The following is a 115343-nucleotide window of genomic DNA, read 5'->3' as shown; positions in this document are numbered from 1 at the left end:
CCTCCAGCACGTCGGAGGATTTGGCGGAGGCGACGCGCAGCACCTTTTCGGGCGCGGGCGTATCCGCATCATCGTCCGCGTCGGCCGGGGTGATGTCCTTGAGCGTGCAGGGTGCCGCCATCCAATTGAGCGGCTTGTACGACCCGAGTTCGGAGAAGATCAGCAGACTGTTATCGGCCTTGACCAGCAGCACGCGCTTGGCGAGTGGCAGCGAGGCGTTGAGACGGCCCGAATATTCGGCGGAGCAATCGGCAACCAGAATTCGCATAAGAGCCCACCCTAGCGCATGGCCTGACTTCGTGCGGCATACGTCGCTGCCTGGAACACCGAACCCGGAAAAGCGGAGCAATACAAAACGGGGCGGCACCCGCATGGAGTGCCGCCCCGTCAGGAGACGATATCGTCAGTCGGTCATTCGGTCTCTTCGACTTCCGCACGCTTGAGCGTGCCGGCGTCTTCGACCGCGACGGTGAGCTTGTTCGAGTCGAAGGAGATGAATCCGTCAGCGACCTCGATCACGTGACGGGTTCCGTCCTTCTCAACCACGGCAAGCTTACCCTGCTTAATCAGCGTGAGCACGGGCTCGTGATTAGGCAGAATACCCATCTGACCGCCGGAAGCGGGAATGGTGACCTGCAACGCCTCGCCGCTCCACACAGGGTGCGCGGCGCAGACGATGTTCACCTGCATCGTGGCTTTGTCACTCATCAGTCACCATATTCCTTCTGCATGTCGTGCCACTTGCGCTCGAGATCGTCGATGCCGCCGATGCCGGAGAAGGCCTGCTCGGGCACGTTATCGTACACGCCGTCGCAGATACGGGTGAAGGCTTCGATGGTCTCGTCGGCCGGCACGTAGGAACCCGGACGACCGGTGAACTTCTCGGCCACGTAGAAGTTCTGGCCGAGGAACTGCTCGATACGACGAGCGCGGTTCACGGTGGTCTTGTCCTCTTCGCTCAGCTCGTCGATACCGATCAGGGCGATGATGTCCTGCAGCTCCTTGTTACGCTGCAGAATCGCCTTGACGCGGTTGGCGCACTCGTAGTGAGCCTGGCCCACGTAACGCGGATCGAGGATTCGCGAGGTGGAGCTCAGCGGGTCCACTGCCGGGTAGATGCCCTTCGAGGCGATCTCACGGGAAAGCTCGGTGGTCGCGTCGAGGTGGGCGAAGGTGGTGGCCGGAGCCGGGTCGGTGTAATCATCGGCCGGCACGTAGATGGCCTGCAGCGAGGTGATGGAGTGGCCTCGCGTGGAGGTGATGCGCTCCTGCAGGGCGCCCATCTCATCGGCCAGGTTCGGCTGGTAGCCCACGGCGGAAGGCATACGACCGAGCAGGGTCGACACCTCGGAACCCGCCTGGGTGAAGCGGAAGATGTTGTCGATGAACAGCAGCACGTCCTGGTTCTGCACGTCACGGAAGTACTCGGCCATGGTCAGTGCGGTCAGCGGAACACGCAGACGGGTACCCGGCTGCTCATCCATCTGGCCGAAGACCAGTGCGGTCTTCTCAAGCACGCCGGCCTCGTCCATTTCGCCGATCAGATCGTTACCTTCACGGGTACGCTCGCCGACGCCGGCGAACACGGACACACCGCCGTGGTTCTGGGCCACGCGCTGAATCATTTCCTGAATCAGCACGGTCTTGCCGACGCCTGCACCACCGAACAGACCGATCTTGCCGCCCTGCACGTACGGGGTAAGCAGATCGATGACCTTCACACCGGTCTCGAACATCTGGGTCTTGGACTCCAGCTGATCGAATGCCGGCGGGTTGCGGTGGATGGGCCAGCGCTCGGTCACGGTGATGGTCTCATCCGGCTTCTTGTTCAGAATGTTGCCGGACACGTCGAACACGTGGCCCTTGGTCACGTCGCCGACCGGCACGGAGATCGGCTTGCCGGTGTCGTGCACTGCGGCACCACGAACAAGACCATCGGTCGGCTTCAGGGCGACTGCACGAATGGTGGAGTCACCAAGGTGCTGTTCGACTTCCAGCGGGATGATGTGGCTGCCGCCTTCGCCCTCTTCCTTGGTGCCCATGTCGGACAGCTCAACGGTCAGTGCGTTGTAGATGTCGGGCAGATGGCCAACCGGGAATTCAACGTCGATAACCGAACCCTGGATACGCGTAACGCGTCCGGCGATCGGCTCAGTAGCTTCTGCAGTCTGGTTCTCAGCCATATGCGTTCCTACTCTTCCTTCTTATTCAGCGCGTCGGCGCTGCCGATGATTTCGGTAAGTTCCTGGGTAATCGAAGCCTGGCGGGAAGCGTTGAGCTTGCGCGTCAGATCGTCGATCAGGCTGCGGGCGTTTTCGGTCGCCGTGTGCATGGCATTCTGTCGGCTTGCCGTTTCGGATGCGGCTGCGGTGAGCAGGCATTCGTGGATGCGCGACTGAATGTACTTCGGCAGAATGGCGTCCAGCACCTCGTCCACACTCGGCTCGAATGCGTACAGCGGGCTGGCTTCGGCATCCTGGTCGGTGTTGACGCTCGGCTGATCGGCAACGACTTCGACAGGCAGCATGCGCAGCACGCGCACCTTCTGCACCACCATGTTGATGAACTCGGTGAAGACGATGTAGAGTTCGGAGACCCCGCCCTCTTCCTCGGGCTTCATGTAGGCATCAACCAGTGCCTTCGAGATCGCTTCGGCGACTTCAACGCCGGGCTTGTCGGTATTGCCTTCCCAAGTACCTGCGATATCGCGATTGCGATACTTGTAGTACGACACTCCGCGACGACCATACACGTACAGTTCGGTCTGCTTGCCCTGCTCGTCGAGGCGGGCCAGCAGTGATTCCGTTTCGCGGATGATCGAGGAGGTGTAGGGACCTGCCATACCACGATCCGAGGTGAGGGCGAGAACGGCCACTCGGTTGCCGTTCTCGCTTTTCTTCACGATCGGATGATCGATATGGGTGTGCTGTACCAGAGCTTGCACGGCGTCGGAAATCGCATCGCTATACGGCTTCGCGTTCAAGGCGACGTCGCGCGCCTTGGCGATGTGCGAAGACGCGATCATCTCCTGCGCGTTGAAGATCTTCTCCAACGAGCTGGTGGAGGCGATCCTAGATTTCAATGCGAGTTGCGAGCCCATGGATCACTTCTCTCCCGCGACGATCTTTTCCTGCTCGATCGGGGCTGCGTGCTCCGTATCGGGCTTCTTCTCGACCAGCGGCTTGCCTTCGCTGGTGACGAAGGTTGCACGGAACTCCTCCACGGCCTTGTCGAGGGCAGCCTCGGTGTCGGCGGTGAAATCACCCGTCTCGCGGATGGTCTTGAGGATATCGGTGTTGTGGTCCAGGTAGTCCAGCATGCCCTTCTCGAACGGCAGCACGTCCTTCAGCGGCAGGTCGTCCAGCTTGCCGTGGGTACCGGCCCACACGGAAGCCACTTCCTGCTCCATGGAGTACGGCGAGAACTGCGGCTGCTTGAGCAGCTCGGTCAGGTGCGCGCCACGGTTCAGCTGGGCCTTGGATGCCGCATCCAGATCGGAGGCGAACATGGCGAAGGATTCCAGCGAACGGTACTGGGCCAGGGAGATCTTCAGCGTGCCGGAGACCTTCTTCAGTGCCTTGGTCTGTGCCGCGCCACCGACTCGGGAGACGGAGATACCGACGTCCACGGCCGGACGCTGGTTGGCGTTGAACAGATCGGACTGCAGGAAGATCTGACCGTCGGTGATGGAGATCACGTTGGTCGGAATGTATGCGGACACGTCGTTTGCCTTGGTCTCGACGATCGGCAGGCCGGTCATCGAGCCACCGCCGAGGTCATCGGAAACCTTGGCGCAGCGCTCCAGCAGACGGGAGTGCAGGTAGAAGACGTCGCCCGGGTACGCCTCACGCCCCGGCGGGCGGCGCAGCAGCAGAGAGATCGAACGGTAGGCCTCGGCCTGCTTCGACAGGTCGTCGAAGACGATCAGGACGTGCTTGCCGTGGTACATCCAGTGCTGTCCGATGGCGGAACCGGTGTACGGTGCGATGTACTTGAAGCCAGCGGAATCGGATGCCGGGGAGGCCACGATGGTGGTGTACTCCATGGCGCCGGACTCTTCGAGGGACTGCTTCACCGATGCGATGGTGGAGCCCTTCTGGCCGATGGCCACGTAGATGCAGCGAACCTGCTTCTTCGGGTCGCCGGTCTCCCAATTGGCCTTCTGGTTGATGATCGTATCGATTGCGATAGCGGTCTTACCGGTCTGGCGGTCGCCGATGATGAGCTGGCGCTGGCCACGGCCGATCGGCGTCATTGCGTCGATGGCCTTCAGGCCGGTGGACATAGGCTCGTCAACCGGGTGACGATGCATGACGTCCGGAGCCTGGGCTTCCAGAATACGGCGGCCTTCGGTCTTGATCTCACCCATGCCATCGATAGGACGACCCAGCGGATCAACGACGCGACCAAGGTAGCCATCGCCTACGGGCACGGAGAGCACTTCGCCGGTACGACGCACTTCCTGGCCTTCCTCGATACCTGCGAAATCACCGAGGATAACCACACCGATCTCGCGAGCATCAAGGTTGAACGCCAGGCCCTGCGTGCCGTCCTCGAAGGTCAGCAGCTCGTTGGCCATGCAACCAGGCAGACCTGTCACGTGCGCAATGCCATCGCCGGCCGTCGCGACATAGCCCACTTCCTGAGTGGGGGTGTCGGTCGGCTTGTACGCTTGGACGAAATCGTCAAGCGCCTTGCGCACCGAGGCAGGATCAATGGTAAGTTCTGCCATGATCTCTCCTTTATTGTTGTGTAAAAATCTGTTTGTTCAGCGGTTCGGGCCGTTCAGGATACGACCTTTACGCTGCGCTGCAAGTTCTCCAGCTGCGCGACCACGGTGTTGTCCGTGACCTCGTCGCCCACCTGCACGCGCATGCCGCCGAGCACGGACGGGTCGACCACGCAGTTGATGTGGGCCGCGCGACCGAGCTTCTTGGAATACACCGCGATGAGCTTGTCGATCTGCTCCTGCTTCAGCGGCGTGGCCGTGGTCACGGTGACCATCGTCTCGCCCATATGGCGCGAGAGCTTGTTGATCAGCCACTGAATGGTTTCCAGATAGCGACGACCGCGCAGATTCTCCGTGGCGTGCTCCGCCAGACGCATCGTGACCTTATTCAGTCCCTTGCCGTCGAACAGTTCGTGGAAGAACTTGACGCGGACCTCGCTGGGCGCGGTTTCGTCGTAGAGCTTGGCACGCACCACGGGCGCGTTCAGCAGCGCGGAGTGCAGCTCAGCCAGTTCGATGGACACCTGCAGCGTGCTGTCGGTGGCATCCGCGTAATACATCATGGCGTCCACGCCGAAATCCTCGACCGCGTTCGCGATATCGGTGGCGCGACTCCAGCGGCGCTTGACGACCTCGGTCATGATCTCCATCGTCATGGGATGCACCTGATCGCCCAGCAGGGTCTTCAGGACCGCAACCTTGTCTTCAAGAGGTCGTGACACATCGGTCAGCGCACGCTCGATGCGGATGTTGCCGTCGAGCAGCGAGGTGATGACGAACAGCTCATTGCCGATGCGCCATGCATCCTCACGGGTATCACGCAGCTTGGATGCCAGCAAATCACGCGATTCACGATCCGCAATACGAGATGCTTCTCCTCGCATGATGTCACCTGCCTTTCTCTCTGCCTGATATCACTGCTTGTCCGAATCCATGCTGTCGATCATCTGATCGATCATGGAGGACTGCACCTTCTCGTCCTGAAGCTCGCTGCCCAGGATCTTGCCTGCCAGGGCCGTTGCCAGAGCGCCGACCTCGCCCTTGAGCGAGACCAGAGCCTGCTGCTGCTGCGATGCGATGGCACGCTGTGCACTGGCGGTGATCTGGCTGGCGTCCGCTTCCGCACGGGAACGTGCATCGGCGACGATGTGCGATGCCTCGGCACGTGCGTCATCACGGATCTTGGAAGCCTCGACGCGTGCGTTGCTCAGCTGAGCCTCATACTTGGCCTTGGCTTCGTCGGCATCCTTCTGGGCCTGCTCGGCCTTGGCGATGCCACCTTCGATCTTTGCGGCACGTTCGTCGAACACGGCCTGGAACTTAGGCAGGAAGAACTTGTAGAAGAACAGGGCGACGATGACAAGAATGACGGCCGACCAGACGATGTCGTACATCTTCGGGACGAACAGCATGATGCCGCTTTCAGCCAATGTCTCCATATCCGCCTCCTTTCACTTCGTTCGTTGTATTACCGGTTCTTCGGATCAGGCGAAGATGAAGCCAGCAACGATACCCAGCAGGGCAAGGAACTCGATAAGGCCGAAGCCGATCCACATCAGGGTCTGGATCTTGCCGCTGAGCTCAGGCTGGCGAGCGGTGGACTCAATGGCCTTGCCGAACACGATGCCGACGCCGATGCCGGGGCCGATGGCGGCGAGGCCGTAGCCGATGGCGCTCAGATTACCGGAAACCTCAGCGAGCGTGATGATATCCATGGGTTGATTCCTTTCTAACTGAATTCGTGAGTGACGAATTACAAATCTGTATTGCGGTACGTCAGTCCTCGGGGTAGCTGAGGTTGATGTACACGGTGGACAGCGTGGCGAAGATGAACGCTTGCAGATACGCCACGAAACCTTCGAACAGGGTCATGATGAAGCCGAATACGAAGGTGGCGGCGCCGAATGCGGCCATCCAGTTGTGGGCTTCGATCAGGAAGAACTGCGTTGCGGAGAAGCACAGCGCCACGATGATGTGGCCTGCGAGCATGTTGGCGAAGAGTCGAACCGTCAGGGAGACCGGGCGGATGACGACGACGTCGAGGAGCTGGATCGGGATTGCGATGATCAGCACCGGTGCAGGGACGCCCTGGGGGATGCATTCCTTCTTCAGGTAGGCGAAGAAGCCCTGCTCACGGCAGGCGGTACGCCAGTACTGCACGAAGGTCCACAGGGCGAACGCCAGCGGCATCATGATCGTCGCGGTGGCGGCGATGTTCATGCCGGGGATGATGCCACAGATGTTGAACAGCAAAATCGTGAAGAACAATGTCGTGATCATCGGGACGTAACGCTTGCCTCGCGTCTCGCCCATCACCTCGTACACGATCTTGTCGCGCACGTATTCGATGGCCCACTCGATGAATCCCTGCCAACGTCCGGGGATGAGCTTTGCTTTTGCGGCGCTCACACCGAGGACGATCAGCATGATGACCGTCATAACCACACGCACCAGAATGATGCGGTTCATGGCGAACGGAGTGCCTTGGAAGAGAATCTCCGGGGGAAGGAATTCATCAACGGTGGGGATCTCCGGCCCGTTCGCGGCAAGTGTGAGCCCGGACAAAAGTGTCTCGTGCATTCTCGCGCCTCCTACTTCTTCATGTCTGCTGCCAGTTTATCCCTAAACGACCGGTAAATGTGACCGCACGGTAACATCTCCGGCCATCTCGGTTTGGCTCGCTGGCTCATGTCGGCTGGGCGCAAATCGAGGGGCTGAACTGCCTGCGACGGCATTCAATCTCGAATGGCTAGGTGAAGATTATTCGCCGTCTTCTAGACGAACGCAACGGCCACGACGATAAACCGTGATTTTGCACGGATTCGCTCGGCGTTTCGAGATGCGTGGAAACGCGCCCTGTTGACAAAACGAGGTTTTGCGTTAGCCCTAACAATGTTGACATGACAACGTTTTCTGTCTCGATACGCCCTCCTTGGACGCGTCCATCAAGGAGAATTATCTGTCTTAATATATGGACTTAAAGATGGTCATAATGCGGGATTTTTGGAGGTCAATATACGGATATGCGGCGGTCATGACCCGCAATGACCGCCGCATATCCGTCAAACGATGAACGTCTCAGCCCCTCCTTCGAAGCCTCAACGCCCCTTGGCGTCATCCGCATCCTTCGAGCAGATCACGCCATACCCATCGCTGAGGAACGGCTTGAAGCCATCGGCGCGCGGGCCGGCAGGCTCATGGCGAATGGACCTGTCCGTGCCCAGCTTCTTATGCGCCCTGAGCTCCGGCACCTCCGTCAGGTCGTACGGCGTGGTCTGGTACACCCAGTTCAGCCAGTTGCGCCACAGCAGGTTCGCATGCGCGCGCCATGCGAACAGCGGTTCCAGCGTCGGATCGTCGTGCGGGAAATAGTTCTTCGGGAACGGCACGTTGGTCATGCCCTTGGCCATATCGCGCTCGTATTCCTCGGCGAGCGTCATCTTGCCGTACTCCCAATGCCCCAGGGCGAACACCTCGGAGAAATCGCGCGTGGCGATCAGGCCGGGGCCGGATTCCGGGCCCCACGTCAGGATCTGCAGATCCGGGTTGGCGCGGACATCCTCCTCGCTCACGCCGGCCAGGCGGGAATGCGGCTGCAGGGCGATCTCGTCGAAGCCGTTGGTCAGGAAGCAGTACTCGTCCTGCAGGTACTGGGGGAACACGCCGAAGATCTTCTCGGGCAAATCCACCTTGTGTACGCCGTACCGCTGGTAGAGCGCGCCCATCGCGCCCCAGCACAGGTACATGGTGGAGAACACGTGCGTGGAGGCCCAGTCGAGGATCTGCTGGAACTCCTCCCAGTAATCGACCTGCTCGAACGGCATATGCTCCACCGGCGCGCCGGTCACCACGAAGCCGTCGTAATAGTTGTCCTTCAGCGCGTCAAGCGTCTCGTAGAACTTGACCAGGTGATCGGCGGACACGTGCGTCGCCTCGTGCGTGGAGGTCTTCATGAAGTCGATCTCCACCTGCAGCGGGCTCTTCGAGATAAGCCTGAGCAGCTGCGTCTCGGTTTCGATCTTCTTGGGCATGAGATTCAGGATCACCAGTTTCAGCGGACGAACGCGCTGGCGCTCCGCTTCAGGTTTTTCCAGGGCGAAGATGCGCTCTGAATCGAGAATTGCTCTGGCCGGAAGGCCACTGGGGATCTTGATAGGCATGGTTCTTATTATGCAGCGAAACGCGCCAATTCCTCTCGGCACCATTCACGACACGCCGATGGTTGACATATTCTGCATATCGCTTATGGTTGATTGAGCTGTCTGAAAGACAAGCCGTCGCGGGGTGGAGCAGCTCGGTAGCTCGCTGGGCTCATAACCCAGAGGTCCATGGTTCAAATCCATGCCCCGCTACCAATCCGAAAGCTAGGAATCACATGATTCCTAGCTTTTTTCGTATCAGATCACGGTCAGTGTCACAGCGACTCCCGCCTGTGCGCCAACACTAGGATCAGGCTGCCGGCCGCAAGCGCGATGAACGCCATGGCAATGGCGAAGGCCACGTCGCTGCCGGTCGAGGCCAAAGGCGTTTCTGGTTCGTCGTTTTCCTCGACCGGTTTCTCCTCGTCCTCTTCCTCCTCATCCTCTTCCTCGTCTTCGGGCTCCACACCTACATATGCCTGCTCCCACTGGTCGTCGTAGGCGCTGGCCGCAGGCATCACGCGATCGTCACCCGCAAAGCTCCAGACGAACACGTACCAGCCGTGATCCTCGGCGACGATGTTGATCGGCTCGCCGTGCGCGTCCAGGGAACCGGCGCCCACACGGATCGTGCCGTTCTTCGCCGGCACATCCCACGTGCCGATCAGCTTGTGATGCTCGTCCTCCTGCGGCATGTCGGTACCGGAAGGCTTGAACTCCGCATCGCTGCCCGGATCGTCCTTGTCGCCGGCCCACCACACGCTCACCTGCGCAAACTCCTCGTCGGCACCGATGCCGAATTCCTCGGACCCCTTGAACTCCCCGTGATCATCCGGGAAGCCCGCAACGGTGATGGTGTCGCTCAACTGCGCGCCAAGCGCCGGACTGTGCTCGGTAATCGTCGATTCCACCTCCACTTTGGCGCGATTCGAGTTGGTCTCCTCGGCCTCAAGGAACCCGCTCACCGAGTCCCGAACCAGGTACTTCCCCGACTTCCCCTGCTGCTTGGAGGCGTCGAACGCCCACACCCACGTGCCGATGCCGCCGCGTGCCGGCGTCCGGTATTCCTCCGTGCCGCCCGGCTCGGTCGTGGCCGTCACGGTCTTCGTCTGTTCCGGTCCGGTGAAGGTGGCCGTACCGTACGCCGCCGGCTTATAGCCCCGCTTTGCGATGCGTTCAAGGAACGCCTCGATGCTTTCCCCGGCGTTCGGCTGCATCGGATCGGTCAGATCGCTTGCGGAGAGCCCGTCGAAGTAGTAGCCCGTCGCCAGCATTTCCACATTCTTGGGCCAATGGCTGTCCGCACCCGTCACCTTCGACGTGACCTTATCGCTCACCGTCTCGCCCGCGTCCACGATCTTCTTGGACGTGACCGTGGCCACGGCCGGCGTGAAGTCCTTACGGACCTTGAACGCGACGCCATCGCCCGCGACCTGTTCCTGGCTGCCATAGCACGCGTAGTCCTGGTTGCTGATCAGCTGCAACGCACGCGGCGACTCGTATTGCGTGCTCACCTTGACCTCGCCGCTGCCGGTGGCATGCCATGCGTGGCGAATCGTGGTGTTTCCGGAGGTACCGTTCACCGTCTGGCCGCCGGTGTCGAATCGGGCCGGACCTTCCAGCCGCACGGAATAAGGGACGCCGGCGAGCGCCTTGCCGTCGCTTTTCACCACGACATCCACCCAACCGGAGCGCAGTCCTTCCACCGTCTGGCTGGTGACCTGCAATCCCAGCGGCATGTTCGCGCCCGCTTCGCCCCACAGACGGTTGGCGATGGCGTCCAGGCCCGGGTATTGCGCGGAGATGACGGCCCAATGGCGTGCCCATGCCTGCGGGTCCAGTTCCATGTGCCTGTGCACCAGCACGCCTATGGCGGCGTGGATGTTCGCGTCGCGATTGTTCTGGTAGCGGTTCGCCAGCCACGCGATGCGGCGCACATTGGTATTGTCTTCGATCTTCCGTTCGCCCGAATACTCGTTGCTGGCGTCCGCGCCGGCCTTCATGCAGTATGCGAGCCTGCCGTCGGGCAGTTTCTTGATTGCGCCGATCAGCAGGTTCCTGCCGTCGATGCGGTACCACAGGTTCGTGCCCGGCGGCGGGTAGTCCAGCGCCGCGGCGAACGCGGCCGGCGATGCGCCCAACAATACCGCCAACGCGATGAGAAGCGCCGCCAAGCCGGTCAGGCATCGCCGCAATCGTGTAGCCATAGTTCTTCCTCCTATATATATGGTGTTTCCATCCGGCCACCGTGCCGGGCAGATACCATCGAGCCTGCCAGAACCGGCGCTTCCACCCGCACTTGTTCCGCCCCTGTGGTCGGAACTCCCTCTGCCGGGCGTGTTGTGGATAACTCGACCCGCAGGTTATCCACATTTCGCCGCTCACTCTGCCCCTATCGGCAAGTTATGCACATAGCGCGGCAGCCGTCCACAGATTCGTCCACATATCACGCCGCCGCGCACTTACAATGGGAACGAAACCTATTGATAAGGAGCAAGGAGAGGGCTGCCATGTCGACGAAGACCACTGAAAGCGCCACGGGAAAGAAAACCGCGTCACCCGCGAAGCGAACGACGGGTACGGCAAAACGTACGACCGCCGCAACGAAGAGAAGGCGTACCGCCAAAACAGCCACGCCCGCAGTCCAGGGCGAGGTGCCGGCACAGGTCATCCCCGTCACCGAAGCCGGCCAGTTCGGCCGCATCAACGTCCTGGACATCACCCCGAACGAGGAACGCGGCATCTACCCCGGCCGCGTAGAACTCGGTGAGGCGTTCGAGGTCACCGCGCAGGTGTTCATCGAAGGACGCACCAAGGTCGGTGCCACTGCCGTGGTGCGCAATCCGCGCGGCAAGGAGATGCTGCGCAGAACGATGACCTGCGTGAACCCGGGCCTGGACCGCTGGACCATGACGCTGGTATGCGGCGAGCGCAGCGACGCCAAGCCGTGGGAGCCTGAATTCGCCAAGGTAAAGCGCCAGCTGGGCGAGTGGACCGTGACCGTGGAGGGTTGGGAAGACACCTATCTGTCCTGGCTGCATGACGCCACCATCAAGGTGCAGGTGGACGACGACGTGGAGAACGCGCTGATCTCCGGCTCCCAGCTGCTCGCACGCTGGGCGGCCACGAGCGACGCCAAGCTCAACGCCCGTCAGCGCAAGACGCTGGAGGCCGCCGCCGCTGCCATGGCCGACACGACGCGTTCCCCGCAGGAGCGTCTCGCCGCCGCCACCAGCGATGAGATCACCGAGCTTCACGTATCCAACCCGCTGCGCGACGGCCTGTCCCCCAGCGCCCCGCAGCGCTTCAAGGTGGAACGCCCGAAGTCCAGCTTCGCCGCATGGTACCAGTTCTTCCCGCGCTCCGAAGGCGCGACCTACGACGATCAGAACGGCCGAATCAAGCAGGGCACGCTGGTCACGGCGCTGTCCGGACTGGAACGCGCCAAGGCCGAAGGATTCGACATCGTATACCTGCCTCCGATCTTCCCGATCGGCGTGACCAACCGCAAGGGCCGCAACAATTCCCTGGTCGCCGGCCCCAACGACCCCGGTTCCCCGTTCGGCATCGGCTCCGAGCTTGGCGGTCATGACACCGTCGACCCGCTGCTGGGCACCATGGACGACTTCAAGGCGTTCTGCGCGCGTGCACACGAGCTCGGGCTTGAAGTCGCACTCGACTTCGCGCTGCAGTGCTCCCCCGACCACCCATGGGTCAAGCAGCATCCGAACTGGTTCCGCACCAAGCCGGACGGCACCATCGCCTTCGCCGAGAACCCGCCGAAGAAATACCAGGACATCTACCCCATCGACTTCAACGCCGACATGCCCGGCATCGAAAAGGAAGTCGAACGCATCATGGACCTGTGGGTCAAGGCCGGCGTGACCATCTTCCGCGTCGACAACCCGCACACCAAGCCGGTACGCTTCTGGCAGGACGTGATCGCGGCCGTCACCAAGAAGCACCCCGAAGTGCTGTTCCTGGCCGAAGCGTTCACCCGCCCGGGCATGATGCGTGCACTGAGCTACGCGGGCTTCACCCAGTCGCACTGCTACTTCCCGTGGCGCAACACCAAGGACGAGCTGGAAGAGTATCTGCTGGAGACCAACGGCGATGACGGCTACTACCAGCACAACACCTTCTGGCCCACCACGCCGGATATCCTCACCGCCTACGTGCGCGACAACGGCATCGCCGGCCATGCGGTGCGCGCGGTGCTGGCGGCCATGGGATCCCCGAGCTGGGGCATCTACAACGGCTTCGAACTCATCGAGAACAAGCAGCGCCCCGGTTTCGAGGAGCAGATCGACAACGAGAAGTACGAGGTCAAGGTGCGCAACTGGGCCGATGCCGACAAGTACGGCATCGCCGAGCTGCTGACCAGCCTGAACAAGATCCGCCGCGAGCATGTGGACGCCTTCAGCTACCACAATGTGAGCATCCTGCCGTCGTCCGATTCGAACATCCTCGCGTTCGCCCGCCACACCCCCGCCGAGCTGACGGCGACGGGCAAGCCGGAGACGCTGATCGTGGTGGTGAACCTTGACGGCCACAACGCGCACCAGTCCGAAGTGCATCTGGAAATGCCCGATTTCGGCATCGACCCGAAGCAGGGCGCCCATGTGCGCGACGAGCTCACCGGGCGCGAGTTCACGTGGGGTTGGGACAACTTCGTCTCACTGGCTCCATGGGCCGATGTGGCGCACGTGCTGACGGTGGTCGAGGACTGATTTTCGGTCTAATCGAAAATCAGAACCGCAAAAAATCGCGATGAATAAAGACGCGGCTGGAACGCATCACACATTCCATCCGCGTCTTTTCCTATATCGCGCCGCATCCACACGCCTGAAACATCCAGCCGGTGGAACAAAACACCATATAACCGACAGGACCGCATCATTTACCAGATTCCGCCCCGCCGAGAAGAATTTTCCGGTCGCACATATTCACCAAGGCGGCATCATGCGTCGAAACGACCACACAGGCACCTCTCGCGGCAGCCTGACGCAGAAGCCCAATCACGATTCCCCGATTAATCTCATCCAACGACGCCGTAGGCTCGTCCACAAAAATGTAGGCGGATCGTTTCCATAGCGCCCGCACCAAGGCAACACGCTGCTTCTCACCACCAGACAGCACTGCCGCCAAATCATTCAGCCTGCCCGACATGCCGGTTTCAGACAACAGCCGCGAAAGCTTTTTAGGCAGTCTATTCCGTTTGGGATTGTAATGCTTATGCTTGAAAGTCAGATTGTAGAATACGGTTTCCTCGTCAATCATTCCGTAATCCTGATAGACGAATGACACAGCGTTTCTCCAGAACGCTCGACGCTGACGATCCGTCCACCGCAAGGTGCTTTCGCCATTGACGACGACATCACCCTCCGAAGGTTTCATCAGCAACGACATGATGCCAAGCAATGTCGTCTTACCACTGCCGGATGGGCCGGTAAGCGCAACCATCATGCCGCCGTCAACCCGGGCGTTGATATGACGGAAAATGGTATTCCCCTGAATCACGCATGCAACATCATCAAGTTCGACGGTCATGGCAAACTCCTTCATTCATGTAATTCCGTTTCATCGCCCGGCCGGCATCTAGCAAGCCGCCCGTTGCACAACATCAGCAAAGCATTGCCGTGCTGCCAACAGCAACGACACGAACTCGACAACCGCACACGCCAAGCACAGCAGCAGCATCAGTAATGAAGCACTTCCCACCATCAGCCGACGCTGCCCGACGTACCACCAAGCAGCCAGCAATGCGGCAAGCAGCAACCCCAATTGCGATATGAAGTAAGGCAGCACGATGCGCGCGTAGGAAGCTCCCGATGTATGCCGGATGAACAACATCCTCCGCTTCTCATACATCCAGAGAACCGCATCCTGCATCATGCAGAAAAACGTCTCGCACAAAATGACGACCACGAAGCAAAGATTCAGATTGCGCTGCTGAATATCAAGACGATACTGGTACATCGCATCATCGGCCACACGGCTCACGGAAGTGATGTATGGAGCCATTACCGATTCCTTGGCGATTCTACTCACGGAATCAGCGTTGACGAACTGTATATTCGTTGAAGACATAGCCGGATACAGGAAGCTATTCAGATCGAACATCGAGCTGGCGTTATCGGTGAGAATTATCAGCGGATTACGCAATGATGCGAACACTCCGGATTGAGCGTTGTATTCCAAGGATGGAAACGCTTTGTCGCCTTTCCATTCGTATAGGCAATCCTCCATTGTTATTGGGGATTGCTTGTTCATCCATATTCCATCGTAATCTTTCAACGATTTCGCGAGGACATTCGGAATATGGGCCGATGTTGTTTTCTTCAAGCTGTTCTCGGAGATATGCATCAGTTTCAGAAACGACGTATTCACGATGACAACATCGTCATAAGGTGCTATCTGTTGCAACGTTTCGCGTTTCGTAGGAGCGTTTCCGTTACTGCCATAGACCAGCGCTGGAGATACCGAATACGATAGGTACATTTCCCCCGCTGCGTCCTCGGCATCCAGGAACCGTTGGAAAGCCCCGCTTGCTTCCGCACTTGAATCCGCCGGATCAGCAAGGGTCTCCACGGAAACCACTGCCCCCAAATTCTGCCATTGTCTGGCGGAATTCAGCTGTTGCGAAGCAACCATGAACGCGTACGAGGATGTGACACCGGCAACCAAGGCGAGCACCACGCAGACGAATTTCCATGCAATCTGGCCGCATAGCAGTCGTTTGGAGAGCGTATGGCGCGCGGCCAACTGTCGAATCGACGGCATCGTCAGCAACGAGAACACCGCAATCACCACGCCGAACAGCAGCGCAAGCCCCACAGTTACCGATAGATACGCTTTGCAATACACGGCAATGGAATTCACCGCATGAGTCAGCAGAACGACCGCAGACGCGCCTATTCCACTCAGGCAATACCATGGCAGACAGATCTTCGAGAAATCAACGATGTCTTGATAAAGAATACGCCCATTGCCAACGCCATTCAGGATAAGCACCGAATGGAGCTTCTCCCGATTGCCCGCCCATGACCAACCCGTCGCACATATCGCCACGCAAAGCACGGCAACGCCGAAAGCGCCCGACTGATTATTGGACAGCAACCCGAATACATCGGCATTCGAAACTCGACGTCCGCCGTTGACGATGGAGCCATCATAGGTTTTCACCAGTTTCTCGAACGAGTTTATCGCAGCCGTATCCGAGAACGAATACGCTCCGGAAATACTCGCATCCGCCAAATCGGACAGAGGCGACAATGTGACGGAACGGAATCCTCCATACTGATAGTTCGCCAGATCTCGCTCGGCTTGCGATTCGTCTCCAAAAACAAACAGTTCCGAAACCGCGGAATCCGATGAGGAATCCGCCGCAGAAGTCATCTTCGTTTTAGAAAGCGCACCGAATTCGCCTTTGCGGTACGGCAACGCATCCAGTGCCGCGGCAATATCCGTCTTCTGCGCCTTGGACTTCGAAAAATCCACGGAAACAAACGTCGTGGTTCCGATGGGATACACCGTATCCAACGATTCCAATGTAGCGACGATGATATACGAAACAAACAACGGCATGATCAAACCCAATACCGCAAGAATCCTCTTTGCCATTTTGCCTCTATCTTCTGTGCTCCGATGCAGAATCGCACGGTTCCATTCCGTTGGATGTTCCGAAATATCCGTTACCTCGAACATTTCGGAACATCCAGCGGAATGCATCCATTGAACTGAGTCAGCCAAATCTCCATGCGCCGGTACAGGAATCAGCAAACACGGTAATAGTATTTAATTCCGAACCCGTGGCCCCAGATTTGAGCATAAGACCAATGCCCCGAAGCGGTATCAATGGAACGGCTCTTGGCGGTGCTTGTCACAACAGATGATCCATGGCATCTACTTGCATGCCAATAATTAGACCACATCTTCGCGGGATTGGATCCATACTGCCATGTACCGCCTTCAGCAGGATATGCTTCAGCCAACGGAGACACCAGAGTTCCCCCGGAGATCTCATATTCATTCCATGCTCCAGTGCATACTACGTTTTCCGGATTATTTGTATTATCCGACGCAAACGCCATGGCAGTTCCACTTGTCAACATGGTTGCTGACAGTACGATAGCGCCAACAGCACTGCATATCTTCTTCAGCATGATTTCCTCCATTCGCCCTCCCCCTCATCAGAGAAGGTACTGTTCAACATATGCTCCGATGAACGTCAAATGAAATGGTTGTCAAGAAAAACTTGACCCCGTAGAAGATCGAAGAACGCACGCCCCGCAGACGCATCTTGCTTATAGAAAAACAGCACAATTCGCCGCGGAAGCATGGCAGGGTATATTCACTAATGTGAGTGCACCTATTACAGTCGCTGTTTTGGATAATGATCCTTGGAGTGCGAGGTCCCTTGCTCAATGGATTGAGAACAGTGCACCATCAATCCATGTCATCTGGCAGACGTCATCCGCCGCGGAAGCGCTTCACCGTTGTTTATACGGAATGCATAAGCCCGATGTTCTCATTCTCGACATGGCATTGAACGACGCATCAGGGCCATCCGTATGCACGCAGATACGAAAATATACATCCTCCATTGGCATAATCGGCGTCACAGCATACGATTCCAAGCAATATATCGACGATCTGGCGCAGGCCGGCGCGCAGGCTCTTGTCGCAAAGGAGTGTCTTGCCGCTGATTTGAAAAAACTGCTGCCTGTTGTAGCCAAAGGCGAAAGTTCCGATCCGACTGTGTTCATGACCGCCGCACAGGCGCACGACAAGCTGGCGCAGCAAGCCCAGAACCAACCCTCACTTCAGCAACTCAGCACACGTGAGCTGCAAGTACTTCGCCGCTATGCGCATGATGCCAGCACTACCGAAATCGCTTCGGAACTCGGAGTCACCACCAATACCGTATTCACGTATATGCATAGAATCTCACAAAAACTCGGCGTGAAAAATCGTTTGGAGGCCATCAAAGAGTGCAAAAAATACGATCTATTATGACGCGCCTGCCACAATCACTACCACGCCTCGACGTTATTGCGCATCATTCAGGTAATCGCGGTCATCACAATGAAAATACGCGATCCGCATTTGACAAGACACTTACCTGTATCGCACTTGCTTGCGGCCTTCTCTACATCGCGAATATTGCACTTCCCAGCTTTGGATTCCAGTGGAATTCTCCTTATATCGGTTTTTCCATCTGCTGCGATATCGGCACGCTGGTATTTTTCCGTCTGTATCCGCAAGCCTCTTCAGCGGCCATGCTTCTTCTGTGGACGGCAGAACGCTACGTACCGTGGAATTTGCCGTACACCTATGTTTTCGCAGTATTAGCCGCAGCCGCCACTCTCGGATATCTGCGGTTCCGTCTGGCTTTGGGCACATGCTTGGCTTCCGCCCTGATACTGTTCTTCATCAGGGTTTCCTCGTTGGAAGACACCGTGTTTATGAGTCTAGTGTTCCTTGCGACTTCTTGCGGCGGATTCGTGCTTCGACTATACCAAGACCGGAACCATGCCGTTTCGCAGCTCGGAATGCATCGGCGTCAGGAAATGATCGCCGGCAAACTGCATGATGTCGTCTGCAATGACCTTGCATACGCATTGCGTCAAATCGATGCTTTGGAAACGGTACAGGAACACCCAGCGGACGCGGGAAACCATACCGATTCGTTGGCCGAAATACGGCAGAGCATCACCGAGGCATTGCAATACACACGCACAGCCATCACGACTTTGCAATCGGCGGATACCGAATCCCACGAAACACATATCGCCGGCAGTATGGACCTGGCCAGCAGCAATGCCGACAAGACAACAATCGATATCGCGACGTTGCTCGAGCAAGGGCAAAAGAAACTCGATCATATCGGCATCAGCGGCATCATTGCCGCGCCGGATATGGGGACCGCGGCAATGCCCAGAACCACAGCTACGCTTGTAGAAGGCTTGATTCGGGAGATATTCGGCAACCTGCTCAAATACGCCGACCCTGCAAAAGGGTATGTCCTTACCGCAAGGAGCGACGGCATCACCTTGCATATCGGCGTCTGCGATTCGCCCCGCCCGGATTATTGGCAGAACATCCCGTCAAACATTTCACCGATATCATCGGACGCCCCGTCGAATGCCCCGGAGATGCCGGACGAATCGTCAACCGATATGAACCCATCGCTTCATGGCGGCACAGGCATACGTTCATATCAAACACGGCTCGCGGCTCTAGGCGGCGAATTATCCATTTCCGCTTCCGACGACCAGTGGACACTGGAAGCCGCCGTGCCTTTGTTTGACACCGACCACACCGATGGCCGCCATTCAACAGGACGAATGCGAATTCGGATGGAATGAGTACCACCATCCAACCAACGACACACTATATGCCGCCCAACGATGGCGGAATACCCACAGGACGGTCTTACATATACCTATACCGTGATACCGCAATGACTACGATCGCTCGCGTAATCACTCAGGATCAGTTTCAACGTTTTCATTATTGTGGTATTACGGAGTTTCCTATTGTATGATTATGGAGTTTTCTACCATAAGATTATGGTTTTTCTTATTGTAAGATTATGGTAATTGCAACATGTCCATCACACCCCGCTCGCACCATGATCGCAAGCCCGACTCAATACATATTGGAGAAAAAACGAATGGTCCCACGTCTTCTCGGCGAGAGAATCGCACAAATGGCACGATGGTTTCCCGTGGTGTCGGTCACAGGACCTCGGCAAAGCGGAAAATCAACCATCGTCAAATCAGTATTTCCGGACTATCAGTACGTCAACCTTGAAAATCCACAGACCCGTAAAGAGGCCTTAGACGATCCCGTCGGTTTCATCAACAATCGCAATGAGCACCTCATCATCGACGAAGTCCAATATGCCCCTGACCTGTTTTCCATGATCCAAGTCGCTTCCGACGAACGATCCAGCACTGGCCAATACGTGCTTTCCGGCTCCCAGAACTTCAGACTGCTCAAGAACATCACGCAATCGCTCGCCGGACGTGTCGGACTCGTGGAACTGCTCCCTTTCTCATTCCAGGAAGCGCGTATCGCACAGACGAATCTTTCCGCCGATGATTTCATGATATCCGGCGGATATCCAAGATTGTTCGAAACCCATATGCCCACAGACGTGTTTTTCTCGAATTACGTCAGCACATACGTGGAACGCGACGTCGCGGATTATCTCGACGTACGCAATCTCACATCTTTCCAAAAATTCCTGCGTCTGTGCGCGCTCAACTCCGGTAATCTGATGAACTACGCCAAACTTGCAAAAGACGCCGATATCAATGCGCAAACCGCAAAAACATGGTTGTCAATGTTGAATTCGAGCTATATCACGTTCCAGCTCGCGCCTTATTTCTCCAATGAAGGCAAAAGACTCATCAAAACACCAAAAATGTACTTTCATGATACAGGCCTGCTCTGCTATCTCCTAGGAATAACGAATCGGCAGCAACTGCTTTTCAGCCCGCATCTCGGCGCAATCTTCGAAAATCTCATCGTCGCCGAAACCCTGAAGAACCATATCGACAACGGCGAGGAGCCCAAGCTCTTCTTTTACCGGGACGACAGCAAAATCGAAGTCGACTTGCTGGACTTCACCAATGCGAGCGCTCCCATGTTGATTGAGATCAAATCGGGACAAACCTATAAAGACAATTTCGCACGCCATCTCAGCACTGTAGGCGAGTTTTTGGGCATCCCCGAACAGCAACGGCATGTCGTGCTCCGCATCGAACAAGGATTCCAGGCCAAAGGCGCGGTGGCGCATTCGGCAGCGGAGTGGCTGCTGCGGCAAACGTGAATCGCTTACGATGCGGCATACAGCGTCGGCAAGACGCAAAAGCGGGTATCGTAGGTAACGAATTACTGCTGGTCTTATCGATCAAGGAGAAAACAATGGCAGAAACCTTCAACGTCGTGGTGGAGATCCCGCGTGGCTCCAAGAACAAGTACGAAGTGGACCACGAGACCGGTCGCGTGTTCCTGGACCGCACCCTGTTCACCGCTATGGGCTACCCGGATGACTACGGCTACATCGACGGCACCCTGGGCGAGGACGGCGATCCGCTCGACGCCCTGGTCATGATCCCGAACTCCGTGTTCCCGGGCTGCGTGGTCGAGTGCCGCGCCGTTGGCCTGTACCACATGGTCGACGAGGCCGGTGGAGACGACAAGGTGCTGTGCGTGCCGGCCGACGTCCGCTTCGACGATATCAAGGACGTCGACGACGTGTCCGAGTACCACAAGGCCGAAATCAAGCACTTCTTCGAGCAGTACAAGGCTCTGGAGCCGGGCAAGGAAGTCCTGCCGGGTGACTATTGGACCGGTGCCGCCAAGGCCGAAGAGGAAATCGTCGCGGCCCGCAAGCGCCTCGCCGAAAGCGAGAAGTGAGTTCTTCTCTGTTCTATTGCAAAGCCCACTGTTTCGGCAGTGGGCTTTCCTTTTCCCCGATCAGCGCCCGGATTCCCCCGCTCTGCGCCCGAATTCCCTCTCCTTATTCCCCAATCCACGCCCTAATTCCTGTATCTGCACCCAGCCCCCCCCATCCCCTCAGCATCCAAAATCCCTGCCTGCGTCCGAATTCCCCAATCCACACCCACACCCATCTCTGCCCTAGTCCCCCTATCTCCGCCCAAATCCCCCATCTCCGCCTGAATTTCCCCACTCCACATCCGAATTCCCCTACTCCACGTCCGAATTCCCCCACCGACTGGATAAATACGGACTCTCACAAGCCATCCCCACGCCCAAATGCTCCACTGGCTGGAGGAATTTCCCGCTCACACACCACCCAGCGGCCCAAATCACCCACTGGCTGGACGAATCCACCACTCATTCACCTCTCAGCGGGCAAAAACACCCACCGACTGGACGAATCCACCGCCCATAATCTCCTCAGCGGCCATAATCACCCACCGGCTGGAAGAAAAAGGACGCTCAACACCTTCCCACGCGCCAAAAACACCCAGCCAATGGGGAAAACGGACGCCTAGGCCATCCCCAAACGCCTAAAACCTCCACTGACTGGGAAAAATGCCCGCTCACAAGCCACTCAGCAGACAAAATCCCCCAGCCAATGGGAAATATAGACACCAAGGGGCCGCCCAGCGACCAAAAACATCCAGCCAATGGGAGAAAGGGACGATCAAGGGGCACCCAGACGCCCAAAACATCCAGCCAGTGGGAAAAGGGGACACTCAGAAGTCACTCAGCGATCGAAAACATCCAGCCAGTGGGAGATTCGGGCCGTGGTGGGAGATTCGGGTCGCAGTGGGAGATTCGGGGAGGCCTGACGAGGGAGGGAAATGCAGCCGTGCGATTTCCCCATGCCATGTTATAGTGGTCTCTTGTAATTTTTCGGCATGCGAACAGTATTCGCTTGGGAATTCAAAGCCCGCCTGTGGGCGCGGCAGTTCTGTGTCGGTGCCCCTAGGCGTAGGCGGGTCGCCCCCGTCGAGGCCCATCCCGTGGGGAGTCCGGCGGGATGAACCTTTCACTTACCTATGTTGTTGCAGACATTTCTCATTGCTATTTCCGTGTCCATGGACGCGTTCGCCGTTTCCATCGGCAAAGGCCTGACCGTCAAGCGCCTGCGTAAGCGCGACGCGTTGAAGACCGCGCTGTGGTTCGGCGGCTTCCAGGCATTGTTCCCGATAATCGGCTATTTTGCGACGTCCACGTTCAGCAAGTACGTGACGGCCGTGGATCATTGGATCATCTTCGGTTTGCTGGCGCTGATCGGCGGCAATATGATCCGCGAGGCGTTCGAGGAGGACGAGGAGAACGCCAAGGAGACGCCGGAGTTCGATTGGCGGCACATGCTGCCGATCGCGTTCGCGTGCAGCATCGACGCGTTCGCCGTTGGCGTGAGTTTCGCGTTCATGAATCTTAATATCTGGCTGTCGGTCGCCATTATCGGCGTGACGACCGGTCTGTTCGCGGTGGCCGGATTGTGCATCGGCCGGCTGTTCGGTTCGCATTGGCAGAAGCCGGCGCAGATCGTCGGCGGTTTCGTGCTGATTCTTATCGGCGTGAAGGTGCTGCTTGAGCATCTGAGTCTTCTCGGCATGTAAAGCATGTAAACGCATTGGCGAACGGCACGAGACGCCACATACACGTTGAGGCCTGCGGATTCTCTCCGCAGGCCTCAACGTTTTTTCAGTACGTATCAGTATGTATCGGTATGTCTCGCAGCTCAGCCGACGATCTGGACCAGCAGCGCGGCCGCGAACACCATCAACCCGAACAGCATGACCGGCAGCATGGCCACGCCGACCCACGGTGCGCGCGCATCGTCCGCGGGGTCAAGTTCCTTCAGCCAGAACACGGATGCATAGGCAAGCAGCAGCGCCACCACGACCATCACGGCGATCAACGCAACATAACCCGGCATGCCCAGCGAACCGCCGGCATGATGCCCGGCCGCCACCACGTACGGCAGGAACACCCAACCGGCCAGCGAGATCGACGCGGCTCCGCCGGTCACGCAATGCGACAGCGCGCGGATGAGGTGAGACCTGTTCTCGCGGGCCATCTGACGACCGAACGCCACGACGGTAAGCACCACCAGCAGTCCTGCGACGGCGGCCGCCCAGCGCATCATCGGGTAGGTGCTGCGGGTCAGCTCATTGCCCATGATCGCGTCGCTGGCGGGAACGATCTTCGAGCCGAGCGCGGTGGCCACGCATGCCAGCGACAGCACGCCTGCGACGGCTCCGATAATACGGTCCGCGATTCCGGCGCGGAACGGCCAGCACACGTGGAACACGGCCAGCACCGCCACTGCCACTACGGCAATGCCCGCCGCACCCGTCGTGCCCGATGGCCCCTGCATGGCGGAAAACGCCAGCGCCACCACGACGAACACCGCATATGCCAAAGCCTGCACGCCCAACATTCGCGCGCACTTGGCGCCACGTTTTTCCATGCTTTCGCTCATGTCAACTCCTGATTCTTATTCAGTTCCCCACTCATCCTACTCAATCCCCCACACGCCTTACACGCTCTAAACAAATGGGGTGCATTCTGGAGGGTAGTGCGTATCCGGCGTGTCCACGATATGCGCGTAAAATATCCACAAATCGATAAGCAACCAGAAACAGGGGGTTTGACGTGACTGACCTGACGCTTATGACGTCCGCCAGCAACCCCGCTTCCGTGCTGCCTTCACTTGCGCTGCTCTCCCATCGCATCCGTGTTCTTCCGATGGATGCCGCCAGTCTGGTGAAGATGCCTGAAAGCACGATTCTTTTTCTTGACGCACGCGACGACCTGGCCACTGCCAAGACGCTTTGCAATCTGATTCACGCTTCCGGACTATCCACACCGATCGTGCTGGTGCTCACCGAAGGCGGGTTCACCGTGGTCAACTCGCAATGGGGCATCGCGGATGTGGTGGTTTCAACCGCTTCACCGGCCGAGGTCGAAGGCCGATTGCGGCTCGTGTCCGAACGCGGCAATGCGCCGGCGAACGCACTGCCCGCCATGGAGGGGAACACCGCCGCTGCCGACGGCCAGATCCGTTCCGGCGATCTTGTGGTGGATACGAACGGCTATACCGCATCGCTGCACGGCCATCCGATCGACCTGGCATATAAGGAATTCGAACTGTTGAAGTACCTGGTGCAGCATCCCGGCCGCGTGTTCACCCGCGCGCAGTTGCTGCAGGAGGTGTGGGGCTACGACTATTACGGCGGCACCAGAACCGTCGATGTGCATATTCGTCGTCTGCGCGCCAAGCTGGGTGGCGAATACGAGCATCTGATCGGCACGGTGCGTAACGTGGGGTACCGTTTCGACCCGCCGGATGAGGATTCCGAGGAGTCGGCGGCGAAGTCCGCGGCGCTTCCGGCCGATAAGTAGTCGGATCGTGGCAGCCATGCCATCCGCAATCACGCCATCATCCGCGGCTGCAGCCACACCCGCAGCCGGCAGGGGGCGGGAATCCCGCAAGGCTCGTCTGGAACGCATGCATGCCGAGTATGCGATTCTGCGCGACCTCTACCCCAAGCCCGAATGCGCGCTGCATTTCGAGACACCGCTGCAGCTGCTTATCGCAACCGTGCTGAGCGCTCAGACCACCGACAGGCGTGTCAATACCGTCACCCCCGAACTGTTCGCAACCTACCCGGACTGCCGTGATCTGGCCGCCGCGAACCCGGAGGATGTGGAGCGCATCATACGCCCGCTTGGCTTCTACCATGCGAAGGCGAAGCATCTGCTGGGATTGGCACAGGAGCTGGATACCCGTTTCGGCGGCGAGGTGCCGCGCACTATGGACGAGCTGACCAGCCTGCCGGGAGTGGGTAGGAAAACGGCGAATGTGGTGCTGGGCAATGCGTTCCATATTCCGGGCTTTCCGGTGGACACCCATGTGATGCGCGTGACCGGGCGACTGCGCTGGCGCAGCGACTGGCGGCGCGCGAATCCCAATCCGGTGGCCATCGAACGGGAGATCACCGCCTGCTTCCCTCCGGAGCAGTGGACCGATCTGAGCCATCGTCTAATCCTGCATGGCCGCGCCATCTGCCACGCGCGCAAGCCCGATTGCGGCGAATGCCCGCTCGCCGGCACCTGCCCGTCCGCACACTAGCCGTCTACCGCCATCTCGCTGTAGCCGTCCCACCGACGCCCCTCCATCGCACGGCGTCCCTGTACCGCCCTCGCCCGCGAACGTTACCCACACCGATACACTGGGACACATGTCGAAGAAGTCGCAGCATCGGGAATCCACCGCAAACCAGCTGAGCCGTTGGCTCATATTCCTTGGCGTCTCCGCGGTATTGGCCGTGGCCCTGCTGGTGGCGGTTCCGCGCATCACGCACCGCAGCCTGTTCGGCGACGCTGCGGGAACGTCTGGCGGCACCGTCACCGTGGGCATCACCGATACGCCCGACACCCTCGACATACGCACCGCGAACAGCACTTCACTCGACCGCGTGCTCATCGGAAACGTCTACCAGACGTTGCTGGACCGCAATAACGAGAACAAAATCACCGCCGGTCTCGCGTCCACATGGAAGACCTCGTCCGACGGTCTCACACTCACGTTCACCTTGCGGGACGGGCTGCGATTCGCCAACGGCCATACCCTCGACGCGTCCAGCGTGGTGTGGTCGCTGCAACAGGCGGTCTCCAACAAGTGGCCCGGCGCGGACACCAAACTCGCCTCGCTCGCCTCGGTCTCCAATCCGAATACCAGCACCGTGGTCATCACGTTGAAACAGCCGGATGCCACATTGCCGCGCACGCTCGCCGGGCGGCTCGGCATCGTATACGACCGTGCGGCAGGCATCGACTACAAGACCCAGGCGGCAGGCTCCGGCCCCTACCGCGTCAAGGATTTCACGCCGAACAAGCGCATCACCCTTGCCGCAACCGGCGAATCCACCGCCAAAACAAGCACCATCGTCATCAGCAACTACAACGACGACACCGCGCTAATGAAGGCCGCGAAGGCCGGTGATGTCGACCTTGCGATCCCGACGGACCCCTCGTCCGCGAAATCCGCCGATAACGACCAGAACCTGCGCGTCGCATCGGGCACCAGCGAGCGCAAGGTCACGCTGCTGTACAACAACGACGCCGATTCGATCCTCTCCGATGTGCAGGCGCGTACGGCCCTGCGCATGATGCTCGACAAGACCGCGCTGACGCAGAATCGTTCCGATGTGGCCCAGGTGCTCGGCGGACCCATCGGGCCGCTCGAACCCGGCTACGAGGATCTCACCGGATTGATTGCCCACAATGCGGACAGGGGACGCCAGCTTATGAGCTACTTCTCGTCAAGCTATATCGGCACGCTGAAGTTGGTGACCAACGAAACCTATGAATCGCTCGCGCAGCAGATCGCAAGCCAGCTGCAGGAGCAGGGCATTTCGGTCGAAGTGTCCGCACTGAGCGACGCGGGAGTACAGGACTGCATCAGCAAGCGCAATTTCCAGCTGCTGCTCACCACCATCGACGGCGTTGACGGCACAGCCGACTTCGCCGATCCGAACGGCATCTCACGCTACACGAACGCCGACGCGCAGACGCAGTACACGCAGGCGATGCGGTCGACCACGCAGGAAGCGTACGAAAACGGCATGAAGGCATACGCTCGAACCGTCAGCTCCACGGCCGCCAGCGACTGGCTGTACGCCCGCAAGACGGCAGTCGTGGCGTCCACGCAGCTCGCCGGGTACTCGGCGCAGATGGCCGACGAACGCCTGCCGCTCGCCAACATCGCCAAGCAGTAGCCGCCCTACCCGCACTATGGCGGAAAATGGCGCTTTCTTGTCATGCAAAAGCTTTAAACTGGCGCGTATGACTGAAGCCAAATCCATCGATGCAAATCTGACCCCGCTGCCCGACAAAGTCGGCGTGGACGGTCTGGAAGACAAGTGGCGTGCCGTCTGGGACGAGAACGGCACCTACAAGTTCAACAACACCCGCGACCGCAAGGCCGTCTACTCCATCGACACCCCGCCGCCCACCGTTTCCGGCCACCTGCACGTGGGCCACGTGTTCTCCTACACGCACACCGACGTGATCGCGCGTTTCAAGCGCATGCAGGGCTACGACGTGTTCTACCCGATGGGTTGGGACGACAACGGCCTGCCGACCGAACGCCGCGTGCAGAACTACTACGGCGTGCGCGTGGACACGTCGCTGAAGTACGATCCCGATTTCAAGCCGCCGTTTGAAGGCACCGACGGCAAGAAGATCAACGCCAAGGACCAGGTGCCGATCTCCCGTAAGAACTTCATCGAGCTGTGCGAAAAGCTCACCGCCCAGGACGAGAAGCAGTTCGAGGCCCTGTGGCGTTCCCTGGGCCTGTCCATCGACTGGTCCCAGACCTACCACACCATCGGCAAGCACCCGCAGCGCGTGGCGCAGAAGGCGTTCCTGCGCAATCTGGCCCGCGGCGAGGCCTACCAGAAGGACGCCCCCGGCCTGTGGGACGTGACCTTCCAGACCGCTGTGGCTCAGGCCGAACTGGAATCCCGCGAATACCCGGGCTTCTACCACAAGGTCGCCTTCCGCTTCGAGGACGGCACCCCGATCTACATCGAGACCACCCGTCCGGAACTGCTGGCCGCCTGCGGCGCGCTGATCGCGCACCCGGACGACGAGCGCTACAAGAAGTACTTCGGCCAGTACGTGTACTCCCCGCTGTTCCACGTCAAGGTCCCGATCCTGGCCCACAAGGCCGCCGAAATGGACAAGGGCGCCGGCATCGCCATGTGCTGTACGTTCGGCGACGTGACCGACGTCGAATGGTGGCGCGACCTGAACCTGCCGCTGCGTTCCATCATCCAGCGCAACGGCCGCATCATCATGGAAGTGCCGGATTGGATCGAAAGCGAGGAAGGCCGCAAGATCTTCGAGGAGACCGAAGGCAAGACCACGTTCTCCGCACGTAAGATCATCGTCGATCACCTGCGCGAATCCGGCGATCTAGACGGCGAGCCGACGCCGACCAAGCGTATGACGAACTTCTACGAGAAGGGCGACAAGCCGCTCGAAATCGTCACCTCCCGCCAGTGGTACCTGAAGAACGGCGGCACCGACGAGAAGCTCAACGCCGAACTCATCGAACGCGGCAAGGAGCTCAACTTCCACCCCGACTTCATGCGCGTGCGCTACGAGAACTGGGTGCACGGCCTGAACGGCGACTGGCTGATCTCCCGCCAGCGCTTCTTCGGCGTCCCGTTCCCGCTGTGGTACCCGGTAAAGGAAGACGGCACCCCGGATTACGACCACCCGATCACCCCGAGCGAAGACATCCTGCCGATCGATCCGACCGACGATGTGCCGGAAGGCTACACCGAGGACCAGCGTGACGTGCCGGGCGGCTTCACCGCCGAGCCGGACATCATGGACACCTGGGCGACCTCCTCCCTCACCCCGCAGATCGTGACCCGTTGGGAAGAGCCGGGCGAAGAGAACCAGGCGATCTTCAACGCCACGTTCCCGATGGACCTGCGCCCGCAGGGCCAGGACATCATCCGCACCTGGCTGTTCTCCACCGTGGACCGTGCGCACTTGGAGAATAAGTGCCTGCCGTGGGCCCACGCGACCCTGTCCGGCTGGATCCTCGATCCGGACCACAAGAAGATGTCGAAGTCCAAGGGCAACGTGGTCGTGCCGGACAAGCCGATCAAGCAGTTCGGTGCCGACGCGGTGCGCTACTGGGCCGCTTCCGCGCGCCTGGGCCTGGACGCCACGTACGACGAAGGCCAGATGAAGATCGGCCGCCGTCTTGCCATCAAGCTGCTCAACGCCACCAAGTTCGCCCTGGCCATCGGCCGTGAGGACGAGAACCATCACGTGGCCGAATCCGCCACCGCGACCTGGAACCCGGCCGATGTGACCGAGCCGCTGGATCGCGCCGCCATGGCGAAGATGGCTCTGGTGGTGCGCGAAGCCACCGCCGCCCTGAACGCCTACGAGCATTCCAAGGCTCTGGAGGCCATCGAGAACTACTTCTGGCAGTTCTGCGACGACTACATCGAACTGGTGAAGAACCGCGCCTACGGCACCGCCGACGCGACCGGCAATGTGCCGAGCGAGACCGCGGTCAAGTCCGCACGCACCGCGCTGGGCCTTGGCCTGGACGCGTTCGCCCGCCTGCTGGCCCCGTTCCTGCCGTACGCCACCGAAGAGGTGTGGAGCTGGATGCACGCCGGCGAAGGCTCCGTGCATCGTGCCGCATGGCCTACCCCGGACGTGTATGAGGCTGCCGCATTCAAGGTCTCCCCGGAGCTGCTGACCCATGCCGGTGAGGCACTGGCCGCGCTGCGTGGCATCAAGTCCAAGGCGAAGGTCTCCATGAAGACCCCGATCCTCTCCGTGACGCTGGGCGTGGCCGACGATGTGCGCGAATCCATCCAGAGCGCGCTGGGCGATATCGCCGAAGCCGGCCGCGTGGTCGGCAAGATCAGCTTCGCCGGTGCCGTCGCCGCGGTCAAGGCCGTCAAGGCCACCGCCGACGCCGCCAAGGAAGCCATGGACAAGGCCAAGGCCGAAACCGAGGCCGCCGCCGAAGTGATCGTCGAGGAATCCGAACTCGGCGAGCCGCCGGCTAAGAAGCCTAAGAAGAACTGAGCAACGGGAGGGTGGGCTAATCCCACCCTCACTCGGCTACCGCCTCGCTCGGGCCGAGCCTACCGGCAGCCCACAGGGCTGCCGTCTTAACGGCTCAGCCGGCTAAGAAGCCTAAGAAGAAGTGAGCAAACCGCTCTGACAGGAAGAAGGCCTCTGACCACTCCATCATGTGGTCAGAGGCCTTCGCAGTTTAGACGATATAAACGGCGTTGGGCTGTCGTGGGGCGTGTTCGACACACTCAAGGCACCGCTACGCGGTCTTCGCGGCACAGCCGCTCACCTCGCCTACGAAGAGCCCACAGGGCTCTTCGCTTCACGGCTCAGCAGCCAAGCTTACGGTCTCACACGCCCCACGACAGCCCACCCTTCCAGACTGTCAATATTGAAAAGAACGGATTCACCGTTATTGGTCTGAGAACGCGACAGTTATCTCAGTCCATACGGATACAAAAAGTCTGCATCGCCCTATTGGATAGCGATGCAGACCGATATGTATTCACCTATATCCCGCGGCAAAATCTCACGCGAATACGTCGAGCACGCCAGGATCTCCCCCGGCGTCGGCAATGCGCTGATGGCGCTTCTTGGCCTCGGTGACCACGAATTCCCGGTACATTTCCGCAATCTGCGGATCCAGTCCCGCATCGACAGCGATGCGGTGCAGACGCTCGATCTGATAATCCTCGCGCTTGGTGTCTTCCGGTGCGAATCCGGCTTCGGCCTTCAGTACGCCGACCTGCGAGGTGGCCTTGAAGCGTTCCGCAAGCAGCGAAACGATCGCGGAATCGATGTTGTCGATGGATTGGCGCAACGCCTTGATTTTCGCGACGGCCCGGGCGGTTTCCGGGTGCTGTTCGGCCTGGGCCGAATCGATGGTGGTCTTCTGCCAGTCGCTATGTTCGGAATCACTCATACGGCCAGACTACCCCACCGAATGCCCCGGCCGCATCGAACTCCTCCACTCCCGAACATCCGCAAGCGGCAAACAAGAAGGCGGGCCCGGCAATAGCCGGAACCCGCCGAAACGATCAGGTGGCGCAGGCAGCAAGAACGCTACGTCTCTGCGCCACAATCACCGTTATCAGTTGCCGTTGGTGGCGTTGTTCGCGTTGGCCTGCTGCACGATGGCGGCGAGGAAGTCGCGGTTGGACGCGGTCTTCTTCAGACGCGGCACCAGGGTCTGGTAGGCCTGCTCGGCCTCCATGCCACCAAACAGGCGGCGCAGACGGTAGATGATCGGCAGTTCCTGCGGATCGGTGATGAGCTCTTCGCGGCGGGTGCCGGAGGCGTTCACGTCGATGGCCGGGAACATGCGCTTTTCCGCCAGTTCGCGGCTCAGGCGCAGTTCCATGTTGCCGGTGCCCTTGAACTCCTCGAAGATCACCTCGTCCATCTTGGAACCGGTTTCCACCAGTGCAGAGGAGATGATGGTCAGGGAGCCGCCGTTTTCGATATTGCGGGCCGCGCCGAAGAACTTCTTCGGCGGGTACAGTGCCTGCGCGTCCACACCGCCGGACAGGATACGGCCGGAGGCCGGTGCCGCGATGTTGTAGGCGCGGGCCAGACGGGTCATGGAATCGAGCAGCACGACCACGTCCTGGCCAAGCTCCACCAGGCGCTTGGCGCGTTCGATGGCCAGTTCGGCCACGATGGTGTGGTCGGAGGCCGGGCGGTCGAAGGTGGAGGAGATGACTTCGCCCTGCACCGTGCGCTCCATGTCGGTGACTTCCTCGGGGCGTTCGTCCACCAGCACGACCATCAGATGCACTTCGGGATTGTTGGTGGTGATGGCGTTGGCGATGTTCTGCAGGGTGATCGTCTTGCCTGCCTTCGGAGGGGACACGATCAGGCCACGCTGGCCCTTGCCGATCGGGGAGATGATGTCCATGATGCGGCCGGTGAGCTTGTTGGGCGTGGTTTCCTGCTTCAAGCGCTCCTGCGGGTAGAGCGGGGTGAGCTTGTTGAACTGCGGGCGGCCCATGGATTCCTCGACGCTCATGCCGTTGATGGAATCGATGGACTGCAGCGGCACGAACTTCTGGCGCTGGTTGCGGCGTTCGCCCTCGCGCGGCGCACGGATGGCACCATGCACGGCGTCGCCCTTGCGCAGCCCGTACTTCTTGACCTGGCCCATGGAAACGTACACGTCGTTCGGGCCGGGCAGGTAGCCGGAGGTGCGCACGAATGCGTAGGATTCCAGCACGTCCACGATGCCGGCGACCGGCACCAGATCGGCCTGCTGATCCGCGCGGTCGTTGCGGTCGGCACGATCGTTGCGACCGTTGTCGCGAACGTCGTTCTCGTTGTTTTCCGCATTGCGGTCGGCGCGGTCGTTGCGATCGTTGCGGTTGCGGCGTTCGTCGCGATCTTCGAAATCACGGTTGCGCCCACGCAGACGGCGTCCGCGGCGATCGCGGTTGTCGCGTCCATCACGGCCGTCACGGTCGCCGCGCTCCTCGCGGCCACGGTACGAGTCGTTCTCGTTGCGGGAATCCTTATTGGACGGCAGGGATGCGAGGATGTCGTCAAGATCGCGCGCGGTTTCCTCGCTGGGTGCGTCGTGATCCTTGCGATGGCGACGGCGGCGCACATTGCCGGCGATCAGTTCGTCATCCTCATCGAGGATGCGACGACGCGGCTTGCGCTCCTTGCGCTCGGAATCCTTCGCGGAGTCGAGATCCAGCGTGGCCAGCAGATCCACGGCCTCCTGGGCCTTGTCCTTCTTGGCGGAGCGATCGCGCTTGGCGCTTTTCGCCTCATCCGACTTGGCGGGCATAGCCTCGGCAAGCGTTACGGCTTCGGCTTTCGCCGGCTTGTCAGCCTTGTCTTCCTTGTCGGCCTTCACGGTCTTTTCGGCCTTGTCAGCCTTGGTTTCCGCCTTTTCGGCGGCCTTGGGCGTGCTGGTCTTCGGAGCTTTGACGGTGACGCCGGCCGGTGCCTCACCACCGGAACGGGCGGCCTGAAGCGTGGCAAGCAGCTCCGGCTTGCGCATTGTAGAGGTGCCGCGCAGTCCCATCTGCTTGGCAAGCTCCTTGAGCTCCGGCAATTTCATGCTCTCAAGATCTTGGCTATTGGCCACGTTACATACCTTTCCACAGCATTCGCCAAACCGTATTCCCTTGACGATTCTGAAGAGTGATTGCGGCTTCACGCCGCGATGAGAATCCACGGCAAACCATGCACGTGAACTTGCTTCACTGTACAACGCCGTCCCGGACAACGCAACACGCCGGCATATCGCGCTTTCCATGCGGGTTTTGCGCCGTTGTGATCGCAGTGCGCGCAGAGGGTGATTCCCGGCCGCGGCGCATGGAAATACGCCAAGGGCGCACGCCGGATTGCTCCAGTATGCGCCCTTGTATGCACAAACCAACGGGTTGCCTTTGCTTTGCCGTCAGGCAACCGTCATACCGCCTATATCACGGCTACGCCGACTACTTCTCCTCGTGGTAGGACTTGTCGGTGTTCACGGACCAGACGTTTTCCTTGGTTTCCTTGCCGGACTTGATGTTGCCGACTGCCTCGATGGCGGTTGCCATGGAATGGTCCATGTTGTTGTAGCGATGCTGGCCGTTACGGCCCACGCAGTACAGGTTGCCGAAGCCGTCGAGATAGTCGATGACCTCGTCGATGCGATCGTACGTGTCGAAGTAGGCGGGGTATGCCTTCTTGACGCGTTCGCGGTGGGAGTCGAGCACGTCCTCGGGGTTCTCGATGACGCCCATGCGCATCAGCTCGGAAATCGCGAACTTCACCGCGTCCTCCTCGCTCATGTTCCAGAAGGTGTCGCCTTCCTCGCAGAAGTATTCCAGACCGATCCACACGGTGTCGTCGACGTTCTTGACCAGGTACGGGCTCCAGTTGTTGAACACCTGGATACGGCCGACCTTGTAGCCCGGATCCTGCACGTAGATCCAGCAATCCGGCACGATCGGCGGGTTGCCGAGGGTGGGGATGTCGGTGGTGTTCTCAAGCTTCAGGTGGTTGACCAGCAGGCCGACGGTCACGAAGTCGCGGTACGGCAGGCCTTCGGCCACTTCGGTGACGGCCGCCGGGGCCTCCTTGGAACCGGTGGCCACGGCTTCGGCATCGGTGCCTGCGGCGTCGATGGCCTCGACCAGGTCCTTGACCGGCATGGAGGAGATGAACTGGTCGGCGTTCCACTCGGTGCGGGTGCCGTCGGCGGCCTCGGTCACCACGGAGGCGATATGGCCGTCCTTCTGGCGCACCTCGATTACCTTGGCGTCGGTGACGACCTTCACGCCCGCGTTCTCGCAGTTGGATTCCACGGTTTCCCACAGCTGGCCGGGGCCGTACTTCGGGTACCAGAACTCCTCGATGAGGGAGGTCTCCACCTCGGAATTGTCGCGCTTCTTCGGCAGCAGCTTCTGGAAGGCGTTCTTCAGCACGCCCAGGATGCTCAGGCCCTTGACGCGCTGTGCGCCCCAGTCGGCCGAGATCTCGGAGGGGTGGCGGCCCCACAGCTTCTCGGTGTAGCCCTCGAAGAACATGGAGTACAGCTTGCGGCCGAAACGGTTGATGTAGAAGTTCTCCAGATTGTCTTCCGGCAGCTTGTGCACCATGGACTTCAGGTAGCTGAAGCCGGCGACCATGGTCAGCTTGAAGCCCATGGCCTTCAGGGTGCCCGCGCTCAGGGAGATCGGGTAATCCAGGAAGTGCTTGTTCCAGTAGATGCGGGAGACGCGGTGGCGCTTGAGCATCACCTTGTCTTCGACCTCGGGATCCGGGCCGCCCGGCTCCATGTCGTGCTCGCGGTGGAGCTTCTTGTCGTCATAGGAAGGCGCACCCTGCAGCGGAAGCGTGTTCTTCCACCAATCCATGATGCGGTCGTCCTTCGAGAAGAACCGGTGACCGCCGATGTCCATGCGGTTGCCATTGTGCTTCACGGTGCGGGAGATACCGCCGAATTCGTGGGTCTCCTCCAGAACAGTGACGTCGTACTTGTCGGCGCCGCCGTCCTTGATGAGTTCCCAAGCCGCGGTCAGGCCAGCAGGGCCACCGCCGATAATCACTACGGACTGCTTGTCGGTCACGTCCATTCTCCTTACGTCAAATCACGCATATTCTACTAGAGCCTAGGGAACGAGACCCGGTTCCCCACCGGTTCCACATCGTTCCTCCAAACACGCAGGCCCAATCGGGCTTGCTCTTCCCTACAGTGCAACTATAGATTCCCCGCCCGTCAAAGGGGCGAAGCGCCGATCAGCCCATGCCGTCCGGGATGTCGATGTCGGTCTTCTGCACCTCTTCGACGTTCACGTCCTTGAACGTCACGATGCGCACGTTCTTGACGAAGCGGCTGGGACGGTACACGTCCCACACCCAGGCATCCGTCAGCTGCACGTCGAAGTAGACGTCCTGGCCGGCGGATCGGACGTTGAAGTCGACCTTGTTCGCCAGATAGAACCGCCGTTCGGTCTCCACCACGTAGGTGAACAGTTTGATGACGTCGCGGTATTCCTTGTACAACGCCAGTTCGGCGTCGGTTTCGTAATTATCGAGGTCTTCGGCGCTCATTCCTTTGCCTTCATATTCCTACGGCCCTGCGGCCATGATGTGACGGGTCGGCGTGGACCCGATGCCCGCTGTGCCAACCCGAGCCCCGGCCTTGCTGCCGGATGGTTACTTGTCGTTGTTCCTTTTGCGGCCACGGCCAAGCGTACGCCACCATGCGCCCTTCGAGGTCTTGGACTTGCCCTGCGCGTACGGCCAGTTCGATTCGCTGTCGGCACCAGCGTCCGCAGAGGAATCGCCTTTGCTCTGCTGTTTCTCATCATGCCGCGGCTCTCCGGCCTGCTGCGAAGGCTCGCTCACGGGCGCGGCGGACGGATCGGCCGCCGGTGCGGTCTCAGGCCGTTCAGCACCATCGGCATTACGCTCAACGCTGCCCTGCTGGATGGCGATGGAATGCTCACGCGCGGCCATGGCCTCCTTCACGCCGGGATTGTCTTCGATCACATGCATGCCGAAGGCGTCAAGGGAACGGATCGGATCGTATTCGTCCGCCAGCGTGTCCATCACGATCAGGTCCTGGTAGCGGTTCTGCGAGGCGTTCCACAAGGCGTCGCGCGAGGTGCCGGAAAGCACGAAGCCCAACGACTGGTACACGGAAACGGCGCGCGTGTTCTGTTCGGGAACCGCGACCCAGATGCGGTGCAGGCCGAGGCCCGCGGGTTCGGGCGCAAAACCGTAGGTCATGACGCGGGGCATGACATCACGCGAATAGCCGCGGCCACGGTAGTCCTGGCCAAGAATCACCTGGATGCGCGCGGAACGTGCCCAGCCGTCGATGTCGATCAGGAAGATCATGCCGATGACGTTGTCGCTTTCCGGGGAATCGATCTCGCCGTCGCCGTCATGATCGGTTTCGGTGATGATCGACCATGCGATGGTACGGCGGGCCTCGGGGTCGCCCACGCCGGATTCGGTCGGGGCCTCGCCCTTGCTCCAGGCCACGGAACGACGCACCCACGCGTGCACGGCCGCACGTTCGGCCACGCGATCCTTGCCGGTGATTCCGGAGGCACCCGGGTAGGCGTCGATCACATCCATCTTGTCGAGGTCTTCAACGGTCGCCGGGCGCAGATGCACCATTTCACCGCGTACGGGCGGGATGGTGATACGGGCCGGCAGCTCTCGGGATTCCGACTGTGCAGCGTTTTCAGGCATGTGTATTTCATCCTTGCGTCATTGACATCGTGTGGTTTGACCACATCCATTCCGACGGTATTCTACCCGACTGGAGGATTGCTGGGAACACGGTGGTTGTATCGGTGCAGAACAACCATGAACACCCGGCTTGATACCGCATGACGCGGCCGAATATCGGGGGTATGAACGGGGGTATCGGCGCGTGCATTAGGCGCATACGGCGGCATCGCCATCACATAAACCGTCGCACGAACCGTCACACACCGGCAGCCCCCGTATAAACGCGCGGGGCGCACGCCGAACACGACGTACGCCCCGCACTTCAGCGAACCGCATGGCCCGCCGGTCTATATAAAACCTATATAAGCCTTATATAGCCCTTATATGAGCATCACTTGATCTTGCTCATCACGACCTTGGTGACGGCCTTGGCGTCGGCCTGGCCGCGCGTGGCCCTCATCACCGCGCCGATGATGACGCCCATCGGCTTCATGTTGCCGCTCTTGAGCTTCTCGACGACATCCGGGTTGGCTGCGAACGCCTCGTCCACGGCCTTGTCGATCAGACCATCGTCGGAGACGATCTTCAGACCGCGCTTCTCGACGACCTCGCTCGGCGTGCCTTCACCGGCGAGCACGCCGGCAACGGTCTGCTTGGCGAGCTTGTCGTTCAGCTTGCCGTCTGCGATGAGCTTCTCGACTTCGGCGACGTCGGCCGGGGTGATCGGCAGCTCTTCCAGGGTCATGCCCTTGGCATTGGCCTCGCGGGAGAGCTCGCCCAGCCACCACTTGCGTGCACCGGCGGCGGAAGCGCCTTCGGCCACGGTGGCCTCGATCAGGTCGAGCGCATCGGCGTTGAGGATGTCGCGCATCTGCAGATCGGTCAGACCCCACTCGGCCTTCAGACGGTTGCGACGCTCGCGCGGCATCTCCGGCATCTGGGCCTTGATCTCCTCGATGTGCTCCTTGGTGATGTGCAGCATCACCAGATCCGGGTCCGGGAAGTAGCGGTAATCGTCGGCGTCGGACTTCACGCGGCCGCCGGCAGTGGTCTGCGAGGCCTCATCCCAGTGGCGGGTCTCCTGCAGGATCTCGCCGCCTTCGGAGAGGATCTGCGCCTGACGACGGATCTCGTACTGCACGGTCTTCTCGATGCCGCGGAACGTGTTCACGTTCTTGGTCTCGGAACGGGTGCCGAACGGATCGCTCGGGTTGCGGCGCAGCGACACGTTCACGTCGGCACGCATGTTGCCCTGCTCCATGCGGGCATGGGAGATGTTCAGCGCACGCACGATGTCGCGGATAGCACGCATGTAGGCACCGGCGATCTCCGGGGCACGCTCGCCCACACCCTCGATCGGCTTGGTCACGATCTCGATCAGCGGCACGCCGGCGCGGTTGTAGTCGACCAGGGAGTGGTCGGCGCCTTCGATACGGCCGTCCGCGCCACCGACGTGGGTGTTCTTGCCGGCATCGTCCTCGATATGCGCACGCTCGATCGGCACGCGGAAGATGCTGCCGTCGTCGAGCTCAACGTCGAGGTAGCCATTGCCGTTGGTCGGCTTGTCGTACTGCGAGATCTGGTAGTCGCGCGGCATATCCGGGTAGAAGTAGTTCTTACGGGCGAACTGGCTCCACTCGGCGATCTCGCAATGCAGAGCGAGACCCAGCTTGATCGCGTAGTCGACGGCGGTCTTGTTGACCACCGGCAGGGAGCCCGGCAGACCCAGGGAGACCGGGGTCAGCTGGCTGTTCGGCTCGCCGCCGAAGGAGACCTCGGCAGGGCAGAACAGCTTCGTCTTGGTGGAAAGCTCCACGTGGGTTTCCAGACCGAGCACCGGGTCAAACTGCTTGACGGCCTCGGAGTACTTCATCAGTTTTTCAGCCATGATGATTCCTTAAATCCTTTCCGATCCGTCGATCACTTGGCCTGGCCGAGCCAGGAAGCGTTCAGCGACTTCCAGATCGGGCCGTTCCATTCGTCTTCCAGCGCGGCTTCGAGGGCTGCTGCCGGCTTGTACATCACTTCGTCGCGCTGCTGCGGTGCGATGAACTGGAAGCCGACGGGCAGACCGTCGTCGCTCAGGCCGGCCGGGATGCTCATGGCCGGAACGCCGGCGAGGTTGGCCGGAATGGTGGTGATATCGATGGCGTACATGGCCATCGGGTCCTCGGTCTTCTCGCCGAACTTGAAGGCGGTGACCGGGCTGGTCGGGCCGACGAGCACGTCGACCTTCTCGAAGGCCTTCTTGAAGTCGTCGATGATGAGGGTGCGCACCTTCTGCGCGGAACCGTACCAGGCATCGTAATAGCCGGCGGACAGCGCGTAGGTGCCGAGGATGATACGACGCTTGACCTCGTCGCCGAAGCCGGCCTCACGGGTGTAGGCCATCATGTTGGCCGCGGTCTGCGGCACGTTGTCCGGCGGCATCACACGCAGGCCGTAACGCATGCCATCGTAACGGGCCAGGTTGGAGCTGACCTCGGAAGGCATGATGATGTAGTACGCGCCCAGGGAGTACGGCAGGTGCGGCAGGGACACCTCGGTGACCTCCGCGCCCATTTCCTCAAGCTTCTTCACGCCCTCGTTGAAGCGGGCCACGACGCCCGGCTGGAAGCCTTCGCCGCCGAGCTCCTTGATCAGGCCGACCTTGAGGCCCTTCAGATCGCGCTTCATGCCTTCGCGGGCGGCTGCGACCATCGGACGCGGGCCTTCCGGAATGGAGGTGGAGTCACGCTTGTCGTGACCGCCGATGATCTCCTGCAGCAGTGCGGAGTCGAGCACGGTGCGGGAGCACGGGCCGATCTGATCCAGCGAAGATGCCATGGCGATGGCGCCGAAACGGGAGACGCCGCCGTAAGTGGGCTTGACGCCGACGGTGCCGGTCAGTGCGCCCGGCTGACGGATGGAGCCACCGGTATCGGTGCCGAGGGCCAGCGGGGCCTCGAACGCGGCGACGGCGGAAGCGGAACCACCGCCGGAACCACCGGGAACACGGTCGGTATCCCACGGATTGTGGGTGGTCTTGAATGCGGAATGCTCGGTGGAGGAGCCCTGTGCGAACTCATCCAGGTTGGTCTTGCCGAGGATCGGCATGCCGGCGGCCTTGAGCTTTTCGATGACGGTCGCGTCGTACGGGGGGATCCAGCCTTCGAGGATCTTGGATGCGGCGGTGGTCTCGATGCCCTTGGTCACAATCATGTCCTTGATCGCGATCGGCACGCCTGCCAGCTCCGGCATGGCGGCCTTCTCATCGGCGCTCTTGGCGTCGAAGGCATCGGCCTGCTCGCGGGCCTCGTCGGCGGAGACCTTCAGGAAGGCATCCACACTCGGCTCGGCGGCTTCGATGACCTCAAGATGGGCGTCGACCAGTTCGCGGCTGGACACTTCGCCCTTCTTGATCGCCGCGCCCATTTCGGCGGCGGAAAGCTTGACCAGATCTGCTACGTTTGCCATGCTCACTCCTCGCTTCCCAGAATGCGCGGGGCAACGAACATGCCCGCCTCGGTCTTCGGGCCGCCGGCAAGCGCCTCGGCCTGGGTCAGCGGTTCCTCAGGAACATCGGGACGCAGGTACGCTTCCAGCGGAACCGGGTTTGCGGTCGGTTCGACGTCGTCGGTGGCGACTTCCTGAACCATATCGATGGAGTCGGCAATGACGTTCAGCTCGCCCTGCAGGCGGGTAATTTCTTCATCGCTCAGTGCGATTCGGGCCAGATCGCCCAAATGCACGATTTCTTCTTTGGTGAAAGTAGGCATGGCTTCAACAGTATCGCGTCTGTGTGACGAGCACGTGCCCTATTTCACGCCGGTCGCAGCACTGGCCGGCAGCGATTTGGACCGCGGCTGACGGCGGCTCGAACTATAGCCATCTACGGCTTGGAGACCGGTTAGCGGCGACTTAGGTCCTATCCGGCCGCAGCTCGGCTCCCGGCTGACAACGGATCAAGTTCCGCCATTTATGTCCCATCTCCGCCATCTATGCTTCGGGCCACGACCGACTGCGGGCTCAATCGCGCCATTCCCCCAGACCGGCGCACAGACGCATTGCGCCGCCGTATCGATCCGATTGGTGCTCAACTGATGTTTGATTGGTGTTCGATTGACGCCGGATAGACTTCCGATTAGCGCCCAATGGATGCCGGTTCAGTACACAACCGATGTCAATCCAATCAACACCCAGCTGATACCATCCCAAACCATTCCAGACCACTCCAGACCATTCCAAACCATTCCGCTCCACTCGTTATCGCTTCAAATCACAAATCACAAAAGCCAAAATTCCCCACTGACTGGATAAATCGCCCGCATAATCATCGTCTAGACGCCCAAATCATCCAGCGACTGGATAAATACGGACGCTGAGAACCAGCCAACAGACCAAAAACACCCAGTCACTGGAAGAAACATGACGCTCAAGCCCCGCTTACCGACCATTCCTCCCACTGACTGGATAAAAACACCCCCTTACACGCTTCTCAGACGCCAAAAACATCCAGCCAGTGGGAAATCAGGACACTTGCAGACCACTTAACAACCATTCCTCCCACTGACTGGAAGAATCCGGACGCTCAGAACCCATCAACAGGCAAAATCATCCACCGACTGGATAAATACGGACGCTCAGGACCCAATCAGGAGCCAATTTCTCCCACCGGCTGGATAAAAATACCCTTCTGCATACCCCTTAGACGCCCAAAATATCCAGCCAATGGGAGAAATAACCGCTTGGACACCGCCAACACGACCAAAACCTCCAGCCAATGGGGAAAACAACCGCTTAGGTACCGATGACACGACCAAAATATCCAGCCAGTGGAGGAAATCGGACGAATGGAAGCCATCCCGGGAGCAATTTCCCTCTTCCTCGCGCCGAGCCACACCATCCGCGCAACATCGCGATCCGCCGACACGCAGAAGAGCCATGAGTTATCCACAATCGGCGTTCGGGCTTTTCAAGAGCATCCGCCACAGGATAGCGTCAAATCATGAAAGCTTATCCTCAAATCGACAGACTGCTCGATCAGTCCGAACAAGCGCAATGTTGCGCCTACAGCACCGATCCGCTCATCCACAAAGGACTCTATCGAAGGCATCTCGCAGGCGAGCTGGCCAAACCGTACCCCGGACTGTATTCCCGTTGCGAATACTGGAATCGGCTCAACGGCGCCGAACAATCACTGCATATGGCACGCGCGCTTACGAAAAAGCACCCGAACTGGGTATTTGCCGGGCTCACCGCAGCGGCCGCATACGGTTTCGAACACCAGTGGTTCCTTCATCATGAAATAACCATCACGCTTCCCACGCATGGCTCATACCGGCCGCATGACAAGCTTCACGTCATCTACAGCCCATATCCGAAGCACGATGTGGTAACCGTGAACGGCATTCCGTCCACCAACAAGGCTCGCACGCTTGTCGATTGCGGCAATACGCAAGGATTCCGCGGCGCACTGCCGATTTTCGATTCCGCGGCAAAAGATGGGCTGAATGAGGAAGCGCTGCTGAAGGAATGCTCGCTCACCACTCGCGATTGTTCGAATATCATCAAGCTGTTGCGTCACACCAATGCGGCAAGCGAGAACGGCGGCGAGTCCTTTGCACGCGGGACGATGATCGAATCCGGTTTTGCGGAACCGCGATTGCAGGTCATGATCACGGATCCCGCAACCGGGCAGCAGTACCGGGTCGATTTCCTTTGGCACACCGATGACGGCAGGATCATTGTCTGCGAGTTCGACGGTACGGCCAAATACGTCGATCCGGAAATGACCGGCAACAGAAGCATCCAGGAGACCGTCCAATTGGAGCGAAATCGTGAGCAGGGGCTTCGTCGCGCCGGGGTTACGGAAATCGTACGGCTCACGTTCAATGATGTACTGCAAATAAAGCCAATGGTGGCGAAGCTGCGAAGGGCGGGAGTGCCGACGGTTTCTTGAATTCTTGAATAATCTTGTCCGACCGATGGGGTCCTATCAGCCTCGGCCGGACCCGATCGATAAATCCCGTCCCACTCGTCCGATTCATCCACTGGCTGGAGGATTCTGCCTCTTACGTGTCTTCAAGACGACCGAAATATCCAGCCGGTGGGAAGAATAACCGCTTAGATACCGCCAGCACGACAAAAACATCCAGTCAATGGAGGGAAATGGACGACTAGAGGCCACTTCAAGGTGATTTCTTCCAGCGACTGGATGAATACGGACGCTCAGATCACGCTTATCGGTCATTCCTCCCACTGACTGGATAAAAACACCCTCTTGCGCACTCCTCAGACGCCCAAAATATCCAGTCAGTGGGGAAAACAGACGCTTAGGTACCGCCAGCGCGCCAAAAACACCCAGCCAGTGGGAAAAACAACCGCTTAGATGGCCCTGACGGGAGAGAGCGGGCGATTATTCGGCCACACCGCCGATCCGCGCGTGCTGCGCGATCCAGCTGTGCATGGCCACGGCCGCGGCGGCACCGGCGTTGATCGAACGCACCGACCCGAATTGCGAGATGTACACCACATCGTCGGCCAGTTCAAGGGCCTTCTCGCTCAATCCCGGCCCTTCGGCACCGAATAGCAGCAGACAGCGCTTGGGGAACACGTACCGTTCCATCGGAACCGCGCCGGGAATGATGTCCATGGCGATCACGCGGGAGGCTTCAAGCTCGCGGATACGCGCCTCGGCCGCGTCCACCTGTGCGGTGCATGCGGCAAGTGCGATCTGATTGCCCTGAGCGGCGGCCTTGTGCGCGTGGAACGCTGCGGCACCTGCTTCGGCCTTGGCGGCGGCAATTTCGCCGGCGATGCGATTGTGCCAGCATTCCACCAGTTCGGCGATCGACGGATGGTTTTCGACATGCTGATACAGCTCGGTCATGAGCGCACCCTTGCGGTTCCACTTGTGCGGGCCGACGATGTGCACGCGGCGGGCCTGGAACGCGTTCGCCGTGCGCACCATGGAGCCGATGTTGAAATCGTGCGTCCAATTCTCCACGGCGACTTCGAAATCGTGGCGGCCTCGCTCATCCAGATCGGCCTTGATCGCGGCGACCGACCAGTACCGGTACCGGTCGAGCACATTGCGGCGATCGCCCTCGTCAAGCAGCTGCGGATCGTATTGCGGGCCGACAGGACGCGGCTCACCTGGGTGTGCTTCCTCCCAAGGCCCTACGCCAATCTCGCGGAACGTGGGTTCGCCGGAGACTTTTGCGGCCACGTCGATGGGGTGCGGCGCGTGCATCAGTGCAACTCGGCTTCGTCGAACAGCTGCACGAACGGCAGCTCATGGCGTTCGTCGGTGACGGGGTTGATCACTTCGATATGCTTCGTATCGCCGCCGCCGATACCGCCCACCATGGAGGCCACGGCCACCACGCTCGCGCCCTCATGCTCGACTACAGAGAAGTCGAGGCTCAGCTCGTTGCCGTTACGCAGGGTGACCAGTGATGAGGTCTGCACGTAGGATTTCTCGGACAGCCAGGCGTCGAGCAGCACCACGCGCTTGCCTGTGATCGACGGCCCCTTGATCGACGGATATACGAAATCCATGACGAATCCGTCGACGTCCTCGCCACGGGATGCGGCGGCCTGCACCACCGAAATCACCAGCGGCACCGCGGCGGCGGTCAGCGCACCCACCGCGTCGAAATCATCGACGGAATACCCGGCGTCCTCCAGCGCGTCGAGCAGCAGATGGCCCACCACCGTGGCACCGCGATGGTCGAACGTCACTGCGGACAGTTCGGAGAACGGCTTGCCGGCAGCACGTTCGCGCAGCAGCTCAAGCAGCTGGTCGCGCGGTTCGAGGGATGCAAAACTCGTGGTGGCGGCGTCGGCGTGCGACCCGCTCACGCCGGTGGGGCGGAATCCAGAATCAGTCATAGCTGCCAGTGTACGAACCCCTCTTCCCACAAGCCTTTCCGCAGGTCTTTCCATGGACCGTTCCACGGACTTCCCGCAAATCTCCCGCTCACTCCTTGCTGGTCTCCGGAGCGGTCAGTTCACGAATATCCGCTTTCTCGGGCGCGATCATCTCGACCGGCTCGATGACTTTGCTCTGGTCGACGCGCTGCAGTTTGCGCGCAGTGACCAGCACCCTCGATTCCAGTGACGAGGCGAACGCGTTGTAAGCACTGACCGTCTTGGTGATTGCCGACCCCAGTTTGGTGGCGCGTTCGCCCAGCACCACGAACCGATCGTACAGTTCGCGCGACAGGTCGAACAGCATCTTCGCGTCATCGGTCAGGCTTTGCTGCTGCCAAGCGTAGGCCACGGATTTGAGCACAGCCCACAGGGTGACCGGCGAGGTCAGCGCCACCTTCTGGGCGAACGCGTCGTCCATCAGCGTCGGATCGGTTTCGAGCGCGGCCTGCAGCAACGATTCGTTGGGGATGAACGCGATGACGAAATCCGGCGCATCGCTGAACGCGTTCCAATACGCCTTGTTTCCCAAGGTCTTCACATGCTCGCGCACCGCTTTGGCGTGGCGTTGCAGCAATTCGGATTTGCGGGCCAGCTCCTCGGCAGGCGCGGTGTCCGGAATCTCGCAGGCACGCTGGTAGTCGGCGTACGGGGCTTTCGCGTCAATCGGAATCGTCTTGCCGCCTGGCATATGGATGATCATGTCCGGGCGCTGCACATGGCCTTCCGCATCGGTGACCACCACCTGCGTATCGAAGTCGACATGTTCGAGCAGTCCGGCGGATTCCACGATGTTGCGCAACTGCGCCTCGCCCCACGCACCGCGGACCTTGTTGTTGCGCAGCGCGGCGGACAGCGCGTTCGTCTCCTTGTCAAGACGCGCCTGCTGGTCGCCCAGGCCTTTGAGCTGCTGACCGAGCGCACCCATTTCGCGCTTGCGTCCTTCCTCGATCTGTTCCACCTTGTGCTGCAAGGCGTCGAGGTTCTTCTGCACGGGGGCGAGCGCTTCGATCACACGGCTCTGTTCCTGCAGACGGCGGGCCTGTTCCTGCCGTTGGGTTTCGGCTTGTGCCGCGGCGCGTTCGCGCTCATGTTCGATGCGGATCTGTTCGGCCTGCTGTGCTTGGGCCAGCTGGTTCTTGACGAATGCGAGCTGCTGGTTCGCCCCGTCCAGGTGGGCGCGCAGCTGGGCGCGTGAGGTTTCCAGCTGCGAGATTTCGATCCGTGCCGCTTCGAGCTGTTCGGTCAGGGAGGCGACGTCTTCGCCGTTGCCGGCATATGGTTGGCGTGTGTCGCTTTGGGCGCGCGATCTGCCTACGCTGAATCCGGCGACGGCCCCCACCGCCAAGCCGATCAGCAACGTCAACACCATGAGAATCCAAGTCACGTTCATGGTTTTCAGTATGGCAACCCCACGCTACAGGCTGCTATTCGCGTTACATGTGGCAGATTGCGCATACAGACCAGATGTATCTCGCTTACGTGTGGCAGGTGATATGCGAAACCCGAGGCCTCTTCCCTTGGTATTCCAAGGGTGAGGTCTCGGGTATGACGCAATCGGTGCCACACGTAAGCGAGATACATGCTGGCACGACCGAAAATCTGCCACACGTAGGCGAAATACACGCCTATTGGGGCAATCCGGGGGGGGCAATCTCCTGAAGAGATCTCCTGGGAGCAGCCGTCAAGGCAGCCGCAGTACTCCACGGCTTCCGGTCTCAGGCGGCGTACTTCGCGGGATCCTTGTCGAAGGTCTCGGCGCAGCCGGGGTTGCAGAAGAAGTAGGTCTTGCCTTCGTATTCGCGGGTGGCAGCGGCGGAGGCCGGGTTCACGCTCATGCCGCACACCGGGTCCTTCGCGCCTTCGGAAACGCTGGCATGGCCGCCGCAGCAGCCGCCGTTCTTGGCCTTATGATCACTGAACAAACCCATGATGGTTCCTTTCTGTGTGTTGTTCTTTACTTGGTAGTCATGGTGTTTCGCCGGGTCGAACAGGCGCAGCCTGCTGGCGTTGGTCACCACGCACAGCGACGAGAACGCCATCGCCGCGCCGGCGATCATCGGGTTGAGCATCATGCCGGTGAACGGGTACAACGCACCCGCCGCAATCAGGATGCCCACGCTGTTGTAGCCGAGCGCGAAGCCCAGGTTCTGGCCGATGTTGCGTAGTGCCGCGTGGGCAAGGTCGATCTCGTGCACCAGACCCATGAGCGAACCGCTCATCAGGGTGACGTCGGCGGATTGGATGGCGACGTCGGTGCCGGTACCGATGGCGAAGCCCACATCCGCGCGGGCCAGGGCGGGCGCGTCGTTGATGCCGTCGCCCACCATGGCCACCGTGTAGCCTTGCGCCTGCAGCCTGGCGATCTCGTCGGCCTTGTTCTCCGGTCGCACCCCGGCGATCACATGATCCACGCCCACCTGCCGTGCGACGGCGGAGGCCGTGGTCTCGTTGTCTCCGGTGAGCATGGTGACGGTGATGCCGTGCGAGCGCAATGCGTCGATGGCCTGCGCCGAATCCGGTTTGACGGTATCGGCCACGGCGATGATGCCCGCAAGCTCGCCGTCCACGGCGGCCAGCATCGGCGTCTTGCCTTGTTCGGAAAGCCGTTCCATGTCGGCGATGATGTCATCCAGATCCTCGTTGCCGACGCTCGGCATGCCCACGTCCAGGCGGTCGATGAGGTCGGTGTTGCCTACGGCCACGGCATGCCCGTCCACGGTGCAGGTCACACCGAGACCTGCATGGACCTGGAATGCCTCACGCTGCGAATCGCCCGGCGCAAGGCCGCGTTGCTCCGCTTCGGCAACGATCGCGGCGGCCAGCGGATGTTCCGAGTCGTGTTCGGCCCCGGCGGCGAGCGCCAGTAGACCGTCCGTGTTCGACCTCCAGGCACCCAGCGGCAGCACGTCGGTGAGCGAAGGCCGGCCTGCGGTGATGGTGCCGGTCTTGTCGAGTACGACGGCGTTCACGTGCCCGGATAGTTCCAGTGCCTCGGCGGAACGGATCAGTACGCCCATCTGCGCCGCACGGCCTGTGGAGACCATCACCGACAGCGGCGTGGCCAGGCCGAGCGCGCACGGGCAGGCGATGAGCAGCACGGATACCGCTGCGACCAGCGCGTGCGTGATGCGCGGATCCGGTCCGAAGACGAACCATAGTGCGCACGACCATACGGCGATGAGCACTACCGCCGGCACGAATATGGAGCTGATGCGGTCGGCCAGGCGTTGCACCGGTGCTTTTGAGCTTTGCGCGGTTTTCACCATCGACACGATGTGCGCGAGCACGGTGTCCTTGCCGACTTTCGTGGCGCGGTAGCGCAGCGCGCCGGCACCGTTGACCGTGGCGCCGGTCACTTCGTCGCCTGTGGTTTTGCGCACCGGCATCGGTTCGCCGGTGATCATCGACTCGTCGACCGACGAGGTACCTTCGACCACGATGCCGTCCACGGGCAGGCGCTCCCCCGGGCGTACCACGATGATGTCGTCTACGGCAACGCTGTCGATGGGGATGTTCTGTTCCTCGCCTCCGCGGATCACGCATGCGGTTGCCGGCCTCAAGCCCATCAGCGATCGGATGGCCTCGCCGGTGCCTTTGCGCGCTTTCGCTTCGAGCAGCTGGCCGACAAGCATCAGCGTGATCACCACGCCCACGGCTTCGTAGTAGGGTTCGCGCGCGTTCTGCGGCAGTATGCCCGGTGCGAAGGTGACGACCAGCGAATACAGGAACGCGGCCGCGGTGCCCATGGTGACCAGCGCGTTCATTTCGGGGGCGCGATGCGTGATGGCGGCCCAGCCGCTGCGGAAAATCGGCAGGCCGGCATAGCCGACTACGGGCAGCATGCACAGCAGTTGTGCCCAGGCCGGCATGGGGTACAGCATGAGCATGGACGAGCAGAACACCGGGATGGTGCAGATTGCGGAGACGACGAGTCTGCGGATCAGGGTGGTGATCTCGTGGGCGTTGTTGATGTCTTGGATGCGTTCCTCGTCCGCTTCGGGGATGGTACCGCCGGGCTCGCCGGCCGGTGCGGGGTTGCGGGACGATTGGGCGGAGGAATCGCTGTCGGGCACGCCGACGCGGGTGGAAGAGGAAGACGCGGAAACCGCAGAAGAGGAAGCGCGATGCTTGCCGGGAATCACCTTCAACATGCCGTGCAGCATGTTCATGCCGCAGGCGAAGCCGTACTCCCCCGGATCGGTTGGGTCCAAGGTGAGCGTGGTGGTGCGGAACGCCGGCAGCATGCGGTCCACGCCGAAATCGGAGAACACCACGTGGGACGAGCATTCGCCGTCCTCCTTGCGGTCGAACACCAGCCGCAATGGCATGCCGGCCTCGGCCTCGATGACCGACGGGCTGTACCCGCCTTTCACCTCGATCACCGCTTCCTGCATATCGCCGTCGATGCGGGCCCGATATGCCTTGCGCGGCGCGAAGAAGAACCAGGCGATCCCGACCGTGATGAGCACGGCCAAGGCAATCGCAATCGCAGCCTGCATACGGCACCTTCCCTTCCGAATGTTCCGAAAACAATCACACCATATCCCGGCGCGGAATGCGCGATAATCCCATATTGCGCTCAGCGCAACGGCTACGCCCTGTGGCAAGTCCATGCGTGAGGCTGCAGCACGAAGGCACGTGCAAGCCACGTGCAACGGCAATGAAAAAGCCCGCCGCACGAAGCGACGGGCTGGGCGATCACGCGCAAACGTGAATCAGCAAATCAGCGAATCAACGCGGTTCAGGCGAACAGCACGTTGAACAGGAACGCACCGAGAATCGCGCCGCAAATCGGAGCCACGACCGGAATCCAGGCCTCGCCCCAACGGGAATCGCCCTTGTTCGGGATCGGCAGGATGGAGTGCAGCAGACGCGGCATCAGGTCGCGGGCCGGGTTCAGGCCAGGGCCGGTCGGGCCGCCCATGGAGGTGACCAGACCCCACACGATGAAGCCGACGACGATGGACGCGGCGGCGAGATCGGCCTTGCCCCACGGCAGGCTCAGGCAGCACAGCGCGCCGAGCACCAGCATGAAGGTGCCGAAGAACTCGTTGAGGAAGTAGTTGATGCGGTCATTGTGGGCGTCGGTGGTGCAGAAGGTGCCGAGGATGGCTTCGGCATCGTCGGTGTCCTTGTAGTGCGGGTAGTAGGTGATGTACACGATGAGCTGGCCGACGAGCGCGCCGAGCAGCTGGGCGATGATGTACGGCAGCACTTCGTTCCACGGGAACATGCCGTTGACGGCCTGTGCGATGGTCATGGCCGGGTTGATGTGGGCACCGGAGATGCCGCCGAACATCAGCACCGGGAACATCACGCCGAAACCGTAGCCCATGGCGATGTTCAGCCAACCGGCGTGGTAGCCCTTGGTGTTCTTCAGTTCCGCGTTGGCGACCGAACCGTTGCCGAAGACCATCAGGATAGCGGTGCCGACGAATTCCGCGGCAAGCTTGGTAAAGAGTGAGTATTCCACTGCAGTTTCCTCTATTGCTTCTTCTCTCGAGATAAAACAGGGTATTGCGATTTCCGCTCTAAGCGGACAACAGTAGTACAACATTACTCCTCACGCCGGAAGTCCTGCAGCAATCCCCCAGCAGCATCCAATGGCTTATGCGCAGGCACCACCGCATACAGGTCATCCGCACGCGTGGCAGACCGTCACCGCAGGTCCTTGCGCATGAGGTGGTCGGTCTGCTTGTCGTCGCCCATGATGAAGGCGTGTTCTCCAATCCGGTAGAAGCCGTTGCGCGCGTAGAAGCGGATCGCCTTGTCGTTGTGCTCCCAGACGCCGAGCCACACATATTGCTTCCCGCGTTCCTTCGCCGTGTCGATGGCGTATTGCATCAGACGCGTTCCCAAGCCCTTGCCCTGTGCCCTGCCGTCGATGTAGATCCGTTGGATCTCCAGGGAGGCCGTGTCGTTGAATTCCGTCTGTGATGGAGCCTCGTTGATCTTGAGGTATCCTGCCGGTCTGCCGTCGTTCTCCGCCAGCACGAATTCCGAGCTCTCGTCGCGCAGCTCTCGCAACAGCTTGTCGGCGGCGAACGCGTCCTCCAGGTAGGCGTTCATGTTCTCTTCGGTATTCACGGCGGCGAAGGTCTGCCTGTACGTGGCGATGGACAGGTCGCGCAGCGCGTCCAGGTCGCTTTCCGTACAAACATGCATTGTCTGGCTCATGGTGTCCGCCTCCGTGCTGTTCCGACGCCGGCCGCCCGGCCTTCTGCGAATACAAAAAGACCCAAGCCGTTAGGCTTGGGTCTTATCTGTGCCCCCTCAGGGATTCGAACCCTGGACACGCTGATTAAGAGTCAGCTGCTCTAACCAACTGAGCTAAAGGGGCGTTGGCCATTGCTTGAACCAAGAGATAACTATACTCAGAATCACCCTAGGCGCAAACATCGGCGTGTCGCGCTGGGAATCGTTGGAATTCCAACGATTCCACAACACTGCCGAAAAGCGCCGTTGCATGCTCTTTTGGAACATTGCCGGCACAATTCAGCCCGATTCGACCCGAAATTCAGTCCAGCTGGATCGCCATGCAGTCGTTGGCACCGAAATGGTTCTCGCTGCACCACGACTTGCCCGCGTCCTTGGAGTCGAAGGTCTCGCCGGAAAGCACCACGTAGAAGTCGGACTCGTGGCCGTTGCGCGTGTAGTACGTGTAGTCCGAGGCCCACAGCATCACCGCGCTCGGCCACTTCGCACGCAAGTCCAAGAACTGCGCGTAGATGTCGCCGTACTTCCATACCTTGCCGTCGATCTCCATGCCGTACTTCTTGCTGGACAGCTGCGTGGTCGGGGCATCATAGAACCTGCTGATATCCAGCTGATCGTGGTCGACCTGCCATTCCAGCGCATCATGCGCGTACCGCTCGATCTCGGTGGCGTCCACATTCGCCCCGCCGTATGCGCCATGCGTATCGGTGTTGCCCTTGCCTTCGCCGCTTGTCTTGGTGCGCAGCGAGACGCTGGTGGTGTACGCGTCGATCAGATCGTACGGACGCCAGTATTGCGACGTGGAGAACGCCAGTTTCGCCGTAGTCTCGCCGTCGCTGAACCGCAGCGGCTTGGCGGAGAAGTCGAACACCGCGGCCGCCACCGTATCGTCGCCGTCCTTGAAGGCGATGCGCACGTCGCGCTGCTTGAACTCACCATCGCAGGACGATGCCGAGAAGCGGACCGTGGCGATCATCGTGGACCCGCTGTGATCCACCGAATCCACTTCGGCGGTCGGCGTCGAGTCGCACACGACGGTCGAGTCCGAATCCTTGGACTTCGACGTTGTATCGCCATGCGAGCCGCTTCGGGCGTGAGTGCCGGACTGCGATGCCGAAGCGGATGCCGATGCCCGGCCGGCGTCGTTGGATGCGGAGCGGCGGCCCAGCTGGAAGCATGCGACCAGTGCGGCGACGATGGCCACGACGGCGATCACCGCGACAATGGCGATGACGGCCTTGCGATGGGAGCCGGGACGGGAACCTGCGGATTGCGAACCGTCGGACGGCAATCCGACAGACTGCGTGCCGACTGTCTGCGTACCGTATGCCGTCGTATTCGCAGCCGGCACGACAGCCGTATCGGTATCGGCACCGGTACCGGCACCGACGGGTGCCGTCTGGACCGGTCTCGCGCCCGTACCTCCGGCACCGGCATCATCGCCACCCAATGCCATGCCGCAATTCTGGCAGAACCGCATATCAGGCTCTGCCGGCGAACCGCAGAACCGGCAACTCACCTCACTGGGCTGTACAGCGGCCGGCATGGCATCGCCGGATTCCATGCCTCTCTGGGCCGTATCCGGCTGCACCGTGTTCTGCTGCTGGACATCCGCATGCGCCACAGGCTTGCCGCACTGCTCGCAGAATCTGTCTTCCTGTCCCACCTGCGCGCCGCAGTTATCGCATCGCATTCTCTCAGCTCCTCTCGCCGCGCACGCCCTTCTCCGCGTGCACGCTTCGACTATGCAACTCTCTTCCGGTATTACCGGACAGGAACGACCGCCGAGCGGCCACCGGAACAGCCGTCAAACAATCCCACGCGCAGGTGCGCACGGACCCAAAGCGCAATCCCCCATCACAGGCCTTTCCAGCCCTCACACAAGCCTCACGCCCCGCCACACAACACACAAGCACACGGCACACAAGCACACGGCACAGCACGGCATATGTACGCACATATACGAGTGCCCCCGCACGCGGAACGTACGGGGGCACTCAATGCTTAAGCTCAAGACGTTTCAGTCTGAGAAAGCCGCTAGACGCAAACGCCTAGCGACCGGGCCGGATTCACTCAGCGACGACCTTCACGAAGAAGGAAGCGGTGATCTCCGGGTGGAGAGCGACCTTTGCCGGGAATTCGCCGGTGGTCTTGATGGGCTCGACCTCGATGGACTTCGGGTCCACAACGGCCTTGTCTTCCAGAGCCAGAGCGATCTGCTCGGTGGAGACGCTACCGAACAGCTTGCCGGACTCGGACACCTTGGCGGTGATCTCGACGGCGGTGCCTTCGATGGCGGCCTTGGCGGCAACGGCATCCTCGCGGGTGGCGACGGCCTGAGCCAGACGAGCGCGCTTCATAGCGAGAATCTGCTTCTCAGCGCCCTTGTTCCAAGCGAAGGCGAGGCCCTGCGGGATGAGGTAGTTGCGAGCGAAGCCGGGCTTGACCTCGACGACGTCACCGGAGTGACCGAGGTTGGCAACGGTCTTGGTAAGAATAACCTTGGTTTCAGCCATGATTCATAGCCTCCCTAACTCAGCGACCAGAGGTGGCGTACGGCAGCAGAGCCATTTCGCGGGCGTTCTTGATGGCCTTCGAAATCTCACGCTGTTCCTGCACGGTGACACCGGTGATACGACGGGAACGGATCTTGCCGCGATCGGAAATGAACTTACGCAGCAGAGCGACGTCCTTGTAATCGATCTCGGTGACCTTCGCCGCCTTCAGCGGGTTCGGCTTCTTCTTGAACGGCTTGACCGGCGGTTGCGGCCTCTTACGTGACATGATGTTCTCCTTATGAACGATTGAAAATGCAGTGTGCTGGATGATCAGAACTCAGGCTCGTCGTCGCCACCACCGAAATCGGAGGAGCCGCCGAACGTGGAGAAGCTGTTGCTTCCGTCGCCGCCGTTACCCCAGGGGTCGGCAGCGGGTGCCTGATTGGCCGCCGGATTGGACGGGGCGCTCGGAGCGCCGCCGAATCCGGAGTTACCGCCAAAGCCGGTATTGCCGCCGTTGTAGCCGCCCGCGTTGCCGCCGAAGCCGCTGGCCCCGCCGGAATAGCCGGAGTTGCCGTTGTTGCGGCCGGCGAAGCCGCCCTGACCGGACGACTGGCGCTGCACCTGTGCGGTGGCGTATCGCAGCGACGGGCCGATCTCATCGACCTGCATCTCGAACACAGTGCGGTTGGAACCGTCCTGTGCCTGATAGGAACGCTGCTGCAAACGGCCTTGTGCGATCACGCGCATGCCCTTGGACAGGCTCTGCGCGCAGTGGTTGGCAAGGTCACGCCATGCACTGCAGCGCATGAACAGCGCCTGACCGTCCTCGAACTGGCCGGTCTGGCGGTTATAGGTGCGCGGAGTCGAAGCAATGGTGAAGCTGCACACGGAAGCGCCGCTTCCGATGGTGCGCAGCTCGGGATCCGCGGTGAGATTGCCCACCACGGTGATGACGGTTTCACCTGCCATGACGTGTCCTTCTTATCTCTATCCAGCGTGACGCTGACGATAAAACTTACTTGGCGTCCTTGCGAAGAATCTTCGTGCGGATCACGGATTCGTTAAGGTTGAGCACACGATCCAGTTCGTCGCTCGTAGCAGGCTCGGCGGAGTAGGTCACCACAACGTAGTTACCCTCGGTCTTGCCGGCGATTTCGTAAGCAAGCTTGCGACGGCCCCAGTAATCGGGTTCGTCAACAGAACCGCCTTCCTTGGTGACGAGTTCCAGATACTGCTCGGTCAGCTTCTTCAGACCGCGCTCATCCAGCTCAGGATCGGCGATGAACATCAGTTCGTACTTGTGCGCAGACATCACCCACCTCCTTCGGACTATTCGGCCACGGACGTTCCATGGCAGGAGTGTGTATACGCGCTGCTTGCGGTCGGATGACCTGAAACAAGCAACTTTCCTATGGTACAACCCCTTGGCGACGAAGCGACTACCTGTTGGCCGTCTCCGCGGGGACCGGGCCGGTCGAGGCGCGTTCGCGCAGATCGTACGGGGCCTCGTCCGCCACATCGACCTGTTCGCCGTCGATGATCTTCAGCAGCAGCTGCGCGGCACGACGGCCGGAACCGACGATGTCTCGGCCCATGACGGTCAGATGCGGGAACACCGCGGTGCACATGAAGGAATCGTCCCACGCCATGATCGACAGGTCTCCGGGGATGTCGAAGCCCATTTCGCGGGCGATGCCCATGCCGGCCAGGGCCATCACGTCGTTGTCGTAGATGATCGCGGTGGGCCTGGGGCTGACGGACAGCAGGCGCTTGGTCGCCTCGATGCCGCCCGACGGCGTGTAGTCGGCGTGCAGGCAGCGGTAGCGGACGCCGAGCTCCGCGGCGGCGTCGGAGAACGCGGCGTCGCGGATATAGGAGTGGCCGAAGCTTTCCGGGCCGCCGACGCGCCCGATGCGCTCATGGCCCAGATCGTGCAGATACGACACGGCTCTGGTGACGGCCTGCATATCGAGGCTTCGCATGACCGGCAGACCGCCGGACAGCGACGGGTCGCACAGCGCGAGCACCGGCATCTCCGGATTGTTCTTCAGCAGCTCCACGCGCGGATCGTCCATCTCAAGATTGACCAGCAGCAGCGCGTCCACGTTGCCGGTGGCGATCCAGTCCTTGAGAATCGCCATTTCGGCGTCACGCCCGACGGCGAAACGCAGCAGAATCGAGTAATCGTGCTGTTCCAGCTCGGTTCCCAAGCCGGCCAGCAGCTCCATCATGTACGGTTCGACGGAAAGCAGCTGTGTTTCCTCACGCGCCAGAACCACGCCGATACGGCTCGTATTCGACCGGGCCAGCGACTGGGCGGCACCGTTCGGCTTCCAGCCGAGGTCGCGTGCGATCTTCAGCACTTTGGCGCGGGTGGCCTCGGAAACGCCGGGCTTGTTGTTCAGCGCGTAGGAGACGGCGCTGCTGGAGACACCGGAGGCCTTGGCGACATCGAAAATGGTGACCTTGTTCTTCTGACCAGCCACGGCATCTCCTTTCCTTGCTTTGCCTGCCGAAAGCTCCACGAATTCGGCAAAGCGTTTAACGAACGCGGATGATACCTGTCGCAACAGACATCCGCACTAGTGTCCAGCATACGCCAAAACCCATGCATTACAAGGCAAGAAGCGCTTCAGCCCGTTGTGGGCCGAAGCGCTTCCTCTCTTGCTCGGCCGCTACTTCGCAGCCGCTATGCGCAGGTCAGGCGGCATATGATTGCCGCCGCCGTTCACCGCTTCAGGTCGTTGGCGGACCGCAGCACGTTCGGTGCCGTGAACGCTGCCGGATCGATCTGCTTGCCGGAGGCGATATGGAACGTCGCCTGCTCGCCCGGCAGCAGGGAGACCATGCCTTCGGCGACGCGGGCCTGCGGGTCGACCTTGTCCACCATGCAGAACATGTCGCGCACGTAGCCCTTGGCGGTGACGGTCAGCTCGTAGCCGCCATCCACGGCCTTGGCCTCGGCGGCGAACGCCTCGGACGGCGCGGGCAGTGCCTGGTCGATCACTTCGGCCGGATTGTAGATGACCTTGGCGAAGGAACCGTCGACAGCGGACGCCACCAGCAGTTCGTTGGACGGATCGTCGAACGTGGCCAGATCCTCGCCCAGCGCAATGCCCTGATGATCGACGGCACCCAGATGCACCGAGAACTCGTCGGAGGCGAGCACCTTGCCATCGAGCGTCACGCGCTTGACGGACCACACGCCATCCCACTCCTCGCGCGTATCGTTCAGCACGATGAGCTCCAGGTGATCAGTGTCGGTCTTCACGCCTTCCCAGCTGTGGGTTTCGCGGTATTCCTCGCTGGTACGCGGCTGGATAGTGGCGAGCCTCGGCGCGAAGAAGTCGCGCGACGCGTACCACACCGGCTTGCGGTGACCGTCGAAGTCGACCGCGGCCCAGGAAACGACCGGCCAGTCATCGTTCAGCTGCCAGATCAGCGCGCCGGCGTTCACCGGTTCCAGCGAGCGCATGTGCTCCACGCCGAAACGCATGGCCTGTGCCTGCTGCAGCTGGCATGCCCAGTGCCAATCCTCGATATCCGCCCAGTTGTCGGTGGGGATCAGCCAGCTGTGCTCGCCGTCGGACGGCTTGCCGTTGACCACGCCGCCGAAGCTCACGTCGTTGAGGTGGCCGGGGGTCAGGTGGGAACGCATGCCGCGGGCGAGCTTGTAGTTGCCGCCGGAGGCCTTCTGGTGCACGAGCATCTGCTTGCCGAACGGTTCGAGCTTCTCGTCGTGCACCACGCGGGTCAGCGTGCTGAAGGCGGGCGGTGCCTGGTAGCCGAATTCGTCGGCGAAGCGCGGGGTGTACTGCGCGTACACGGTGTAGTCGGCGCGGTTCCATGCGTCCCAGATGTGCATGGTGCCGTCGGTGTCCATGTTGGCGGAGACGAACGGGGTGAAGGCCATCGGGGAGCTGGGCAGGTACACGGAGCGACCCGGGTCGAGTTCGGCCAGCAGGGAGGGGAACAGCTTGGAATAATAGTAGTCGCCCCACGGCTTTTCGCCGTATCCGTACGCGTTCGGCTTGCGGTCGTCGTCGCGCAGGGCCTGCTTGTAGCCGCCCCATTCGGAGTAGGCCACGTAGTTCTCGTTGGAGCCGTTCCACACGATCAGGCTCGGGTGGGCGCTCAGGCGCGTGATGTGCTCGCGGGCCTCAGCCTCCACCTCGGTCTTGGTCTCCTCGTCTTCGGGGTATGCGGCGCAGGCGAGCATGAAGTCCTGCCAGACCATGATGCCCTTCTCGTCGCACAGATCGTAGAACTCGTCGGCTTCGTAGATGCCGCCGCCCCACACGCGCACCATGTTGGAATTGGACTCCACCAGGTCGCGCATGCCGCGCTCGTAGTCCTTGCTCGACAGACGACCGATGAACGCGTCGTCGGGGATCCAGTTGTAGCCGCGTGCGTGCACGGGCACGTCGTTCACGTAGATCTGGAACGGGCGGCCGATCTCGTCGGCGCGGGTGTCCACGTGCACGGTGCGGAAGCCGACCTTGCCCTGCCACTGGGCGCATCCGCCGGCGCAGACGTGCAGGGTGTACAGCGGCTGGTCACCGTAGCCGATCGGCCACCAACGCTTGACGTCCGGCACCACCAGACGTGCGACGCCGGTATTGCGGCCTTCGGGGATCTCCATATCCACATCGGTGGTGACGCCATGGCCGGCGAGCGCCACGTTCACGCTCAGCGGCTTGAGTGCGGGGTGGGAGTCGTACGGGCTCATGATGCGGCCCGCGCCGGCGTGTTCCACTTCGACGGTGACGGTCAGGATGCCGTTGCCGTCCTTGTCCACGTCCACGAGCGGGCGGACGGCGGCCAGGCGCACGTCGTTCCAGGAGTCGATGCCGATTTCGCGCCAGATGCCGGCGTTGGCCACGTCGATGCCCCAATCCCAGCCGAAGGAGTAGCTGGGCTTGCGGATCTGGTTGAAGGCGTGGTGCTCGGTGTGCGGGTAGTAGCCGCGCTGCTGTTCCATGCGGTCGGATTCGCGCACCGGCGAGGTGAAGCTCACCGTGAGTTCGTTGGTGCCGTCGACCAGCAGGTCGCGCACATCCCAGCGATAGGAGCGATGGCAGTTGCGGGTCTGCGCCACCGGGCGACCGTTCAGGGCGAGTGCGGCGATGGTGTCGAGGCCGTAGGCGACGAGGTCGTGGCGGTCGGAGCCGTCGTCGTGCCAGTCGAACGTACAGGTGAATCGCCAGTCGACGTCGCCGATCCACTGCTGCTTGTTCTCGTTGTCGCCATCGAACGGATCGTCGATCAGTCCGGCGTTGAGCAGGTCGAGCGTCGCCTCTCCTGGAACGGTGGCGGGAATGCCTGCGGTGAGGCGGTCGCGGAGTTCTTCGGGCACTGCGGCGGGGTTGAGCGCGGTGAGCGTCCACGTGCCGGCGAGCGGCGCGAATGTGCTAGGTGTGTGGGTCATCTTCATGAGTCCTTTTACGAATGATGATGGTGTAGGGAAACCGCCTTCGGAATGTGCGAGGCGGCACGTTCCAGGCGGTTTCCATGCGGCTGATCGGCGTTATTCCTTCACGGCGCCTGCGGCCACGCCGTTGTAGATCTGCTTCTGGAAGAGCAGGAAGGCGATCAGGGCGGGCAGCAGGGTGATGATCACGCCTGCGCAGATGAGGTTGTACTTGGAGCCTTGCGGACCGGTGAAGGCGTACAGCGAGATGGCCACCGTGCCGATTCTCTGTTTGTCCTGCAGGTACAGGTTGGCCGCGTAGTACTCGTTGTAGATGCCGACGCCCTTGAGGATCAGGCAGGTCACGATGGCGGGCTTGAGCAGCGGCAGGAGGATGCAGCTGTAGATGGTGAAATAGCTTGCGCCATCCATCAGGGCGGCCTCATCGAGGGAGATGGAGATGTTCTCGAAGTACTGGATGAAGATGTAGATCGAGATCACATCGGTGCCCATCGACATGATGATGTAGCCCCACAGCGAGTTGATCAGGTGGAACGTGCCCATGATCTTGTAGACCGCGACTTGCATGGCGATGCCGGGAAGCAGGGAGGCCAGCAGGAAGGCGGTGCGGATGACCGCGTTGCCCGGGAAGGTGAAGCGGCTGAGCACGTAGGCCAGCTGTGTGCCGATGATGGTGGTCAGGAAGCAGACCGCGACCAGCACGATCAGGGAGTTGCGGAAGGCGACGCCCATGTTCGACAGCTTGAATGCCTCGACGTAGTTGCTAAAGTTGAAGAAGTTCTTCGGCAGCGCCATCACGGAGGTGCTCTGCCATTCCTTGGTGTCCTTCGCCGCGGTGAAGAAGCAGGTGACCAGCGGCAGCAGCATCCAGAAGGTGACGAAGATGAGGCTGAGGTACTTCAGGAAGGTCAGCGCCCACTGCTTGAAGTGGTACCAGAAGCTCACCTTTTGCACCGGCTGTGCCTGAACAGTTGCGCTTGTCATCACGCCACCGCCTTTCCGTTCTTGAATATCGGCGCCTTGCCTGCGGCGACCCTGTTGGCCTTCCTCAGTTCACGGCGACGGGCCTTTTCGATCTTTGCGGCCTTCTTGCGAGCCTTGGCGGTGCCATCGTCGGCATCGCGGAACAGCACGCCCATGATGATCTTCTGCAGCAATGCGCAGACCATGATGATGACCAGCAGCACCACGGCCATGGCCGATGCCAGGCCGACCTTCTGGTCGGTGTGCGCGATCTTGTCCATCTGCACCATGTAGGTGCCGGTGCCATTCGCGCCGGAGGTGATGACGTACGGGCCTTCGAAGGCGGAGAGCGAACCGGTGATGGAGAGGATGATGTTCAGCACCAGGATGGTCTGGATGCCGGGGAGGATGATGTGCTTGAACTGCTGCCACTTGTTGGCGCCGTCGATCTCCGCCGCCTCGTACAGCGTGGAGTCGATCGACATGATCGCGCCGATGAACAGGATCAGGGTCGAGCCGAGGTAGCGCCAGACCGACGAACCCACCAGAGCCCAGTTGTTGATCGACTGGTCCTTCAGCCAGTACGGCAGCGAATCCTGACTGAATCCGCACCATTGCAGTACGGTGTCGAGCACGTAGCCGCGGGTGTAGAAGAACTTGAAGATGAAGCCGACGGCGATGCCGTTGATCAGATAGGGGAAGAACATGGCGGCCTTGAAGAAGCCACCGGCGCGCACCTTGAATGCCAGCACGGTCGCCAAGTACAGGGCCAGGGCCACCTGGATGAGCGCGCCGACCATGTAGTAGAGGCTGAGCTTCAGTGTGGCGAGCAGTTCCGGACGGGTGAAGATGTCACGGTAGTTGCGCAGTCCGATGAATCGCGGCGTGCCGATGTACTTCATCTTGTAGAAGGAGTATCCGCACATCTGGATGAACGGCCAGTACGTGAAGATGACCAGCAGGGCGACCGGGATGATGCAGAAGGCGACGATGATGGCGCCCTTCTTCCAGTCGCGCTTGTGGGTATTGAACGGAATGTCGTCCGACGAGACGGCGACCGCTTCCGTTTGCGCGGTAGTCATGATGCTCTCTTTTCTTGCGATGTCTGTGGAAAGGAAACCGGCGGCCGCCTGCCTATGGTCGGCGGCCGCCGGTGGGATGGGGAGGGGATGAGATCAGTACTTGGCTTCCGCGTCGTCGTCCTGCATGGCCTTGTACCAGGCCTTGTTCCACTCGCTCACGATGCTGTCGAGGGACTTGTCCTTCTTGGCCGCGTGCTCAACGATGGCCTGGACGCGCTTGTTGCCGTTGGAGTTGATACCAAGCTCGGAGTCGGAGTTGACGTCGGCGAACAGATCGTCCTCGCCCTTGAGCGCATCGGCGTCGGCTTCCATCTTGACGTTCTTGAAGTCCTCATAGATGGACGGCAGGGTGTTGTCGCCGTACTTGATCGGGATGCCGCCCTCGTTCTTGGCGTAGCCGGACTTTTCGGTGAGCCACTTGACGAAGATCATGGCGGCTTCCTGGTTGTCCTTGGAGGACTTCTTGTTGATGCCCATGGAGTAGTTGCCGCCCAGGGAGGCGTACTGCTTGCCCTTGATGGAGATCGGGAACGGCATGTAGCCGATGTCGTCCGGGTGGTCGCCGGCCTGCTTCATCTGGGTCACGGCCCAGGCACCGAGCACCATGGTGCCGATCTCGCCGTTGTTGATCTTGCCCTTGGAGGTCTCCCAGTCGGTGGTGGAGTAATCGTCTTCGGTCAGGCCGTCTGCCACGGCGTCGTACAGGACCTTGTACACGTTGTAGGCGTGGGTGCCGTCGCCCGGATCTTTGAACGGGGCCTTGGTGTGCACGAGCTTCTGGTTCATGTAGGTGTTGTCACCGGTGGCGGTGGTGCCGATGTAGGCATCCCAGGCGCCCATGGTCCAGCCGGCCGCATAGTTGGTGTACAGCGGCGTCGCGTTGGTCTTTTCCTTGATGAGCTTGAGGTCCTTGATGAACTCGTCCGGGGTGGTCGGCAGCGTGGTGATGCCGGCCTTCTTGAACACGGCCTTGTTGTAGACCACGCCGGAGGTCTGGCCGTCGGTGGCCACGCCGTAGGACTTGCCGTCGTAGGCCTTCTCGGAGGCGAGCTTGACCTGCTTCTTCATGGTGTCGAGGGAGCCGTAGGAGATGAAGTAGTTGCTCAGTTCGGACTTATCGACGGACGGGATCATCATGATGTCGCCCCAGTCGCCGCCCTGCAGGCGGGTGAGCGCATTGTCCGCGTAGTTGGAGTCGGACTGTGCGGTGACCTTGATGTTCGGGTACAGCTTGTTGAAGTCGGCGATGTAGGACTTCCAGTTCTTGCCCGGGTAGGAGTCCAGGCTCATATCGGTGCGGCCGTTGTAGAACTTGATGCTGGTCTTGATGTCCTTGCCGGTCTTGCCGAGTTCGATCTTGTCGTAGGTCATGTCGGTCTGGCCGCTGGAGCTGCCATTGGAGCTGCCGCATGCGGCGAAGCTGACCAGGCTGAGGGCCGCAACACCCGCAGCGATGATTTTCTTGAAGTTCATTTCCGTGTCCTTCCTCATGGAACGCTTGCGATTCGACGCCTGCCTCCTCGCGCCATCGCTTACGGATTCTTCACCGAACCGTGGGCGATGACCGCAACCCCCTCAGGCTTCTCTGCCTACCTTCCGGTGAAGCGGTATCTCACAGAATAAACGCGTTGTTTCAGTATGTCAAGCGCTTAAGTAAGCCATCAAGCGGCCAAAAGTGCCGTATCGCACTGTTTATGCCGATGACAACTTATTCAGCGCTTTCGGCATATGTACCCGAAAACCCAAGTAAATAGCGGCGTGACAACATTTTCAAAACACTTTTTTGCGTGCGGCGTGTCATCGATTGCGACTATGGAAACCGGCCGGCACCGCCTCCAAAACACCTTCGGATTGGCATTTTTTACTTAAGCGATTAACATCAGTCATATCCATACTTGCCATATTCTTGGGGAAGAACGGTACCACCCGCAGACGTCAAAGGAGAACGATGCAGCTAATCGACTTCGCCAACCCGGCACTGAGCCACACCATGGGGCGCATGGCCGCGCCAAGCCCCACCCGCCGAATCTGGGCCTTCCCTTACACCCAAGTGCATTTCCGCTGCACCGGCACCGCCATCGGCGCCAGGCTCGTGCACCATTGGGGTTACGGCGACATCTATCTCGGAGCCGTCATCGACGGCATGCAGGTCAAGGTGCCCGTCCCCATCGACGCCGCGCACGACGCCGTATCGCTCGTCAACGGGTACCCCAGCAGGGTCGAGCCCGAACAGGCGGAAACGCGCGACGCACGCCAGCCGGTCGACATCATGCTCGCCGAGCATCTGCCGAACATCGAACACGACGTCATCATCTTCAAACGGCAGGATGAGGGCGGGGTCCGCTTCGACATGCACGGCGTGCTCATCGACGACGACGCCACCATCGCCGCACCCACCGAACCGCAATCCAGCCGCCGCATCGAGTTCTACGGCGATTCGGTCACCTGCGGCGAGCGCTGCGAGGCCATCTGCTACGAAGGCAAGGCCGACCCGGAAGTGGACCTGAGCGGCTACAGCAACGCCTGGCACTCCTATGCCGCCGTCACCGCCCGCAATCTCGGCGCGCAGGCGCATCTGGTGGCGCAGGGCGGCGCGAGCCTGATCGACGGCATCGGATGGTTCCACGCCCCCGACTACCTCGGTCTGGAGAGTATCTGGGATCGCGCCGCATACAATCCCGAACTCGGCGAGACGCCGCAGTGGGACTTCTCGGCATACACCCCGCAGGTGGTCGTGGTGGCGATCGGGCAGAACGATTCGCACCCGTATGACTTCATGGCCGAAGAGTATTCCGGCGAGCAGGCACGGCACTGGCGCGCACGGTACGTCGATTTCGTGCATGCCCTGCGCGCCAAGTACCCGCATGCGCTGATCGTGCTCACCACCACGATCCTGCAGCACGACCCGGCCTGGGACCGCGCGATCGACGATGTGTGCGAGACCGTGGCCGATCCGCGCGTGAAGCACTTCATGTATCTGCGCAACGGCGCTGCCACGCCGGGCCATCCCCGCGTCAGCGAACAGCGCGAGATGGCCATGGAGCTCACGTCCTACCTCAGGTCGTTCGGGCCGGATCTGTGGCGCTGAACCCACAACAACCCAGGCCGCGCACACCGTAATCATTGCCGAACCATCACTATCGAAGGAGATGCCGTATGGTCACCGCAACCGGACCAGCCCCCGGATCCGAAATGAATCACGACAACGCCAACGCACGCCCGCACCGCAATACCTGCGGGGCGCTGTCGATGCCGGCGATATTCGGCGACGGCATGGTGCTGCAGCGCGAGACCCCGATCGCCGTATTCGGCTCGGTCCGGACGAACGGCGGTAGCGGCACACCTACCGTCACTGTCCGTCTTATCGACGGGAACGGCCGGCAGGCCGCCACTGCGAACGCCGAAACCGACACGGCGACCGGCCAGTGGACGGCGCAGCTGCCCGCATTGCCGGCATCCGGGCCTTACGAACTGCATGTCGAGGCCGGCGATGACCGGCTGCGCTTCACGGATGTGCATATCGGCGTGGTGTGGCTGGCCGGCGGGCAAAGCAATATGGAGGTCGAGCTGCGCAACAGCGACAATGCCGAACAAGCGCTGGCGCAATGCGCCGACCCGCTGCTGCGTTTCTACAATGTGCCGAAAACCGGCGTGGTCGACGAAACCGCCGAGAACGCCTCCGCATGGCAGGAAAGTTCTGCGCAGACCAGCGGCGTGATGTCCGCGATCGCCTACTATTTCGCGCGCAGGCTTCGCGCCAAGCTCGGGCCGGATATCGCCGTGGGCATTGTCGACTGCTATATAGGCGGCACGTCGGTCACCTGCTGGATGAGTCGCACAACCTTGGAAGGCTGTGACGCCGGGCGCGCGTATCTGGACCGCTATGACCAGGCCGTCGCCGGCAAAAGCATGGAAGAACTGCATGCGGCCGCGGACGCCTGGCAGCATGACTTCGATGCGTGGAACGCTGCCATCGCCGCCGCACGTCAGGCCGACCCGGATGTCACCTGGGACACGCTGAACGAACAGTACGGGGCCTGCCCGTGGCCGCCGCCCGTCACGCCGTTCTCGCAATGGCATACCTGCGGAGCGTTCGAGGCCATGGTCCAGCGCATCGCGCCGTACACGATCGAGGGCGTGCTGTGGTACCAGGGCGAGGAGGACGAACCGTATTGCGAGACGTACCGTGAACTGCTCGGCCTGATGATCGCGGAATGGCGTGAGCTATGGCATCGTGCCGATCTGCCGTTCCTGCTGGCGCAGTTGCCACAGTGGATCGATAAGAAGGTCGACGAATCGACCGGCGATCCGATGCTGTGGCCCGTCACCCGTGCCGCGCAGTGGGATGCGGCGCACACCATCAGCGGCGTGCATGCGGTCTGTCTGATGGATTGCGGCGAATACGACAACATCCACCCCACCGACAAGCGCACGCCAGGCGAACGTCTGGCGGCCTGCGCGCTGCGGTACGTGTATGGGTTTGACAGCGAGCCGGTCGGCAGCCCGGAACTGTTGGATGCGCGGGTTTCCGGCGATAGGCGGGTTGCGGTCCGATTCAGCCACGCGGCAGGACTGCATTTCGACGGGTCCGATCCGGCGAGCAGGCGTGACGCCGAACGGCGAGCACGAGAGAATGCTTCCGTGACGGTGCGTGGCGCCGATCAGTCGGGCTTCGAGATCGCCGGTGCCGATGGTGTGTTCCAGCCCGTCGCAGCACAAATCGTGGCCGATGACGAGGACGACCAAGGTTGCGCGGATTGCATGGACTCCGCTGTTGCAGGCGAATCGGTAGCGTCGACTTCCCTACCCGCAGATCAGCATGAATGCGACTGTGCCAAAACCAGCTCGGCCACCGGCCCTGAACAAGATCGCACGGGTTCCGCTGATTCCGCTGATTCCGCTGTCGGCACGGTACTGCTCACGCTGCCGGAAGGCATCAATCCCGCCGCCGTCCGCTACGCGTGGCGCAGCTGGGGTCCTGCTCCCCTGTTCAACGCAGCCAACCTCCCCGCAGCCCCCGGCAGGCGCACCCTATAAGCCGCTTGTCCCGCCGCACCACAGCTGCCCGGTTACGCCTGCAGTCTCTGCCCCACAGCTGACCCGGCTGCCGCCACCCCCTAGCTGCCCGGTCGCCTCCGCGCCACCACTGTCACCCCACTTGGCGGTCCATTCGAACGAAATCCGCACTTTGATAGTCAACTCGGTCGTTTTCAACCCCCAGAACGACCGAATCGACCACCATCTTGCCCATATCGTCCGAATCAACCTCCCACCAGCACCGCACCAGCCGCGCCGCCAGGCGCATGCCTGACATAGTCTCCTCCCACCGCGCCTAGTTCCGTCTGTATACCTCTTGCCCCGCAGCTGCCCCAGTTACCACCGCGTCGCCGCTGCCCACTTGGCGGTCCATTCGGTCGGAATCCGCACTTTGATAGTCAACTCGGTCGTTTTCAACCCCCAGAACGACCGAATCGACCACCATCTTGCCCATATCGTCCGAATCAACCTCCCACCAGCACCGCGTCGGAGACATCCGCATCACACAACACGGCACCGACCGCCAAAACAAAAAGCGCCGCCCGAATAAACGGGTGGCGCTTTTGCTAGCTGTCTATATCAGACCAGCGGCAATCACTGAACCTGGGTACGAGCGATCTTGCCGTTGAAGGTCGCCATATCGGCGTCCTCGTCCTGGCCGTTGTTCCAGGAGAACATGGCGCGCAGCTTCGGGCCGACGGTCTCGATGCGGACGTTGGAGTACTCTTCCTGCAGAGCCTTGAACTTCGGAGCGCCGGCGTCCTGATCCTCGATGAATTCCTTGGCGAAGGAACCGTCCTGGATGCGGCCCAGGTGGTACTGCATGCGCTCACGCACGTGCTCGTCGATGCAGGTGTTGGTGTAGTCGCCGTACTGAGCGGTGTCGGAGCAGGACCAACGAGCCTTGTTCAGGCCGCCTTCGTTCATGAGGTCGACCAGCATCTTCAGCTCGTGGCACACCTCGAAGTAGGCGATCTCCGGCTGGTAGCCAGCCTCGGTGAGGACCTCGAAGCCCATTTCGACGAGCTTGTTCACGCCGCCCATGAGCACGTTCTGCTCGCCGAACAGATCGGTCTCGGTCTCTTCCTTGAAGGTGGTCTTGATGGCACCGGCGCGCAGAGCACCCAGAGCCTTGGCATAGGCGAGGGTGATGTCCCATGCGTCGCCGCGCGGATCCTGCTCGACGGCCACGACGACCGGCACGCCACGGCCGTTCACGTACTCGCGGCGCACGATGTGGCCCGGGCCCTTCGGGGCGACCATGAAGACCGGGTGGTCCTCGGACGGCTTGATGTAGCCGTAGTGGATGTTGAAGCCGTGAGCGAAGGCGATGGCAGCGCCCGGCTTGATGTTCGGCTCGATGTCGTTCTTCCAGATGTTGCGCTGGTACTGATCGGGAGCCAGGATCATGATGATGTCGGCTTCGGCGGTGGCTTCCGGAACGGACTTGACTTCCAGGCCCTGTTCCTTGGCGTGCTCGACGGACTTGGAGGTGGGGCGCAGGCCGACAACGACATCGACACCGGAATCACGCAGGTTCAGAGCATGAGCGTGGCCCTGGGAACCGTAACCGATGATGGCAACCTTCTTGCCTTCGAGGACCGAGAGATCACCGTCGTTCTCGTACCAGATTTGTGCAGCCATGAATGGCACTCCTTTTATATGTAGTGGGGTGTGGCACTATGTGCCGGGGTATCTACGTTGTGCAGATTATTCGTCTTGCGAAGGATTTTGTCCTTCAAAACCGTGTTCCATCCTACCGGTAACGCTCCCCCAGCTTCGCCGCCGTCCACAACGTGAGCTAGGTCACATAAAAAGCCGCGTCAATCCATTGCCATCCGACCGTCATGAGGCAGCCGCGCAACCGTCATGCTGCATCCGCACAACCGTCCGGCACCCCTTCTGCTCGCCGCCTCTTCCGTCCCATTCGGTCGAAATCCGCGCTTTGGTGGTCGATTCGGTCGTTTTCGGGCTCGAAAACGACCGAGTTGGCTGCCATATGGGGCAATTCGACCGAATCGACCGCCATGCGGGTCACATACCGTGCGAAAACACACGCAGGCCAACACACACGGCAGGCCAACACACACCGCACCTGCCAGCAAACGCAAAAGACCGCCGTCCGAACGAATCGGGCGACGGTCTCACGCAATGCTTCAGATTCCGGCTCTCAGCTCGGAATCAGGCGATCTCACTGAACCTGGGTACGAGCGATCTTGCCGTTGAAGGACTCGGCCATATCGGCATCGGCGTCCACCTGGTTGTTCCAGGAGAACATGGCGCGCAGCTTCGGGCCAACGGTCTCCAGGTGCGGGTGGCTGTACTCTTCCTGCAGCTTCTTGAACTTCGGAGCGCCGGCAGCCTGATCGTCCATGAATTCCTTGGCGAAGGAGCCGTCCTGGATGCGCTTGAGCTGGTACTGCATGCGCTTCTTGGTCTCTTCGGTGATGACGGTGGAGGTGTAATCGCCGTACTGAGCGGTGTCGGAGCAGGACCAACGGGCCTTGTTCAGGCCGCCTTCGTTAGCCAGGTCAACCAGCATCTTCAGCTCATGGAACACCTCGAAGTAGGCGATCTCCGGCTGGTAGCCGGCCTCGGTCAGCACATCGAAGCCCATGTCGCACAGGTGGTTGATGCCGCCCATGAGCACATCCTGCTCGCCGAACAGATCGGTCTCGGTCTCCTCGGTGAAGGTGGTCTTGATGGCGCCTGCACGCAGAGCGCCCAGAGCCTTGGCGTAAGCCAGGCACAGCGGCCAGGTCTTGCCATCCGGATCCTGCTCCACGGCGACAACGACCGGCACGCCACGGCCGTTGGTGTATTCACGACGCACAATGTGGCCCGGGCCCTTCGGGGCGACCATGAACACCGGGTGATCCTCGCTCGGCTTGATGTAGCCGTAGTGGATGTTGAAGCCGTGAGCGAAGGCCAGAGCTGCGCCCGGCTTCAGGTTCGGCTCGATGTCCTTCTTGTACACGGCAGCCTGGTACTGATCAGGCAGCAGGATCATCACAACGTCGGCCTCAGCAACGGCGTCGGCGACGGACTTGACTTCCAGGCCCTGCTCCTTGGCGTATTCCACGGACTTGGAGGTGGGGCGCAGGCCGACGACGACATCCACGCCGGAGTCACGCAGGTTCAGAGCATGAGCGTGGCCCTGGGAACCGTAACCGAGGATGGCGACCTTCTTGCCCTCGAACACGGAGAGATCGGCATCTTTTTCGTACCAGATAGTTGCTGCCATAATGGCGCTCCTTATTGATTTTTTCTTTTGTTATTCGATATTCAACGTTCTGCTTTGGTTGTGCAGAAACCTTCTGTTCTGGTTGTCCTTGTGGGCGTTTCCGCTATGCAGGTTTAGTCCGTTTCGCCAAGGATTGCACCAAGGGTGTTCACTAAGTGAACGCCCGATTTTCAATTATGTTGTTCAGTTGTTGTTCAGTTATGTTCTTGCCCTTTCGGGCGAAGTCTATGCGGCGGAAATCCGCCATTGTTCACGCTCTCATTCGACTGGGTCGGCGTCCGTGCGGCGCCGCCAAACGAACAGTCCGGTGGACTGCCGGTAGGCGACGCCCGAACGAAGCGACAGCTGAGTAAGGGCAGAAACCAGCCGTTGATTTCACTTGGTGAAATCAACGTCCTTGGTCTCCTTGCAGCTCAGCACCGCGACGAGGCAGCACAGCGCCATCACGCCGAGGTACAGACCCACGGAGTGCACGCCCCAGTTGTGGGACAGCCAGGTGGCGATGGTCGGCACGAATGCCGCGCCGACGATGGCGGCCAGGTTGTAGCCGATGCCGGAGCCGGAGTAGCGCACGTTGGCGTCGAAGAGTTCCGGAAGGAACGCGCCGATCGGGCCGAATGCGGTGCCCATGAGCGCGAAGCCGATGCACAGGAACAGCAGGTTGGTGGCGAAGTTGCGCTGGCCGACGACCGCCGGGTCAAGCAGGAACGGGAAGAGCAGTGCGAAGGCGACGAGGCAGCAGGAGGAGATGATGATCACGCGCTTGCGGCCGAACTTGTCGGCATTCACGCAGGAGATGACGATGAACGCGGCGAAGACGCACACGGCGATCATGAGCATCAGCAGGTATTCCTGGTTGGTGAAGCCGAGGCCGCCGCCACCCTGCTCGGTGGTCTTGGTGCCCCAGGCGAGGGACCAGGTGGCCAGCGTGTAGAACAGCGTGTAGGTGACAGCCACCAGGAAGGTGGCCTGCAGGACCTGCTTCCAGCTCTTCTTGAAGACTTCGGTCAGCGGGGACTTGACGACCTTCTTCTGCTCCTGGGCGAGGCGGAAGATCGGGGTCTCCTCCATCTGGACGCGCACGACGAGGCCGACGATCACGAGGATTGCGGACAGCAGGAACGGCACGCGCCAACCCCAGGCGAGCATGGCGTCGTCATCGTTGAAGGTTTCCAGCAGGAAGTAGGTGCCGTTCGACAGGAAGAAGCCGATCGGGGCGCCCAGTTCCGGGAAGGAACCGTACAGTGCGCGCTTGCTTTCCGGAGCGTTCTCGGTGGCTACCAGAGCGGCGCCGGACCATTCGCCGCCCAGGCCGATGCCCTGCACGAAGCGGCACAGGCACAGCACTGCGACGGCTGCGACGCCCCACTGGTCGTAGGTCGGCAGGCAGCCGATCAGGAAGGTGGCGACGCCCATGGTGAGCAGGGAGACCACCAGCGTGGTCTTACGGCCCATGCGGTCACCGAAGTGGCCGAATACCAGGGAGCCGAGCGGGCGGGCGATGAAGGCGATGGCGAAGGTCAGCAGGCTGGCCAGCAGTGCGACGGTCGGGTTGGTGGTGTCTCCGAAGAAGACCTTCGGGAAGTAGTTCGCAGCGGCGGTGCCGTATGCGTAGAAATCATAGAATTCGATGGCGGTGCCGACCATCGAGGCCGCGATGACGGTCTTGACGGAATCTCGCGCCATTGATTTCAGCTTGCCGGACGTGGTTACATCGGCTGCAGTCATGAGGAATGTCCTTCTTAACTCATTCTCCGTGCGGGCGGCGGCCCCTTCTGGTCACGCCGTCCACTGTTGTGGTGTGCGCTTCGTTCTCGCTTGCCTTTGCTGCAGGTGCCTTGTGGGCGGGCAACAAAAAAGCCCCGCGCGTTGCAGGGCTTCAAGATTTTCGCTTGTCGCCCTGCCTTCGTTGGCGGGGCTCAAGCTGTATGCCGAATCAGTCCGCCAACGAAGACGGAATAATAATTCGTGCGGACAGCAGTGCGAGCGCATTGAATCCAGTCATCGTGGCGAACCTCCTTTCGGTTTTCGAAGTATTTCCTTCGGATTTCCATCCGAACTACGGTGTGACCATAGGAGCCGGCTCCCGGACTATCTACCGGGTGTTCACTATGTGAACATAACATCTGTTGTGCGGGCGGCAGGCGGGCAGCGGGACGCCCACCAATCACCGGCTCCTTCGGCACTCCTCTCAGTCGCCGCTGATCTTTCGTATGGTCAACGGCACCGCCACCGCCACGCACACGCAGATGATGGCGACCGGGAACACCGCCGTATATCCGAACGAGGGGGCGAAGGCATACACCGCAACGGCACCCAGCGCGGCGCCCAGCACCAGTCCCAGCGGCTTCGACAATGCGTAGAAGCCCAGGTCGCGGCCGGCGTTACGCGGGTCGGGCAGCGATTCGACCACCAGCGGGCGCATGAGAATGTCGTAGACGCCCAGTGCGAATCCGGTGAGGAACGCGAACAGCAGGAATGCCCGTTCCCAACCCATGAGCACGGTCGTCATGCCGATCATGAGGCCGATCACATAGATGCCGCCGGCAATCACGACGGCGATGCGCAGGTTACGGTTGTGCAGGCCAGGCATGTGGTCGACGCGATCGACGATGATGCCGGACAGTCCGGTGGCCAGCAGTGCGCCGGCGAACATCACGATGGAGAATGTCATCACCAGCGTGCCAGCGGGCAGGGTGAGCGATACGGGATCGGAAGGGTCGGCGGGATCCGTACGGCCTCCGTACATGGAGAACCGCACGATGTACCACAGGAACACGCTGGTCAGCGCCGCGGCCGCCATCATGAACAGGCGGGAGCAGAACAGCCGGTAGAAGTCCCGCGAGCGGTCGCCGCGCGGGCCGCGCAGCATCAGGTACGCGCCTTCCCAGTCACATCGCGCCCACTTCTGATCCACGCTCGACCGTTCGCGCGGCCACACGAGCACTGTGACGATTCCGGATACGGCGAACAGTACCGCCGCGCACATGAAGATGTCGGTCGCTCCGAATGCGATGGACATGCCGCCGATCACACCGCCCGCGGCTTCGCCGAGCAGGACGCCGACCGCATGCCATCGTTCGACAGCTACGCGGAATTTGTCTGGTACTCGTTCCGCTATGGCCGCGGCGAGCGGCACGGTGAGCATCACGTATGCGGGTTGCAGCAGAATCCAGCCGATGACCAGGCCACCGATGGCATCCGATGCGCTCAGGATCAATGTCGCGAGCGCTGCGAGCAATCCTCCGCCCACAAGCCATGGCGTGCGGCGTCCGACGATTACGCGGGTGCAGTCGGAGCATGTGGAGATGGCCGGCGTGACCGCGATGGACAGCACCGCGCCGATGGCGACAATCACCGCCAACGGCGTGGCCAATGCGCTCGTACCAGCGATGTCGGTGAGCGCAAGCGACGTGTCGACGCCGCTCATCAGCGCAATGTGATTGGGAATGGCGATGAGATTGAGCATCGTCCACGGTGCCGTGATGAGCACGGCGGCGAGCGCGAACGCCCACTTCAGCCGCAGTACGGCGGCTCGGGATGGTTTCGTACCATCGGCGGCGGTCATGGGATCGCGCATGTCGAGGAATGATGAGGCGTAGTCGGGCACGGCGGTGTCGACGCCGGCCGCTGCGGCCGAGGCCCCGCCGGACGCGGTGAGGCGGGCTGCCTGGGTTTCCGGCTGTTTGGCCGAGGCTTCCGGCGGCAGTCTGCGGTCCTCGCGCGTGAGCCTTTCCACGGAGGCTTTGTCTTCCGGGCTTAAGGCCTTGTCGTAATCAGGGCGATCATCGATGCCTGGGCGAATATATGGTTTATATGGTTCCAGCATTGTTGTCCCTCAATCCCTCGATGCGGCGAACCGGTCGGCCGTATTGTTCGATACGCCTGTTCGATATGCCTTTCGATATACCTGTTCGGCATGCCGCAGACGGCTACTCTCGTATGGTTTTTCGTATGGTTTTACAGTACGCTGCGGGGCGTATCTCGGTTGTGTCGTTTTGATGTCGTTTCGGTGTCACTTGCGGTGTCGCTTGCGGTGTCGCTTGCGGTGTCGCTTGCAATGCCACTCATCGGATTTCCAGCACACCAGGCCATCATGCCGAATATGCGAAGCGGGAAGCCCGCTGTGGCAGACTTCCCGCTTGATGTGTGCCGGCACGGTATCCGTGCGTTATCCGCGCACCGTTCGTGCGTATGGATTCGGATTGGCCGTCACTGCACGACCGGCGGCTGCGCGATCAGATCGTCGGTGTGGTGTTCGCCCGCGGCGTCGGTCCAGGTGAGGGACGCGACGGATGCGGTGTTCTCCACGCCAAGGCCCTTGCCCGGCTCGAAGGTGAGCGATGCCGAGGTGTTGGCGCCCTTCCAGGTGAAGGTGATGGACTTGTCGCCGTCGGCTTCGTACGAGAAGTCGCCGTCGAAGGCGTCGAGCTCGTTGCGGAACTTGGCCAGGGCGTTCAAGGCCTTGACCACCGGGCGCTTGAGGTTCTCGTCGATCTCCTCGGTGGAGTAGTAGTGGCGGTTGATGTCACGGCCGTTGTTGGTCTTGCGCAGCAGATCCATGTCGTTGCGTCCGGCGAGCGCGCCCACGTAGTAGACCTGCGGCACGCCCGGCAGGAAGAACTGCACGGCGCGGGCGGCGATGTAGTGCTGATCGTTGCATCCGAGCGCCGAATAGTAGGTGCTGTTGACCTGGTAGAGGTCGAGGTTGGATGCCGCGGCGCCGGTTGCCGCCTGGGATTCACCGTGGGTGTTGGCGTGGATGGTGTTGACCAGGTTGTCCACGTCCTCGTCCGGCACGAGGCCCTTGAGCGAACGGTCGAGCTGGTCGGAGCCGATGTCGATCACACCGATGCCGTCGTGCGTATCGAGCACGGTGACGGCGTTGTTCGGGCGGATGTCGGTCCAGTGGGCGACGGGCTCGACGTGGCCGGTGCTCAGCGCGTGCAGGAGCAGCGGCGGCAGGGCGAAGTCGTAGACGCGGTCGACCTTGGATGCGATCTCGACCTGCTTCTTGTAGTAGGAGTGCACTTCGATGAGGATTTCCAAGCCGCGCTTCATGCCTTCCTCGCGCAGGCGGGAGATGAGCTTGAAGGTCTTCGGGGTCATGAAGCAGCTGGTGCCGGCTTCCTTGGCGCCGTAGCCGACGGCGTCGAGGCGGATGTAGCTCACGTGGGAGGCGGCCATCTGGTCGAAGATGGACATGAGGTATTCCCAGCCCTTGTCGGAGTCGGTGTCGATGTCCACCTGCTGCGGGGTGAAGCTGACCCAGACCAGACGGGTCTTGCCGGCGAACTTGTAGTGGGTGAACGGCAGGCCCGGGCGCGGGCGGTAGATGCCGGCCAGATCCTCTTCGGTGGCGCCGTTTGGGAAGACGGAGCTCATGGTGAGGAACATCGGGTAGTACTCGGATTCCTCGCCTTTGGCGAGCACGTCTTGGAACTGCTTGGACTGCCAGCTCATGTGGTTGACGATGGCGTCGACCATGATGTCGTGGGTCTTGGAGAGTTCGGCCACGTCGTCCCAGCTGCCGAGGCGCGGGTCGACCTTGGTGTGGTCGATCGGGTCGAAGCCTGCGTCGGCGCCGTCGAACGGGGTGAAGAACGGCAGGATATGCACGCCGTCGTACACGCCGTCGAAGCGGGTGCGCAGGATTTCGGTCATGGATTTGAGGGTTCCGTCGCCGAGACGGTTGGCGTAGGTGATGAGCTGCACCTTGTTTTTCATGGGACCTCCTTTGGCTCCGTTTCCGGGCGGATTGGCAACGATTCCGGAAGTTCGCTCATTGCTGCATCGAACCGGTTCGATAGTACCGCCGAAAAGACCGCCAAAGCAAGTGAATCCGCGTGTCGAACCGGTTCGATGCCGTTCGCTGCTGTTCGATACCGTTTTGCGGCTATCCGGCCGGCTCGCAATCGCCTAGGGGCATCGCGCCACAAACGATCCCGCCAATTCCCGGCAACCTCCTCTGGCATCGAAAATGACCCGCATACAGCAAGGTGCGCCGCAGCCACATCGGCCACGGCGCACCTCATGCAGGCATCAGCTTGAAATCGAAACCACGGCTAGCGCTTCAGCACCGCAATGCCGTTCGGCTGGATGACGAACTTGCCATCGCGCCCCTCGGCGAGGGATACGACGATGGGCTCGCCTTCCTGTACGGTTTCGACCGGCTCATGCGTACGGTTGAGCAGGAACACGAATCGCGCCCCGGTCGCCTCGTCCACGCGCTCGATGCGCAGCAGTCTCGGATCGGCGGAATCCTGTGCGTCAACGCCAAGCGCCTGTAGTATCGAAGGCAGGCTCATGGCGATGCCGTCGCGTCCCAACCGCGCTCCGACATACACGCTGCGGCCTTCGCCGTACGTGTTGGCCACGATCGCGGGACGCCCGTCCATACCGGTCCACGGATCGTCCTTGAACGAGGCGAGCACCGTGGCGTTCTCGCCGATTGAACCGATCACGTCGGCGAAATCGTGCGCCGTGGCACCGTTGCTGAGGTCAAGATGATCCGGTGCACCCGGCCAGTCATCGCCCATCGGGGCGAATTCCTCGACACGCACGCCGACCACATCACGAATCGATCCGGGGTAACCGCCCAGCCAGATGTGGTCCTTCTCGTCGGACAGACCGGTGTAGTACGTAACGATCAGCTTGCCGCCGTTCGCCACATAGTCACGCACCCGACGCGTGGTCTCCTCCGAAAGGATGTACACGCTCGGTAGCACGGCCACCTCGTACTCATCCCAATTCGAACGGATCGGAACGACGTCGGCGGTCACGCCATTGTCGGCCAATGCGCGGAACCATGCCAGCGGCTCGTCGATGTGATGGACCTTCTGTGTCGGCGTAGCGGTGTGCTCGCTCGCCCACTCGGATTCATAGTCGTAGACCACGGCCACGCGGGACTTCGCCAGCTTCGTGCCCAATAGCCCGTTGTCGGCCAGCACATTCAGATCGGAGCCAAGCTCGCATACATCACGGAACGTCTGGGAATCCTCACCCGCGTGGGGGACCATGGCGGAGTGGAACTTCTCCGCGCCGGCCTTGGACTGGCGCCACTGGAAATAGCACACCGCGTCCGCGCCCATGGCCACGTGGGTCAGGGAGTCGCGCACCAGCTGACCGGGCTCTTTGTGGTAGTTGATGGGACGCCAGTTCACGGCCGAGGTGGAATGCTCCATCAGGAACCATGGTTCCTTGCGGGCGATGCCGTCCACCAGTGACGCGGAGAACGCGAGCTCGTCCAGGTGGGCTTCCCCCGGCACGAAGTAGTGGTCGTTCGAGACGAAGTCGACCTCGCTGCCCCAATCGTCGTAATCCACGGTGGTGTTGCCCGAAGAGACCATGAAGTTCGTGGTCAACGGTCTGCCGGGGGTGATTTCGGCCAGCGTATCGCGCTCGGCGATGTAGAACTCCTTCAGCGCATCGGAGCTGAACCGCTTGAAATCAAGCAGTTTGCCCGGATTCATGAAGTTGCCGTCGCCGATGAAGCGAGGCGGGATGATCTCGGAGAAATCGTTCATGCGCTGCGCCCAGAATGCCGTGCCCCACGCATCGTTCACCGCGTCGATCGTGCCATAACGCTTCTCGCACCACTTCTGGAACGCACGCTCGGCGTCTTCGGAATAGTCGAAGCGGTTGTGGCAGCCGTATTCGTTGCTCACATGCCATGCCACCACATACGGATTGTCCTTGTAATGCTCAGCCATCGCACGGCACAGCCTCAACGCATAGTCGCGGAACACCGGACTCGTTGGCCTCCAATGCTGCCGGGCACCCGGCTGGCAGACGTCGCCACGATAGTCCTTCCACAGCACCTCCGGATGGGCCTGAGTGAGCCACATCGGCGGCGAGGCGGTAGCGGACGCAAGATCTACCGCGATGCCCGCCTTGCCTAGCTTGTCGATGATGCGGTCAAGCCAATCGAAATCGTATACGCCGTCGCGCGGCTCGATCCGCGCCCACGAAAAGATGCCTACGGAGACAAGGTTCACGCCGGCCTTGCCCATCAAACGAACATCCTCGTCCCATACCTCTTCGGGCCACTGGTCCGGGTTGTAGTCACCGCCATACCAGATGCGGGCCTGCTGGCCCTTCAGCGGTTGCGGCCAACGAAACGCTCTGCGCTGAGCCATTGCTTCCTCCTCTTCGAGGTGCCGTCGCATCGCGATTCCAAGAGCGAATGTTCGATGCGAGTCGTACAAATGTTTGCGTTACCATTGTAACACTACATTCATAAAATGCTGAATCTTCAAGCAATATGCACAAATACCGCTCATTCTTGAACGCCTACGTTATGGTAACGAAAACATGCAGGCGGGATTCATATAGGATAGAGGATGAAACAAGCCTGATTTGGCGGAATGATATTGCAGGAGGCAGTCACAGACCCATGGAACGCATCTCCGTTTCGTTACAGGACGTCGCCAAGGAGGCCGGAGTCTCCCCACAAACGGTGTCACGTGTCGCAAACGGCAGCGCCGCCGTCCGCCCGGAAACGCAAAGCCGTGTGGAAATCGCCATGCGCAAACTAGGGTATCGCCCGAACTACGCCGCACGAGCCCTGAAAAGGGGCCGATTCAACAATATCGGCGTACTGCTTTCCCACATGTCGGCCTTCGGCAATGCACGCATTCTCGAAGGCATAGTCGATGTGGCCGCAGAGCACGGGTATTCCACGACCATCCGCACGCTCGATACCCTGCAGGATCATTCCCTGGCCGGCGCGCTGAAACTCGTCGAGGGTCTTCCTCTGGACGGCGTGATCGTCATTATGGAACGCGATTTCACCGATTTCAACCAATTCACGCCGTCGCAGAACCTGCCGGTCGTGCTCATCTCCGAGGAGCCGTCCGATCATTGCGTCACCATCGACTCCGATTCATACGGATGCTCCACCGCCGCCGTGGATTATCTGCTCTCCAAAGGGCACCATACCGTATATCACATAGCGGGCCCCTCTACTTCCCGGGCGGCGCAAAGCCGTATGCGCGGGTGGCGCGATGCCTTGTCCCAAGCCGGGGCGCCGATTCCTCCCGCCTATATCGGCGACTGGGAGGCCGACAGCGGGTACCAGGCAGGTCTGGCTCTTGCTCACGAAAACACGTGCACCGCGATATATGCGGCAAACGACCAAATGGCATACGGCGCGATGTTGGGCTTGCGGGCGGCCGGTAAGCGGGTGCCGGAGGATGTGAGCATCATCGGTGTCGATGATTCACTCGAAGGCTTGGTGCCAAGGCTGGAACTGACCACGATGAAGCTGAAGTTCCACGATATCGGGCGTGAGGCGTTCTCCATGATCGAGAGGCAGCGCAACGGAGAGAAACTCACCCCCGGCGTCAAAACGGTTATCCCGCCTGAATTCATCGACCGCGGCTCCGTGCGGGAGTGCAGGAAATAAGCCGCACTATTCGACCATCCGAACGGCAGGAAATCGGATTTTTGCGTTATTTTGACTTCGCGGTATGACAAGCACCTGTGTTTCACGCGGAATGTTTCACATGAAACAATGAATGTGTTTCACGCGACGATCGGTATGCGACGTACTGCACTGCAGCAAACCGCGCCACGTACCATACGTCAGTCTCAGTGACGATCACGCGTAGTTGCACCCTCGACCAGGGAAACGGAAATCAGCTGCTCAGCCTCCCCCACGGGGTAAGCGGCCCGATTGGCCGCACCGGCATCGCTGACAGCCCCTTTGGATTCTTTCCCGTGGATAAGCCGCATCATCTGGTCGGCAATGCACCTTGCAATGCCCTGAAAATCCTGCCGCACCACCGTCAACGGCATGCCGGCCAAGTCGGTCAGATACGTCCCGTCATACGCCACGATCTGCATATCGTCCGGAACACTCACGCCCCTGGCCATCGCCTCACGCACGCACAGCGACGCGCCGATATCCGAACTCACCACCGCATCCACGGCACAGTCTGCGCCACGGTCGAACACACTGCGCACGGCGGAAGCATACCCGGCGAAATCCATCACCTCACCCGCCTCAACGTACTCGTAATGCACACCGGCCCTGGCCAGCTCACGCTCCAATGCCAAGTGGTAGCGCACCGTCGGGAACGTCGTCCGTTCCACGCTCGAAGCCCCGAACTGCGTCCGAGGTCCGCCGATCACCGCAACGCGCCGCGCGCCCGTGCGGATCAACAAATCTGCGATCAAACGCCCGCCCTGCACATGATCGGACCCAATGGAGGGAATCCCCTCCCCCAGCACACGGTCGAACGCGATGACCGGACGATGAATCGACGTCCAGTAATCCGGCGCGTGCTCGGTGTGCGCACCCATCACAATGCCGTCCATCAGACGCCTGCGCAGCATATCGACGTATTCCGCCTCGCCGTTCACCGCATCGGTCGTGGAGCACAGCAAGGTCTGCAAGCCCTGTTCGGACAGCACATGCTGCAGGCTTGCGGTAAGCGTGGCGAAGAACGGGTGACGGATCGTCGGAACAATGATACCGACGGTGTTGGCGCGATTCCGCGACAGGTTACGCGCCAAATCGTTCGGTACATAATGCAACGATTCCATGGCCTGCCGCACACGCTCACGCATATCATCGGAGACATACCCCGTGCCGTTCACCACCAGAGACACGGTGCTCAGCGAGACGCCGGCCCGCTTCGCGACATCGCGCATTCCTACCACATTCGCCTCATTTCATCCCATGAATCACATGAAGATCCGGAATCGATCCGGTCACACATCTACCGATCGCAGGACAGCCCATCCGTTGTCTCACGGCGTTCCGCCAGTCATCGACCGTCTGCTTTCCATATACCTTCATATATATATGCGTCTCCCGGCATTGTACTATCGAGTCGCACCGCAGCCCCACCCACGGTTTCGCACGCTATTCTTCCTGCTCCGTCATGCATCCCATCGCGCCTTTTATCCAACTCGGTCCGCACTACGTTTCATGTGAAACACGACAGCAGATAGGCCGGAATCGCACACGTTATATGTTCATTTCAAGATTACCCGATAAATATACAAAGAATTCAACGACTACAGCATGATTTCGCACGGCAACGGGCATACACTGAAATCACAACAGAAAAGAACGACACAACACGATGCCGCTTAGCAAGCCCGGGCGAACCGGTAAGGCGGCACCCCGCGCAAGGGAATGCCCCGAACGCAAGAACGCACACCATGCGGCCGCAAGAACGACAACAGACAATACAACAACTGGCCGCGCACGAAAGGAAACAATCATGAAGAACGATACCCTCGATAAGATCCTGAGCAGCAACCTCGCCTCCGTCGATCCGGGCTTCTACCAGTTCGCCCTCGCCAAGGCTTCCTCCGACCTGTTCAAGCGCATCATCAACAAGTGATGCATCAGGCACCGGCGATGTAATCGCCAGCCCGGCATAACACTTCCGAAAGGCCGCGACCCGCACAAGGTCGCGGCCTTTCCGTATTCCCCAGCACTCCCCCGGCCATACAAAGGAGCCCCGCACCTCACTCGGTACAGGGCTCCTTTACGTAGTTGGTGGTCGATTCGGTCGAATTCGGGCTCGAATTCGACCGAATCGACCACCAAGTGGGTTACTTCGCAGCGGCGGCGCTACCGGCTTCAGCGGCACCAGCGGCGGCGACTTCTGCGGGCGCATCCTCGGCAGCGCCTTCGGATTCCTCGCCGGACTCGTCCTCCAGCTCGCCGGCGGCCAGCTTGGCCTCAAGCTGCTTGACGATATCGTCGTGCATCTTCTCGCTGATCTTCACCTTGAACATGAACACCAGCAGGCTCAGCACGATCAGCGCCAGCGGCACGTAGAACGCGCAGGTCTTGAAGGTGCTGATGTTCGCGGCGGTCATGTCGGCCGCGGTGGCGTCACCGGTCATGCCGGCGGCGATGGCGATGAAGCCGACGATGCCGTTGGACATGGCGCCGCCGATCTTGTCGAGCATCGGGCGGACGGACAGGGTGACGGCCTCGTTACGCTTGCCGTTCTTGAGCTGGCCGTATTCGATGGAGTCGGTCAGGGACAGGATGGCGGTCATCTGGATGAGCGTACCCGGCACGTAGAAGAGGACCAGCGCCACGAACACCATGATCATGTTGGTCGAGAAGATGCCGAGCATGATGTAGGCGATGATCATGGAGGTCATGCCGCCGATGTACAGGTAGCGGCGCGGGATGCGCTTGTTGAGGATCGGGTACAGCGGCGCCATGACGAGGCCTGCGACCAGTGCGATGACGCCGGTCATGGAGTAGGCGGCCTGGTTGTCCAGCACGAACTTGAACAGGAAGATCAGCACGCCGGTGGTGGCCACGTTGGCGATGGCGTACAGCAGGTAGCTCAGCGCGACCCACAGCAGCTGGTCGTTCTGGAACAGGGCCTTGAACGCCTGCAGCGGGCCGCCGTTCTTCTGGGCCTTGGAACGCAGAGCGCTCTGGCTTTCCTTGGTGCCGAACGCGACGGACCATGCGGTCAGGATGCCGAGCAGGGCCACGATGATGCCGAAGGCGGTCCAGCCGCTCTGGCTTTCGGTGTGGGAACCGGTGAACACCCAGCTGAAGTAGGTGACGATCGGGATCACGACGACGGTGATGCCGTTGTAGCCGATGGAGCCGGTGAAGGAGCCGAGGGCGGTGTAGGTGGAGCGCTCATGGGAGTCGGAGGACAGCGCCGGGATCATGCCCCAGTAGGAGATGTCGCGCAGGGAGTAGAACACGTCGAGCACGACGAAGCAGATGACGAACAGCACGATGAACCAGGTGGTGTTCACGTTGACCAGGCCGAACATGCCGGTGTAGACCACGATGAGCAGCAGGGCGGAGACCAGGCCGCCGAGGAACTGCCACGGGCGGAAGCGGCCCCACTTGGTGCTGGTGTTGTCCACGATGTTGCCCAGCAGCGGGTCGATGAAGATCTCCGCAATGCGGATGACCACGACGAGGCTGGTGATGATGCCGATCAGCTTGGCCGCAACGCCCTTGTCGACGCCGGAGAACAGGCAGCTGGTCACATATACGATGAAGTAGGTGCTCAGCGCGTTGTAGAACGCGGACTGACCGAGGTTGCCGAACGCGTATGCCACGCGCTGGCCAATTCGACCACGACGATTGCCGCCGTTGGCGATGGTGGTTTCATTTCCCATGCTTCTTCTCCTTAGAAGATTTCTAGATCATCCATTGATCGTGTACATAAGTCTATATGTTTTATTGTGATAAGTAAAATTGTTTACTAAATAAATGCGCCTTGACATTGCCGAAACGCAGTCAGGCATCGCACTGATGATATGGAAAACTACGGCATAGGCATGCAGTCTGACGCCAAACGCCGACATCTGCGCCTTCAGCGGAGAAACCCCGCAGCCAGCACTATTGATTAAACAGATTTACTTAATCGAGCGTCCAGCCGATACCCCTATATGCCGCGCCCACATGCGCCGGCACCACACTCCCCTGGCACTGCCACCCGGAATACTTGATTCAGTCGGAAACGCCGGAACCCTTCGGCACGAAACTCTCGCGCACCACCAGATGCGAGGAGATGCACGTGTGCTGCTTCACGGTACGCTTGCCCACCAGCGATTCGGCAAGCATGAGCACCGCCGTGCGCGTCAGCTCCTCCTTGTCGATGTCGAACGACGAGAGCGCCGGGGAGGTGTACTTTGCAATCTCCTGATTGTTGATGCTCACCACTGTGATGTCGCGCGGCACTAGAATGCCCTTGGCGGCAAAGGCCTGCAACAGCCCCACGGACAGCGTGTCCGCGGCCACCAGCACCGCATCCGGCAGGTCGTCCGCATGGTCGCGGATCAGCCGTTCACCCTGCTCGCGGCCGTTGGCCACGGTGAACGGGCCATCGGCATAGACCATGCCCTCGGTCTCCAAGCCCAGTCGGCTACCCCAGTTGCAGAATGCGAAATGGCGGATATCCTCGGGATACAAATGCTCCCCCATCATGGTGCCGGCACCGCCGATGAACCCGATCCGGCGGCACCCGTTGGCCTGCAACGCGTCAAGCGCGTCGAGCACGATCTGCTCCAGATCGGGCTGTACGGAATCGAACAGATTCGGTGCGGGGTTGATGTCGATGAACACGCCATGCGGCAGCGCCTTATGGAGCTTGCGCAGCGTCTCGATCGGCAGCACCGCCGGTCCCATGGAGATGAAGCCTGCGTATTCGTCGCCATGCGCGATCAGCTCGTCCGCACTGTCGTAGATCGTCGCGTTCATGCGCTGTTCCTTGGCCTGGGCGGTCAGCACCTCGCGCAGTTCGTCGAAATACGCGTCCTGCAGGCCCTTGTCGGGGACAACGTTGTTCAGAATCGCGATATCGCGCGGAATGATGATGCGCTGGTACTGCGAGACGTTCTCATACCCCAGTTCGAGGCTGGCGGTCAGCACCTTCTGGCGGGTGGATTCCTTGACGGAGAACGAGGGATCGTCGTTCAGGATCCTCGACACCGTGGCCTGCGAGAAGCCCGTATGCTTCGCGATTTCCTTGATCGTGGCCATCGGATCCCAGCCTTCCCAACCATCACACTAGCTAAATGAATTTACTTGCAACCATAGCATGACCGGCCCATGGCGGCCGGCGCACAGACCGCATCCGCCACACGCAAACCCGCATACGAAAAGGCCGGAACCCTACCAGCGTAAGGTTCCGGCCTGTGCGGTGACCGCCCGCAGAGAAAGGGGGAAACTGCGTGCGTTCGTCACCTGCTGCACCGGGCGGTTATTGCAATGGGGCCGCCGCCCGATGGGGAGGGGAATCACCGGCCGGCATGGCTGTACAGGCCGGCGATTCCGTTGTGGAGTTGGTTGCGGGGTTATCGTGCCGAGGCATCACCGGCATCGGCTGCGGCAGGAGCAGCGGACTCGGCGACGGCGGCCGGGGCGTCGGCGGAGGCGTTGGAGTTCAGCGCATCCTTGCCCCAGGTCTTCTCCAGCTCGGCCACGATCTCGGCATGCTTCTCCTCGGTCAGCTTCACGCGGGTGAGGAAGATGATCAGGCCGATGACGATGAGCACGAGCGGAGCCACGAACACGATGAGCTTGAAGTTCATCTCGCCCTGGGCGGTGACGTGGTTCTCGGAACCGGCGGTCATGCCTGCGGCGACGGCGGCGAAGCCGATGACCCAGTTGGACACGGCGCCGCCGAACTTATCGAGCAGCGGGCGGACGGACAGGGTCAGGGCCTCATCGCGGTGGCCGAGCTTGAGCTGGCCGTATTCGACGCAATCGGTGATGGTCATGAGGACCACGAGGAACACCAGCGGCTGCGGGATGAAGAACAGCTCGGCGGCGACCAGCACGAGGGCCAGGGACTTGCCGGCGAAGAAGAAGACCACGATGCCGGCGAGCATGATGCCCAGGCAGACGACGAACACGTTGCGGCGGCTGAACTGCTGTGCGAGCTTCGGGAACAGCGAGACGGAGACCAGGCCGACCAGGGTGTTGATGGTGGCCAGGATGGAGAACTTGCTGGCGTCGCCGAGGATGTACTGGAAGTAGTACAGCTCGGAGGCGTTCAGGATGCTCACGCCGGTGGTGTAGGCGAGGTAGGCAAGGGCGATGGCCATGAGCTGATCGTTCTTGAGCAGCATGCGGAACACGTCCTTGAAGCCGGTCTTGGTCTTGTTCTGGCGCAGTGCGGAATCGACCTCGTGGGTGCCGAGCGCGACGCAGAGCACGGAGATGATGCCGACAAGGGCCACGATGAAGGCGAACCAGAACCAGCCGCTCTTGTCGCCGGAGCCGGACTTGGTGACGGAGAAGAAGAGGACGATCGGCATGATCACGACACCGACGATGTTGCCGCCGATGGTGGAGCCGACACGGGCGAAGGTAGCGGTCTTCTCACGCTCTTCGGAGCTGAAAGTCAGGGCCGGGACCATGGACCAGAAACTGATGTCCTTGAAGGAGTAGAAGATGTCCATCACGATGTACAGCACGGCGAAGATGAACAGGTAGAGCACCGGGTTGGTCTCGTTCAGACCGCCCATATCGGTGAACAGCACCATCAGGATGACGGAGCTGACCACGCCGCCGCCGACGACCCACGGCTTGAACTTGCCCCACTTGGTGGTGGTGTTGTCGATCATATTGCCGATGAACGGGTCGATGAACAGCTCGACGATACGCAGCACGGCGATGATCGTGGTGATGTACAGCACCATGCGATTGTTGTGTGCGGCGTCGCCGGAGTTGAACAGGTGGGAGGTGATGAACATGATCAGGTACGTCGAAAGCGTGGCGTAGAAGATGTCATGTCCGAATGCGCCGGTCGCGTACGCGATGCGCGAGGTCATTACCTTGCCTTTGGATTGTTCAGCAGAGCTGCCGTTGCTCATGTGAAGCCTCCTTGCTTCTCTTTACATGTACGATGTTTACGATAACATGCTTTTACTGAAGCCATGTTTTTTACTTAAAAAATTGCTCTTTCGCAGCCCTGCTCGCCCGACATCCCAAACGGCCATATTCCACAAGATAGCGATAAGGCGACACCCATCGGATGCCGCCTTATCGCGTGCCATTTTTACTAAAACTATAGTTTAATCACAAAACTATATTCGTGGTCCTGCTGTGCATCGATGTGGTAGTCGGGCCTCACGTCGGAGCCCCAGCTGTCGATGCCGCCCACGCCGCGCACCGCGCCGCAGACCGTCAGCACCGTACGGCGCACCGGCGGCAGCTCGTTGGGATGCGTGGCGTTCTCGATCTCCTCCGGCGTATACGGCAGGCAGGAGAAGGCGAACGGCTCGCCGCCCTCGGCCTGGGCAAAGGTCAGCGAGAACTCGCTTCGGTCGCCGCGCTTCGAATTGTCGAGCACGGAATCGCGCGTCACCGTCACCTGCTGCGTACGCATATGCATGCCGCAATCCTGCGGCACCAGGTACGGCGTGACCGGCATGCCCTCCACCGTGTATTCGCCCGGCACACCGCCGGCCATACGGTCCGGGTACGTCTCGCCGGAAAGACCGGTGTAGGTGAATCCCTTGGCCGGGGTCGGCATGACGAACCGCAGGCCGAACACCGGCAGTTCAGGCAGGCCTTCCTTGCCCTCGTAGCGCACCGTTACACCGATCGTGCCGTCCGGAGTCACGGTGTAGGCCACCGTCACCGTCGTCGCGGGAACGACGGGCAGCGTGTACGTATAGGTCATGGTCATGGTCTGCGCCTGCACCGCACCGCCGAACGCGTTGTTGTCCGGAGCGAGCGGCTTGGCCACCGGCTCGCCGTCCACGCTCAGCTCGGTCTTGGAACAGGTGGCGAACATATCCGCGCCCATCCACATCGCCGACCGGACCGGGAACCCGTTGCCGCGGTCGTTGTCGGTGGTCGCGCGCCACAGCGCCGGACGCGGGGCCCTGTACAGCCATTCCCTCCCGTTCACATTGAACGAGACCGGACCGCCCGCCTGCCATGAGAACAGATATTCGAAGCCGTCGCCATGGACGCCCGTCACCACGTCACCGAATATGATTTCCATCTGCGTACCTTCCGTAGTAATACTTGACTTCCTGCATGGCCGGCTTCTCCGTGCGGTCGGCGAACAGCAGACCGTCGCCGGAGAACTCGTAGTCGGAGCAGCGATCGTCGAAATCGCCGCCGTAGCACAGCATCTTCCCGCCCGTCACCGGATCGGGCGCATACAGCTGCTGGTCGATGTAGTCCCAGATGAATCCGCCGAGGAATCCCTCGCAGTCGTCGAACAGTTCCATGTAGTCGCCGAACCCGCCCAGCGAATTGCCCATGTCATGCATGAACTCGCACAGGATGTACGGCTTCTTCGGCTGCTCGCTCAGGTACTTGCGGGCGCCTTCCGGCGTATCGTACATGCGGCTTTCCAGGTCGGAGATGACGTCCTCGAACGCGCGGTTGTGGACCACGCCCTCGTAGTGCGTCAAACGGCCGTCCTGCTTGCTCTTGTAGTAGGCGTCCATCGCCGCGATGGCGGTGCCGGCGTACGATTCGTTGCCCATGGACCAGAACAGGATGGAGGGGTGGTTCTTGAGCATCTCGTACTGTGTGGTGGCGCGGTCCACCACGACCTTCTCCCATACGCTGCTGTTGCCCGGCACGTTGTACGAGGGCTCCACCGCCCCCATCTTCTGCCAGGTGCCGTGGGATTCCAGGTTGGTCTCGGCCATCACGTAGATGCCGTGCTCGTCGCACAGACGGTACCATTCCAGCCGGTCCGGGTAGTGGCAGGTGCGCACGGCGTTGATGTTGTTGCGCAGCATGGTGTCGATGTCGCGGTGCATGTCGTCCACGGTGATGCAACGGCCGGAATCGGCGTTCCATTCGTGGCGGTTCACGCCGAGGATGTACAGCCTATGGCCGTTGAGCGTCACCTTCACGCCGTCACGCACCAGCTTGCGGAAACCGGTGTCCACCTGGGCGACCTCGCAGGTCTCGCCGGCGGCGTCGACAAGGCGTACCTCCACCCGGTACAGATTCGGGCTGCCGTTGTCCCACAGCTGCGGTTCGGCGATGCCGGTGAACACGAGGGTGGCGTCACCGTCATGTTCCGGGGAGCCTGTCTGCGATGCGATGCGGTTGCCTTGCGGATCGGTCACGACCACTTCCGTCTGCGCGCCGGCAAGGTCGGCGGCAGCCTTGGCGCTCAGCCGCATGTCGACGGTGATGGTGCCGGTGTGCAGGTCGTCGCTCAGCAGGGAGCGCACCGAGATGTCGTCCACATGAATCTTGGGCAGTGCCACAAGCTTCACGGGGCGGAAGATGCCGAAGAAGCGGAAGAAGTCCTGGTCCTCGATCCATGCCGCGGTGGAGCGCTTGAACACTTCACACGCGATGATGTTCTCGCCGGTCTCGTCGATGTACGGCGTCAGGTCGAATTCGGAAGGCGTGAAGGTGTCTTCCGCGTACCCCACGAAATGGCCGTTGAGCCACAGGTAGAACGCCTGCTCCACACCCTCGAACACCACGTGGATGCGTTGGCCTCGCATGTGTTCGGGCAGGGTGAAGGTGCGCAGGTAGGAGCCGACCGGATTGTCGTCGGCCTCGGAGAATGCGCCGATGCCGGGATCGTCCGGGGTCAGGCCTGCGGGGCGGCGGTATTTGCGGCCTTCCCACGGGTACATGGTGTTGATGTACTGGTTCTTGTCGTAGCCCGCGATCTCGATATGGCCGGGCACGGCGATGTCGTCGAAGTCCGCGGGTGCTTCGGCAAGCTTGTAGAAGTCGGCCGGGCGCGCCTGCGGGTTGGGGGAATACTTGAACTTCCACGTGCCGTCGAGCGGCATGACCAGGCTGCTGGCGTCCTGCGCCGCCTCATCCTGCGTGGCATAGCATCGGTGATCGCTGTGCGCGTCCAATCGATTCACGCGGAACACGCCTGGCTTATCAAGCCAGCTCAGGTCCGCGCTCTGCGTAGAGCTTGCGCCATCCATGGGAGCCTCCTTGCTCTGGGAACTGATTCGTAAATTAGTTTACTACAGATTTAGCAAACATTACCTCTGTTTTAGTAAACAAAAAGGCCCTTCCGAAGAAGGGCCCATGCAGCGGCGCTACCGCCGTTATCACTTACGGTCGTCGTAGCCGTTCGGGTGGGTGGAGTGCCATGCCCAAGCGGTCTCGATGATCTTGTCGATGTTGTCGAACTGCGGCTTCCAGCCGAGCACGGTGCGCGCCTTGTCGGAGGCGGCGATCAGAGTGTCCGGGTCGCCGGGGCGGCGCGGGGCCATCTCGGCCGGGATCTCCTTGCCGGTCACCCTGCGGGCGGCCTCAAGGATCTGCAGGTTCGAGAAGCCAGTGGAGGAACCGAGGTTGAAGGCGTTGGAATCGTTGCCCTTGCGCAGGTAATCGATGGCGAGGATGTGCGCGTCGGCCAGATCGAAGGGGTGCACGTAGTCGCGCACGTTGGTGCCGTCGGGGGTGTTGTAGTCGTCGCCGAAGATCATCAGCTTGTCGCGCTTGCCCTGGGCGACCTGCAGCACGATCGGCAGCAGGTGGGTCTCGGGACCGTGGTCCTCGCCGATGGATCCGTCCGGCTTGGCGCCGGCGACGTTGAAGTAGCGCAGGGCCACGAACTTGATGCCGTAGGCCTGATCGCACCAGCGCATGATCTTCTCCATCATGAGCTTGCTCTCGCCGTACGGGTTGATCGGCTTCTGCGGATCCTCCTCGCGGATCGGCATCTTCTCCGGAATGCCGTAGGTGGCGGCGGTGGAGGAGAAGACGATCTTCTTGACGCCGAACTCCTTCATCACCTCAAGCAGCTTGACCATGCCCGCGGTGTTGTTGTCGAAGTACTTCAGCGGTTCCTTCATGGACTCGGCCACCAGAGAGAACGCAGCGAAGTGGATCACGGCGTCGATGTCCGGGTTCTCGCGGAACACACCGCGCATGAACTCCTGATCCGCCAGGTCGCCCTGGTAGAACTTCGCGGCCGGATTCACGGCGGCGCGATGACCGGTCACCAGGCTGTCCACCACGACAACCTTCTCCTTGCCGGCGGCGACCAGTCGGTCAACCATGTGGGAGCCGATGTAGCCGGCTCCGCCGAGGACCATAACAGTCATTGTTTACTTCTCCTTTGTTCCGAGGGTTTGAACAAACTTCATGAACGCAGCCTTGCCTTCGGGAGTGCGCTTGTACACGCCCGCATCCTCCAGCACGCGGCTGAAGACCTTGCCCACGGCGTCCTGAACGATGCCGGTGACGGTGTCTTCCGTCGCCTCCGGGTGAGACTGCTTGATTTCTTCCGCCCATGCGCGATGATAATCGGCAATGTCATTATCGCGCCCAAGCACATACTTTTCAACCTCAGCAAGTTCCTTCTGCAGGCGCGGGGGAAGGATGGCCAGACCCATGACCTCGATCAGGCCGATGTTCTCCTTCTTGATGTGCTGCACATCCGGGTGCGGGTGGTAGATGCCGTCGGGGAATTCCTCGGAAGTCTGATTGTCGCGCAGCACCAGGTCGAGCTCGTATTCGTCGCCCTTCCTGCGTGCGATCGGCGTGATGGTGTGGTGCGGTTCGCCGTTGGATTCGGCGAGCACCTGCGCGTCGGGGTCGGAGTAGGAGCGCCACGCGTCGAGGATCTTGGAGGCGAGCGCGACCATCTCGTCGCGGTCCTTGCCGGCCAGGCGAATCACGGACATCGGCCACTTCACGATACCGGCCTTCACGCCTTCGAAGCCTTCGAAGGTGAACGTCGTTTCGACCGGGGCCTTCTCCATGGCGAAGGTGTGGCGGCCGCCCTGGTAGTGCTCGTGGGCGAGGATGGAGCCGCCGACGATGGGCAGGTCGGCGTTGGAGCCGGCGAAGTAGCCGGGGAACTGCTCGACGATGCCAAGCAGACGGTGGAAGGTCTCCTTGCTGATCTTCATCGGCTCGTGCTTGCCGTAGAAGAAGATGCAGTGCTCGTTGAAGTATGCGTACGGGGAGTACTGGAAGCCCCATTCCTCGCCGTCCATGTCGAAGCGCACCACGCGGTGGTTGGCGCGTGCCGGGTGGTTGATGCGGCCCTGATAGCCCTCGTTCTCGATGCACAGCTGGCACTTCGGGTAGCTGGAGGTCTTCGCGTTCTTGGCGGCGGCGATGGCCTTCGGGTCCTTCTCGGGCTTGGACAGGTTGATGGTGATCTCGATGTCGCCGTATTCGGTGGGCACCGGGAAGTAGATGTTCTTGGCGATGGCCTTGGTCTTGACGTAGTCGTTGCGCTTGCTCATCGCATAGAAATCGGCGATGGCTTCGGCCGGGTCCTGCTGGTAGGTATCCCAGAAGCGGTGGTTCACCACGCTCGGCGCGGGGGTGATGAAGTCCATCAGCTGTGCGCCGACGGTGTCCTTCTCCGCGGCGGTGTCGCCGACCTTGCCGTTGCGTGCGGCCAGATCCGCAAGCTCTTCCTTCAGATCGACGATGTCGTTGGCATCGGCGGTGGCGGGCGCATCGGCACCGTCCTCGCCGACGATCGCCATGACGCGGTTCGTCAAGTACACGCGATCGACTTCTTCGTAATCGCTGTTGGCGATCACCTGGCTGACGAATTCGTCCACCAAACCTTGTGCCATATCAGGCCTTCCTTACCTCATATCCGATAGTTCACAGTCACATATCGCCCGTCGCGGTGCCGCTCTTGGCTTGCCAAGGCGGTGGGATCGTGCGCGGCGCACGGCGGGCGGGGCCGCGCACGATCATCCTAGTTCCCGAGGGAACGGGAGGTTCAGTTGTTGCGGGACAGCACGCGGGAGCCGCCTGCGATCTCGGCGATGTAGAAGGCCGGGGCGTAGCCGACGACCTCCTCGTACTTGGCGCCGACGGCCTTGGTGAACGCGGTGACCTTGTCCTTGTTCACGATGGCGATGGCGCAGCCGCCGAAGCCTGCACCGGTCATGCGGGCGCCGATCACGCCGTCCTGCTCCCAGGCGGTGTGCACCAGGGTGTCCAGCTCAAGGCCGGTGACCTCGTAATCGTGCTCCAGCGACACATGGGAGGCGTTCATCAGACGGCCGAAGCGGTCGAGATCGCCGGATTCCAAGGCCTTGCGGGCCTTCAGCGTGCGCTGGTTCTCGGAAACGGCATGGCGGGCGCGGCGGATGCGGGCGTCGTCCTTGATGAGGTAGGCGTATTCGTCGAAGCTCGCCTCGTCCAGCTCGCCCAGCGTCTTGATGTCGAGCTTGGCGTTGAGTTCCTCGACGGCCTTCTCGCATTCGGCGCGACGCTCGTTGTACTTGGAGTCGGCCAGCTCGCGGCGCTTGTTGGTGTTCATGATGACGATGACGTTGTCGCCCAGATCCAGCGGCACCAGGTCGTAGACCAGGGTGTTGGTGTCCAGGTAGATCGCCTTGTTCTCGGCACCCATGCCGATGGCGAACTGGTCCATGATGCCGGAGTTGACGCCGATGAACTCGTTCTCGGTGCGCTTGCCGATCTTGACCAGGTCCACGCGCTCAAGCTTCAGGTCGAACAGTTCCTGGGCGATGATGCCGATGAGCAGTTCCAGCGATGCGGAGGAGCTCAGGCCGGATCCGTTCGGGATGTTGCCATAGACGAACACGTCCATGCCGCTGGTGATGGTGTGGCCTTCCTCGCCGAGGAACTTCAGCACGCCCTTGGCGTAGTTGGTCCAGTTGTCTTCCTTCTTGTAGACCAGCTCGCTGAGGCTGGACTCGATGACGCCGACCTGCTCGAAGTTGGCGGAGTAGAAGCGCAGCTTGTTGTCGTCGCGCCTCCGTGCGGCACCGTAGGTACCCAGGGTGATCGCGGCGGGGAACACATGGCCGCCGTTGTAGTCGGTGTGCTCGCCGATCAGGTTGATACGGCCCGGGGAGAAGAACGTGGCGTCGGGCTGGGCTCCGAAGACATCCTGGAACTTGACGGTCAGTTCGGCAGTATCCATGAGAAACTCCTTCGTTTGTAACTGCTGGTGTTGCCCTTAATTTTACCTAGTTTTACGTTTTTGCAAAATTTTTTACTTAAAAAGTAGTTTTGGCTGTATTTCAGTATTTTGCCACTATTCAGACACGCCATGAGCCGCTGCCTACACCATTTCTTCACAAATAAATTTTAGTAAAAAATTACATAGGTTAACCTAGGCGTCTTCACAATTTCTTCAAAAGAGGCCGCTTTTTAGGCATACCGCGCACCGATGGGGGAAGAGGAAAAATTCGGTACGCGGATCTGTGGTTGTGTGGGACGGCCTCTTTGACGTCCTACACCTGTAGTGTAGCCGCTTTACCTGAGAACCCGTATGTTTACTAAAATTTCTGTGCCATAATGGAACAGCCTCCTCGCCTCGCAGCACGGAAGGAGATCGCGATGACGGCCACCAATCACAAGGGCAAAGCCCCCACCATCAAAGACATCGCCGCCATTGCAGGGGTCTCCATCGCCACCGTGTCGCGCGTGCTCAACCAGGACGAGACCATGTCGGTCAACGAGAACACCCGCAAGAAGATCTTCGCCACCGCCGAGCAGCTCGGCTACAAGAAGCACCGCAGGGCCGGCGGAAAGACCAAGAAGCAGCGCCGCATCGTGGTCGTCCAGTGGTACACCGAACGCCAGGAGCTCCAGGACCTGTACTACTACTCCATCCGCATCGGCATCGAACGCCGGCTCGAAGAGCTCGGCTACGCCATCACCCGCATCTTCAACGACTCGCCCGCAGGCGACATCGAAGGCGCGGACGGCATCATCGCGGTCGGCAAGTTCAGCGCCGACCAGGTACGCACCCTCGGCAAACTGAACAAGCACATCGTGTTCGTCGACAGCGACACCCTGAACGCCGGACACACCTGCATCATGCCGGATTTCATCAATTCCGTGACCAGCGTCATCGATCACTTCCTGCGCCACAAGCAGACCAACATCGGCATGATCGCCGGCGAGGAGTATACGGCCGATAAGTCCGTCAAGCTCGCCGACCGCCGCTACTACACGTTCCGCAACTACCTGAGCGAATGGAAACTGTACAACCCGGCGAACGTGTACGTCGGCAACTTCACCACCAGCGACGGCTACCGGCTGATGAAGCAGGCCATCAAGGACCACCCGCACGACCTGCCGCAGGCCTTCTTCGCGGCGAACGATTCCCTGGCCATCGGCGCGCTGCGAGCGCTGCAGGAGGCCGGCATCAAGGTTCCCGACCAGGTGAGCCTCATCTCGTTCAACGACACCGCCATCGCCAAGCAGGTATTCCCGCAGCTCAGCGCCGTCACGGTGTACACCGAGCAGATGGGCTGCGTGGCCGCTGAGATCCTCGACAAGGAACTCAGCAACCGAAGCGTCTCCCCCGTCCCCTTCATGCTGAAATTCGCCACCAAGCTCACCCTGCGCGGCACCAGCATCAACTGACGGCACGTCCGCGAGCGCCGTCCAGGTTTCCGTATGTAATCAGCCACCTTGGCTGCAATCGCCACGATTCCGACGTGTTCTCGCCGTGCCCCCGGTGTGCTCCCACGGCAGGATCGTCTTCGGCCCCGAATTATTCTCAGGAATCTCTCAGGCATCACCGAGCCGCATACCAGCATTGAGCGAGACAACCTCCAACAAATCCGGCCTACTGTCTTATGTTGGAACTAACCGTTGTACAGCTTTGAGAGAACTGGAGAAACCATCACATGTTCGTTCTCACCAACGCCTGGCATGCCCTCGGCAGGCACCGGGCGTATTCCATCCTGACCATCGTATTGGCGTTGATCATGTCGTTCAGCGCCATCACAACCTCCGCGGTGCTGGCCAAGCAGACCGCGGCGCACGGCACTGAATACCAGGCGCAGAAGCCCACAGCCGTGATCAGGCCGGGCGCGAAGTTGCAGTCCCAGCTGAAAGGCGATGACGCCAAGGCCACGACCGAGCATTATCTGACCTTCAACGACTACTCCCCCATCGCCGTGGCCGCACAGAACAAGTCGCTGTCGTTCACCTATTCCTTCACCGAGACCCTTCCGGTGCGTCAGAGCGATTCGATCAAGGCCATTGCCGGAACCGCCGACGAATCCGCCGACAAGACGGGCGGCGAACTGCTGCTGCGCAGCTTCTACGACGCCAAGGCACTGAAGAACAACGATCTCGGCGAGATCACCCTGGTCAAGGGCAAGAAGCTGAAGTACACCGACACCAAGTTCACCGGGGCGCTGGTCTCGCAGGCTCTGGCCGCCAAGAACAAGCTGTCCGTCGGCTCGAAGTTCACCGTGGCGAACCCGACCGACGCCTCGAAGAAGTACACCTACACCGTGCAGGGCATCTACAAGTACGCCGACGCCGGCTCGGCGAAGTCGTACAAGCTGGCCAAGCAGAACCCCGACAACGTGATCTACACGGCCTACGCCACCGCATACACCAATGGTCTCGACCCGGAGAAGTCCCCGAAGGGCACCTGGGCCATGCCGGACCTCGACATCACCTTCCTGCTCAGCAGCCCGGCCGATTACCAGTCCTTCGCCAAGCTCGCCAAGAAGTCCATGCCCAAGGGGTACGAGATCTCCTCGCCGTCGCTGGAGGCCTACAACACGAAGCTCGCCCCGCTTGACAGCACCGCGTCGTGGATGCGCATCGCCAAGTCCGTGGTGGTGATCGCGGGCGGCGTGCTACTTGTGATCATCACCATCATGCGCACGTGGGTCACCCGTCGCGACGAGATCGGCATGGGCCTGGTCACCGGTGTCACCAAGCCGCGCCTCGCCTGGCAGTTCATTCTGGAGACGCTGATGCTCACCGTGGTGCCGATCGCGGTCGGCCTGCTGGTCGGCGGATTCGCGGCGCAACCGCTCGGCAAGGCGCTGTGCGGGTTCTCGACGCCGATGAGCATGGCGATCGTGTCGTCGGCGATCCGCAACTCGCTGGGCGGCATCGCGATCCTCGCCGTTGTGGCGATGTTCGGTCCGGTGGTCTTCCGTACCGCCAATCTTTTCAAGCCGGCTTCCCCCGCAGCGGAGGCGAAGGCATGAGCAACGGCATCGACGATAAGGACGAAGCAATGAGCACCGACACCACGAACGAACAGAACGATCACAACGACCAGAACACCGGGAACGACCAAGACGCCAAGGCCGCCGAGAACGGCATCGAGTCCCTTGAGTTCAGCGTCGAATACGACGATGCTGGCGACGCCGACGAGACGCCCGCCGAGGCCGTCGCTGCGGCCGCTCAGGAAGAACCCGCGTCAAGCGCTTCCAAGGAATCCGAGGAGCAGCCGGGTGCCAATGCCGCTGCCGACGAAACCGACGCCAACACTGCGGCGACCTCGGCCAATGCGGATCACGTCGACCAGACCATGCAGCTGGTCAAGGGCGCAACCAAGGGCAAGGGACAGAAGACCGGTGCTTCGGACGGCAACGCCTATGCCAAGACGAATCATCGTCTCGACAGGCAGGTGCGCGACCGTGTGCTGCTCAAGTCGTACCCGACGTTCTCGCTGAACCACGTCACCACGACCGCACGCAAGACCGGCAGGCACATGCTCGACGACCTGTCACTGGCCTTCTATGCCGGCACGCTGTACGCGGTGAAGGTGCTCGGCGATGAGGAGGACCCCGAGCAGCGCACCACGTTGATGGCCGTGATGGGCGCGTTCCAGCTGCCCACTTCCGGCGAGGTGATGTCGAAGAGCTCGAACTTCACCGAACTGGAGCTGAGCGAGCTGCGCGGGCATCGTCTCGGATTGGTGCCGCAGCGCTACGCGGTTCGCGGCGATCTCGACGCCGAGGGCAACCTGCTGTATGCCATGAACGGTTCGGGTCGCGGCTTCCTCAAGCCCAAGCCGGTGGTCGCGCGTGAAATGCTGCAGAGCGTGGGCTATACGGGCGCGGCCAAGGGCAAGAAGGTGTCCGAGCTGTCGCTGCTGGATCAGCGGCGTGTGGCCATTGCACGCGCGCTGTGCTGCGATGCGGAGACCGTGATCCTCGACGAGCCGACCAAGGGGCTGGATGAGGCCGACGCGGCCGAACTGCTCGACCTGCTGCGGCGTATCGCCCGCGGCCGCGATCCCAAGCGCGTGGTCATCATCATCACCAGCAGCGACGCCGTGGCCGACGCCGCGCAGAAGGTCTACGATCTGACCGACTGACGGATTCTCGGCTCTGTGGTTCTGCAAATCGGCATACACCGCAGAACCGCATACCCAGAGCAAGATATGACAACGAAAGCGCCGGACGGAATCCAATCCGCCCGGCGCTTTCGTATACATATCGCCATGCGCTTGCCGCGCAAGACCACCGCTCAGCGCTTGAGCACCATGCCGTATTCGGCGGCCATCGGCTCGACGTCCACCACACCGTACTGGTCCAGCAGATCAAGCCAGCGCCGCTTGTTCTCCTCGCCAAACCGTTCGGCGCGGGCCGTATACGCGTCCGCGGTGAGGAACTTCGGGGGCAACGACTTGCTGTTGTATTTGTCGGCCACCATCACCAGTTCCTGTTCCAGATTCACCGGCACATAGTCCGCAGGCGGCAACGGCAGCCCCTGGCGGATCACATCGTCCTTGGTCAGGCCGACGCCGGTATGATTGCGCGCGAACTGCGCGATCTCCTCCGCCACGCCCTGTTCCAGCAGGTACTCGTAGCCCAGGATGCCATGCTTGATGTATTCGGGCCCGTTGAACTGCAGCGGTTCGCCGTCGGTGCCGTCATGCTTGAGCACGCGGTAGGTGCCGATGTCGTGCAGCAGGCCGCCGATGACCACTAGATGCTCGTCGATGAGTCTTGGCGGCACCTTGCCGCCGGTCACACCGTCCGAAGGCGGCACCACGTGCTGCGCTTCGCTTTCCGTGCCGGTTGCCGGCGAGCTGCCGCGTCCGGCCAGTTCCGCCGCATCCTGCGGCAGCGTGCAACGCCTGGTGAACAGCGCGTTCTGCCTGCGTGCGAGCGCACGCGCGATACGCGCCACGATCACGCAGTGGCGGTGGATGAGATCGTATGCCGCGTCGCTGGGCGCGATGCGACGGTGCAGTTCATCGACTTGTTCGAGAGTCGGGATATAGCCAGTCATACGCACCATCTTAGGCCGGGCCGAGGTGCCGTGCCGACTACGCACCCGTGCGTCGTCAGATGCTGCGGATACGCCACTGACCGGTACGGTTGGAGGCGACGATCATCTGGTCGTTGCCGAGTTCCTTCCAACCGTCGGCCTCGAACTGGTCGAAGCCGGAGGAGGCCACCACGATGCCGGCGGCGTTGTTCTGGTCGTCGGCGAGCGGGCGGTAGCGCATTACGCGGTAGTCCAGCGCCTTCTCCCCCATGCCGTATTCCTCGTAGATCTCCACGATGCGCGACGAGGTGCGTTCGCGTCCGGCCGCGTTCAGCGCGATGAACGTGTCCTGCGATTGGATCATGCAGTTGTAGCTCGACTTCGGGTAGTCCTGGCGCAGCTGGCGCACGGTCTGCGCCACCGCCTCGTCCAGCTCGTAGCCGGAGGCGATGTATTCGAGGATGATCGAGAAGAAGATGGCGGAATCGGAGCGGCCGCCGGTGCCGAGGAACGTGCTGCGGTTCACCGGGTACTGCTTGTTCTCCACGATGTTGCGCCCGTGCGAATCGGAGATGTCGCCGTTGTGGATGAAGCTCAGCCCGTTGCTGAAGAACGGCTGCTGGTTCTCGAGGATCAGCGGGATGCCGGAGGAGGCGAGTCGCAGGTGGAACAGCGCGCCGCGGGCGCCTTCGCGCACGAGTTCGTGGAACAGGGGGTCGTGCTTCGCCGCGACGGTGGACTTGTAAAGTTTGGTGCCGGTTTCCGGCGAGGGTGCGCCGCCGTCCAGCGTGCCCGGGGTCTCGGGCGGATCGTAGAGGGATGCGCATCCCCAACCGTCATTGTGGATGCGGCTCAGTTCCCGGAATTCCTCGACGGTGGGGATTCCCAGGATATCGTTGAGGCTCAGGTTGGCACCTGCCGTTGCGTATCCCAGTAATCTGCACATAGTAGGGCACTGTACCGCGCATGCATTTCGACGCGCGGTCAGCGCTATAACCGTTGCCTATACCCCGCCGACATATGAGGCATCGGCAGGCAGCTCGCCCCCGCCGTACGCGGCGGGGGCGAAGAACCTCATTCCGAGGTGCGCTTGAGCTTGGGCGGCCTGTTGGTCGGCACGAACAGCGGCTGCACTTCGATCAGCGGATTGTACGGCGCGAGACCAAACCAGGTGACCGCCGATCCGGCCATATGCCTGATCGCGTACTTGACGGACAGCGACAGCGCGCCCCGACGCGACACCTTCGACTCCGGCATCAGGGCCTTGTGGACCAGCACGTATCTGATGGTGCCGATGCCGGGATCCGCGTCGACCTTCGGATAGATGGATTTCTGCTGCGGCAGTTCGCCCGTATGCTCCAGGTCGTGCATGATCTGATGCAGGTAGGCGGGGATGGACTGCGACACCTTGAATCCGAGTCGCATCTTGACGCGGAACAGGTAGTCGGTGCCGAAGTTCTCCACGCTGTATTCGCGGGTGAACGGCTGGTCCGTGGTCTCCACGCTGACCGCCCACCAGGCGCGGGCGCGCTTGGGGTGGTCGGCGAAGATGGAGAAGAAGATGTCGGTGTCGAGCCGCTTCATCTCGCTATCGGAGGTGAGGTAGACGATGTTGTCCGCGAAGAACGGGATGTGATTGTCGCCATGCAGCTTGTCCAGCACGGGCAGGAAGTCCTTCTGCTTCATGTGCCGGCGCTGCGCCCGTTCGATGGCGGTGCCGTCGTTCCACGTAATCATGATGAACAGGATCGCCAAGGTCAGCAGCATGGTGAACCAGCCGCCGTGCAGGAACTTCGCCATCGACGCCACGAAGAACAGCGACTGGATCGCGAGGAACACCACTAGGAACACCAGCGACCAGACCTTGCTCACCTTGTGCCAGATGTACACGGCGAGCAGGATCGTCGTGGTGATCATGGTGATGGTCAGGGCCAGACCGTATGCGGCCGATATATGCTCCGAGTCGCGGAACAGGGCCAGAACGGCCAGCGTCGCCACGCACAGTACGCCGTTGACCACGGGAATGTACAGCTGGCCACGGGTACGGGCCGGGTATCTGACCTGCAGATGCGGCATCCAGTCGAGACGGGTCGCCTCGGAAACCATGGTGTAGGCACCGGTGATCAGCGCCTGGGATGCGATGACGCCCGCCGTGACGGACAGTACCACGGCAACGTAGCGCACGGACGGCGTCATCATCTCGAAGAAGGGATTCAGGCCGTGCAGATGGTCGTACGCCTCATCGTCCCAATGGTTCAGCATCCACGCGCCCTGGCCGAAATAGCACAGCACCAGCGCGACCTTGATGAACGGCCAGGTGAAGTAGATGTTGCCGCGGCCCACATGGCCCATATCGGAATACAGCGCCTCGGCGCCGGTGGTGGACAGGAACACCGTGCCCATCACGGCGATGCCGGCGGCGTTATGCGGACTGAACAGGAAGCGGATGCCGTACACGGGGTTCAGCGCGGCGAACACGCTCCAATCCTGGCTGAGGTTCACCAGACCGACCACGGCGAGGAAGGTGAACCATACCATCACCACGGATCCGAACACCTTGCCGATGCTTTCGGTGCCGCGCGACTGCACGCAGAACAGTATGACAATGATCACCACGGTGATCATCAGGGTCAGCTCCTTGTTCTGTGTGAACAGGTTCTCCAACGCGGGCAGGGTCTCCAGGCCCTCGACCGCGGAGCTGATGGACACGGCCGGCGTGAGCACCGAATCGGCGAGGAACGCGGCGCCACCCAGCATGGCCGGGAACATGAGCCAGCCGCCATACCTGCGGATCAGCGAATACAGGGCGAAGATACCGCCTTCGCCGTTGTTGTCGATGCGCATGGCGATCAGCACGTATTTGACGGTGGTGATCAGCGTGATGGACCAGAACACCAGCGACAGCACGCCGAGCACGGCCTCGCGGTCGGCGTTGGCCAGTCCTCCCTGCCCATTCAGGAAGGTCTGCATGGTGTACAGCGGGGACGTGCCGATGTCCCCGTAGACCACGCCCAAGGCCACGATGGCCATGCCGAAGCTGATCTTGTTCGGCCCGGATTGCAAGCGCGCCCACCAACGTCCGATCGGACCGCGCTTGTGCGCGATGGCGATCTTCTCCGCTTCCTTGCTTTCCGCCTGAGCCCGCTTGACGAGTTCCGCGCGCTCCTCCTTGGTCAACGTGCTGCGCGAGACCTTGGGCGCGTTGGTGTACCGGTCCGCACGCAGCAGTGTCGGATCGACGGCGTTGCGCGACTGTTTTCGTTTCTGATTGTTGGTTGTTGTATCGTTCGACTGAACCATGCTCGGCCTCCCTACAAGCTTCGCATACGCTTATGCTCTCTCTAACGCACAGATATGCTAGTACTCTACGGGTACACCGGCATCCCGATATCAGTCGATGCCGTACACCTTCCGCGTGGTTTCGCGGGTTCCGCGGGCCACTTCAGCTATGGGCATATCGAGCGTATCGGCCATGGCACGCAGCGTATAGGGGATCATGTACGGGGCGTTGGTGCGGCCACGGTACGGCATGGGCGTGAGATAGGGCGCGTCGGTCTCCACCATGGCGTGGTCCAGCCCCACGATGCGCAGCGATTCGCGGATGCCGTCGTTGCCCTTGTAGCTGCAGGTGCCGGAGAAGCTGAGATACCAGCCGTGCTCCCTGGCGATTTCGGCCATTTCCGCATCGCCGGAATAGCTGTGGAACACCGTCCGTTCCGGCGCGCCGTCGGCGAGCAGTGTCTCGATGACCTCTTTATGGGAGTCCCGGTCGTGGATCTGCATGGGCAGATCCAGTTCCTTGGCGAGCGCGATATGCGCGCGGAACGCCTCGCGCTGCAATTCCTTGGCCTGTTCGCCGGTGCGGAACAGATCCATGCCGGTCTCCCCGATCGCCACCACCTGTTCGGGGTAGGCGACCGCAAGCCGGTGCACTTCCGCAAGCGCGTCCTCGAAGCTCGTGTCGTGCCAGGGCTGGTACGTCACCGGCAATCCGTCCGGCCCTGGTACCGCGCGATGCCCGTGGCGTACGGCCTCGTTGGGGTGGATGGCGAGCGCCGCGTGCACGTTCTGATGGTCAAGCGCCATATCGACCGCGGCTTTAAGGTTCGGCAGTTCGCAGCCGCAGTCGATCACTCCGGTCACGCCGACCGAGGCTGCTTGTTCCAGCAGCTCGTCCACGCTGTATACGGGGATTTCCGGCTGTCCTTTTTCCGCGGCTTCATGGCTCATGGCGCGGGAGAACGGGACGACCGATGCCACGTGGGTGTGGTCGTCGATCACCTGTGCGTCGGCGGGCAATGCCTCCGGCGCGGGGGCCCAGCTGCGGTCGCGATGCTTCTTTTTGCTCATACGCGCCATAGTGGCGCGTCCCCGTGACGAACGCGCATCGGCTGCGGTCCTTCATACCGCAAGGCGGTGGAATAGTCGTAGATATGGCAATCCCGCATGCCGTGGCACGTTCCTTCGTGTATTACGAAACGGGAACGGCTGCAGCATGCGGGATTGTGATGACTGCCTCACCGTGTGGCGTCAGTGTTCGGCCCGCACTTCGGCGGGAGCGTCTTCGGCAGGCTTCTTCTTGCCGAACTTGGCTTTGAGCAGGCCGACGATGGTAGGCACGAGCGACACGGCCAGGATCAGGATGATGATGAGCTCGAAGTGCTTCTGCACTGCGGGGATGCCGCCGAAGAAGTAGCCCATGAGGGTGAACAGGGACGACCAGCACAGGCCTCCCAGTATGGAGAACGGTGTGAATCGGCTCCAACGCATGCCGGAAATGCCGGAAATGAATGGCATGAATGTGCGGATGAAGGGGAAGAATCGACCGAGGAACACTGCCAGCGGCCCCCACTTCTCGATCATCTTTTCGGTTTTTTCGATACGTTCCGGCGTCATGGCCTTGACTTTGCCGGATTCGAGAATACGCCGTCCGAAGAAGTGGCCGATCCAATAGTTGCATTGGTCGCCGATGATCGGAGCGCACCATACTACGGGCAGCAATGCCATCAACGGCAGTGCCGCTTTGCCGGTCGCGCTGTCGGGGGCGGCGAACACGCCGGCTGCGAACAGCAGCGAATCGCCGGGGAGGAACGGGAAGAACACGACGCCCGTTTCCACGAAGATGATGATGAAGATGAAGCCCAAGGTGGGGGCCACGCCCATCGCGATCCAGCTGGCGATGGCCGCGCGCGGATCCTTCAGCAATTCCACAAAGAAGTTAATAATATTCATGCGTTTCCCAATTATTCCTTCGTCCGATACCCGGATCGGCCGGCAATGACGGTTTCCGGCAAACCGTCAACAACCCTATCAGCAGACCGTACCGCGATTCCTTGCCAGTATCGCTACCTGTCCAAATCTGCACATTCCCGCAAGCACTCCTATAAGTCGCCGCGCATACGAATATTCCCCGGCGAATCGTCTTGATTTCCGGGGAATGTGCCGTTTGGCCTCGACTGCCGGCATTGCCGGCGCTACTGTGCGAGCCGTTGACGGACGAAACCATCCAATGCGGCCGCGTCGATTCCGTCGTATCCGTTGATGGAGGCGAACTGCGGGCCGGAGGACGTATCGGTGCGAATGGTGCAGGTCTGCGCGATGGTCGTGGCGCCGGAGGCCGCGCCCGCTTCCAGACCGACGAAGGTGTCTTCCAACACCACGCATTTGCCCATATCCTCAGGGGCGATGCCGAGCTTCTTCGCGGCAAGCAGGTATGGGGCGGGGTCGGGCTTATGGGCACAGTCGTCGTCTCCGCATACGTAGTCGAGGAACAATCCGCCAGCCTGTTCCATGATGTTTTCGGCCATGGGCCTTGGCGATGTGGTTACCAGCATCACGGGGATTCCCGCGTCGCGCAGGGATTGCAGCGTTTCGCGCACACCGTCGATCCACGGCAGACGTTCCTGTTCGGCGTTGAACACGTAGGCTTTAAGCTGCACGTCGATTTCTTCGATGCTTAGTGTGCACCCGTGCTCGATCATATGTTCGGCGACTTCGGGAACGGGTTTGCCGGAGCATTCCCAACCGAGATCCTCATCCCAATAGCCGCCGTGTTGCGTAGCGAGTTCGATCTCGCCGTCATGCCACAGGGGTTCGGAATCGATGGTGGTGCCGTCAAGATCACAGAATACGGCTTTCAACAGCATGTTTTCTCCTTGCTGAGGAGTGGAAGTACGCCACCAGTACACCAAATCAACTCGACAGCATCATGCGTATCCGTTACGCGCCGCGCCACGGTAGGAATCAGCGGTATCCCCAAAGAATCACCGACTTGGAATCGGTGCGCGCATCAGGATCGTAGCCGCTTGCGCCGGATGGCAGTTCACGTACTGTGGCGTGGATGTCGCGCCGCCAACGACGTGCACTGTTGGATCGTTGCATTTCGACGATGTCGCCGTCGCGCCCGGCTGTGAATACGCTGCCGTCGTTTTCCGCGCGCATGCGTTTGATCTGACGGCGCAGCTGCCGGGTTTCCTCCTGCAATTCGAGGATGCGCGTGATGCCCGAAAGATTGATGCCTTCATCCTGGCTGAGTTTTTGCGCCTGAACCAGGCGGTCGACGTCGCGCAGGCTGTAGCGCCTCGCGCCGCCCGCGGTCCGCTGCGGCACCACCAGGCCTACGCGATCGTATTGGCGTAGGGTCTGGGGGTGAATGTTGGCGATTTCGGCAACCTGGCCGACGGTGAAGATCGGCATCGCAATGTCGAATCCGGCGTTATCCGCTCCGTCAAGATCGGCTCGCCCCAACACGAGCGCCGTCGCGCACAGCGCGTACAGCTGGCGCATCTGTCGTGCTGTTTTCGCCATCATTCACCTCCCTGGCGTTATAAGGCATCGTTGTGTCGTTTCCTTGGGTGTTCAGGCCGCTGCCTGCGGAGCACCGAGCGGAAACCGATCAGCGCTGCAGGTATGCGCCCGCTGCCTCATCGAATTTCTTAGCCGCGTGCTTGGCGCTCATGCTGGGCTTTGCCGGCACGTGGATCTCCACGCGGCCGATCAAGTCGCCTGCCTGGTTTCCCGAATGCACGCCGTGGCCTGCCACTTTGACTTCGGCGCCGCTGGATGAACCGGCCGGAATCTTGAACGACACCGTGTTGCCGTCGATATCAGTGGTTTCGACCTTGCCGCCGGCAACGGCTTCGCCCACGGTAACGGGCAGGTTCATCACCAGATCATGGCCGCGCATGCTGAAACGCGGATCCTCGGTCACGCTGATCTGCAGATACATGTCGCCGGGAGCGCCGCCGTTGCGGCCGGGCTTGCCTTTGCCGCTCAGCCGGATCTTCTGTCCGTCTTTGACGCCGGCCGGGATATGCGTCTTGAATTTCCTGCCGTCCGCGGACAAGGACACAGTCACGCCCTTCACCGCCTGGCGGAATGTCAAGGTGATCTTCGAGTTGCGGTCCTCGCCGCGTTCGGGCTGTGCCGGCTCCTCATAGCCTGCGCCGTAGCCACCGCCGTAGGGCGCACCGGATTGCGCGCCGGCGCCGCCACCGAACATCGAGAAGATGTCGTTGAGGTTCGGCTGCCCGCCGCCCGAAGTCTGGAAGCGTACACGGGAGCCGCCAGGTGCGCCGCCGCCGAACATGGAACCGAAGATATCGGAGAATCCGCTGGCGTCGAATCCACCTGCGCCGGAGCCTCCTGCGAAGCGGGCGCCACCCATGCCGAACTGGCGAATCGCGTCATATTTCTGGCGTTCGTCCTTATTGCTCAGCACGTCGTAGGCTTCGGAGATGTCCTTGAATTTCTCTTCGGCCTCCTTGGTCTTATTGACGTCGGGGTGGTACTTGCGCGCCAGCTTGCGGTAGGCTTTTTTGATTTCGTCGGTGGTGGCGTCTTTGGAGACACCGAGGACCTTGTAGAAATCCTTGTTCAACCATTCATTCTCAGCCATCACTGCCTCCTTTCAAGAGGTTTTCATGAGTTGTTTCATGAAGCCTTTCGTAAAGTCTTCATACTGGTACAGCAAGGCCTCCCGAATCGCAGACGCTGATCGGCAGTCAGCGCCGGCGAGTCGGGAAGCCTTGAGGGAAAACGGTCAGGCCTGTGGGGAGGCGACCACGACACGGGCCGCACGAATCACACGGTCGCCGATGCGGTACCCGGCTTCCACCACGGTGTCGACGGTCTCTTTCTCGGCATCCGGATCCGGCTTATGCAGGATCGCGTCATGCTTGGTCGGATCGAAGTCCTCGCCTTTTTCGCCGAACTTCTCGACGCCGAACTTCTCGAATGCCTTGTCGATCTTCGCGGCCACGGCCTTGAAGGAATCGTCCATCTCGCTGTGTTCGCGGATGCGGTCGATATCGTCCAGGGCGGGCAGCAGGGCCGTCAGCACATCGATGATGCCGTGCTGGCGGAAACGATCCTGCTCCTTCTTGGCGCGGTTGCGGTAGTTGATGAACTCCGCGCGTTCGCGCTGCAGCGCCTCGAGGTAATCAGCCGCTTCCTTCTTCGCCTTGCCCAGCGGTGTCAGCGTGTCCTCGTCGGCATCCTGCTGGTCGCCGTTGCCGGCATCGGCGGGACCCTCCTCGGGCTTCGGGGCGGCGGGCTGGTCAGCGGCAGCCTGGCTGTCGGCCGGCTTGGCGTCGTTGGCGGCAGGGGCGGCCTGCCCGGCCAGATCATCGGCGTCGGGCAGGTCGTTCAGGTAATCGTCCTTGTTGAACTCGGACATGATTACTTGTTGTCCTTGTTGTCGTCGTCATCCACGACTTCGGCGTCAACCACGTCGTCGTCGGAAGAGCCCGCGGAGGCACCTGCACCTGCAGCGCCCGCGGCACCGGCGGCAGCGCCTTCAGCGCCCTGCTGGGCGTACAGCGCCTGGCCGATCTTCTGGGCGGAGGTCATCAGCTCGCTCTGCGCGGTCTTCACGGTCTCGGTATCCTCACCCTTCAGGGCTTCCTTCAGGGCGTTGACCTTCTCGGTGACTTCCTTGGCCACGTCGTCGGAGAGCTTGTCCTTGTTATCGTTGACGAGCTTCTCGGTCTGGTAGGCGAAGGCCTCGGCCTGGTTGCGGGTCTCGGCGTCCTCCTTGCGCTTCTTGTCCTCGGCCTCGTGGGCTTCGGCTTCCTTGACCATGCGATCGATCTCGTCCTTCGGCAGGCCGGAACCGCCGGTGATGGTCATGGACTGCTCCTTGCCGGTGCCCTTGTCCTTGGCGGACACGTGCACGATGCCGTTGGCGTCGATGTCGAAGGTGACCTCGATCTGCGGGACGCCACGCGGAGCCGGAGCGATGCCGGTCAGTTCGAAGGTGCCCAGCGGCTTGTTGTCGCGGGCGAATTCACGCTCGCCCTGGTAGACCTGGATCAGCACGGACGGCTGGTTGTCTTCGGCGGTGGAGAACACCTCGGAACGCTTGGTCGGGATGGCCGTGTTGCGCTCGATGAGCTTGGTCATGATGCCACCCTTGGTTTCGATGCCGAGAGACAGCGGGGTCACGTCGATGAGCAGCACGTCCTTACGGTCGCCCTTGATGACGCCGGACTGCACGGCTGCGCCGACTGCCACGACCTCATCCGGGTTCACGGACTGGTTGGCTTCCTTACCGCCGGTGAGCTCCTTGACGAGCTCCTTGACGGCGGGCATACGGGTGGAGCCGCCGACGAGCACGACGTGGTCGATGTCGGAGACGCTGATGCCGGCGTCGGCCAGCACGTTGTTGAACGGGGTGCGGCAGCGGCCCAGCAGATCGGAGGTCATCTCCTCGAAGTGGGCACGGGTCAGGGTCTCGTCCAGATGCACCGGGGTACCGTCAGGGGTCATGGCCAGGTACTGCATGGAGATGGAGGTGCTGGTGGAGCTGGACAGTTCCTTCTTGGCCTGCTCGGCGGCTTCCTTCAGGCGCTGCAGGGCGATCTTGTCCTTGCTCAGATCAACGCCATACTTGTTCTTGACCTCGCTGACCAGCCAGTCGATGATCTTTTGATCCCAGTCGTCGCCGCCCAGACGGTTGTCGCCGTTGGTGGCCTGCACCTGAATGGTGGAGAAGCCGTCGTCGTCCTTGCCGATCTCCAGCAGGGACACATCGAAGGTGCCGCCACCCAGATCGAAGACCAGGATGCGCTCGTCTTCCTTGCCCTTTTCAAGGCCGTACGCCAGTGCGGCGGCGGTCGGCTCGTTGATGATGCGCAGCACGTTCAGGCCGGCGATCTTGCCGGCGTCCTTGGTGGCCTGGCGCTGAGCGTCGTTGAAGTATGCCGGGCAGGTGATCACCGCATCGGTGACCGGCTCGCCCAGATAGGCCTCGGCGTCGCGCTTGAGCTTCATCAGGACCTGCGCGGAGATCTCCTGCGGGGTCCACTTCTTGCCGTCGATCTCGACGGTCCAGTCGGTGCCCATGTGACGCTTGACGGAGCTGATGGTGCGGTCGACGTTGGTGACGGCCTGGCGCTTGGCGACTTCGCCCACCAGGATCTCGCCGGACTTGCTGAATGCCACCACGGACGGCGTGGTGCGAGCGCCTTCGGCGTTGACGATTACGGTCGGCTCGCCGCCTTCCAGCGTTGCGATGCAGGAATTCGTGGTGCCAAGATCAATACCAACTGCACGTCCCATAACTTTGACTCCTTACATATATGTGTTCCGTCGACTGCGGCGGAACGTTGTTCTCGTTCTACGGTTTCCCGCTCACGTTTCTTTCGGGCCTTCCGACCCGTTCCAAAACTTGAGCCTACATCACTCAACTTCCCTCTGTCAACTTTTATTCCCAAAAAATCCAAAAACTTGAGCCAGTTTCTATCAAGTTTTTGAGAACATGCCACTCATGCATACCTATTCATTGCGAAAAGACAACGAAATCCGCCAAAAACGACATTGCAAGAAACGCGTGTAGAGACCTTTTTGCAATCGTTGTCAATATAAGCTATCTTGTAGTCTGTATGGAGGAACCAGCAAACAGGACCAGCGTCACGGCGAAGGCCATGGCGTCGTTTGCGGAAAACTCGAAGAGGAGCACCTACTATGACCAATGCCACGCAGCGCGAAGAAAGCGCCGAACGTCTTGCCAGACCCCTTATCCAGCTTGCCAAGGCAAGCGGATTGTCAACATCCTTCTTCGACCAGTTGGGGACATACACCGAAATCAGCGACGAAGCGCTCGTGGCGGTGCTCGCGGCGCTGGGCGTCGACGCCTCCAACGATGAGGCGATCGCACAGTCCCTTGAGGAGCATGCGCGCAAGCAGCGCGAACAGCTCATCGCCCCCACCATCGTCGCGACCACCGGCAAGACCACCACCGTGGAAATCAATTGCAGCGCCGACTGCGACATCACCGCCTCCATCACGCTGGAAGACGGCACCACCCTTGAGGAAGACATCGACGCGCTGCCCGATCTCGATTCCGCCCATCCCACCATCGCCATCCCGGCCAGCCTGCCGATGGGCTATCACACCCTGCACGTCACCGCCGGCGACCGCTCCGCCGACGCCACCATCATCGACGCCCCGGCCCACATCGAAGTGCCGGCCGCCGTGGCGGAACACCACCGCTGGGGCTGGATGACGCAGATGTACTCCGTACGCTCCCATGAGTCCTGGGGCGTGGGCGACTACGGCGACCTGAAGCGCCTGCTGGCAGATGCCGCCACCAAGTCCGGCGCGGACTTCATGCTCATCAACCCCATCCACGCCAGCGCGCCGCTCACGCCGCTGGAACCGTCGCCGTACCTGCCCGAATCACGCCGATTCCTCAATGTCACCTACATCCGTCCGCAGGATATCCCCGAGTATGCGAGCCTGAACGCCGAGGCGAAGGCAAAGGTCGACGCGCTGCACGATTCCGTGGCCGCCAACAACGAGGACGCCGGCCCCATGGACATCAACGCCGCATGGGATGCCAAACGCCCGGCATTGCGCATCATCTTCGACGCTGGTCGCTCGCCGGAACGTCAGGCGAAGTTCGAGCGCTTCAAGCAGGACGCCGGCCCTGACCTGGACTCCTTCGCCGCATGGAGCCTGTGCTTCGAGATCTGGGGCGCGCCGTGGGGCGATAACCCCTGGTTCAAGGAGACCACCGTCTCCAGCGAATCCGTGCAACAGCTCATCGCGGACAATCAGGATCTGTTCGAATTCAACCGCTGGCTGCAGTGGATCGCGGCCGAGCAGGTCAACGACGCGCAGCAGACTGCGCTCGATTCCGGTATGGCCCTGGGCATGATCCAGGACATGGCCGTCGGCGTGCACGGTCTGGGTGCCGACGCATGGGCGAACCCCGAACGATTCGCGGCAAGCGGCGTCACCGTCGGCTGCCCGCCCGACTTCTACAACCAGCAGGGTCAGGATTGGGGCCAGCCGCCGTTCAACCCGAACTATCTGGAGGCCACCGGCTACCAGGTGTACCGCGAGATGGTCCACTTCATGTACGAGCACGCGGGCGCCGTACGCATCGACCATGTGCTCGGCCTGTTCCGCCTGTGGTGGATTCCGCAGGGTCTCGGCGCACGCAACGGCGCATACGTGAACTACAACTACGAGGCCATGCTCGGCGTGCTCGCCATCGAGGCGACCCGCGTGGGCGGCATGGTGATCGGCGAGGATCTGGGCACCGTGCCCGACTACGTGCGCCAGGTGCTTGGCGAGCATGGCGTGCTCGGCACCGAGGTCGAATGGTTCGCCCGTGTGGATTATTCGCCGAACGCCGGCGACCCGTACATGCCTCCGTCGGATTACCGCCGTCAGGCATTCGCCTCCGTCACCACGCACGATCTGCCGCCCACCGCCGGCTATCTCAACTACGAGCATGTGGAGCTGCGCAAGAAGCTGCATCTGGTGGACGATCCCGAGGCGTTCCGCAAGTCCGCTGAAGCGGAGCAGCGCGCCATGCTCGACCGCCTGGTCGAAAGCGGCTACATCACCGCCGATGTCGCGGCGGACGTTCCGGCGCATGAACAGCAGATCGTCGAGGCGATGCACGCCATGCTGTGCGATACGCCGTCCCTGCTGCTGCAGGCCGCGCTGGTGGACGGCGTCGGCGAGCACCGCAGCCAGAACCAGCCGGGCACGTCCAGCGAATACTCGAATTGGCGCGTCCCCCTGGCGGATGCGGACCAGCATGTCGTGCTGACACCGGACGTCTTCGATTCGCCGCGCGTGCAGTCCCTGGCCAAGGTCATGCGGGACGGCACCAACAAGTAATCGACAACATACGGCAGGTACCCCGCCTATCGGGGCTTTCACGAGGTATTGGCATACTCATCGGTGTTCGGGAGTGTGCCAATACCTCGTGATATCGTTTTCATAGTTTTTTATTCTCATCCAGGAGGGATTGGTGGCACAAGCAAGCATTCAGGCGGTCGCCCGTGAGGCCGGAGTCTCCGTATCCACAGTGTCGCGCACCTTCGCCAAGCCGGATCTCGTCTTGCCGGAAACACGCGAACGCGTCATGGCCGCTGCGGAAAAACTCAACTACCGCATTTCCCGATCAGCCGCGGCGTTGAAGTCGGGGCAGTCGTTCCGCATCGCGCTGTTGCTGAGTGAATCCATCATCACCTGGTTCAATTCGCGCATCTACGCCGGCCTCGATTCCGTCTTCCACCCGGCAGGGTACGACATCTCCGTATTCTCCATGACGAACGCCGACGAACGCCGGAACTTCTTCACCGACCTGCCGGTCCGCCGCAACGCCGATGCCGTTGTGGTGAGCTCCTTCAACATCGAACCGGATGAATCCCGCAAGCTCAAGTCCATGAATGTGCCGATCGTCGGCATCAACATTCCTTCGAATAACGGCTTCGACGCCGGCGTCAGCATCGACGATCACGCCGCCGAACATATCGCAGTGGATCATCTTGTCGCCTTGGGGCATCATCGCATCGCCTATATCGGCTATGACGAGACGGACGACCGCTCCGCATTGCGGTATTCGGCCAGCGCCCGACTGCAGGGCTTTATGGACGCCTGCAACTCGTACCCCGGCGTAACGCCCATGCCGCTGTCCCTCGATCATGCGGGAGACCCGGCCAACGCGGTGCTCAACTGCATCATCTCCGCTTCGCCCACCCCGTCGGCGGTCTGCCTGTGTGATGACGAGCTGGCTATTCCGGCGCTGTTCCGACTGCGTCAGTACGGCCGTCGCGTCCCGCAGGATCTGTCGCTGATCGGCTTCGACGACAATCTGTATGCTTCCAGCCTGGGCCTGACCACGTTGCATCAAGACCCCTACGCCATGGGTGCCAAGGCCGCGCAAAAAACCCTCGCCCTGATTGCCTCCGATAGCAAACACCCCAGTTCCGAAGCCGAGCCGCGGTTCGAGACGCCGCAGGTGCAGCTCATGCTGCGTGAGACCACCGCGCCGTACGTCGATCCCAATGCGTGATCGCATATAAAACCGGTGTCGACGGTACCGAGACTGCATAAACCGCCATTATGCGTGTGGCCCGATTCCCATACAGGAATCGGGCCACACGCATTTCGCATCCGCATCAGGCTTATCAAGCCCCGGCAAAGGCCGTTACGCCGCCGTGGAACCGTTCTCCGCGTCGTTGTTCCCGGCAGGCTTCAGGTACTGCTTGAAGCCACGCTCCAGCAGCGGAATATGGCATAGGATCATGGTGCCGTACCCCATAACCACCAGCAGGAACAGGCCCTGCGGGAATATGAACCAACAGGCCACCAGCAGGCCGACCCAGATCGCGTCGAGCACCATCATGCCCACGGTCAGCAGAATATGGCTCACGCCGAATACGAACGCGTTCGCCAAGGTCCGCCCCACCGTGTTCTCGAAGCGGGCTTGCAGGGCGAATACCCATTCGAAACCGATCAGCCAGATCAAGGTCAATCCGATTTTCGGTATCAGCAACGGCGTGATTTGCAACACCACCCATGCATATGCCAACGCCGCGCCGGTGATGCCGAACACCGCCCACAGTACCGTCGCCTTGGCGAAATTCGCCCGGAAAGCATGGAAGTAGTTGCGGGTCACGCCTCCGGCCTCACCCTGCAACGCACGCCTGTTGGCGTCATGGGCAGCCGTGATGGCGGCACCCACCGTCACGATGGGGATGGATGTGACGATCATCAGAATATTGACCCAGATGGCATCCGTAAGATTACGAAGCTCCTGCATGAACTTCGAATCGGGGGACAGAAAATTCACGGGCTATGCTCCCTTCGCTGCGGCAATGCCACCCCGCTGCAGCAAGATGACGCCCATGCCGGTTGATTGGCAGTACCAGACTACACTGACGCGGGCACCTGCCACCGAACTCCATTGCCGCCCACTCCGCCACTGCACAATATGGGGCCGCAAGCATCGGCGACCATAGCCACCGGCACCTCCATGCGGTGCCGTAACGACGTTCTGAACGCTCAGTGAAGACGGACGCGAAGAGGAAATCATATTCGCGGATCCATCCCCTCTGCAAGGCTGTTCTGCGCCTTGCTGGGGTGTTCCACGATGCAAACGCCAAGGAACGAACCGTATTGGCGCGGCGCATATGGAACGGGGAGGGCGATTCGCATGAACCGCTCTCCCCGTTCCCGTTGTCAGGTGTCTATTAGTCAGAAAGGTATATCCGTTACCGCCTCCGTATATTGAGTTATCGGTTGATTGATGTCAGTCTGTAGAAGCTATCGGCCGCAACTGCGCTGCCTATGCAAAGGCTTTCAGCCCTTTACCGCACCGCCTCCGGCCCAGCCACTATTGACCGGCCGTCGGCCGGACTCGTCACTGCCTTCGCTCAGCTGTCGCTTCGCTCAGGCTGGTGCTATAGGCAGCGCACCGCGCTGCCTATGTAAAGGGCTTTCAGCCCTTTACCGCACCAGCCATTACGCCCTTGACGATGTACTTCTGGCAGATCAGGTAGAACACGATGATCGGGATGATGGCGAGCACCAGGCAGGCCATCATGGCGCCCATATCCACGGAACCGTAGCCGCCCTTGAGGTACTGCACAGCCACCGAGATGGTCTTGTACTTGCCCAAGTCGAGCGTCAGGTACGGCAGCAGGTAGTCGTTCCAGATCCACATGGCTTCAAGGATCGCCACGGACACGACGCTCGGCTTCATGATCGGAACCACGATCTGGAAGAAGATGCGCGGCACGTTCGCGCCGTCAATCATGGCGGATTCCTCAAGCTCCTGCGGAATGCCCTTGATCACACCGGTGAAGATGAACACCGCGAGACCGGCGCCGAAGCCGAGGTACACGATGCACAGACCCCACGGGGTGTTGAGCTTGAGCATGTCGGCCAGCTTGGACAGGGTGAACATCACCATCTGGAACGGCACGATCATGTTGAACAGGAACAGCGTGTACAGCAGCTTGGCAGCCCAGTTGTTCACACGGACGATCCACCATGCGCACATCGAGGTGCACAGCAGGATCAAAGCCACCGAGCCGACCGTGATCAGCAGGGTCCAGCCGAAGCTGGCGAAGAAGTTCGTGGTCTCGATGCCGCGCGTGTAGTTCTCAAGCCCGACGAATGCCTTGCCGGTCGGGATGGAGAACGCGTTGTTGGAGATGTACGCCTTCTGCTTGAAGGAGTTGATGATGACCAGCACGATCGGGAAGATCCATGCCAGTGAGACGACGGAGAAAAGAACGGTCCACAGCGCCGGGTGCTTGACCTTGTTGTTGTCGGTCATCAGGCCGCCACCTCCTTGCTTGTCGTGAGCTTGTTCTGGAGCAGCGCGATCACTGCCACCAGGATGAAGAACAGCACGGCCTTCGCCTGGCCGACGCCTTCCCAGCCCATGCGTCCGTAGAACGTACGCGTAATGTTCATTGCCAGACCTTCGGACATGTTGCTCGGAGCACCGTTGGTCAATGCAAGGTTCTGATCGTACAGCTTGAAGCCGTTGGTGACGCACAGGAACGAGCACACGGTGATCGACGGCATCATGAGCGGGATGATGATCCTGAACATGGTCTGGCTACCGTTTGCGCCGTCCACGGCGGCCGCTTCAAGCACGTCGGTGGGCAGGGACTGCATGCCTGCGATGTAGATGATCATCATGTAGCCGATTTGCTGCCAGCAGACCAGAATGACCAGGCCCCAGAAGCCGTATGTGGCGGAGTATGTCAGGGCCTTGCCCCAATGCGCCAGAATGCCGTTGAGCAGCAGCAGCCAGATGTAGCCCAGGATGATGCCGCCGATGAGGTTCGGCATGAAGAACACCGAACGGAAGATGTTGGAGCCCTTGATCGCCTTGGTCAGCATGTAGGCGATGGCGAACGCGACCACGTTGATCACGATGGTCGTCACGATGGTGAATGCGGTCGAGAAGCCGAGTGCGTGCAGGAATTCCTTATCCTGCAGAGCCTTGCCGTAGTTCTTGAGACCGACCCACTCGCCGTCGGTCACCGTTGTGAACTCGCAGAAGCTCAGGTACACGCCCATAAGGAACGGCACCACGAATCCGATAATGAATGCTGCGAACGTAGGCAGTGCGAATAGCGCCCACCACCTCCGTATCGCCTTTCCAGCCATGCTAATCATGAAACACCACTTCCTCCTCCTTGAGTCCATAACACTGCATCGTGTATGGATTCCAATTTTATTGTGCTGGTGCACTTCCTGCATGCTCTGACGTGACGTGCACACCCTCATGCAAGACGTATTAGTATGGTACGTGTCGCGGAAACGTATGTCAAACGTTGTCATTTTCGGCGTTTCCCCCTTTGACCCTAGCAACGTTCCCAGCGTACGCATTTGTTGAAAAAATTGTATTTTCTGCCATACGGCATTGGACTCCGTCAAATTGCAAACGTTTGTAAATAAAACGTTATCCCTCTTGATAACGTCCGAAATCTTGCGCACTTTCGGATTCCGGCCCTGACGCAGGAGGGCATGGCCCGCGTCCTGTGTACGATTTTCATTCGCCAAAACAAAAAACCGCGATTGGAAGCCAGGAGACGGAACC

Annotated in this window: 88 protein-coding genes and 2 tRNA genes (1 of these 90 running past the window's edge); 21 read left to right on the top strand and 69 right to left on the bottom strand. The window is 61.0% G+C overall.

Features of this window, described 5'->3' with window-relative positions; genetic code table 11:
* The 10 genes from nucS to G1C98_RS00435 all read right to left on the bottom strand — a co-directional run.
* Positions 1-268, bottom strand: the beginning of a protein-coding gene (nucS, locus tag G1C98_RS00480; protein WP_169078228.1) for an endonuclease NucS. The gene continues 437 nt to the left of window position 1, outside the view; 268 of the gene's 705 nt are visible here — the first part of the coding sequence; the start codon lies at positions 266-268; its stop codon lies off the left edge, out of view.
* 143 nt (positions 269-411) lie between these two features.
* Positions 412-708, bottom strand: coding sequence for a F0F1 ATP synthase subunit epsilon (locus G1C98_RS00475; RefSeq protein WP_169078226.1), 297 nt, complete (start codon positions 706-708; stop codon positions 412-414).
* Complete coding sequence (gene atpD / locus G1C98_RS00470; protein WP_169078224.1) at positions 708-2183, bottom strand: F0F1 ATP synthase subunit beta; 1476 nt, start codon at positions 2181-2183, stop codon at positions 708-710. The genes G1C98_RS00475 and atpD overlap by 1 nt, the downstream gene beginning before the upstream one ends.
* 8 nt (positions 2184-2191) lie before the next feature.
* Positions 2192-3100 carry a F0F1 ATP synthase subunit gamma gene (locus G1C98_RS00465; RefSeq protein ID WP_169078222.1) on the bottom strand — a complete coding sequence of 303 codons (909 nt, stop codon included), beginning with the start codon at positions 3098-3100 and terminating at the stop codon, positions 2192-2194.
* Positions 3101-3103: 3 nt separating this feature from the next.
* Positions 3104-4732 (bottom strand): F0F1 ATP synthase subunit alpha, encoded by a 1629-nt coding sequence (gene atpA / locus G1C98_RS00460; RefSeq protein WP_169078220.1) that lies wholly within the window; start codon positions 4730-4732, stop codon positions 3104-3106.
* 53 nt (positions 4733-4785) lie between these two features.
* Positions 4786-5613: a F0F1 ATP synthase subunit delta gene (locus G1C98_RS00455; RefSeq protein ID WP_169078218.1), complete on the bottom strand. Its 828-nt coding sequence runs from the start codon at positions 5611-5613 to the stop codon at positions 4786-4788.
* Between the two features lie 30 nt (positions 5614-5643).
* A complete protein-coding gene (locus G1C98_RS00450) occupies positions 5644-6168 on the bottom strand; it encodes a F0F1 ATP synthase subunit B (RefSeq protein WP_169078216.1) in 525 nt (174 codons plus the stop codon).
* Positions 6169-6213: 45 nt separating this feature from the next.
* Complete coding sequence (atpE, locus tag G1C98_RS00445; RefSeq protein ID WP_003825487.1) at positions 6214-6444, bottom strand: ATP synthase F0 subunit C; 231 nt, start codon at positions 6442-6444, stop codon at positions 6214-6216.
* Positions 6445-6505: 61 nt separating this feature from the next.
* Complete coding sequence (gene atpB / locus G1C98_RS00440) at positions 6506-7309, bottom strand: F0F1 ATP synthase subunit A (RefSeq protein ID WP_169078214.1); 804 nt, start codon at positions 7307-7309, stop codon at positions 6506-6508.
* A 518-nt stretch (positions 7310-7827) separates the two neighbouring features.
* Complete coding sequence (locus tag G1C98_RS00435; protein WP_169078212.1) at positions 7828-8889, bottom strand: homoserine O-succinyltransferase; 1062 nt, start codon at positions 8887-8889, stop codon at positions 7828-7830.
* A gap of 118 nt (positions 8890-9007) precedes the next feature.
* On the opposite strand from G1C98_RS00435, the gene G1C98_RS00430 reads away from it, so the two are divergent.
* A tRNA-Met gene (locus G1C98_RS00430) sits at positions 9008-9084 on the top strand.
* A 59-nt stretch (positions 9085-9143) separates the two neighbouring features.
* On the opposite strand, the gene G1C98_RS00425 is transcribed toward G1C98_RS00430, so the two are convergent.
* Positions 9144-11075 (bottom strand): cell surface protein, encoded by a 1932-nt coding sequence (locus G1C98_RS00425; protein ID WP_169078210.1) that lies wholly within the window; start codon positions 11073-11075, stop codon positions 9144-9146.
* Positions 11076-11378: 303 nt separating this feature from the next.
* Here G1C98_RS00425 and G1C98_RS00420 point away from each other — a divergent pair, with 303 nt between their 5' ends.
* Positions 11379-13598, top strand: coding sequence for an alpha-1,4-glucan--maltose-1-phosphate maltosyltransferase (locus tag G1C98_RS00420; protein ID WP_169078208.1), 2220 nt, complete (start codon positions 11379-11381; stop codon positions 13596-13598).
* A 166-nt stretch (positions 13599-13764) separates the two neighbouring features.
* On the opposite strand, the gene G1C98_RS00415 is transcribed toward G1C98_RS00420, so the two are convergent.
* The 3 genes from G1C98_RS00415 to G1C98_RS00405 are packed head-to-tail and all read right to left on the bottom strand — an operon-like array spanning position 13765 to position 17033.
* Positions 13765-14418, bottom strand: a complete 654-nt coding sequence (locus tag G1C98_RS00415; RefSeq protein ID WP_169078206.1) for an ATP-binding cassette domain-containing protein — start codon at positions 14416-14418, stop codon at positions 13765-13767.
* A 48-nt stretch (positions 14419-14466) separates the two neighbouring features.
* Entirely contained in the window at positions 14467-16650 is a 2184-nt protein-coding gene (locus G1C98_RS00410) for a hypothetical protein (RefSeq protein ID WP_169078204.1), read from the bottom strand.
* Positions 16644-17033: a lactococcin 972 family bacteriocin gene (locus G1C98_RS00405; protein ID WP_118278251.1), complete on the bottom strand. Its 390-nt coding sequence runs from the start codon at positions 17031-17033 to the stop codon at positions 16644-16646. The genes G1C98_RS00410 and G1C98_RS00405 overlap by 7 nt, the downstream gene beginning before the upstream one ends.
* Positions 17034-17229: 196 nt before the next feature.
* Here G1C98_RS00405 and G1C98_RS00400 point away from each other — a divergent pair, with 196 nt between their 5' ends.
* The 5 genes from G1C98_RS00400 (at position 17230) to G1C98_RS00380 (ending at position 22982) form a co-directional block, all read left to right on the top strand.
* The gene (locus G1C98_RS00400) at positions 17230-17886 is read left to right on the top strand and encodes a response regulator (protein WP_169078202.1); all 657 of its coding nucleotides are present in this window, start codon (positions 17230-17232) and stop codon (positions 17884-17886) included.
* The gene (locus G1C98_RS00395) at positions 17883-19238 is read left to right on the top strand and encodes a histidine kinase (RefSeq protein ID WP_169078200.1); all 1356 of its coding nucleotides are present in this window, start codon (positions 17883-17885) and stop codon (positions 19236-19238) included. The genes G1C98_RS00400 and G1C98_RS00395 overlap by 4 nt, the downstream gene beginning before the upstream one ends.
* A 227-nt stretch (positions 19239-19465) precedes the next feature.
* Entirely contained in the window at positions 19466-20710 is a 1245-nt protein-coding gene (locus tag G1C98_RS00390) for an ATP-binding protein (RefSeq protein WP_240944858.1), read from the top strand.
* 95 nt (positions 20711-20805) lie between these two features.
* Complete coding sequence (locus G1C98_RS00385) at positions 20806-21300, top strand: inorganic diphosphatase (protein ID WP_169078198.1); 495 nt, start codon at positions 20806-20808, stop codon at positions 21298-21300.
* Positions 21301-22412: 1112 nt separating this feature from the next.
* The gene (locus G1C98_RS00380; RefSeq protein WP_169078196.1) at positions 22413-22982 is read left to right on the top strand and encodes a manganese efflux pump MntP; all 570 of its coding nucleotides are present in this window, start codon (positions 22413-22415) and stop codon (positions 22980-22982) included.
* Between the two features lie 122 nt (positions 22983-23104).
* Here the strand turns inward: G1C98_RS00380 and G1C98_RS00375 are convergent, their stop codons facing one another.
* Entirely contained in the window at positions 23105-23848 is a 744-nt protein-coding gene (locus G1C98_RS00375) for a hypothetical protein (protein WP_169078194.1), read from the bottom strand.
* Positions 23849-24021: 173 nt separating this feature from the next.
* Between G1C98_RS00375 and G1C98_RS00370 the strand changes: the two genes are divergently transcribed.
* The 4 genes from G1C98_RS00370 (at position 24022) to valS (ending at position 30000) form a co-directional block, all read left to right on the top strand.
* The gene (locus G1C98_RS00370) at positions 24022-24771 is read left to right on the top strand and encodes a winged helix-turn-helix transcriptional regulator (RefSeq protein WP_169078192.1); all 750 of its coding nucleotides are present in this window, start codon (positions 24022-24024) and stop codon (positions 24769-24771) included.
* Positions 24772-24787: 16 nt separating this feature from the next.
* Positions 24788-25501, top strand: coding sequence for an endonuclease III (nth, locus tag G1C98_RS00365; protein ID WP_169078190.1), 714 nt, complete (start codon positions 24788-24790; stop codon positions 25499-25501).
* A 109-nt stretch (positions 25502-25610) separates the two neighbouring features.
* A complete protein-coding gene (locus G1C98_RS00360) occupies positions 25611-27149 on the top strand; it encodes an ABC transporter substrate-binding protein (RefSeq protein WP_169078188.1) in 1539 nt (512 codons plus the stop codon).
* A 67-nt stretch (positions 27150-27216) separates the two neighbouring features.
* On the top strand, positions 27217-30000 hold the full coding sequence (gene valS / locus G1C98_RS00355) for a valine--tRNA ligase (RefSeq protein WP_169078186.1): 2784 nt from the start codon (positions 27217-27219) through the stop codon (positions 29998-30000).
* A 520-nt stretch (positions 30001-30520) separates the two neighbouring features.
* Here the strand turns inward: valS and G1C98_RS00350 are convergent.
* The 8 genes from G1C98_RS00350 to gatC all read right to left on the bottom strand — a co-directional run bounded on the left by G1C98_RS00350 (position 30521) and on the right by gatC (position 40430).
* Positions 30521-30913 (bottom strand): chorismate mutase, encoded by a 393-nt coding sequence (locus G1C98_RS00350; protein WP_169078184.1) that lies wholly within the window; start codon positions 30911-30913, stop codon positions 30521-30523.
* Positions 30914-31081: 168 nt separating this feature from the next.
* Positions 31082-33079, bottom strand: coding sequence for a transcription termination factor Rho (rho, locus tag G1C98_RS00345; RefSeq protein WP_169078182.1), 1998 nt, complete (start codon positions 33077-33079; stop codon positions 31082-31084).
* A 355-nt stretch (positions 33080-33434) separates the two neighbouring features.
* On the bottom strand, positions 33435-35054 hold the full coding sequence (locus tag G1C98_RS00340) for an NAD(P)/FAD-dependent oxidoreductase (protein ID WP_169078180.1): 1620 nt from the start codon (positions 35052-35054) through the stop codon (positions 33435-33437).
* Between the two features lie 169 nt (positions 35055-35223).
* On the bottom strand, positions 35224-35538 hold the full coding sequence (locus G1C98_RS00335) for a DUF2469 domain-containing protein (RefSeq protein WP_169078178.1): 315 nt from the start codon (positions 35536-35538) through the stop codon (positions 35224-35226).
* A gap of 105 nt (positions 35539-35643) precedes the next feature.
* On the bottom strand, positions 35644-36690 hold the full coding sequence (locus G1C98_RS00330; protein ID WP_169078176.1) for a GNAT family N-acetyltransferase: 1047 nt from the start codon (positions 36688-36690) through the stop codon (positions 35644-35646).
* A gap of 373 nt (positions 36691-37063) precedes the next feature.
* The gene (gene gatB / locus G1C98_RS00325; protein ID WP_169078174.1) at positions 37064-38560 is read right to left on the bottom strand and encodes an Asp-tRNA(Asn)/Glu-tRNA(Gln) amidotransferase subunit GatB; all 1497 of its coding nucleotides are present in this window, start codon (positions 38558-38560) and stop codon (positions 37064-37066) included.
* A gap of 32 nt (positions 38561-38592) precedes the next feature.
* The gene (gatA, locus tag G1C98_RS00320) at positions 38593-40128 is read right to left on the bottom strand and encodes an Asp-tRNA(Asn)/Glu-tRNA(Gln) amidotransferase subunit GatA (RefSeq protein WP_169078172.1); all 1536 of its coding nucleotides are present in this window, start codon (positions 40126-40128) and stop codon (positions 38593-38595) included.
* 2 nt (positions 40129-40130) lie between these two features.
* Complete coding sequence (gene gatC / locus G1C98_RS00315; protein WP_169078170.1) at positions 40131-40430, bottom strand: Asp-tRNA(Asn)/Glu-tRNA(Gln) amidotransferase subunit GatC; 300 nt, start codon at positions 40428-40430, stop codon at positions 40131-40133.
* Between the two features lie 1229 nt (positions 40431-41659).
* On the opposite strand from gatC, the gene G1C98_RS00310 reads away from it, so the two are divergent.
* Positions 41660-42613, top strand: a complete 954-nt coding sequence (locus G1C98_RS00310) for a hypothetical protein (RefSeq protein WP_169078168.1) — start codon at positions 41660-41662, stop codon at positions 42611-42613.
* A 456-nt stretch (positions 42614-43069) separates the two neighbouring features.
* Here G1C98_RS00310 and G1C98_RS00305 read toward each other — a convergent pair whose 3' ends face one another.
* The 17 genes from G1C98_RS00305 to G1C98_RS00225 form a co-directional block, all read right to left on the bottom strand.
* The gene (locus G1C98_RS00305) at positions 43070-43906 is read right to left on the bottom strand and encodes a TrmH family RNA methyltransferase (protein WP_169078165.1); all 837 of its coding nucleotides are present in this window, start codon (positions 43904-43906) and stop codon (positions 43070-43072) included.
* On the bottom strand, positions 43906-44547 hold the full coding sequence (locus G1C98_RS00300; RefSeq protein WP_169078164.1) for a type I phosphoribosyltransferase: 642 nt from the start codon (positions 44545-44547) through the stop codon (positions 43906-43908). The genes G1C98_RS00305 and G1C98_RS00300 overlap by 1 nt, the downstream gene beginning before the upstream one ends.
* An 88-nt stretch (positions 44548-44635) precedes the next feature.
* Entirely contained in the window at positions 44636-45979 is a 1344-nt protein-coding gene (locus tag G1C98_RS00295; RefSeq protein ID WP_169078162.1) for a DNA recombination protein RmuC, read from the bottom strand.
* Between the two features lie 325 nt (positions 45980-46304).
* On the bottom strand, positions 46305-49088 hold the full coding sequence (locus G1C98_RS00290) for a heavy metal translocating P-type ATPase (protein WP_169078160.1): 2784 nt from the start codon (positions 49086-49088) through the stop codon (positions 46305-46307).
* A 242-nt stretch (positions 49089-49330) separates the two neighbouring features.
* Positions 49331-50062 (bottom strand): MIP/aquaporin family protein, encoded by a 732-nt coding sequence (locus G1C98_RS00285; protein WP_169078158.1) that lies wholly within the window; start codon positions 50060-50062, stop codon positions 49331-49333.
* A 185-nt stretch (positions 50063-50247) separates the two neighbouring features.
* Positions 50248-50766 (bottom strand): GNAT family N-acetyltransferase, encoded by a 519-nt coding sequence (locus tag G1C98_RS00280; protein ID WP_169078156.1) that lies wholly within the window; start codon positions 50764-50766, stop codon positions 50248-50250.
* An 89-nt stretch (positions 50767-50855) separates the two neighbouring features.
* Positions 50856-50929, bottom strand: a tRNA-Lys gene (locus tag G1C98_RS00275).
* 177 nt (positions 50930-51106) lie between these two features.
* Positions 51107-52498, bottom strand: coding sequence for a zinc ribbon domain-containing protein (locus G1C98_RS00270; RefSeq protein WP_169078154.1), 1392 nt, complete (start codon positions 52496-52498; stop codon positions 51107-51109).
* Between the two features lie 376 nt (positions 52499-52874).
* Positions 52875-53321, bottom strand: coding sequence for a 50S ribosomal protein L9 (rplI, locus tag G1C98_RS00265; RefSeq protein WP_169078153.1), 447 nt, complete (start codon positions 53319-53321; stop codon positions 52875-52877).
* 19 nt (positions 53322-53340) lie between these two features.
* Positions 53341-53589, bottom strand: coding sequence for a 30S ribosomal protein S18 (rpsR, locus tag G1C98_RS00260; protein WP_003810112.1), 249 nt, complete (start codon positions 53587-53589; stop codon positions 53341-53343).
* Between the two features lie 44 nt (positions 53590-53633).
* Positions 53634-54275: a single-stranded DNA-binding protein gene (locus tag G1C98_RS00255; protein ID WP_169078151.1), complete on the bottom strand. Its 642-nt coding sequence runs from the start codon at positions 54273-54275 to the stop codon at positions 53634-53636.
* Positions 54276-54321: 46 nt separating this feature from the next.
* Positions 54322-54618 carry a 30S ribosomal protein S6 gene (gene rpsF, locus G1C98_RS00250; protein ID WP_003825429.1) on the bottom strand — a complete coding sequence of 99 codons (297 nt, stop codon included), beginning with the start codon at positions 54616-54618 and terminating at the stop codon, positions 54322-54324.
* A 127-nt stretch (positions 54619-54745) separates the two neighbouring features.
* Positions 54746-55792: a LacI family DNA-binding transcriptional regulator gene (locus G1C98_RS00245; protein ID WP_169078149.1), complete on the bottom strand. Its 1047-nt coding sequence runs from the start codon at positions 55790-55792 to the stop codon at positions 54746-54748.
* 242 nt (positions 55793-56034) lie between these two features.
* Complete coding sequence (locus G1C98_RS00240; protein WP_169078147.1) at positions 56035-58734, bottom strand: glycoside hydrolase family 2 protein; 2700 nt, start codon at positions 58732-58734, stop codon at positions 56035-56037.
* A 99-nt stretch (positions 58735-58833) separates the two neighbouring features.
* Positions 58834-59721 (bottom strand): carbohydrate ABC transporter permease, encoded by an 888-nt coding sequence (locus G1C98_RS00235; protein WP_169078145.1) that lies wholly within the window; start codon positions 59719-59721, stop codon positions 58834-58836.
* Positions 59721-60782, bottom strand: a complete 1062-nt coding sequence (locus tag G1C98_RS00230) for a carbohydrate ABC transporter permease (RefSeq protein ID WP_169078143.1) — start codon at positions 60780-60782, stop codon at positions 59721-59723. The genes G1C98_RS00235 and G1C98_RS00230 overlap by 1 nt, the downstream gene beginning before the upstream one ends.
* A gap of 93 nt (positions 60783-60875) precedes the next feature.
* Complete coding sequence (locus G1C98_RS00225; RefSeq protein ID WP_169078141.1) at positions 60876-62255, bottom strand: ABC transporter substrate-binding protein; 1380 nt, start codon at positions 62253-62255, stop codon at positions 60876-60878.
* A 475-nt stretch (positions 62256-62730) separates the two neighbouring features.
* Here G1C98_RS00225 and G1C98_RS00220 point away from each other — a divergent pair, with 475 nt between their 5' ends.
* Positions 62731-63870 (top strand): GDSL-type esterase/lipase family protein, encoded by a 1140-nt coding sequence (locus G1C98_RS00220; RefSeq protein ID WP_169078139.1) that lies wholly within the window; start codon positions 62731-62733, stop codon positions 63868-63870.
* Between the two features lie 68 nt (positions 63871-63938).
* Entirely contained in the window at positions 63939-65819 is a 1881-nt protein-coding gene (locus G1C98_RS00215) for a sialate O-acetylesterase (protein WP_169078137.1), read from the top strand.
* A 112-nt stretch (positions 65820-65931) separates the two neighbouring features.
* On the opposite strand, the gene G1C98_RS00210 is transcribed toward G1C98_RS00215, so the two are convergent.
* From G1C98_RS00210 to G1C98_RS00180, 7 genes are all read right to left on the bottom strand, one after another.
* Positions 65932-66096, bottom strand: coding sequence for a hypothetical protein (locus G1C98_RS00210; protein ID WP_169078135.1), 165 nt, complete (start codon positions 66094-66096; stop codon positions 65932-65934).
* A 317-nt stretch (positions 66097-66413) separates the two neighbouring features.
* Positions 66414-67463 (bottom strand): ketol-acid reductoisomerase, encoded by a 1050-nt coding sequence (ilvC, locus tag G1C98_RS00205; protein ID WP_169078133.1) that lies wholly within the window; start codon positions 67461-67463, stop codon positions 66414-66416.
* A gap of 547 nt (positions 67464-68010) precedes the next feature.
* Positions 68011-69063 carry a ketol-acid reductoisomerase gene (gene ilvC, locus G1C98_RS00200; RefSeq protein ID WP_169078131.1) on the bottom strand — a complete coding sequence of 351 codons (1053 nt, stop codon included), beginning with the start codon at positions 69061-69063 and terminating at the stop codon, positions 68011-68013.
* Between the two features lie 375 nt (positions 69064-69438).
* On the bottom strand, positions 69439-70791 hold the full coding sequence (locus G1C98_RS00195) for an MFS transporter (RefSeq protein WP_169078129.1): 1353 nt from the start codon (positions 70789-70791) through the stop codon (positions 69439-69441).
* Between the two features lie 463 nt (positions 70792-71254).
* Positions 71255-72892, bottom strand: a complete 1638-nt coding sequence (locus tag G1C98_RS00190; RefSeq protein ID WP_169078127.1) for an MFS transporter — start codon at positions 72890-72892, stop codon at positions 71255-71257.
* Positions 72893-73275: 383 nt separating this feature from the next.
* Complete coding sequence (gtfA, locus tag G1C98_RS00185) at positions 73276-74790, bottom strand: sucrose phosphorylase (protein WP_169078125.1); 1515 nt, start codon at positions 74788-74790, stop codon at positions 73276-73278.
* Positions 74791-75128: 338 nt separating this feature from the next.
* Positions 75129-77201 (bottom strand): beta-galactosidase, encoded by a 2073-nt coding sequence (locus G1C98_RS00180; protein WP_169078123.1) that lies wholly within the window; start codon positions 77199-77201, stop codon positions 75129-75131.
* A gap of 257 nt (positions 77202-77458) precedes the next feature.
* On the opposite strand from G1C98_RS00180, the gene G1C98_RS00175 reads away from it, so the two are divergent.
* Entirely contained in the window at positions 77459-78469 is a 1011-nt protein-coding gene (locus G1C98_RS00175) for a LacI family DNA-binding transcriptional regulator (RefSeq protein ID WP_169078121.1), read from the top strand.
* Between the two features lie 185 nt (positions 78470-78654).
* On the opposite strand, the gene G1C98_RS00170 is transcribed toward G1C98_RS00175, so the two are convergent.
* The gene (locus G1C98_RS00170) at positions 78655-79728 is read right to left on the bottom strand and encodes a LacI family DNA-binding transcriptional regulator (RefSeq protein ID WP_169078119.1); all 1074 of its coding nucleotides are present in this window, start codon (positions 79726-79728) and stop codon (positions 78655-78657) included.
* 569 nt (positions 79729-80297) lie between these two features.
* On the opposite strand from G1C98_RS00170, the gene G1C98_RS09410 reads away from it, so the two are divergent.
* A complete protein-coding gene (locus G1C98_RS09410) occupies positions 80298-80420 on the top strand; it encodes a hypothetical protein (RefSeq protein ID WP_277347552.1) in 123 nt (40 codons plus the stop codon).
* A 214-nt stretch (positions 80421-80634) separates the two neighbouring features.
* Here the strand turns inward: G1C98_RS09410 and G1C98_RS00165 are convergent, their stop codons facing one another.
* The 8 genes from G1C98_RS00165 to G1C98_RS00130 form a co-directional block, all read right to left on the bottom strand.
* A complete protein-coding gene (locus G1C98_RS00165) occupies positions 80635-82191 on the bottom strand; it encodes a glycoside-pentoside-hexuronide (GPH):cation symporter (RefSeq protein ID WP_169078117.1) in 1557 nt (518 codons plus the stop codon).
* Positions 82192-82525: 334 nt separating this feature from the next.
* Positions 82526-83557 carry a LacI family DNA-binding transcriptional regulator gene (locus tag G1C98_RS00160; RefSeq protein ID WP_169078115.1) on the bottom strand — a complete coding sequence of 344 codons (1032 nt, stop codon included), beginning with the start codon at positions 83555-83557 and terminating at the stop codon, positions 82526-82528.
* Positions 83558-83871: 314 nt separating this feature from the next.
* Complete coding sequence (locus tag G1C98_RS00155) at positions 83872-85395, bottom strand: glycoside-pentoside-hexuronide (GPH):cation symporter (protein ID WP_240944857.1); 1524 nt, start codon at positions 85393-85395, stop codon at positions 83872-83874.
* A 194-nt stretch (positions 85396-85589) separates the two neighbouring features.
* Positions 85590-86534, bottom strand: a complete 945-nt coding sequence (locus G1C98_RS00150; protein ID WP_169078114.1) for a beta-galactosidase small subunit — start codon at positions 86532-86534, stop codon at positions 85590-85592.
* Positions 86515-88458 carry a glycoside hydrolase family 2 TIM barrel-domain containing protein gene (locus tag G1C98_RS00145; RefSeq protein WP_169078112.1) on the bottom strand — a complete coding sequence of 648 codons (1944 nt, stop codon included), beginning with the start codon at positions 88456-88458 and terminating at the stop codon, positions 86515-86517. The genes G1C98_RS00150 and G1C98_RS00145 overlap by 20 nt, the downstream gene beginning before the upstream one ends.
* A gap of 129 nt (positions 88459-88587) precedes the next feature.
* On the bottom strand, positions 88588-89589 hold the full coding sequence (galE, locus tag G1C98_RS00140) for a UDP-glucose 4-epimerase GalE (RefSeq protein ID WP_169078110.1): 1002 nt from the start codon (positions 89587-89589) through the stop codon (positions 88588-88590).
* Positions 89590-89592: 3 nt separating this feature from the next.
* A complete protein-coding gene (gene galT / locus G1C98_RS00135; RefSeq protein ID WP_169078108.1) occupies positions 89593-91083 on the bottom strand; it encodes a UDP-glucose--hexose-1-phosphate uridylyltransferase in 1491 nt (496 codons plus the stop codon).
* A 152-nt stretch (positions 91084-91235) separates the two neighbouring features.
* Complete coding sequence (locus tag G1C98_RS00130) at positions 91236-92411, bottom strand: galactokinase (protein WP_169078106.1); 1176 nt, start codon at positions 92409-92411, stop codon at positions 91236-91238.
* A gap of 419 nt (positions 92412-92830) precedes the next feature.
* On the opposite strand from G1C98_RS00130, the gene G1C98_RS00125 reads away from it, so the two are divergent.
* The 3 genes from G1C98_RS00125 to G1C98_RS00115 all read left to right on the top strand — a co-directional run bounded on the left by G1C98_RS00125 (position 92831) and on the right by G1C98_RS00115 (position 96578).
* Positions 92831-93865: a LacI family DNA-binding transcriptional regulator gene (locus G1C98_RS00125; protein WP_169078104.1), complete on the top strand. Its 1035-nt coding sequence runs from the start codon at positions 92831-92833 to the stop codon at positions 93863-93865.
* Positions 93866-94131: 266 nt separating this feature from the next.
* Positions 94132-95460, top strand: coding sequence for an ABC transporter permease (locus G1C98_RS00120; RefSeq protein ID WP_169078102.1), 1329 nt, complete (start codon positions 94132-94134; stop codon positions 95458-95460).
* Positions 95457-96578 (top strand): ATP-binding cassette domain-containing protein, encoded by a 1122-nt coding sequence (locus G1C98_RS00115; protein WP_169078100.1) that lies wholly within the window; start codon positions 95457-95459, stop codon positions 96576-96578. Before G1C98_RS00120 ends, G1C98_RS00115 begins: the two co-directional genes overlap by 4 nt.
* A 152-nt stretch (positions 96579-96730) precedes the next feature.
* On the opposite strand, the gene G1C98_RS00110 is transcribed toward G1C98_RS00115, so the two are convergent.
* From G1C98_RS00110 to dnaK, 10 genes are all read right to left on the bottom strand, one after another.
* On the bottom strand, positions 96731-97498 hold the full coding sequence (locus G1C98_RS00110) for an HD domain-containing protein (RefSeq protein WP_169078098.1): 768 nt from the start codon (positions 97496-97498) through the stop codon (positions 96731-96733).
* A gap of 55 nt (positions 97499-97553) precedes the next feature.
* Positions 97554-98423 carry a class II glutamine amidotransferase gene (locus tag G1C98_RS00105; RefSeq protein WP_169078096.1) on the bottom strand — a complete coding sequence of 290 codons (870 nt, stop codon included), beginning with the start codon at positions 98421-98423 and terminating at the stop codon, positions 97554-97556.
* 128 nt (positions 98424-98551) lie between these two features.
* Positions 98552-100777 carry a KUP/HAK/KT family potassium transporter gene (locus G1C98_RS00100; RefSeq protein WP_240944856.1) on the bottom strand — a complete coding sequence of 742 codons (2226 nt, stop codon included), beginning with the start codon at positions 100775-100777 and terminating at the stop codon, positions 98552-98554.
* A gap of 90 nt (positions 100778-100867) precedes the next feature.
* On the bottom strand, positions 100868-101827 hold the full coding sequence (locus tag G1C98_RS00095; RefSeq protein ID WP_169078094.1) for a TatD family hydrolase: 960 nt from the start codon (positions 101825-101827) through the stop codon (positions 100868-100870).
* Positions 101828-102007: 180 nt separating this feature from the next.
* Positions 102008-102709 carry a DedA family protein gene (locus G1C98_RS00090; protein WP_169078092.1) on the bottom strand — a complete coding sequence of 234 codons (702 nt, stop codon included), beginning with the start codon at positions 102707-102709 and terminating at the stop codon, positions 102008-102010.
* A 242-nt stretch (positions 102710-102951) separates the two neighbouring features.
* The gene (locus G1C98_RS00085) at positions 102952-103623 is read right to left on the bottom strand and encodes an HAD family hydrolase (RefSeq protein WP_033509150.1); all 672 of its coding nucleotides are present in this window, start codon (positions 103621-103623) and stop codon (positions 102952-102954) included.
* 97 nt (positions 103624-103720) lie between these two features.
* On the bottom strand, positions 103721-104284 hold the full coding sequence (locus G1C98_RS00080) for a heat shock protein transcriptional repressor HspR (protein ID WP_169078285.1): 564 nt from the start codon (positions 104282-104284) through the stop codon (positions 103721-103723).
* A gap of 88 nt (positions 104285-104372) precedes the next feature.
* Positions 104373-105374: a DnaJ C-terminal domain-containing protein gene (locus tag G1C98_RS00075; RefSeq protein WP_169078090.1), complete on the bottom strand. Its 1002-nt coding sequence runs from the start codon at positions 105372-105374 to the stop codon at positions 104373-104375.
* Between the two features lie 144 nt (positions 105375-105518).
* Positions 105519-106154 carry a nucleotide exchange factor GrpE gene (gene grpE, locus G1C98_RS00070; protein ID WP_169078088.1) on the bottom strand — a complete coding sequence of 212 codons (636 nt, stop codon included), beginning with the start codon at positions 106152-106154 and terminating at the stop codon, positions 105519-105521.
* Between the two features lie 2 nt (positions 106155-106156).
* Positions 106157-108037, bottom strand: a complete 1881-nt coding sequence (gene dnaK / locus G1C98_RS00065; RefSeq protein WP_169078086.1) for a molecular chaperone DnaK — start codon at positions 108035-108037, stop codon at positions 106157-106159.
* A gap of 405 nt (positions 108038-108442) precedes the next feature.
* On the opposite strand from dnaK, the gene malQ reads away from it, so the two are divergent.
* Together malQ and G1C98_RS00055 are read left to right on the top strand one after the other, a co-directional pair.
* Complete coding sequence (malQ, locus tag G1C98_RS00060) at positions 108443-110614, top strand: 4-alpha-glucanotransferase (protein WP_169078076.1); 2172 nt, start codon at positions 108443-108445, stop codon at positions 110612-110614.
* Between the two features lie 133 nt (positions 110615-110747).
* The gene (locus G1C98_RS00055; RefSeq protein ID WP_169078074.1) at positions 110748-111794 is read left to right on the top strand and encodes a LacI family DNA-binding transcriptional regulator; all 1047 of its coding nucleotides are present in this window, start codon (positions 110748-110750) and stop codon (positions 111792-111794) included.
* 135 nt (positions 111795-111929) lie between these two features.
* Here G1C98_RS00055 and G1C98_RS00050 read toward each other — a convergent pair whose 3' ends face one another.
* From G1C98_RS00050 to G1C98_RS00040, 3 genes are all read right to left on the bottom strand, one after another.
* Positions 111930-112574 (bottom strand): YesL family protein, encoded by a 645-nt coding sequence (locus G1C98_RS00050; protein WP_169078072.1) that lies wholly within the window; start codon positions 112572-112574, stop codon positions 111930-111932.
* Between the two features lie 648 nt (positions 112575-113222).
* Positions 113223-114065: a carbohydrate ABC transporter permease gene (locus tag G1C98_RS00045; RefSeq protein WP_169078070.1), complete on the bottom strand. Its 843-nt coding sequence runs from the start codon at positions 114063-114065 to the stop codon at positions 113223-113225.
* Entirely contained in the window at positions 114065-114919 is an 855-nt protein-coding gene (locus G1C98_RS00040; protein WP_169078068.1) for a carbohydrate ABC transporter permease, read from the bottom strand. The genes G1C98_RS00045 and G1C98_RS00040 overlap by 1 nt, the downstream gene beginning before the upstream one ends.
* Positions 114920-115343 lie beyond the last annotated feature (424 nt).

This window comes from Bifidobacterium erythrocebi (genome assembly GCF_012932675.1).
In the GTDB taxonomy this organism is placed as follows: domain Bacteria; phylum Actinomycetota; class Actinomycetes; order Actinomycetales; family Bifidobacteriaceae; genus Bifidobacterium; species Bifidobacterium erythrocebi.
The sequence above is the reverse complement of the archived record's forward strand: the minus strand, read 5'-3'. Positions and strand labels throughout refer to the sequence as shown.

What these genes read in the sequence shown, in the direction of transcription:
- G1C98_RS00475 (WP_169078226.1), bottom strand. Translation starts at nt 708, where the DNA reads ATGAGTGACAAAGCCACGATGCAGGTGAACATCGTCTGCGCCGCGCAC.
- atpD (WP_169078224.1), bottom strand. Translation starts at nt 2,183, where the DNA reads ATGGCTGAGAACCAGACTGCAGAAGCTACTGAGCCGATCGCCGGACGC.
- G1C98_RS00465 (WP_169078222.1), bottom strand. Translation starts at nt 3,100, where the DNA reads ATGGGCTCGCAACTCGCATTGAAATCTAGGATCGCCTCCACCAGCTCG.
- atpA (WP_169078220.1), bottom strand. Translation starts at nt 4,732, where the DNA reads ATGGCAGAACTTACCATTGATCCTGCCTCGGTGCGCAAGGCGCTTGAC.
- G1C98_RS00455 (WP_169078218.1), bottom strand. Translation starts at nt 5,613, where the DNA reads ATGCGAGGAGAAGCATCTCGTATTGCGGATCGTGAATCGCGTGATTTG.
- G1C98_RS00450 (WP_169078216.1), bottom strand. Translation starts at nt 6,168, where the DNA reads ATGGAGACATTGGCTGAAAGCGGCATCATGCTGTTCGTCCCGAAGATG.
- atpE (WP_003825487.1), bottom strand. Translation starts at nt 6,444, where the DNA reads ATGGATATCATCACGCTCGCTGAGGTTTCCGGTAATCTGAGCGCCATC.
- atpB (WP_169078214.1), bottom strand. Translation starts at nt 7,309, where the DNA reads ATGCACGAGACACTTTTGTCCGGGCTCACACTTGCCGCGAACGGGCCG.
- G1C98_RS00435 (WP_169078212.1), bottom strand. Translation starts at nt 8,889, where the DNA reads ATGCCTATCAAGATCCCCAGTGGCCTTCCGGCCAGAGCAATTCTCGAT.
- G1C98_RS00425 (WP_169078210.1), bottom strand. Translation starts at nt 11,075, where the DNA reads ATGGCTACACGATTGCGGCGATGCCTGACCGGCTTGGCGGCGCTTCTC.
- G1C98_RS00420 (WP_169078208.1), top strand. Translation starts at nt 11,379, where the DNA reads ATGTCGACGAAGACCACTGAAAGCGCCACGGGAAAGAAAACCGCGTCA.
- G1C98_RS00415 (WP_169078206.1), bottom strand. Translation starts at nt 14,418, where the DNA reads ATGACCGTCGAACTTGATGATGTTGCATGCGTGATTCAGGGGAATACC.
- G1C98_RS00405 (WP_118278251.1), bottom strand. Translation starts at nt 17,033, where the DNA reads ATGCTGAAGAAGATATGCAGTGCTGTTGGCGCTATCGTACTGTCAGCA.
- G1C98_RS00395 (WP_169078200.1), top strand. Translation starts at nt 17,883, where the DNA reads ATGACGCGCCTGCCACAATCACTACCACGCCTCGACGTTATTGCGCAT.
- G1C98_RS00390 (WP_240944858.1), top strand. Translation starts at nt 19,466, where the DNA reads ATGGTAATTGCAACATGTCCATCACACCCCGCTCGCACCATGATCGCA.
- G1C98_RS00385 (WP_169078198.1), top strand. Translation starts at nt 20,806, where the DNA reads ATGGCAGAAACCTTCAACGTCGTGGTGGAGATCCCGCGTGGCTCCAAG.
- G1C98_RS00380 (WP_169078196.1), top strand. Translation starts at nt 22,413, where the DNA reads ATGTTGTTGCAGACATTTCTCATTGCTATTTCCGTGTCCATGGACGCG.
- G1C98_RS00375 (WP_169078194.1), bottom strand. Translation starts at nt 23,848, where the DNA reads ATGAGCGAAAGCATGGAAAAACGTGGCGCCAAGTGCGCGCGAATGTTG.
- nth (WP_169078190.1), top strand. Translation starts at nt 24,788, where the DNA reads ATGCCATCCGCAATCACGCCATCATCCGCGGCTGCAGCCACACCCGCA.
- G1C98_RS00360 (WP_169078188.1), top strand. Translation starts at nt 25,611, where the DNA reads ATGTCGAAGAAGTCGCAGCATCGGGAATCCACCGCAAACCAGCTGAGC.
- valS (WP_169078186.1), top strand. Translation starts at nt 27,217, where the DNA reads ATGACTGAAGCCAAATCCATCGATGCAAATCTGACCCCGCTGCCCGAC.
- G1C98_RS00350 (WP_169078184.1), bottom strand. Translation starts at nt 30,913, where the DNA reads ATGAGTGATTCCGAACATAGCGACTGGCAGAAGACCACCATCGATTCG.
- G1C98_RS00335 (WP_169078178.1), bottom strand. Translation starts at nt 35,538, where the DNA reads ATGAGCGCCGAAGACCTCGATAATTACGAAACCGACGCCGAACTGGCG.
- G1C98_RS00330 (WP_169078176.1), bottom strand. Translation starts at nt 36,690, where the DNA reads ATGCCTGAAAACGCTGCACAGTCGGAATCCCGAGAGCTGCCGGCCCGT.
- gatB (WP_169078174.1), bottom strand. Translation starts at nt 38,560, where the DNA reads ATGGCTGAAAAACTGATGAAGTACTCCGAGGCCGTCAAGCAGTTTGAC.
- gatA (WP_169078172.1), bottom strand. Translation starts at nt 40,128, where the DNA reads ATGGCAAACGTAGCAGATCTGGTCAAGCTTTCCGCCGCCGAAATGGGC.
- gatC (WP_169078170.1), bottom strand. Translation starts at nt 40,430, where the DNA reads ATGCCTACTTTCACCAAAGAAGAAATCGTGCATTTGGGCGATCTGGCC.
- G1C98_RS00310 (WP_169078168.1), top strand. Translation starts at nt 41,660, where the DNA reads ATGAAAGCTTATCCTCAAATCGACAGACTGCTCGATCAGTCCGAACAA.
- G1C98_RS00305 (WP_169078165.1), bottom strand. Translation starts at nt 43,906, where the DNA reads ATGCACGCGCCGCACCCCATCGACGTGGCCGCAAAAGTCTCCGGCGAA.
- G1C98_RS00300 (WP_169078164.1), bottom strand. Translation starts at nt 44,547, where the DNA reads ATGACTGATTCTGGATTCCGCCCCACCGGCGTGAGCGGGTCGCACGCC.
- G1C98_RS00295 (WP_169078162.1), bottom strand. Translation starts at nt 45,979, where the DNA reads ATGAACGTGACTTGGATTCTCATGGTGTTGACGTTGCTGATCGGCTTG.
- G1C98_RS00290 (WP_169078160.1), bottom strand. Translation starts at nt 49,088, where the DNA reads ATGCAGGCTGCGATTGCGATTGCCTTGGCCGTGCTCATCACGGTCGGG.
- G1C98_RS00280 (WP_169078156.1), bottom strand. Translation starts at nt 50,766, where the DNA reads ATGAGCCAGACAATGCATGTTTGTACGGAAAGCGACCTGGACGCGCTG.
- G1C98_RS00270 (WP_169078154.1), bottom strand. Translation starts at nt 52,498, where the DNA reads ATGCGATGCGATAACTGCGGCGCGCAGGTGGGACAGGAAGACAGATTC.
- rplI (WP_169078153.1), bottom strand. Translation starts at nt 53,321, where the DNA reads ATGGCTGAAACCAAGGTTATTCTTACCAAGACCGTTGCCAACCTCGGT.
- rpsR (WP_003810112.1), bottom strand. Translation starts at nt 53,589, where the DNA reads ATGTCACGTAAGAGGCCGCAACCGCCGGTCAAGCCGTTCAAGAAGAAG.
- G1C98_RS00255 (WP_169078151.1), bottom strand. Translation starts at nt 54,275, where the DNA reads ATGGCAGGTGAAACCGTCATCACCGTGGTGGGCAATCTCACCGCGGAT.
- rpsF (WP_003825429.1), bottom strand. Translation starts at nt 54,618, where the DNA reads ATGTCTGCGCACAAGTACGAACTGATGTTCATCGCCGATCCTGAGCTG.
- G1C98_RS00240 (WP_169078147.1), bottom strand. Translation starts at nt 58,734, where the DNA reads ATGACCCACACACCTAGCACATTCGCGCCGCTCGCCGGCACGTGGACG.
- G1C98_RS00235 (WP_169078145.1), bottom strand. Translation starts at nt 59,721, where the DNA reads ATGACAAGCGCAACTGTTCAGGCACAGCCGGTGCAAAAGGTGAGCTTC.
- G1C98_RS00230 (WP_169078143.1), bottom strand. Translation starts at nt 60,782, where the DNA reads ATGACTACCGCGCAAACGGAAGCGGTCGCCGTCTCGTCGGACGACATT.
- G1C98_RS00225 (WP_169078141.1), bottom strand. Translation starts at nt 62,255, where the DNA reads ATGAACTTCAAGAAAATCATCGCTGCGGGTGTTGCGGCCCTCAGCCTG.
- G1C98_RS00220 (WP_169078139.1), top strand. Translation starts at nt 62,731, where the DNA reads ATGCAGCTAATCGACTTCGCCAACCCGGCACTGAGCCACACCATGGGG.
- G1C98_RS00215 (WP_169078137.1), top strand. Translation starts at nt 63,939, where the DNA reads ATGGTCACCGCAACCGGACCAGCCCCCGGATCCGAAATGAATCACGAC.
- G1C98_RS00210 (WP_169078135.1), bottom strand. Translation starts at nt 66,096, where the DNA reads ATGTCAGGCATGCGCCTGGCGGCGCGGCTGGTGCGGTGCTGGTGGGAG.
- ilvC (WP_169078133.1), bottom strand. Translation starts at nt 67,463, where the DNA reads ATGGCTGCACAAATCTGGTACGAGAACGACGGTGATCTCTCGGTCCTC.
- ilvC (WP_169078131.1), bottom strand. Translation starts at nt 69,063, where the DNA reads ATGGCAGCAACTATCTGGTACGAAAAAGATGCCGATCTCTCCGTGTTC.
- G1C98_RS00195 (WP_169078129.1), bottom strand. Translation starts at nt 70,791, where the DNA reads ATGACTGCAGCCGATGTAACCACGTCCGGCAAGCTGAAATCAATGGCG.
- G1C98_RS00190 (WP_169078127.1), bottom strand. Translation starts at nt 72,892, where the DNA reads ATGCTGGAACCATATAAACCATATATTCGCCCAGGCATCGATGATCGC.
- gtfA (WP_169078125.1), bottom strand. Translation starts at nt 74,790, where the DNA reads ATGAAAAACAAGGTGCAGCTCATCACCTACGCCAACCGTCTCGGCGAC.
- G1C98_RS00180 (WP_169078123.1), bottom strand. Translation starts at nt 77,201, where the DNA reads ATGGCTCAGCGCAGAGCGTTTCGTTGGCCGCAACCGCTGAAGGGCCAG.
- G1C98_RS00175 (WP_169078121.1), top strand. Translation starts at nt 77,459, where the DNA reads ATGGAACGCATCTCCGTTTCGTTACAGGACGTCGCCAAGGAGGCCGGA.
- G1C98_RS09410 (WP_277347552.1), top strand. Translation starts at nt 80,298, where the DNA reads ATGAAGAACGATACCCTCGATAAGATCCTGAGCAGCAACCTCGCCTCC.
- G1C98_RS00165 (WP_169078117.1), bottom strand. Translation starts at nt 82,191, where the DNA reads ATGGGAAATGAAACCACCATCGCCAACGGCGGCAATCGTCGTGGTCGA.
- G1C98_RS00160 (WP_169078115.1), bottom strand. Translation starts at nt 83,557, where the DNA reads ATGGCCACGATCAAGGAAATCGCGAAGCATACGGGCTTCTCGCAGGCC.
- G1C98_RS00155 (WP_240944857.1), bottom strand. Translation starts at nt 85,395, where the DNA reads ATGAGCAACGGCAGCTCTGCTGAACAATCCAAAGGCAAGGTAATGACC.
- G1C98_RS00150 (WP_169078114.1), bottom strand. Translation starts at nt 86,534, where the DNA reads ATGGAAATCATATTCGGTGACGTGGTGACGGGCGTCCATGGCGACGGC.
- G1C98_RS00145 (WP_169078112.1), bottom strand. Translation starts at nt 88,458, where the DNA reads ATGGATGGCGCAAGCTCTACGCAGAGCGCGGACCTGAGCTGGCTTGAT.
- galE (WP_169078110.1), bottom strand. Translation starts at nt 89,589, where the DNA reads ATGACTGTTATGGTCCTCGGCGGAGCCGGCTACATCGGCTCCCACATG.
- galT (WP_169078108.1), bottom strand. Translation starts at nt 91,083, where the DNA reads ATGGCACAAGGTTTGGTGGACGAATTCGTCAGCCAGGTGATCGCCAAC.
- G1C98_RS00130 (WP_169078106.1), bottom strand. Translation starts at nt 92,411, where the DNA reads ATGGATACTGCCGAACTGACCGTCAAGTTCCAGGATGTCTTCGGAGCC.
- G1C98_RS00125 (WP_169078104.1), top strand. Translation starts at nt 92,831, where the DNA reads ATGACGGCCACCAATCACAAGGGCAAAGCCCCCACCATCAAAGACATC.
- G1C98_RS00120 (WP_169078102.1), top strand. Translation starts at nt 94,132, where the DNA reads ATGTTCGTTCTCACCAACGCCTGGCATGCCCTCGGCAGGCACCGGGCG.
- G1C98_RS00115 (WP_169078100.1), top strand. Translation starts at nt 95,457, where the DNA reads ATGAGCAACGGCATCGACGATAAGGACGAAGCAATGAGCACCGACACC.
- G1C98_RS00110 (WP_169078098.1), bottom strand. Translation starts at nt 97,498, where the DNA reads ATGACTGGCTATATCCCGACTCTCGAACAAGTCGATGAACTGCACCGT.
- G1C98_RS00105 (WP_169078096.1), bottom strand. Translation starts at nt 98,423, where the DNA reads ATGTGCAGATTACTGGGATACGCAACGGCAGGTGCCAACCTGAGCCTC.
- G1C98_RS00100 (WP_240944856.1), bottom strand. Translation starts at nt 100,777, where the DNA reads ATGGTTCAGTCGAACGATACAACAACCAACAATCAGAAACGAAAACAG.
- G1C98_RS00095 (WP_169078094.1), bottom strand. Translation starts at nt 101,827, where the DNA reads ATGAGCAAAAAGAAGCATCGCGACCGCAGCTGGGCCCCCGCGCCGGAG.
- G1C98_RS00090 (WP_169078092.1), bottom strand. Translation starts at nt 102,709, where the DNA reads ATGAATATTATTAACTTCTTTGTGGAATTGCTGAAGGATCCGCGCGCG.
- G1C98_RS00085 (WP_033509150.1), bottom strand. Translation starts at nt 103,623, where the DNA reads ATGCTGTTGAAAGCCGTATTCTGTGATCTTGACGGCACCACCATCGAT.
- G1C98_RS00080 (WP_169078285.1), bottom strand. Translation starts at nt 104,284, where the DNA reads ATGGCGAAAACAGCACGACAGATGCGCCAGCTGTACGCGCTGTGCGCG.
- G1C98_RS00075 (WP_169078090.1), bottom strand. Translation starts at nt 105,374, where the DNA reads ATGGCTGAGAATGAATGGTTGAACAAGGATTTCTACAAGGTCCTCGGT.
- grpE (WP_169078088.1), bottom strand. Translation starts at nt 106,154, where the DNA reads ATGTCCGAGTTCAACAAGGACGATTACCTGAACGACCTGCCCGACGCC.
- dnaK (WP_169078086.1), bottom strand. Translation starts at nt 108,037, where the DNA reads ATGGGACGTGCAGTTGGTATTGATCTTGGCACCACGAATTCCTGCATC.
- malQ (WP_169078076.1), top strand. Translation starts at nt 108,443, where the DNA reads ATGACCAATGCCACGCAGCGCGAAGAAAGCGCCGAACGTCTTGCCAGA.
- G1C98_RS00045 (WP_169078070.1), bottom strand. Translation starts at nt 114,065, where the DNA reads ATGACCGACAACAACAAGGTCAAGCACCCGGCGCTGTGGACCGTTCTT.
- G1C98_RS00040 (WP_169078068.1), bottom strand. Translation starts at nt 114,919, where the DNA reads ATGATTAGCATGGCTGGAAAGGCGATACGGAGGTGGTGGGCGCTATTC.